The following is a 106,579-nucleotide window of genomic DNA, read 5'->3' as shown; positions in this document are numbered from 1 at the left end:
CGTGACGCGGCCCGCGGCCGACGCCGTTTCGGTCTCGCTGCCCGCCGATGCCGGGCTCACGCGCCTGCGGCTCACAACGCCGGACGGGACGACGCGGCTGTGGCTCCCCGGGCCGGCAGCCGCAGCCCGCATCGACGCCGCCCTCGACGGCGACCCGACTGCCGCCCGGCAGCTCACGGCGCACGCCGGTGGCGTCGCTGCGCTCGCGTTCGCCGCCGGCGAGTGTCTCACGCAGCCCGGTCTCTGCGACCTGCTGGACGCGGTCACGGCGGCCTCGGACAGCGCCGCCGACGACCTGCACGCGCGCCGGTACGGCGTCCTCGTGGGCATGCTATCGACCACCGCCGGGCCACCGATGGACACCGCGGCGGACGTGCGCGCGCTCTGTGAGGGGGTTGACGCCATCGACGCCGTCGGGGACGTGTCGGTGAGCGCCGTCGTCGCCGAAGCCATGCACCGGGTGACAGACACGCCACGGGGAGCGCGGGCGTTCCTCGCCGACCACGGCGTCGAGCCGCGGGCGCTGGCCGACGACAGCGACGGCGTGTTCTTCGCCGCGCTGCTCGCGCACGCCGCGACCACACGTGGCCTCCCGGCGGCGAAACGGTGTGCGACCCGGTGGCCGGCGTCGAAGACCTTCGACGCGGCGAAAGCGGACGCCGAAGCCGCCGACTACTGGGCGCGCGGCGACGCGTGGCGCAGCGCCGTCCCCACGGCCGCCGACCAGTCCGACGCAGTGTTCGCGTACGCGCTGGCGAACGCGCTGTACTGGACCGCCGAGGTCGACCGCGGCGACAGCCGCATCGACGAGCTGCTGTTCGACGGCGCCGTGGTGGCCGGCCGGGAGATCGACCACGACTGGATCATCGGCCACAGCCGCTTCGAGCGCGCTCGCGCCCGCGCCCACCGCCACCGAACGAGTCGCACCCACGCCCTCGCCATCGCGGCGTTCACCGACGCCGAAGCGATCGCCGACCAGTGGTCGTTTCTGGACGCCTGGGAGCCAGTGTACACGCGCGCGATCGTGGCGTCGAACATGGCGTCGGCCCGCGGCGACCACCACGCCGCGATCGGGGCGCTCGACGACGGCCGAGCGGCGCTCTCGGAGCTGGCCGTGCCGGACGCCCGTCGTGAGGAGATGTACACGCACTTCGACGCCCAGCGCCACGAGCGCCGCGCGATACTCACCGACGAACCCGACCAGCGCCGGTCACACCTGGAGGCGGCGCGCGCACAGTACGACCAACTCGGGTTCGATCGGTCCGTCGAGCGCATCCAGGAGAAGCTCGCAGCCGCGCCCGACCACGGAGACGACGCCACGAACGGCGGCGTGCGGGACCGCCAGCGCGCGGCGCTCGCAACCCGGCAGTCACTGGCGGGCAGCGACCGCGGGCCGGCGCTGGCGGACATCCCGGCGCTCCACGACTTCCTGACGGAAACGGCCCCCGAGGCCGTCGGCAGCCCGGATCCGGGCGTGCTGCCCAGCGAGCGCGGCGGCCCACCGGACGACCTGCCCCCGTAGCACCACGCCGGCGCTCAGGCGTACTCGGGGGCGCGGTCGTCGTGGTCGGCAGCCACCCGGGTGGCGTCCACGTCGGCCACGGAGTCGATGCCGAAGCCGTCGGCGAGCGCGTCCGCGGTGGCGCGCTCGATGTCCGGCGCGTCGGCGACCGTGACGACCGCCGTGACTGTCGCCGTGACCTGGAGGTCGTTCAACCGCGGGCGGAGGTCCTGGACGTCGATCCCATCGACGCTGGCGACTGCGGACACGCCGCGCACGACGTTCGTCACTCCGTCCCCGAGGTCGCCGGTGGCGTTCCGAGGCACGTGCATCGTGAGGTCCGCGGTGATCTGTACCGTCTGGTTGGCCGTAGCCATAGCCTCCCGCCGAGAGTCGAACTCGGCTGGAGCGGGACCGCCCGCCGGGAGTGCCCGGCAGTCCACGGCCACCGCTGGGGGAACACGAGGGCGCCAACAGCAGTACTGGTGCTAGAATGGCGTCCACGTCATCCCCCGGGTGGTGTGTCGCGCGCAGTTACGCAGCGAGGGTGGACGTGGACGCCGATTTCGGCGCAAATCCTGTTGTTGCCACGCATCCCGTTCGAGAGCATCCGGACCCGCCACTGCTCGTGGCGGCGGTGCCGGATGCGGGGGATGCTGCGGCGATCATGAGTGGATTCGAGCCGGTGTGACTCGCGGTCAGCGAGTCGCTCGTCGCCTGTACGGAGCACCCCGAGCAGTATAAGTGTTGTCTCCCTGTGGGAGGTGCTGACACCGCGCGCCCGCGGCGCTGGTCACGACGTGAGCGCCGCGATCAGGCGGCGCGCGGCGTCGACCGTGGCGGTGACGCCTCTGCCAGCGGCGACAGCCGCTCCCCCGACACGGAGCGCGGCGGGCGCGACACCCGCCCGCTTGGAGAGCAGCCCCGGAGCGGCGTCCGCGCCGACGACCGCGACGGGGGATTCACGCACCCGCAACTCGACGGTGAGGTCCGCGTCCCGAAGCGTTGCCGCGAACGCGGGGAGTTCGGACTGTGGCACCCCGGCCAGCGCGTCGACGCCGGCGGCAAGCGACGGCACGTCCACGAACACTCGCTTGCCCGTCGAGGTGACCGCAACCGGGGTGCCGTCGATCACCACGTCCAGGTCGGCGGCCACCGACAACGGCGTCCGCTCGTCGTGGTGGGACGCGCCGTCAGTCGCGCTCACGAGTGGTGACGCGGATCGTTCCGTCCACGTGCCAGCGCGCGTGCTCGGCGTCGTCACCGGTCCCGCTGGGGACGTCCACATCGAGTTCGTCGAACTCGTAGATGATCTCCGCGCCGCGCCCGGTCAGGCGGTCGTAAAGCCCAACCGCGAGGTCCGGCCACGTCGTCGGTTCCTCGACGGTCTCGCTCGCTGAGTCTGTCTCGCTCATCAACGATGATGAGGAACCGGCAGGTGTTAAATCTAGTTACATGTATCCGAGCATTCAGTCGACGGGACGGCGACGGCCACGGCTCACAGCCGGACTACCCAGTCAGCGGTATCGCACACGACCGCGAGAAATGCTCGGTCAGGGATTTGAACCCTGGTCGTCGGCTCGAAAGGCCAACATGATTGGCCGGACTACACCAACCGAGCGTCCGCATCCGGACTGAACGACCGCTCACGTATAAATCCCTCTAATCTGATTCGCCACGACAACCACCGACGCGCCACCCGACGGCGCGGCGGCTACTCCCCGTTGAACTCCGGCTCCCGGTCCGCGGAGAACGCGCTGACGCCCTCCATCAGGTCCTGGGTGTTCATCAGCTGGCCGAACGACTGCGCCTCGATCTCCAGGCCGGCGTCGGTGTCGTCGCGGCCGGCACGCATCGCGCGCTTCGTGTACTTCATGGCGACCGGCGGGCCGGCGGCGAGGTCGCGGGCGAGCTCCCAGGCGCGCTCCTCGAACGCCTCGGTGGTGACGACCTCGTTGATGAAGCCGTAGTCGGCCAGTGTCTCGGGGGCGAAGCGGTCGGCGGTGAAGATGATCTCCTTGGCGCGGCCCTCGCCGACGATGTGCTTGAGGCGCTGCGTGCCGCCCCAGCCCGGGAGGAGGCCGAGATCGTGTTCGGGCTGGCCGAGCTCGCTGCGCTCGCTGGCGAGGCGCATGTCCGCGCAGGTCGCCAGCTCCATCCCGCCGCCGAGACAGTAGCCGTCGATGGCCGCAACCACCGGCTCGTCGGCGGCTTCGAGCTTGCCGAACGTCTGCTGGCCCATCCGGGAGAGCTCCACCGCCTCCACGGGGTCGGCGTTGCCCGCCATCGACGTGACGTCCGCGCCGGCCGAGAACGCTTTCTCACCCGCGCCGGTCAGGAGGACGGCGCGCACGTCGTCGTCGTCGCCGAGCACGTCGATCGCGTCCGACAGATCGGCCAGCAACTCGCCGCTGATGGTGTTCATGCGGTGCGGGCGGTCGAGTTCGATGTGGCCGACGTTGCCGTCGACGGAGACGCTGACGCTGTCGAACTCCCGGCGGCCGTCCGCGTCCTCGTCGCCGCGCCCGTGGAACGACTCGCCGGCCGCCGCCATCTCGGCGAGGGTGTCGGCGGGCTCGTAGCGCGCCTGCCCGGTCGCCTCGTGGGCCGCAACCAGCGTCTCGTGGAGGTGCGTGATGCCCGCTGCGTCGGCCATCTTCGCGGGGCCTTCGGGGTAGCCCGCGCCCAGCATCACGGCCTCGTCGATCTCCGCGGGGTCGGCGACGCCGCCGCCGACGAGCTTCGCGACCTCGTTGGCCATCACGGCGGTGAGCCGGTCGGCGATGTCGGCCCGGATCGCGTCGGTCGGCACGTCCGCGCCGGCCGCGTCATCGCCGTAGTCGTAGAAGCCAGCGCCGCTCTTCCGCCCGACGTCGCCGGCCTCGACGTGGTCGACGAGCACCGGACACGGCTCGTAGGCCGTGCCCAACACGTCCTGCATGTAATCGAGGACGTCGTGGGAGACGTCGATGCCCACCTGGTCGGCGAGCTCGAACGCCCCCATCGGCAGCCCCATGTCGTATTTGGTCGTGGAGTCGACCTCGGCGATGGTCGCCTCGTCGTCGTGGACGAGCCACGCGGCCTCGTTCAACAACGGCACGAGGATGCGGTTGACCACGAACCCGGGGGAGTCCTTGCGCACGCGCACCGGCGTCTTCCCGAAGTCCGCGGCCAGCGACTCGATGCATTCGAGCACCGCGTCGTCGGTGTGCGCCCCGGAGATGACTTCCACCAGCTCCATCCTGACGGGCGGATTGAAGAAGTGCATGCCGCAGAACCGCGCGGGGCGCTCGGTGACCTCCGAGAGGTCCGTGATGGAGAGACTGGAGGTGTTGGTGGCGAACACCGCGTCGGCGGGGGCGTGCGCCTCGACCTCGGTGTACACGTCGGTTTTGATCCCCATCTTCTCGGGGACCGCCTCGATGACGACGTCCACGTCGTCGACGGCGTCGCTCACCTCGACGTGCGTGCTGATGCGGTCGAGTGCGGCGTCGGCCGCGGCCTCGGTGAGCTGGTCGGATTCCGCGAGCTTCCCCAGCGACCACTCGATCTGGTCGTAGCCGTCCTGGACGAGCTCCGCGGAGATGTCCCGGAGCCGCACTGTGTATCCGGCCATCGCGGCCACTTCCGCGATCCCGTGGCCCATGTTTCCGGCGCCAAGCACCGCGATGCTGTGGATGTCATCGACGTCCATGCGGGAGTGGTCGCCGGCTGCCCCGTTGAACCTTTCCCTCTCGGTGGCTGACAACAGTGCACACGTTTACGCGCGTGGACACACCGCCAGCGAACCACCCGACAGCGCAGCCCCCAAACGTCGCCGCACCGAACCAGGCGTATGGCCGACGCACACGACGCGCTCAGGACCGACCCGACGCTCGCGCCGCTGCTCGACGCCCACGGCGAACTCGCAGTCACCCCCCACGACGACCTCTTCGAACGCCTCGTCGTGGCGATCATCCGCCAGCAGCTGTCGACGGACGCCGCGGCGACGATCCGCGAGCGCGTGTTCGACGCCGTCGACGTGACCCCGGCCGGGATCGCCGCCGCCGATCCGGCCGTCCTGCGCGACGCCGGGCTGTCCCGCCAGAAGACCGACTACGTCACCAACGTCGCGGCGGCGTTCCGCGAGCACGACTACACGCGGGCGCGGTTCGCCGAGCTGAGCGACGCGGCGGTGCGCGAGGAACTCACCGCGATCACCGGCGTCGGGGACTGGACGGCGTCGATGTTCCTGCTGTTCGCGCTCGGCCGAGCGGACGTCTTCCCGGTGGGGGACCTGGGCATCCGGACCGGCATGCAAGCGCTGTACGGCGCGGACACCACGCGCGCCGAGATGCGCGAAATCGCCGACAGCTGGCGGCCGTATCGGTCGTACGCGTCGCTGTACGTGTGGCGTGCACAGGACGCATAGTCGCTGCCGCCACACCGTGACCGCGCAAGCGCACGAGAGCGGCTGCTTACCGGTTCTGCGTGCTATTTTCGGGGTTTTTTCAGGGTTGCGTACTCGCTGAGCGTGTAGTAACTTCTATGTGCGGTCAGTCCCGACCGTTAGTTGGTATGAGCGAGTCGTATGACCGAGGCCTTGTGGCGGACTTCGGCCGATGGACGGAGTTCTCGGCCGGCATGTGGGCCTGGGTGTTTCACAAGTTCACAGGGTGGGTTCTCGTTGGCTATCTGTTCACCCACATCTCGGTCCTGAGCACGTCGCTACAGGGCGCACAGGTTTACAACAGTACGCTGAGTGGATTGGAGAGTCTGGCCATCGTGCGCCTGCTCGAAGTGGGGCTGCTGGCGGTGGCCGTGTTCCACATCCTGAACGGCATCCGGCTGCTGTTCGTGGACCTCGGCGTTGGGCTGGAGGCACAGGACAAGAGCTTCTACGCGTCGCTGGTGTTGACGGGCGTGATCGTCGTCGCCAGCGTGCCGACGTTCCTCACGGGTGCATTCTGAGATGGCGAAACGATACTCCTCGTTCCGATCGGGATCGACGACGTGGCTGCTCCAGCGGCTGACCGCTGGGTTCCTCGTCGTGGTGTTGGCGTTCCACTTCTTCAACCTGCACTTCGTCAATCACGCCTACAACATCGACTTCGCCGGCAGCCAGGTCCGGATGCAGAGCCTCGGCTACTACGTCACGATGGTGTTGTTCCTCGTGACGGCGACGTTCCACGGGGTCAACGGCGTCTACAACGCCCTCGTGAACCAGGGCATCGAGGGGAACGCCAAGCGCGCCGCGCAACTCGTACTTGGGGTTGCCGGCGTGCTGTTGATCGTGCAGGGGATTCGCGTGGCGAACGCGCTTGCGGGGTTCTAGATACGAATGAGCACGAAACCATCACAATCAGAGACCGAGACCGAGACCGACACGGAGCCGGCGACCACCGGCCACCAGCAGCGCCGCCTCGACGACAAGCGTGCGCGGGCCGACGACCGCGACGAGGCCGCCGCGCAGGCCGAGACCGAGTTCGACGGCGAGACGGTCGAGCTGAAGGTGTTCCGGTACGATCCGGAGATCGCGGGCAAAGAGGAGCCGCGCTTCGACACGTTCACCGTCCCCTTCGAGACGGGGATGACCGTCCTGGACGCGCTCATCTTCGCGCGGGACAGCTACGACTCCAGTCTGACGTTCCGGCATTCCTGCCGGCAGGCCGTCTGTGGGTCCGACGCGTTCTTCGTCAACGGCAGCCAGCGGTTGGGCTGCCAGACCCAGATCGAGGACCTGGAGTGGCCGGTTCGTGTCGAGCCGCTGCCCCACTCGGACGTCGTCAAGGACCTGGTCGTGGAGATGGATCACTTCTACGACCAGATGGAGTCCGTCGACCCGTTCTTCGATCCGGACGACCTGCCCGACGGCGAACTCGAAGAGCAGCGCCAGAGCCGACAGAACCGCGAGAACATCAAGCTCTCGACGCGCTGCATCTGGTGTGGCGCGTGCATGTCCTCGTGCAACATCGCCGCCGGGGACAACAAGTATCTCGGCCCGGCAGCAATCAATAAGGCCTACCGGTTCTATATGGACGACCGTGAGGGATCGGAGAAGCGACAGGAGCGCCTGGAGATCATCGAACAGGAGCACGGCGTGTGGCGCTGCCAGACGCAGTTCTCCTGTACGGATGTGTGCCCCAAGGACATCCCGCTGACCGAGCACATTCAGGAGCTCAAGCGCGAAGCAGTCAAAGAGAACTTGAAGTTCTGGTAACAACTCATGTACGAGCACGACGTCATCGTGGTCGGCGGCGGCGGCGCGGGACTCCGCGCAGCCATCGCCGCCCAAGAGGAAGGCGCAGACGTAGCGATCGTCACGAAGCTCCACCCGGTGCGCAGCCACACCGGGGCCGCGGAGGGCGGCATCAACGCCGCGCTCCGTGACGGAGACTCGTGGGAGGACCACGCGTACGACACGATGAAGGGGTCGGACTATCTCGGGGACGCCCCGGCCATCGACACCTTCGCGAAGACCGCGCCCGACGAGGTCATTCAACTGGAGCATTGGGGGATGCCGTTCTCCCGGGAGGACGACGGGCGCGTGAGCCAGCGGCCGTTCGGCGGGCTGTCGTTCCCGCGGACCACGTACGCCGGGGCCGAGACCGGCCACCACATGCTGCACACGCTCTACGAGCAGGTGGTGAAACGCGGCATCGAGGTGTACGACGAGTGGTACGTCTCGGAGCTGGCGGTCACCGACGAGGACAACCCCAACGACCGCGAATGCCACGGCGTCGTGGCGTGGGACGTGCAGTCCGGCGAGATCGCGGGGTTCAAAGCCAGTGACAGCGTCATCCTGGCGACCGGCGGGATCGGGCAGGCGTTCGATCACACGACCAACGCCGTCGCGAACACCGGCGACGGCGTGGCGATGGCGTACCGCGCCGGCGTCCCCGTCGAGGACATGGAGATGATCCAGTTCCATCCGACGACGCTGCCGTCGACGGGCGTCCTCATCAGCGAGGGCGTGCGTGGCGAGGGCGGCATCCTCTACAACGGCGAGGGCGAGCGGTTCATGTTCGAGCACGGCTACGCCACCAACGACGGCGAGCTGGCGTCCCGAGACGTGGTGTCGCGGGCGGAGCTCACGGAGATCAACGAGGGCCGTGGCGTCGACGACGAACACATCTACCTCGACATGCGCCACCTCGGCGAGGAGCGCATCACCGACCGCCTGGAGAACATCCTCCACTTGGCCGAGGACTTCGAGGGCGTCAACGGGCTCGAGGAGCCGATGCCCGTCAAGCCCGGCCAGCATTACGCCATGGGCGGCATCGAAACCAACGAGTTCGGGGAGACGTGTGTCAGCGGGCTGTACGCCGCCGGCGAGTGTGCGTGCGTGAGCCTCCACGGCGCGAACCGCCTCGGCGGGAACGCGCTGCCGGAGCTCATCGTGTTCGGCGCGCTCGCGGGCCGCCACGCCGCCGGCAAGGAGATGGCCGACCCGCTCATCGAGACCGGGCCCAGTGACGCCCTCGAACACGACGAGCTCAGCGTGCCGACGGGCGCGCCCGACGGCGACGCGGGCGTCGCGGAGCCGGCCACCGACGGCGGCGCACAGGGCGCGGTGGACACCCGCGCACCGACCGACGTGGTCGCGGACACGGCGACCACCGAAGAGGAGCGCATCGAGGCGCTGCTGGGCCGCGAGGACGGCGTCAACCACGCCGACGTGCGCGCCGACCTCCAGCAGTCGATGACCGAGAACGTCAACGTGTTCCGCACCGAGGACGGCCTCAAGCAGGCGCTCGCGGACATCCAGGACGCGCGCAAGCGTTACCAGGACGTCTACGTCGCCGACAAGTCGCGGACGTTCAACACGGACCTGCAACACACGATCGAGACGCGCAACCTCCTGGACGTCGCGGAGATGATCACCATCGGGGCGTTGGCCCGCGACGAGTTCCGGGGCGCACACTGGCGCAAGGAACACCAGGAGCGCAAGGACGACGAGTGGCTCAAACACACGATGGTGTCGTGGAACGACGGCGACCCCGACCTGTGGTACCGCCCGGTGCTGCTTGAGGGGCACGACGACACCTACGAGCCGAAGACGCGCTCCTACTGACCGTCTCGCAGGCGGCGCATGCGGGCGTTGCGGTCCGCTAAGAGCGTTTTACTGCCGATGTCCCGGCGCACGCGCACGCCGTCGGGCAGGTCTGCGAGCGCGGCGTCGACAGAGGTGGCGGCGGCGGGGATGCTGTCGCCGGTGCCGACGACGGCGAACGACCGCGACGTGGTGGTCGTGAGGGAGCCGTCGTCGTGGGCGTCGACGCTGGCGTAGAACAGCTCCGCGTCCCCCGTCGACGCGTCGTCGATGGTGATGGTGGTGCCGCCCGTGGGATCGGTCGGGTAGCCGTCCGGAACGGCGTACGTGCAGACCGTCGCCGGCTCCGAGAAGGCGAGCTCGGGCAGCGCTTCGCCATCGCGGGCCGCAGCCAGCACGTCCAGGAGCGGCGTCTCCATCGTGGTCAGCGTGTTCATGGCTTCGGGGTCGCCGAACCGGGCGTTGAACTCCACGACTTTGGGGCCGTCGGCGGTGAGCATGAACTGGCCGTAGAGCACGCCGCGGTAGTCTTCGAGCCCGTCGACGACGGCGCGGATGGTGTCGACGGCGGCCTGGTAGTCGGCGTCGGTGGCGAACGGCACCAGCCGCCCGGGGCCGGCGATGCTGCCCATGCCGCCCGTGTTCGGGCCGTCGTCGCCCTCGTAGGCGCGGCCGTGGTCGTGGACGACCGGCGTGGTCCGGATGTCGCCGTTGGCGACCAGCGCCTGGACCGTGATCTCGACGCCGTCGAGGCGCTCCTCGATGACCCAGTCGTCGTGGTCGCTGGTGCGGATGTAGTCGGCGGCCGCCGGCTTCGAGAGCTGGTCGCCGGTGACGCGGACGCCCTTGCCGCCGGTGAGCCCCGCGGGCTTGACCGCGACGTGGCCGTCGACGCCGGTGACGTAGTCGGCGGCCGCGTCCGAGTCGTCGAACGTCTCGAAGTCGGCCTGCCCGGGGACGTCGTTGGCGGCCATGAACTCCCGCTGGAACTGTTTGTCCGTCTCGATGCGGGCGTCGGCCTGTGTGGGGCCGAACGCGTAGATGCCGGCGTCGGACAGCGCGTCCACGACGCCGGCGGCGAGCGGGGCCTCGGGACCGACGACCACGAGGGTGGCGTCGATGGCCGTGGCGTGGTCGACGACCGCCGCGGGGTCGGCTGGGTCGAGGATCGTGAGGTCGTCGGCGAGCGCGTCGATGCCGGGGTTGCGGGTGGACGCAGCCGCGGAGAGGGTGCAGTCGTCGGCGAGCGCGTCTGCCAGCGCGTGCTCTCGGCCGCCACCGCCGAGCAGGAGGACACGTTCGGTCATACCCGCCACCGACTCCCCACGACAGTGTAAACGTTCTCCTTTCTCGTGGCGGATCTATCCACGGACGTGGTATACCACCGGCCGGCGGTGACGCGACACCGGGGTTTACCCGCGCGGGCGCGCTACCGGGGGGCATGACCCATCCGACCGCCCGCAACCGCTTGGACGAGGCGGCCAGCCCGTACCTCCGCCAGCACGCCGACAACCCGGTGAACTGGCAGCCGTGGGGCGAACCGGCGTTTTCCGCCGCCCGCGAACACGACGTGCCGATCTTCCTCTCGATCGGCTACTCGGCGTGCCACTGGTGTCACGTCATGGCCGAGGAGTCGTTCGCCGACCCGGAGATCGCTGCCGTCCTGAACGAGCAGTTCGTCCCGGTGAAAGTCGACCGCGAGCAGCGCCCGGACGTCGACGACCTCTACATGACCGTCTCACAGGTCACGCGCGGCAGCGGGGGGTGGCCGCTGTCGGTGTTCCTCACGCCCGAGCGCAAGCCCTTCTACATCACAACCTACGTCCCCAAGGAACCGACGCGCGACCAGCCAGGGTTCGAGAGCCTGCTTGAGGACGTGACCGCGAACTGGCGGGAGAACCGCGGGGACCTCGACGCGCGCGCCGAGCAGTGGCTGCAGGCAGCCCGCGGGGAACTGGAATCCGTGCCCGACCCCGTCGACGACGCGGGCACCGACTCGCCGCTGCCCGCGGCCGCCGGCAGCATCGCCGACGCGGCCGACGCCACACACGGCGGGTTCGGGCGCGGCCAGAAGTTCCCCCACGCGGGCCGCCTGCGCGTGCTCCTGCGGGCGACACAGCGCGACGCCGGGGACGGCGCGCGCGCCGCCAGCGCCGCCCGCCACACCCTCACCGCGATGGCCGACGGCGGCCTCCACGACCACGTCGGCGGCGGATTCCACCGATACTGCACGGACCGCGAGTGGACGGTGCCCCACTTCGAGAAGATGCTGTACGACCAGGCGGCGCTGGCGCGGCTGTACGTCGACGGCTACCGCGCCCTCGGCGACAACCGGTACGCCGATGTCGCGCGGTCCACGCTGACGTTCGTCGACCGCGAGCTTGGCCACCCCGACGGCGGGTTCTACGCCACACTCGACGCCCGCAGCCCACCCCCGGACGCCCCCGACGGCGACCGCGAGGAGGGCGCATACTACGTGTGGACGCCCGATCGCGTCGCCGCCGCGATGCGCGATCACGCCGCCGCCGCACCCTGCGACACCGCGGACGCGGACGTGCTCGCTGACGCCGCGTGCCGGCGCTACGGTGTCGACGACACGGGGAACTTCGAGGCCGGGACCACCGTCCCCACCGTGTCGGCGTCGGTGGGTGCCATCGCGGACGCCTTCGACACCGCCCCCGCCACGGCCGAGGCGTGGTGTGACGTGATCGACGCGCGCCTGCGGGCGGCCCGAGCCGACCGCCCACGGCCCGCGCGCGACGAGAAAGTGCTCGCCGGGTGGAACGGCCTGATGGCGCGCGCGTACGCCGAGGCCGGGCTGGCACTCGACGACCGGTTCGCCGAGCGCGCCGCCGACGCCATCGCGTTCGCACGCGACACGCTCTGGGACGGCGACCGGCTCGCCCGCCGCAGCATCGGTGGCGATGTCGCGGGCGTCGGGTACGCCGCCGACTACGCGTTCCTCGCCGCCGGCGCGCTGGCCACCTACGAGGCCACCGGAGCCGTGGCCCACCTCGACTTCGCGCTGGATCTCGCCGACGCCATGCTTGAGGCGTGCTACGACGCGTCGGCGGGCGTGCTCTATGAAACGCCCGCGTCGGTCGACGACGTGGCCGTGCGCTCGCAGGCGACCGGGACCGGCTCCACCCCCAGCCCGATCGGCGTGGCCGCGGACACCCTCGACGCGCTGGCTGCGTTCGCGCCCGCGGCCGGCTACGACGACGCCGCCGCGGCGCTGCTGTCGCGGTACGGCAGCCACATCGCGGAGTCTCCAGGCCGCCACCCCGAGCTCGTGCTCGCGGCGGACACGCGCGCCGGCGGCCGCCGCGAGATCACGGTGGCCGCCGACGACCTCCCCGACGCGTGGCGTGACGCCGTCGGCGCGGCGTACCTTCCCGACCGGCTGCTGTCCAGGCGGCCCCCGACCGAGGACGGCCTGGACGCCTGGCAGTCCACGCTGGACCAGGCGTCAGTGCCGCCACTGTGGGCGGGCCGAACTGGTGGCGACGACGGCACGCCGCGCGCGTACGTCTGCCGGCGGGCGTGCTCGCCGCCGCTGGACGACGCTGCGGGCATCACCGAGTGGCTCGCCGAGTTCAGTCGCTGAGCGCGTCCGCCAGATAGCGCTCGGGCGGGAGCGAGTCGCGCTCCTCGAAGCGCGCGTGTTCGGTGCCGTCGGCGCCTTCGACGACGACCGTCGGGATGCGGTCGATGCCGTACTCGTCGACGCGCGGCCCGGTTTTTCCGTCGTCGCCGCGGGACACCGGGTGCACGGCCGGTTCGACGCCGCTGGCGGCGAGCGCGGCGGCGAAATCCGGGAGCTGGGACCGGCAGTCGCCACACCAGTCCCCGCCCCAGACGTGCACGGTCGCGTCCGCGGGCAGCGATTCGAACGCCTCGATCACGGCCGGATACGACTCCGCGTCCCACGCCGGGTTCGGCTCCATCGTGGTGAGTGACACGCCTGGGGGTTGGCTGCTCGCGGACAAAAACCCCGGCCCCCTGGCAAGCGACGACCGGGAAACGCTGGCCGCGCCCGTTACACGTTTACTCCACAGCCACGTACGTCGGGGCAATGAAAGACAGCATCCTGGACGCCATCGGGACGCCACTCGTTCGGCTCACGGCACCCGAGGGTGCGACCATCGCGGCGAAGCTGGAGGGGTTCAACCCCGCCGGCTCGGCGAAAGACCGGCCGGCCAGGGAGATGGTGTTGGCCGCCGAGCGCGCGGGCGAGATCCAGCCCGGCGACCAGTTGGTCGAGGCGACCAGCGGGAACACGGGGATCGGGCTGGCGCTGACCGCCGCCGCCCGCGGCTACGACCTCACGATCGTGATGCCGGCGTCGATGTCCACGGAGCGCAAGCAACTGCTGCGCGCGTACGGCGCGGACCTGGAGCTGGTGGACGCCGGCATGGAGACCGCGAACCAGGTGGCCGACCGGGTCGCCGCCGACACCGGCGCGTTCCGGGTGGGACAGTTCGAGAACCCCGCGAACCCGCGCGCCCACTACCGGACGACCGCCGAGGAGATCCTCGACCAGGTCGAGGGCCGCGAGATCGACGCGCTCGTTGCGGGCGTCGGGACCGGCGGCACGATCACCGGGACCGCAACCAGGCTCCGGGAGGCCCATCCCGAGATGTCCGTGGTCGCGGTCGAGCCGGAGGCGAACGCGGTGCTGTCGACGGGCGAATCGGGCGACGACGACTTCCAGGGGATGGGGCCGGGGTTCGTCAGCGACAACCTCGACCGGGAGCTGATCGACACCGTCGAAACCGTGGCGGTGGACGCGGCGGAAGCCGAGACGCGGCGGCTCGCCCGCGAGGAGGGCGTGCTCGTGGGCCAGTCCAGCGGCGCGGCGGCGCTGGCGGCCACCCGGACCGCCGAGCGCATCGCCGACCCCTCGCTTGACTGCCCGGACGTCAGCTTCGACGCCGACGCCGCCGGCGATCCGGACGCCATCGCGGACGGTGGTGACGGACCCGACGACTGCCCGCTGGTCGTCACGATCCTGCCCGACACCGGCGAGCGATACCTCTCGGCGGGCGTGTTCGACTGACCGATCCGCGGCGCTACTGGAACTCCGCGGCGGTCACCCGCACCGGCAGCGTGTCGTCGACCGCGCGGCGGTCGTACGCCGGCACCTCGTCGCCCTCCCGGGTGGCGTAGATCGGCTCGACGAGCGCGCCGTCGACGATCCCGTAGAGCTTCAGGCGGGCGTCCGTCTCGGCCGCCGGGAGATCGCCCGCTCGCACGCGGGCGGCCACGTCGCGTGACAGCCACTCGTGTTCCGCCACGGACGGGTCGCGAACCATCGCGGCGTCGGCGAGCCGGGCGAGATACCAGTTCAGGTCGTTCAACAGCGACACCGCCGCCCCGAGGCTGACGGTGGTCACGGCCACGGTGTTGGCGTACGGCGACCGCACGTCGTAGGTCGACAGCGCGCGCCGCGCCGTCTCGTACTCGAACAGCGCCGCCCGCAGCGACGGGTCGTCGTCGGTCCCGAGGAGCAGCACGTCGGTCACGCGACCGCCACCTCCACGGGGCCGGTGTCGGCGGCGACCGTGCGCGCCCACTCGAAGAGCGCGTCGGGTTCGTCGGCGCGCACGCTCTCGATGGGGGCGGCCGTCAGCGGCTGGCGCGGCGCGAGCCGGTTGCAGCCGACGTCGAGGCTGGAGTCCCGGAACGTGTCGATGGAGCGGGCGGCCGCGGTGATGCGTTGTTTGTCCCACGTGAGCAGCGGCCGGTGGACGGGCAGCGTGGTGGCGCGGTCGACGACGCCGAGGTTCGCGGTGGTCTGACTGGATTTCTGGCCGACGGCTTCCCCGGTGACGATGCCGGCCGCGCCCGCATGTTCGGCGACGTGCTCGGCGACGCGGTACATGAACCGCCGGAACGAGAGCATGCGCGTGCGCCCCGTCGCCGCGGCCAGCCGGTCGATGGCGTCGCCGGCCGGCGCGACCCGCAGCGAGAGGTCGTGGTTGGGCGCGTAGTCGTCGAGCGTGCGCACGGCCGCCTCGGCGCGGGCGCGATGGTCGGGGCCGCCGTAGTCGCCCAACGCCAGATACAGCGGGATGACGGGCGCGCCCCGGCGCATCGCCTCCCAGGCGGCGACCGGCGAGTCGATGCCGCCGGAGACGAGCGCGACCAGCGGCTGCTGGGTGCCAAGCGGCATGCCACCGGGGCCGTCGCGGTGTGTCAGGAACACGAACGCCTCGGCGTCCCGGACTTCCACGAAGAACGTGATGTCCGGGTCGTCGAGATCAACGACCGGCTGGAAGTCGTCCTCGACGGCGGCCCAGACGGCGTCGCCGCCCACGCGGTTGACGTCGTGGCTGTCGAAGTCGTGGGTGCCGGCGCGGCGCGCGTCGACCGCGAACGCGCCGCCGTCGTAGTGGGCGCGGGCGGCGGCGGCGAGCGCGTCGCTGATCGCGTCGAGGTCGGGGGCGACTGAGACGGCGGGACTGGCGGAGACGACGCCGAACGTGTCAGCGGCCGCATCCGCCGCGCGGCCGGCCGCGGGGCTGCGAACGAGGACGCGCCCCCATTCGCGCTCGACATCGCCGGGCACGCCGCGGTCGGCGAGCATCGCGGCGACGTTGTCCCGGAGCGTCCGCTCCATGTCGGACTGGACGTGACTGGATTTCACGCCGACATCGCCGTGCCTGACGACGACGCTGTCGGCCCCGGGTGGAAGCATGCGTGGTGGAAGCCAGTCCGCGAGTAAACACCTATCGGTCCCCACTGGAGAACACTCGCAGACCGGGGGTGCGCGCTCAGAACGTGGTGCGTTCGCCGTCGATGACGCGGCGCGTGAGGTCCGTGACCGACGCGAGTTGCGCGTCGACGATGCGCTCGATCTCGGCGTCGACGTCGGCCACCGCGGTGCCGTTCTCGGTGACGACTTCCACGTCCGCGACGTGGGGCTCGTCGATCGGGCGGCCGATCTGTGAGAGCAGTCGCACCCGGAGGTCGCGGATGCCGTCGACCTCGGCGACGACCGCCTCGGCGATCTGCGTCGAAAGCAGGTTGTAGATCTTCCCGATGTGGTTGACCGGGTTCTTGCCGGACGTGGCTTCCATGCTCATGGCGCGGTTGGGGGTGATGAGGCCGTTGGCGCGGTTGCCGCGGCCGACGCTGCCGTCGTCGCCCTGCTCGGCGCTGGTGCCGGTGGTGGTGAGGTAGATCGAGCCCGACTCGTAGTCGTCGGCGGTGTTGACGTGGACGGTGACCTCGCGGTCCGTGTGCTCGGTGGCGAGATCGAAGACGTGCTCGCGGATGGCTTCGACCTGGGCGATGTAGGCGTCCATGTCCGGCACGTGGGCGTCCACGAGCGCGGCGGCGATCGTGAGGTCGATGTGGTCGTCTTCGCGTTTCCCCATCACTTTCACGTCCTCGCCGACCGCGGGCGTGTGCTCGGCGTACGGGCCGTTCAGCGAGCGCTCGGCTTCGAGGACGATGCGCTCGGTTTCGGTGAGCGGGGCGTGGCCGACGCCGAACGACGTGTCGTTGGCCATCGGCACGGCGGGGCCGTCGTCGTCGTCGGTGAACACGTCCTGGAGGTCCCCCGATCCCTCGCCGAGCTTGACGTCGACGATCACGTCGGTTTCGAGGTCCAGGTGGGGCAGCGTCTCACGCAGGTACTCGCGGGCGGCTTCCAGGGCGATGGATTCGACCGGGATGTGGTGTTCGGTGCCGTCGGCTTCGACGTAGTGGCTGGTGGCGCGACCGACGACCAGGATGTAGATCGGGTCGATGACGTTCCCGCCGCCGAACGCGGGGGCGGCGTCACCGGCGACGAGTTGGGTCTCGTCGGTGTTGAAGTGGAGGACGTGGCCCACCCGGTCGCGGTATTCCCGGGCGAGGGTTTCACAGACGTGTTCGGCGATGCCGTCGCAGATTGAGTCGGGGTGACCGAGCCCCTTTCGCTCGACGATTTCGACGGCGTCGTCCTCGACTGCGCTGCGGTCGAGAGACTGTACTTGGATGTTCCGGTCAGTCATTGGCTGAGCGTACCCGGTCTCGGTTCGTATAACTTCCGGAAACGGAGACGCCGACAATTATGCGTGCTACGCATTCGACGTGCGGAGGCCGAGATACGACGTGCGGATCTGATCGGTCGGATCCAACCCCAGACGCCGGAGCACCGCGTAGGCGTCCTCCCGAGCGCCAGAAACGGCGTGCTCGGCCTCGACGGTCGTCTCGATCTCGACGTACTCGCCGACGTCCTCGACGGCATCCAACAGCACAGTGAACCCCTCGAAGTGGTGTTTCGTGCGGAGCTTCCGCACCACCGCGGCCGACTCGAACCCGAGTTGCTCGATGATGGCCGCCATCTGTGCGTCGTCCCCGACCGCAGTCTCGAACTCCTCGCGGGTCTTCGACTCGGCCTCGACCAGCGGCCCCTTGTACGTGACGCGGGACTCGCCGTCGGCGCGCGCCGGCCCCGAAAGCACCGCATCGATGTCCGCCGTGAGGTCGTCGCCGCGCTCGAACCCCCGCGCAGCGGTGGCGACGCGCCGCAACCGGAACGCCTCATCGGTCTGCTCGAAGGCCCGGTGGGGCGCATCGTAATACGTGTCCGCCTGCGCAACCGTCGTGTGCTCGGCGGCATCCACGTCCGCGAGCGCCGCCCGAACCGTCTCGTACTCCCCCGGAACCTTCACTTCGACCTCATACATACGTTCGTACTCGGCACGCTGATTCAAAAAGACCGACGCTTCCCGGTCTCAATAGCCGTATAGTCCACTCCTAGCAGCGTTCAAGAGCACTGGCGGCACACACCGAGACGACATGGCCGCAAACAGCCCCACATGTGAGTCCCGCCCCACCGCAGGTTCACCGCTGCAGCTCACCGTTGTCCGGTACAGCGACGACGCCGACCGCGCGACGGTCACACCGGTGTCGGTCGTCGACGGCGACGTCACGACCACGTGGCTGTCGGTTGACGCGGGCGCTGTCGTGTCGTTGGCCGACGCCCGCTGACCGTCTCGCTCACCGGTTCGAAACGTGATTCTTAAGGATGGAACGAGAGTGCGTATTGGTATGAGCGACGAACCCGAGGCCGAGCAGGCCGACTCATCCAGCGACGAACAGGACGGATTCCAGACGGGCGACTTCGTTGAACTGTCGTATACGGCCTACACGGTCGACAGCGAGGAGCTTGTCGACACCACCGACGAGGAGATCGCCGAGTCGGAGGGCGTCGACACGGACGAACAGGAGTTCTCCCCGCGCACGATCGTCCTCGGTGAGGAGCACATCTTCGCAGCCGTCGAAGACGACATCGTCGGGCAGTCCGTCGGCGACGACGGAACCGTTCTCGTCGAGGAGGCGTTCGGCGAGTACGACGAGGACGAGGTCCGAACGGTCAGCGCCAACAAGATCCCCGAAGACGACCGCTACCCCGGCGCACACGTCGACGTCGACGGCGAGCACGGCCACGTCGAAGCCATCATCGGCGGGCGCGCCCGCGTCGACTTCAACCACCCGCTTGCCGGCGAGGACATCGAATACGAGTACGAGGTCCTCGACGAGATCACCGACCGCGAGCAGCAGGCCGTCGGCTTCCTGGAGATGATGTTCGACGTCGAACTCGACGTCGATCTCGTCACCGAGACCGTCGAGGAGGAGGTCACCGAGGAAACCGAGGACGGCGACGCCGAAACCACCACCGAGAGCGTCGAGAAGGAGACCCTCTACATCGAGCAGTCCCCGCAGCTCCAGTTCAACCAGCAGTGGATGATGGGCAAAAGCCAGGTGCTGTCCCAGGTCATCGACATGCTCGACATCGACCGCGTCATCGTCCAGGAGATCATCGACGGCCAGCCCGCCGGTATGCCGGGCATGGGCGGCATGATGGGCGGTGCGGGCGGCGACCTCGGGGACGTCGAGGACGCCCTCGAAGACGCCGACGTCGACGCCGACGAGATCGTCGACGAGCTCGACGACGAGTAACGCCACCACGCCGACTGTCGGCGAACGCGCGCGCCGACAGCCCGCAAAGCGTTTAATGCCCCCGTGAGTGCTGTGAGGTATGGCACGGAAACTCCTGAAGGCTGGTGTCGCGCTGTTGGTGATCGTCCTCGTCTGGAAGCTCTTTGCGGGCGGCGACGCCGAAGACCTCGAAGAGATCGACCGCATCGACTGAGTCGAACCACTTACGCGGCCCCCATTCCTACCGCGAACGTATGTACGGCGTCGTCACGCGGAACGCCGAGGAGCTGGACTGGCCGGAGTTCGAAACCGGGTTCTACGAAGTCAAGGACGTGACCGGCCGCCACGTCGACCCCGTGGAGAACGCCGTCAGCATGGTGTCGTGTTTCGGTGACAACGCCACCGCCGGCACCGACCCCGAGCTCGTTCCCGTCGACGACGACGGCAGGCCGGCGACCCGTGAGCGCCAGTACTTCGACTGGGCGTACATCTGCCCGCTGGCCGAGGACTACCGCAACGGCGTGCTCACCGTCGTGGAGACGTGCAGCGACGTGAGCGGCGACGTTCGACTCGACGACGTGGGGTTCCCGCGGGCGGAGTACTGTCACTGCGATCGCTGCACGGCGGCGTTCGAGGCGTCGGCGTTCGACGACTGGCAGGCGTGGCGCGCGGACGTCATCACGTCGTTCGTCGCGGACGCCGTCGACCGCATCGACGGCAAGACGTATCTCACGCTGTACCCGGATCCCTACCCGGGCCACCTCTACGAGCGGGCGGGCCTGGATCTCGACGCGCTCGCGGAGCTGGTCGACGAGTTCGTCGTTCCGCTGTACGACACCGCCTACGAGACCACGTACTGGATCGAAACCATCGCCGCGGGGTTCGAGGACGCGGTCGACGCGCCGTTCAGCATCGAGTTGTACGCGGTGAACGTCGACATCGAGAACCTGCTGCACGCCGCCGAGGTCGCCGCCGAATACGGCGAAGACGTGTTCTTCGGGTACGAAGCCAGCAACGCCCGGGCGGCGCTCCGCAGGCTGGACGCCGAGGACCGCGACGGCGTGTCGTTCGGGCCGGAGTGAGTCGCCGCCAGTAATCAATTCACTTTTGACTGCTGGGGTGGAATCGGATGCCATGAGCTTCGAGAAGGGCGACACGGTCGTGCTCCACGAGAAACACAGCGACTACGACGGCGAGGAGGGCGAGATCACGCAGACCGCCGAAACGATGTTCGGCGACGTGAACTACACGATCAGCTTCGAAGACGGCCAGGAAGCCGGCGTTCCCGAGGACAGCCTCGACCTCGTCGCGGAAGCCGACGACGACGACGACGCGGAAGCCGACGCCGAGTAACGAGTCTTTTACGCGTCGGCGGCGTACGCCGCCATCATGAGTGAGGTTCCGTTCCACTACATCGATCTCCGCGTGTTCTGCTACGACACGGAGGCCGACTCCCGGGTAGCGGACGCGCTGGGGCATTTCCTCCCGGAGGACGTCGAGATCGAGCGCACGGACAGCGAGGGGCATCTCGGCGACCGCATCGGCGTGCTGTCGACCCGCGTCGAGCGCGCCGACGACATGCGCCACGTGCTCGACCAGCTCCGGGACGGCGCTGACATCGAGCAGATCCGCGACCAGCTCGACGAGCGCGTCGACGACAACTGCTCGCTGTTCGTGCACCTCGACAAGCAGGCGGCGTACCTGGGGGACGCCCAGCTCGGGGACGGCATCTCACTGCGCGCGAAGGTCGAAGCCTACCCCGCGAAGAAGGACGCCGCCGTCGAGAACGCGCGGGACGCGCTCGCGGACTAGGACCCGGTCGGTGGCCGGCCCCTGATCCAAACTGGTTATCCTCCTCGACGTGGAGGGAACACGTATGAGCGACCGACTGGACGAGGTAGACAAGCGAATCCTCTACAACCTGGTTCGTGACGCGCGCAACACGTCCGCCCCCGACATCGCCGACGAGGTCAACGTGTCCGCAGGAACGATCAGAAACCGGATCACACATCTCGAAGCGGCGGGGATCATCCGCGGCTATCACGCGGTCGTCTCGTACCCACAGGTCGGCGGTCGGCTCACGAACCTCTACATCTGCACCAGCCCCGTGCCCGACCGGGATCGGCTGTCCAAGCAGGTCGCTGAGATCCCCGGCGTGGTGAGCGTCCGCCAGCTGATGAAAGGGCGCAGCAACCTCCACGTCACGGCTGTCGGCGACGACATGCAGGAGCTCACCCGGATCGCGAACGACCTGTCGGCGATCGGGCTGGACATCGAGGAGGAGAACCTGCTCCAAAGCGAGGAGATCCGGCCGTACCACGAGTTCGGCCCCGACGACTCCCAGGACGGACACACGATCGCGGATTTCATGGAGCTGTCCGGCGGTGCTGAGGTCGTGGAGCTGTCCGTGGCGGCGGACGCCGAGATCGCCGGGCATACGCTGCGCGAGGCCAACGAGCGTGGCGTCATCGAGTCCGACGTGCTGGTCGTTTCGATCGAGCGCGACGACGAGATGTTGACACCGCGCGGGGACACGAGGGTGCGTCCGGACGACCTGGTGACGGTGTTCTGCCGGGGCGGCATCAGCCAGGAGACGCTGTCGGTGTTCGGGAAACGCGGCTCGGCGACGGAGACTTAGTAGTACGAAATTCAGGCAGCCACAAACCCAGTGGAAACCAGCTAGCTTAAATTCCCTGTTCGGCAAACGAGAAGCCATGGTCGATCGTCTCGGAACAATCGCGCGCGACCTCGGGCGGATGCTTGAGGCGCTGGCCGGCCTCATCTTCGTTTCCGTGCTCGTCCCTCTCGTGTGGGGGGAGTTCTGGGTGGTGCCGGCGATGGTCGTCTCAGGACTCATCCCGCTAGTCGTGGGGCTCACGCTCAGGCGGACGTTCGAGCACGCCGCCGATCCCGGCCGGTTGCATGGCATGATGATCGCTGCGTCGGGGTGGTTTCTGGTCGCCGCGTTCGGTTCCGTGCCGTTCCTCCTGGCCGCATGGACCGCGCAGCTCGATCCCGGCATGCTCGACGTGCCGGCGCGGTTCACGGTCCCGGGAACCAGAACGTTCAGCACGCTTGCCGCGTTCCAGAACCCGCTCAACGGGTTCTTCGAGAGCATGAGCGGGTTCACCGGCACGGGGCTGACGATGGCCGACAACGAGGCCGCGCTGCCCCACACCCTGCAGTGGTGGCGGTCGTTCATCGAATGGGTCGGCGGCGTCGGCGTCATCGTGCTCACCACGGCGATCCTCGCGCGACCCGGCAGCGGCTCGCTGACCCTCTACGAGAGCGAGGCGCGCTCGGAGAAGATCCACCCCAGCATCGTCTCGACGGTGCGCACCATCTGGTGGATCTTCCTCCTGTTCACGTTCTTCTCGATCCTGCTCCTCTGGATCGCCGGGATGCCGATGTGGGACGCCATCAATCACGCGATGACCGGCCTCGCGACCGGTGGGTTCTCCATCACGGACAACTCGATCGCGACCTACGGGAGCGCCGCCATCGACTTCGCGCTCATCCCGGTGATGGTCCTGGGGAGCATCGCGTTCCCCATCCACTACCTCGTCCTCCAGGGCGACCTCCGCAACCTCTACACGGACCTCCAGACCCGGTGGGTGTTCGGGTTCTTCGCGCTCGGGACGGCGCTCCTGACGGCGGTCCTCCTCCAGCAGGGGTACTACGTGACCGAGTCAGTCGCCGTTGCCGGCGTCGTGCTGCATGGGTCGGCAGCGACGCTCTTCCAGACGGTCCGGTACGCGTTGTTCCAGTTCGTGTCCGCGGCCTCGTGTACGGGCTTCCAGACGGCGGGCGCGCTGGGGTCGGGGTGGACGGCCCCCGCGCAGTTGACCGTGGCGTTCGGCATGGTCGTTGGGGCTGCCGCCGGATCAACGGTCGGCGGCATCAAGCTGATTCGACTGCTCACGCTCGTGAAAGGCATTCTGTTCCGGATTCGGGGGGTGTTCTACCCGTCGGATGCCGTCCGCACGTTCCGCCTCGACGGGCGCGCGCTCTCCGACACCGAGGCCGCCCAGGAGTTCGAGGAGGCCGCGATCATCACGTTCCTCTGGCTCGTCTTCCTCGGGGTGGCGGCGTTCGTGTTCATGCTCGCGATCCCCATGGGGCCCGACGCGTACACCGTCGAGAACGTCCTCTTCGAGGTCGCGTCCGCGCAGGGCAACGTCGGGCTGTCCTCGGGCATCACCGGGCCGGGGATGCCGACGGTCACGAAGGCGATGTTCCTGTTCAACATGTGGATCGGTCGCCTGGAGATCATTCCGGTGTTGGTGCTCCTGCGTGGCCTGTTCAGCACGCTGGAGGTGTACGACTGATGCGCCTCGATGCGATCCCGGTTATCGGGCCGCTGCTGGCCGCTGGCGCCGACGACCGTGTCTTCGACGCGCTGCTCGTGTTGGGGCCGGTGGTCATCGTGGCCATCCGGCTGCTCGGCCGGACGCCCGTGTCGCTGGCGCTCGCGGTCGCGTACACCGTCGGGTTCGCCGCCTACATCCTCTCCGAGGCCATCCGCTAATTGAGGAGAGAAAAACTTAGCAGGGCGGAGATTTACGATGCAGTATGTACATTATAGTGGTCGGTGCTGGTGACATAGGATCGCAGGTCATCCAACTGCTCACGAAAAGCGCAAACGAGATCGTGGTCATCGAGACCGACCCCGACGTGGCCGACCAGGTGAGCCGGGACTACGACTGTCTCGTGTTGAACGCCGACGCCACGGCGAAGGACACGCTCGTCGACGCCGGCTCCGAGAAGGCCGACGCCATCATCACCACCACCGACCGCGACCCCACGAACATCATGGTGATGCTGCTGGCGGACGAACTCGACATCGAGTCGAAGGTGAGCGTCGTCCAGGACCCCGACAACATGGAGCTCTTCCGCCGGATCGGGGTGAACGTCCTCGAAAACCCCCAGCGCCTGATCGGGGAGTACCTCGTTCGAGCGGTCCAGCGCCCGTCGATCAAGGATTTCATGACGCTCGGCGGGGAGGCCGAAGTGTTCGAAATCACGGTGACCGAGGACGCACCGCTGGCCGAACAGACCCTCCAGGATGCGGACACCAACGGACTCCTCGGGGACGATGTCCTGGTTGTCGCCATCGAGCGCGGCGACGACGTCATCACGCCGCGCGGAGAGACAACGATCCACGCCGGCGACCTCATCACCGCGTTCTCCAAGAACGGCGTGACCAGCAGCGTCATGCAGACGTTCACCGGCTCGGAGTGAGCCACACGGGGTGCTCGACCGGCCGGCTGCGTGGTGTCGCCGGGCGGTGTCCGCCCGCGGGCAACAAGGGAGACCGCACGCGTTTTTACCGCGGGGTCGCCAACGTGTGAGCGTGTACGAGGCGGTGTGCGCCCACCCGGACGGAGACAGCACGGTCGCGCGGCTGGCGGCGACCGCGGCCAGCGCCGGCTACGACGGCATCGTGGTTCGGAACTGGGGGGCCACGAGCGCCGACCCGGACGCGGTCGGTGCGGACACGGACGCGGACGTTGTCAGGGGGACGACGGTGTCGGTGACGGACCGCGCCGGGGCCAGCGAGCGGATCCGCCGCCGCCGCGAGAACGCGGTGGTGGTGGCGGCGCGGGCGTCGTCGCCGTCGCTGAATCGGTTCGTCGCGGAGTCCGAGCGCGTGGACGTGCTCGCCGCGCCGATGGCCGACGGCGGGGACGTGAACCACGTCATCGTGAAGGCGGCGCGGACACACGGGGTGCGCTTGGAGTTCGATTTCGCCGGCGTGTTGCGGGCCAGCGGGGGCGACCGCGTGCAGGCGCTGCGGGGGCTGCGGAAGCTCCGGGAGCTCGTCGAGCACTACGACGCGCCGTTCGTGGTGAGCGGGCGGCCGGCCAGCCACCTGCACGTGCGGTCGCCCCGGGAACTGGTCGCCGTCGGCGCGGAGATCGGGTTCACGGACGCCCAGGTGCGGGCCGGCCTGCGGGAGTGGACGCACCTGGCGGCGCGGAACCGCCGGCGGCTGTCCGCGGAGTTCATTGCACCGGGGGTCAAACGTGGCCGGTATGAAGAAGACCCTTGAGGAGCACGCCGCGCGCTTCGACGACGTGGCCGCGGCCTACGACGACGACCAGACCCCGGAGTACAACGAGTGTGTGGCGCTGGTGCTGGAGCACGCTGACGTGGGCGGCGCGGACACGGTGCTGGATCTCGGCTGTGGCACGGGCGCGATCGCGCTCGGCCTCGCCGCGGACGCCGGCAGGGTCGTGGGTCGAGACATCAGCGACGGGATGCTGACGCAGGCCCGCGAGAAGGCGACCACACGCGGCGTGGACAACGTCGCGTTCGACACGGGGCGGTTCAGGGAGCCGAACTACGACGGCGACGCCGACGTGGTGGTGTCGAACTTCGCGATGCACCACCTGAGCGACGCCGAAAAGCGCAGTGCGATCGACACCATCGCCGGGCTGAACCCCCACCGGATCGTGCTCGGGGACGTGATGCTGTTCGGGGGGCCGAACCCCGATGACCCGTTCTACTCGCCGGCAGTCGACGACCCGGCGACCGTCGGCGTGCTCGCCGACGCGTTCACCGACGCCGGGTACGCGGTGACGGCGGTGGAGATGGTCCACGAGCAGGTCGGCGTGCTGGTGGCCGAGACGCGATGAAACACCTCCCCAAGCACGTGCGACCGCGGTGGCGGTATCTCGCCGTCGGGATCGAGGCGTGGCCCGACGCCGGGATCGAGCGCAGCGACTTCCAGCGCGCCCTGTGGTTTGCCGCCGGAAACCTGCTGGGCGACCCCGGCAGCGCCGACGCCGGGGTGCGTGTCGTCGCGTACTCGTTCCGGGACGGCCGCGGGGAGGCGCTGGTGCGGGCGCGCCGCGGGACCGTGTCACGAGCGCGCGCCGCGGTGGCCTGCGTGAGCGCGGTCCGAGAGCACCCCGTTCGGGTGTGCGTCCGCGGCGTCTCCGGGACGATGCGCGCCGCCAGGGAGCGGTATCTCGACGGCCTCGACACCCCCGAACGCCGGAGCGATGTCGCCTTCGACGGGGACGCCCGCGATGGCGTGTGCCGCGGGGAGAACGTCGACGTCGTTGCCGGCGACGATGGCTGGGTGGGGGCGCGCCGCCGGGACTGCGGGACGGACGGGGAGTGAGTGCGGTCGGCACCACGGGATGGGAGAAGGTCTTTTGGTGGCCCCGTCGAAGGAGTCAGTATGATTTCGCTTGACGACGCCGTGACCGCACGGCTGGAAACGCACGGCGAGCGCTTCGAGGTACTGGTGGACCCGGACGCGGCCCTGGAGATGCGACGCGACGAGTTCGACGGTGAGCTGACGGACGTGATCGCGGCCCGCGACGTCTTCGAGAACGCCTCCCGGGGCGACCGCCCGGCGGAGTCCGACCTGGAGACGGTGTTCGGGACGACCGAGCCCCTGGAGATCATCCCCGAGGTCATCGGCCAGGGCGAGATCCAGATCACCGCCGATCAGCGCGAGGCGATGCAACAGCGCAAGAAGCGCAGCCTCATCAACACGATCTCGCGCAACGCCATCAATCCACAGATGGACGGCGCACCGCATCCACCCGACCGCATCGAGAGCGCGCTCGACGAGGCGGGGTTCACTGTCGATCCGATGACGCCCGCCGACGAACAGGTCGACGACGCCCTGGAGGCGCTGCGGCCCGTCATCCCGATCCGGTTCGAGGAGATGACCGTCGCCGTCCAGTTGCCCGCCGACTACGCGGGCAGCGGGCAGGCGAAACTCCGCGAGTTCGGCGAACTGGAGCGCGAGGAGTGGCAGGCCGACGGCTCGTGGGTGGGCGTCATCACGTTCCCCGCGGGCATGCAAGACGAGTTCTACGGCCGCGTCAACGAGGTGTCCGAGGGCAACGGCGAGACCAGTGTCGTGAAGGACAAAGACGAGCTGAAGACGCGGTAGGCCGCCGCGCCGGAGGCTTAAGTGCGCCGGGTGCGTACCGTACAGAGAGTGACCGGAGACACCACGGCGACGGCCGTCGTCGCGAAGCGCGTCGACGATGGCACACCCGAGACAGCCGAGATCAGGGATCTCGTCCAGGCTGCGGGCTACGAGTTGGTCGGCGAAGTCACCCAGTCGCGGACCGCGGACCCGGCGTTGCAGTTGGGCGCGGGGAAGGTGACGGAGCTCGCCGAGCGCGTTGCGCGCACCGACGCCGACCGCGTGGTCTTCGACAACCGGCTGGGTCCCTATCAGACGTTCAACCTCGGCCAGGAGCTGCCCGACGGCACCGAGGTCGTCGATCGGTTCCGGCTGATCCTGGACATCTTCGGGCAGCGCGCCAACACCCGAAAGGCACAGCTACAGGTGGAGCTCGCGGAGTTGCGCTACGAGCTGCCCCGCGCGGAGGCCAAAACCAGCCTCGCCAAGCGCAACGAGCGGCCGGGGTTCATGGGGCTCGGCGAGTACGACGAGAGCCGCGAGCAGGACATCAAAGCCCGCATTTCGCGGATCCGCGACGAGCTGTCGAACATCGAGAAAACCGAGCAGCAGCGCCGCGAAACCCGCCGGGAGTCCGGGTTCGACCTGGTGGCGCTGGCTGGGTACACGAACGCCGGCAAATCCACGCTGTTGCGCCGGCTGGCCGCCGACGTCGCGGTCGACGAGAACGACGACCGGCATCCGGATCTGGACACCACCGCGGAGTCCCAGGACGACCTGTTCACCACGCTGGGGACGACGACGCGCCGGATGGAGCTGGCGCGGCGGGACGTCCTGTTGACGGACACGGTCGGGTTCATCAGCGACCTGCCACACTGGCTCGTGGAGTCGTTCAAATCCACGCTGGAATCGGTCTACCAGGCGGACCTCGTGTTGCTCGTGGTGGACGCCAGCGAACCCCTGGCGGACATCCAGGAGAAGCTCGCGACCAGCCACGACACGCTGTACGAGCGCAACGAAGCCCCGATCGTCACGGTGTTCAACAAGACCGACCGGGTTGAAGACGCGGCGCTCGCCGAGAAGATGGAGGCGCTGGCGGCGCTCGCGCCGGCCCCGGTCGCGGTCAGCGCCCGAGACGCCAGCAACCTCGAGGAGCTGCGCGAGCGCATCGACGCGGCGCTCCCGGCGCGCGAGCGCGAACGCCTCGTGCTCCCGATGACCGAGGACACGATGAGCGTGGTTTCCTGGGTGCACGACCACGCCCACGTGCGGACGGTCGATTACGGCGACCAGGAGGTCGTGATCGACTTCGAGGCGCGCCCGACGATCGTGGAGCGCTCGCACGCGAAGGCCAGCGACCTGGTGGCCGAAGCGTAGCCGCCGCGATCACTCCGGGTGGTGTTTCTCCTTCGTGTCGACGCCGACGTTCTCGATGGCCGTGCCAGGGTACTGGCCGTCGGCGTCCTTCTCGGCGGCTTTCACCATGTCCCAGACGACGTTGAGTCCGGTCGTGACGCCCTCCAACGCCTCCATCTCGCAGCCGGTCTTGCCAGTGGTCTCGACGGCGACCTCCAGTACGACGCGGTCGTCTCGCACGTCGAAGGTCGTGTCGACGTTCGTGATGGGAATCTGGTGGCACATCGGGATCGTCTCCCAGGTGTGTTTGACCGCCTGGATCGCACCCACCCGGGCCGTCGCGAGCACGTTCCCTTTCCCGATGCCGTCGTCACGGACGGCGTCGATGGTCGACTCCGCGAGGTGGAGGTCGCCGCTGGCGACCGCGCGCCGCGCCGTGTCCGGCTTCGAGCCCACGTCCACCATCTGCGCGTCGCCGTCGGCGGTCGTATGCGTGAGGGCGTCGTCGTCGCCGTCAGGCATCCTGGCCACCCCAAATGGCGGCGGGCAGTGCGTCACAGATGTCGGTCGCGAGCAGCCCGTGCCCGCGGGCCTCAGCGGCGCGCTCACCGGCCCCACCAGTGGCGTACGCGGCAGCGCTTGCAGCCTGGATGGGGGGTTGTGTCGCGAGCATCGCGGCGGCCGTGCCCGCCAACACGTCGCCCGTGCCGCCGACGGTCATCCCGGGCGTCCCGGATCTGTTGACGCGCGTCGTGTCACCGTCGGAGAGCACGTCTCGCGCGCCGGTCACCAGCAGCGTCTGCCCCAGTTCGGCGGCGAACCCTTCGACGGCGTCCCGGGACGGCTGCGAGCCGTCAACAGTCGGGCCGCCCATCGCCCGCAGCTCTCCCCGGTGGGGCGTGCACACGAGGGTGGCGTCGGTCTCCACGTCGGGAACAGCCGTGAGGGCGTCAGCGTCGACGACCGCGCGCCCCTCGAAGGCCGCGAGGAACGCCGCGACGGCGGCCTGCGTGGTGTCGGCGTCGCCGAGCCCGGGCCCGATCACGACGGCGTCAGCGTCTTCGGCGCGCGCCAGCAGGTCGGGCACGTGTTCCTCGACGAGTCGCGTCCCGACCACGCTGTCGACGATGAACGTCTCGTCGAACCCCTGGACTTCGGCCGCAACGGCGTCCGGGACGGCAAGCCGCACGAGGTCAGCGCCGGCGCGGAGCGCGGCCTGCGCGCAGAGCGCCGGCGCGCCGGTGTACGGGCCGCCGCCGATCACGAGCACGGACCCGGCGTCGCCTTTGTGTCCGTGGGGGTCGCGGTCGACCCCCAGCAGGTCGCCCGGCCCGACGACGGTTTCAGCCGCCTCGGGAATGCCGATGTCGGCGACGGTGACGTGGTCGTGGTCGGCCAGCCCGGGTGTGGTGTCGTGGAACGTGACCACGCGGTCAGCGTCGACGGCACTTCCGGGCGTCGCACCCGTGTCGGCGTCCAGCCCGGACGGCACGTCTACGGCGACGGTGGGGGCGTCCGTGGCGTTGATGCGTTCGATCGCCGTCGCCTCGGGCTCCCGGGGCGGCCCCGAGATCCCCGTTCCGAGGAGCGCGTCCACGACGACATCGGGGTCGTCGAGTGCGAGGGCGTGGGCGTCGCGCACTGTCGTGGTGTCGTAGCCGCCGGCCTGCAGGGCGTCCCAGTTCGCGCGGCTGATCCGGTCGTTGATCGACTCGGGGCGGCCGAGCAGGCTGACCGACACCGCGTAGTCGTCGAGGAAGCGCGCCGCCGCGAACGCGTCGCCGCCGTTGTTACCGCGGCCGGCGACGATGGCGACGCTCGCGCCGGGGTCCGCGACGCGTTTGACCGCGCGCCCGACGGCGTGTCCGCTTGACTCCATGAGCTGCGCCCGGGGAACGCCGAGCGCAGCGGCGTTGCGGTCGACTGCTGCCATCCGGTCGCTTGAGATCACGCCCGACTGTTCGGCGGCCGCGCTAAAAGAGTGTGGTGTCGTCAGACGGGAGCGGCGATTCAAACCACATCCAGATGCTTCCTGAGAATCTAACCCCCTGTCCGTTGTGACCTGTTTTTGACTTGGGGGGTGTTCCCGATTATGAGTGAAATATGCCGGACGGTCTGATCGGATACCTACAACTAATACGTCATTTCGTCGGAATATGGATGAGGCCAAAATAATCGCCTATATACCACAATATAGCAAGAAAACCACAAAACGCTGTGAAGAATCGCATTTCGCGTGTTGAAAATAGGCCATAAAGTGGCTTAATGTCGTACGGCATGAAGGGATACATCAAGGGGTGGTGAAATGCATCAATTGTTACATGGATCATCGATCCGAGAAAAGCAGCAATAGCAATTCTCGTCACTGAGACCCGCTGGTGAAGGTTTATTGACTCCATCAGTTTGTCTAACTCAGGCCGGATCAGTACCATGCCTATGGTTAGGACCATAGAGAAGAGTATTGCACCGAGATATGTGTGCATCCAGCTGTGCCTCGGACCTGGCCAGAGTCCAAACACAACAAGAGCAGCTCGCCAGTCAATGATCACGTTCGCTATTACAAACGTGGGAAAATCAATATACTTCACCAATAGCAGTCCAAATAGAAGCCCGGGGCCGAAATGAAATAGTGTAAATGGCATGATAGTCATCACAATGTCGTTTTGATATTTAGATCTGCTGTATATGTGTCACCTACGTGTATGATAATTCATGGGTTGTGTCCCTGCTGGCGCCACGCCGCCGTCAGAGACAAGACATTCCCGCAAACGAACATGCCCCGGTCGTTCTGGGGTGTTCCGATGATTTCCGTAACAAGACCGGCTCACGACGTGCATTCTCTGCGGCATCATCCGCCGGGGAGCCAGTAATCGAGCACACCTTCCACCTTCCCAGAAGGTGTTGCCACTAGTCCGTCGGGATGGTCTCCGCTGCTCGGAGACATCCCTGAGAAGACATATCCAATCCCGACTGACAGGTTATGTGTACCTCACGTGCCACCATCTACGAGACAGTGGCGAACTCAGCCAGATCCGAACACGTACGAATCGTTTATATGTTCTGACATTCAGTTTGAAGAGTATGAATCGAGACAAGTTATTGAAATTGGGATTAGTGATTATCCTCTTCCTAGCTGTTTCAATATTTATTGAGATTGGAATGATAGGTTTTTTGAACACAGACACTGCTGGTAAGGGAGGTCCTACGATATTCGGTGGCGGGACAGGCCATTATACTGAAAACATTCCTGAATTTGGTACATATACGGTAACTATTATTGGAAACGGAACTAGTGTAAATAGCTCGTACGTTGTCAGTGCTAAGGTAAATTCAACTGACACGCGCTCACGATATAATATTCAAACTTCTGGAAAACGGTATGAAATATACTATGATGGGAATGATTCGTATTTGAACGGACCCGATTCCGATCGTAATGTGTCTATGTTTGATGGTGATATTGTCACTGCCAACCCGGCAGGAATATCATCATATCTACCTAGTGAGGTACAATATGACTATATTGGTCCAGAATCCATAAGCGGGACCTCTGTCTCTCTGTTCGAAGCTACAGAGCCTCCAAATCCAGGACGATCTATCGAGATATACGATTATAGCAGTAGAGATAAGCTAGTTTACAATAGTAGTGAGATTGAACAATCTTCGTTTAAAGTTTACGTTGCTAAAGGGGATATAGTCCGTCGGATTGAACTCAACATCACCCTTACAAATGGTGAATATATTGAGAACACAGTAATATTTTCAGATCTAGGAACTTCTAACGCTAGTAAACCAGACTGGCTATCCCAAGATAATTTAACGTCGTTCAGAGATCTCACAGGACCGACTGAAGGATCGTGTTTAGTTGAGGGTGAAAAGTGAGGCGGGAGAATTTCCTGGTGTCCATGCCAGAAATCACCCGCCTCAGTGGTCATAGAGGGTGGATTTTGTGGAGCGCGAACGGACACCCGAGTGGATAGCGGCGCAGGGTATTCAATCGCACATCACGGGACTGTCGCTGACGAATGCCGTCGAATTGCTCGAAGATCCGGGTGTCCAACGCAGCCGGACGGCGGTCCACGATCGGGTGCAGAGTTTCGCTTGCTGGCACACTGCGCCAAACCACCCGTCAGACCGCCAGCGTCGTCAGCGGCGGGGTGTCGGCTGTGGTCTCGAGCACCACAGTGTGGCCGTCCTGGCTGATGACCGGGTCGGCGAGTGTGGCGTCGGCGGCCGCAACCAGTCGCCGTGTCTCGCCCACTGACAGGTCCGCTGCGTCCAAGACCGCGCCGTACTGAAGGCGCGTGTCGGCGTCGTCACGAGTGGTCACCGAGACACCGACCGCCGAGGCGTGCGCCAGGAGTGCGTCGAGTGTGTCGGGGATGTCGTGGAGCGCAGCCCGAACCGCGGGACGGGCGTCGGCGCTCAGCGACGCGTATCCGACGGCGTCCCCGGAGAGCGCGTCCCGCAGGCCGCCGAACGTGTCCGCGTCGCCGTCGAACCCGGTCGACGAGCGCGCCGCGTCGATGTGTGCGTGCGCCCGGGTCAGCGACGGGGCGTGACCCACCCGGATCGCGGCGTCGCTGATCGAAACCGCGTGTGTCGTGTCGGTTCCCTCGAACCTGGCGGCGTCGGCGTCGCGCGCTGAAACGTCGGTGAGCGCGGCGTCGGCACGCGCCTCCGACCGGACGGCGGCGGCATCAAACGATCCGTGGACGGTCAGACAGCCTGCAACGTGTTCGGGCGACCGCGCAACGCCGGCCGTGACGTGCGTGCTGTCGCTCGCTGTGATCGAGTCGTAGCGCTGAGTGATGCTGCGCAGCCTGTTGGTGACCGTCTGCGGGAGGGCGACGTGGCTGCGAACGCCGGGCACGGCGGCGCCAGCCGCAACCACGGGCGCGTCGGTGACCGCGCGTGGGTCGTACAACTCGCGAGTTGGGGCTGCCGCAGCGGGCGCGCTCGTGACGAGGGGGACAGCGGCGAGCGCGCCGACGGTCCGCAGGAGGCGTCGTCTGGAGGGCATTGCGTTGACTTATGTTTCAACTAAAATACGTGCTGTGGTTCGGCGTCGGGGCTGTCTGGGCCGCTCATTCGGTCGGTTCGGGGGCGGATCCCCCGCTGCGAAGGTAATGGAACAGATACGTCTGCGTGTAGCCGGCGTGTGGTCCGAGGTGTTCCCGGAACGCCCGCGAGGTGTCCTCGTAGCGCCCGCGCTCGCAGTCGGGGTAGTGATCCTCGATGGCGGTCTGCATCCACGTGTCGAGGGGCACGGCGGCGAGATAGCCAAGCGAGAACAACAACACGCAGTCAGCGACCTTGTTCCCGACGCCCACGAAGTCGGTCATTGTCTCGCGCGCCAGCTCGTACGCGCGGCCATCGATATCCCGCTTCGTGAGTTCGCCCGACGCCACCATCGCAGCAGTCCGCTGGACGTAGGGGGCGCGGTAGCCGAGCTTGAGGTCGCGGAGGTCGGACTCCGTGGCGGCTGCCAGTGCCGACGGCTCGGGGACGCTATAGACCGTCTGGCCGTCGAACGTGATCGGCGTGCCGTACTCCCGGCGGAGCCGTTCTTGCATCTCGAAGATCCGTTCGACCCGCATCTGGGCCGAGCAGATGAACGAAACCAGGCAGCCGAAAAACGGGTCGCGGACGATCCGGAGACCGTCGTAGGCGTCCCACGCGGCTGTGATGAGGGGGTCGCTGCGAGCGGCACCGCGAACGGCGTCTAAGTCGTCGTGGAGGCCGAGCGCGTCGCGAACGATGGGGGCAGCGTCGGTCGTGCCACGCCACTCGATTGCGGTTGCGGTCTGGCGGACGTCGATGACGTCGTCGTCGATGACGGTCCGGTACCAGGCGTCGCCGCCCGAGAGGCCGTCGGTGCGGTAGGTGTCGCCGTCGGGACGCCACCACAGGTAGGTTTGCCCGCTTTCGAGGGTGGCTTGCACGTCGACGGCACCTGGCACGTCGTCGAGAGGAATCGCCCCGCGTTCCATGGCCGTGTTCGGTGATCCCGACGAAAGGCCCCATCGATCCGGGCCAAAGTTCTTCTATAATGGTTGCGAACGTCACACGTGAGCATGGATTGTAGGGTGGTCGTCGAGGCTGCAGTCCCAGTGTACGACGTGCAGTCCACCGACGAAGCGGTACGCATCGCCATCTCGAAGACGGGCGAAATGCTGAACCCGGATCTGAACTACGTCGAGATAGAGATGGGGTCGCGGTCCTGTCCGCACTGCGGGACGGACACGGAACCAGCGTTCGTCGCTGCCGACGAGAGCCTCGTCGCGCTTGAGCTCTCGATGACGGTGTTCAACGTCGAACGCGACGAGCACGCCGCGCGCATCGCGCGCAAGGAGATCGGCCAACGCCTAGCGAACATTCCCCTGGCGGTGCTTGAGGTCGACACCGTCACGGACGACGACACCCAGGAGTCGACCGGTGGGGACACCGAGACGGCGTAGCACCGGCCACCGGCGGCGCAGTGGCTGTCGGCTGGCGTCGATAGAGCGCCGACGTGGATCCGTCGTGCGTGGAGATCAGTCCGCAGAAGCGGGAACAGCTTCGGTCTCGTCGTCTTCGGTTGCCATCGTGGATGTGATACCGCCGGCGAGCGCAAAGACAGCGGCCTTGTGGTCGGTCTTGGATTTGTGGATCGAGGTCGGCCGTACGCCGAGGTCGTTGTAGTCGGTCAGGTCAACGTCCTCTGCTGCGTTCTCCTCGTAGTAGTTGCTGACCTCGGCGAGAAGGCCGTGAAGGTGGATGAGCTCCTGCTTCTTCATGACAACACGTCCTTACGGTCACGGGGTTATAGTATTATCCTGAGAGGCATTCACACGCCCGTGTGTGAACGCGAGTGAGGTTGTAGCGCGTTTCTGGGTCGTCCTGAAACCCTTTTGTGGTGGCCACCACTTCCGAATGGTATGGACTACGAAGAGCAACTCGACCGCGCAATGGACGAAAAGCCCGACGTCACGGGCAGTGAAACCCGATTCGAGGTCCCCGATCCGAACGTCAGAAAGGAGGGCAACGTGACGGTGTACGAGAACTTCCAGGCGACGCTGGACGCGCTGAGCCGGACACAGGATCACGTCCTGAAGTTCCTCCAGAACGAAGTCGGGACGAGCGCCAGCATCGACGAGAGCGGGCGCGCGCGACTCACCGGTGAGTTCGGCCAACGGCGGGTCTCGGACACCCTGGACGCGTACGTCGAAACGTACGTCACGTGTCCCGAGTGTGGGCTTCCGGACACCAACCTAGAGACCGACGGCGACACGATACAACTGCACTGCGAGGCCTGTGGCGCGCGCTCGACAGTGTAGGGCGCTACTGGAGGTTTTTGAGGGTTTCGAGGTCGCGGTCGGTGCGTGCGAACAATGCCGTGCGGCGCGTCGCGTGACAGCCCGGACAGCTGAAATTGTCGGTGTGAGCGGGCAGCTCGCTCGGCGTGCTCTCCCAGCTCTTCGAACACTCCGGACAGGACAGCTGCACGAACGCCTCGTGTGGCATACGTAGTCGTGGGCGCGACAGCGCCAAAAGCTTTGTCGCCACTCTCGGCGCGCGACAACACGCGTGGTGTTGGGACACGGTGGGGAACGCCAGGCCGGCGACCGCTCGCAGCGGGGGTAGTGTTCGGGGCCGCCGTCGCGGTGGCTACACGGTGAACAACTCCCCGGCAGCGGGCACGTCGAACAGCCCGATCCGCGCGCCGGCGTCGAGCCACGCGTGCCCGTAGGAGAACGCTGCCAGCGCGTTCACGGGGTCGTCGTGCGCGCGGAAGTGCCGGCCGTCTTCGAGGTAGGATTCGGCCATCTCGAAGTACTCGGCGGCGGCTTCACCCAGCGGCGACCCGGCGGGGGGAACGGGATCAGCGGCGGCTAGTGCGTCCGCAAGCAGGCCCTCGTAGCGGTCGGTTTTCTCCGCGAGATCGGCAGCCATACTGGCGTCTGCGTGGCGGACAGCACTAAGTGCTTTGCTGGGCGACGGCTTCGCTACCGGCACGCGCGCACGCCAACACAACGTACAAACAGCGCGGCCGCCGACGTACGTGTATGACTGAGGCCACGGCCGACAGGACGGCACTGACGGATGGCGGGCGTGATGTCGTGGAGCACCGGCAACTGGTGATCGTGGGATCGGGGATCGCGGCGTTGAGCGCGGCGACGTACGCCGCACGGTCGAACAACGACCCGTTGCTGTTCGAGGGCGACGAGCCCGGCGGCCAGCTCACGCTCACCAGCGAGGTGGAGAACTACCCGGGGTTCCCGGAGGGCATCGCGGGCGCGGAGCTCATCCAGGAGATGAAAACCCAGGCCACGCGCTTCGGCGCTGAGGTCGAGCACGGGATCGTCGAATCCGTCGACGACTCCGGGCGGCCGTTCCGGCTCACGCTCACCAACGGTGACGTCTACACCGCCGACGCGGTGATCGTCGCCTCCGGCGCGAGCGCGCGCACGCTGGGCATCCCCGGCGAGGACGAACTCATGGGGCAGGGCGTCTCGACGTGTGCAACGTGTGACGGCGCGTTCTTCCGCGGGGAGGACATGATCGTGGTGGGTGGCGGTGACGCCGCCGCCGAGGAAGCGAGCTTCCTCACGAAGTTCGCGGACACCGTCTATCTCGTGCACCGCCGCGACGAACTGCGCGCCGAGGACTACTGGGCCGACCGCATCCGCGAGCACGTCGCCGACGGCGACATCGAGGTGCTGTGGAACACGGAAGCCGTCGAAGTACACGGGTCGCCCGAGGAGGGCGTGACGGGCGCGTCGCTGGTCCGCCACCCGGAGGGGCATCCGACGGCGAAGCTCGATGCCGACGAAACCGAACAGCTGGAGCTGGACGTCGGCGCGTTCTTCATCGCCATCGGCCACACGCCGAACACGTCGTTCCTCGCCGACACCGGCGTCGTCTGTGACGATGCGGGCTACGTGCAGACGGTCGGGGGTGCCGGCGGCGGCCAGACCAAAACCGACGTGACGGGCGTGTTCGGCGCCGGCGACGTCGTGGACTACCACTACCAGCAGGCGGTCACGGCCGCCGGCATGGGGTCGAAGGCCGCCATCGACGCCGACGAATACTTGGAGAGCGTCGCCGATGGGGTCACCGGTGAGGCGGCCGACGCCACGCCGGCCGACGACTGACGGCGCTGTACCCACACCGCTTTTAGGCGGCGTCCCGTCAGCACGGGCATGGACGAAACGACGTTCACGATCGAGGACGCAGCCGGCAACGCGAACGATGTCACGCTTCCCACGGGGCTCGTGGAGCTGTTCGCGGAAGCCGAGGACGAATCGGACGCCCAGGTCGTCGGCGACATCGCGCTGATGGCGTTCGCACAGCGCGCACACGCCGTGGTCCACCACAGCGAGGGGCAGGTCGACGACGACCTGGAGGCCATCGAGGAAGCCACCCTCGATCAGTTCGAGCAGCGGTTCGGGCAGACGTACGCGGAAGCGACCGGCCACCAGCACTGAGCCTGCGCTATCGGCAGTCGTAGGCCAGCAGCACGCCGTCGTCGAGGCGGTCGACGCCGGTCAACTCGAAGGTGGGGAACTCCGCGACGAATCCATCGCCGTCGGCGAGTGTCGGGGCGTCCCGCCCGCCGATGAGCTGGGGGGCGACGAACACGGACAGCTCGTCGACGAGCTCCTCGGCGAACAGCGAGAAGATGAGTTCGCCGCCACCCTCCACCATGAGGCGGTCGACGCCCCGGGATTCGAGGGCGTCGAGGGCTGACGGCAGGTCGACTCGGTTCTCGCCGGCGACGACCACAGTCGCGCCCGCGGCCTCCAGGCTCTCCCGGTGTTCGACCGGCTCCGCCTCGGCGACGAGGACGTACGTCTCGGCAGCGCCGTCCAACAGCCGTGCGTCCGGCGGCGTGCGGGCGTGGGAGTCCGCGACGACGCGCGCCGGGTGTGGGGACTCGCCGCGCTCCTCGCGGGCGGCGACGTGGTCGCTGTCGTCCAGCGTCAGCGACGGGTCGTCGGCCAGGACAGTGCCGACGCCGACCATGACGGCGTCGACGCTCGCGCGCAGTTCGTCGACGCGTTCGAAGTCCGCGTCGCCGCTGAGGGTGACTTGCTCGCGGCGGCGGGTCGAGAGTTTGCCGTCCGCGCTCATTGCGGCGTTCACGACAACATGCATACAGTCGCGGTGTCGGGGCCGCCTGAAACCGGTTTTCGTTCGGTGGTATGCGCCCGGCGCTGGCTCGCCAACCCTTATGCCCCAGGACGACCGACAGTACGCTGTATGAACGTCGACGATCACGCCGAGGAGCTCGCCTCCGACCTCGGTGTAGACAAAGCGGAGGTCAAAGAGAACCTGCAGAACCTCGTGGAGTACAGCGTGCCGCTGGAGGAGGCCAAGCGCAGCCTCCGGCGGAAGTACGGCGACGATGACGGGGCGCCATCCGGGGGGCCGACCGCCGTCGACATCGCGGACGTCGACACGGACAGCGGGAACGTCACTGTCACGGCGACGGTGCTGACCGCGGGGAAGCGCTCGATCCGCTATCAGGGCGACGACCACGTCATCGGCGAGGGCGAGCTGGCCGACGAGACCGGGCGCATCTCGTACACGGCGTGGGAGGAGTTCGGCCTGGAACCCGGCGACACCGTTACTATCGGGAACGCCAGCGTCCGCGAGTGGGAGGGCAGCCCCGAGTTGAACTTCGGGGAGTCCGCGACGGTCACGAGCGCCGACGGCGACATCGAGGTGGCCGCCGAGGTGGGCGGGGACCGCGACCTCGCGGCGCTCTCGGCGGGCGATCGCGGGCGGAACGTCGAAGCCGTGGTCACGGAGGTCGAGGAGCGCACCATCGATGGGCGGGACGGCGAGACGGAGATCCTCTCCGGCGTGCTCGGCGACGAGACCGCGCGCCTCCCGTTCACCGACTGGGATCCCCACGGCGAGATCGAAGCGGGGGCGTCGGTCCGCATCGAGGACGTCTACGTCCGGGAGTTCCGGGGCGTGCCGTCGGTGAACGTGTCGGAGTTCTCCACGGTTGAGCGCCTCGACCACGAGGTCGAGGTCGGCGGGCCGACCCGGATGGCGATCCGGGAGGCCGTCGCCCGCGGGGGTGCCTACGACGTCGAACTCGTGGGCAGCGTCATCGACATCCGGGACGGCTCGGGGCTGATCAAGCGGTGTCCCGACTGTGGGCGGGTGGTCCAGACGGGGCAGTGTCGCCAGCACGGCGCGGTCGAGGCCGAAGACGACCTGCGCGTCAAGGCGGTGCTGGACGACGGCACCGACAGCGTCACCGCGATCCTGGACCGCGAGCTGACCGCGGACGTCTACGGCGGTACGCTGGCGGACGCCCGCGAGCAGGCCCGGGAAGCCATGGACCACTCGGTGGTCGCCGACACCATCGCCGAGGACGTGGTGGGCCGCGAGTTCCGGGTTCGGGGCCACCTCTCGGTTGACGAGTACGGCGCGAACCTCGAAACGATCGCGTTCGCGGAGCGCGACGACGACCCAGCGGCGCGCGCAGCGGCCTTCCTTGCGGAGGTGGACGCATGAGCGACGCCGACACCGACGACGACGGCGAGCGCAACCGGCGCGAAGTCGCCTACCGACTGTTCGCGGCGGAGTTCGACGACGCCGACTTCTCGTACGCCGAAAGCGACGAGGAGCGTGCGCCGAACTACGTGGTGACGCCGACGGGTGCGCGCGTCAACCGGCTGTTCGTCGTGGGCGTCTTGACGGCCGTTGAGGCGGTCAACGACGACGTGGTGCGCGCGCGCGTCGTCGACCCCACGGGGGCGTTCGTCGTCTACGCCGGGCAGTACCAGCCGGAAGCGCTGGCGGCGCTCGAAGCCGCGGAAACGCCGTCGTTCGTCGCCGTCACGGGCAAAGCCCGGACGTTCGAGCCCGATGACGCCGACGTGGTGTACACGTCGGTCCGCCCGGAGACGGTCAGCGAAGTTGACGCCGACACCCGCGACCGGTGGGTCGTCGCGACCGCCGAGCGCACGCTGTCGCGCGTGCGGACCGCGGCGGCGGCCCACGACCGCGTCGAGCGCGGCGACAGCCTGGAGTCGGCGCTGGCGGCGGCGGGCGTCGCGCCAGGGCTCGCGTCCGGCATCCCGCGGGCGTTCGACCATTACGGGACGACACCGGCGTATCTCGGGGCGGTCCGCGACCTCGCAGCGGACGCGGCCCGCGTCGTCGCCGGCGACACCGACACGGTTGGCGGCCTTGCGGTGGCTCCCAGCGAGGCGGGCGACGCCACACTGGATTTCGCCGCCGACCTCGGCGCGGATGCGTCGTTCGGCGGGGCGTCGGAGACGGACGCCGAGACACACCCCGACTCGTCGGCCGGTGACGCTGGCACGCCGGCGGGGACACCCGACAGCACCGCGTCCTCGGTCGACACGGACGACGGTGAGCCGGCATCCGAGACGGCGTCGCCGGACGAGGACGCGGACCCGAGCACGGGGCCGGTCACGGACAGCGAGAGCGGTGCCGCCGACGAGGACGGCGAGATGTACGAACTCTCGGCCGAGGAGCGCGAGGCAGTCAAAGACGAGTACGGCGTGGACTTCTCGACGGGCGACGAGATCCCGGAGGCGGGCGAGCACGACATCGACGCGCCCGGCCCCGACGAGGGCGTCGAGTCCGAGGCGGCGGCCGCATCGACGGACGACGGCGGTGACGCCGTCGCCGATCCCGGTGACTTCGACGCCGACGGGACCGGGGATGACTCACCGCCCGCCGATGTCGACGTCGAGGAGTACGTCGTGGAGCTGATGGACGATCTCGACGACGGCGACGGCGTGCCCCGCAGTGAGGTGGTGTCGACCGCGGCCGACAGCCTCGACGCCGACGCCGACGAGGTCGAGGCGGCGGTCACGTCGGCGCTGATGAGCGGGCGGTGTTACGAGTCCGGCGACGACCGCCTGAAAGCCATCTGATGGCGCTGGTCGAGCCCGTGCTCGGGGAGCCCGCGGCTGTCGCGGAGACCGGCGGGGGCCGGGCGCTCGTGGTGGCGGATTACCACGCCGGCATCGAGGTGTCGCTGCGCCGGAAGGGGCTGGAAGTGGAGGGCCGCGGCCCACAGCGGCGGCGCCGGCTGCGGCGGCTCGTACGCGAGGAGGGCGCGGACCGCTTGGTGGTTCTGGGCGACGTGGGGCACGCGATCGGCACGCCGGAGGGGGCCGAGCGCGAGGAGTTGGCGGCGCTGTTCGACGCGGTGGACGTGCCCGCGACGGTCGTTGTGGGCAACCACGACAGCGGCATCGAGGACGTGGTGCCCGCTGACGTGACGGTGACCCCAAGCGACGGCACGGTGCTGGGTGACGTGGGGTTCGCACACGGACACACGTGGCCGAGTCAGGCTGTTCTCGAAGCCGAGACGGTCTGCATCGGGCACGAACACCCGGCGGTGCGGCTGACCGACGACGTGGGTGGGACGCGCGTCCAGCGCGCGTGGCTGCGCGGCCCCCTGGACCCAGCACCGTTCACCGACCACTACGGCGAGGCCGTCGACGCGCACGGCGACCTCGCCGTCTTCCCGGCGTTCAACGACCTCTCCGGCGGTACCTGGGTGAACGTCGACGGCCAGGGGTTCCTCGCGCCGTTCCTGCCGGCGGGGTGCCCCGACGCGGAGCTCTACTTGCAGGACGGCACGCGCCTGGGACGATTCGACCGGGTGTAGCCGACGCGACCGCCGGGAGCAGTGTGCTTATTCGCGCGCCAACCGTACGACTACGCCAGTATGTCGGAGACCGGTGGTGGCCGGATGGACGCGTTCACTCACCTCGGCAGCGAGGTCCGGAACGCGCTCTCCGAGCGCGGGTTCACCACGCCAACGGAGCCCCAACGTCGCGCGGTGCCCGCGCTCGCGGACGGGCGAAACGGGTTGGTCGTCGCCCCGACGGGGACCGGGAAGACGGAGACGGCGATGCTGCCCGTCTTCGACGCGCTCGTCTCAGACGGCGGGCCGCCCGACGGGTTCGGTGCGCTGTACGTGACGCCGCTGCGGGCGCTGAACCGAGACATGCGCGAGCGCCTGGACTGGTGGGGGGAGACGCTGGGCCTGGAAGTCGACGTGCGACACGGGGACACGACGGACTACCAGCGCCGACAGCAGGCCACCGATCCGCCGGACGTGCTGGTGACCACGCCGGAGACCCTGCAGGCGATGCTGACCGGGTCGACGCTCCGGGATGGACTTGCAGACGTCGAGCACGTCGTCGTCGACGAGGTCCACGAGCTGGCGGGCGCGAAGCGCGGCGCGCAGCTGGCGATCGGGCTCGAACGCCTCGTGGAGGTGGCCGGGCGCGTCCAGCGGATCGGGCTGTCGGCGACGGTCGGGGATCCCCACGAGATCGGGGCGTTTCTCACCGGCGGCCGGGGGTGTGAGATCATCGAAGTCGACGTGACGTCGAACGTGTCGTTCGAGGTGCGGGAGCCGGCAGTCACGGACGCCGACGAGCGGTTGGCGAGCGAACTGCTGACCACGCCGGCGATGGCCAGCCACGTCCGCGCGATCCGGGAGATCGTCGATCGCCACGACTCGGTGTTGATCTTCGTGAACACCCGACAGACCGCGGAGGCGCTGGGGTCGCGGTTCAAGGAGCTGGACGCGAACATCGGCGTGCACCACGGCTCGCTGTCGAAAGACGCCCGCATCGACGTCGAGGACCGCTTCAAGTCCGGCGACCTCGACGGCCTGCTGTGCACGTCCTCGATGGAGCTCGGGATCGACGTGGGCGGGATCGACCACGTGGTGCAGTACAACTCGCCCCGAGAAGTCAAGCGCCTGCTCCAACGCGTGGGGCGGGCAGGCCACAGCCGGGACGCGGTCAGCGAGGGCACCGTCATCACGGGCAGCACCGACGACACCCTGGAGGCGCTGGCGGTCGCAGACCGGGCCAACGAGGGCGCCGTCGAGGACACCCAGGTTCATCACGGCAGCCTCGACACTGTTGCGAACCAGATCGTCGGCGTCGTGATGGATGTCGGGGAGACCGAGGCGTGGCACGCGTACAACATCATCACGCGCGCGTATCCGTTCAAGCAGCTCACCGAAGAGACGTTCCGGGCGGTGGCGATGGAGCTCCACCGGAACCGCGTGGTGTACGTCGATGAGGACGACGACACCATCTCGACGTCCGGGGGGACGTGGCAGTACTACTACGCGAACCTCTCGATGATCCCCGACGAGGAGACCTACGGGGTGTACGACATGGCCGGCGGCCGGCAGGTCGGCACGCTCGACGAGCGGTTCGTGGTGAACTTCGCGGAGCCGGGCGCGACGTTCGTGCAGCGCGGCGAGATGTGGCGCATCACGAACATCGACGAGGACGACCAGCAGGTGGAGGTCTCGCCCATCGAGGACCCAGCGGGCGAGGTGCCGTCCTGGACGGGCCAAGAGATCCCGGTGCCGTACGCGGTCGCGCAGGCAGTCGGTGGGATGCGGGCGACGGGCGGCCGGCAGCTCGGCACCGGGACGCCCAAAGACGCGGTGGCGAGAGACGTGGCGGCGAGGTATCCGACCACCCACCGGACCGCCGGCAGCGCGCTCGACCGGATGGCCCGCCACGTGACCGAGCAGGACGCGCCCGTGCCGAGCGCCGAGCGGATCGTCGTCGAGCAGGCCGGCTCGACGGTGGTGGTGAACGCGTGCTTCGGGCACGAAGTCAACGAGACGTTGGGGCGGCTGGTGTCGGCGCTGCTCGGTCAGCAGACGGGGTCGTCGGTGGGGCTGGACGCGGGCCCGTACCGCATCGAGTTGGAGGTCCCGAGCCGGGTGAGCGCCACGGACGTCGTGGCGGTGTTGCGCGACACCGACCCCGATCACGTGGCCGGGTTGCTCGAACTCAGCCTGAAACAGTCCGAGACGCTGAAGTTCACGCTCGCACAGGTCGCCGCGAAGTTCGGCGCGCTCAAGCGCTGGAAGGGGCGGGACGGCGTGGGGCTGTCCCGGCTGCTGGGGGCGCTTGAAGATACGCCCGTCTACGAGGAGGCGATCCGGGAGGTGTTCCACACCACCCTGGACGTGGCGCGCGCCAGTGACGTGCTCGCGCGCGTGCAGTCGGGCGAGCTCGGCGTCGAGATCGTAGGCGAGCGCACGGCCGTGGGGGCCGGCGGCCGGTCGGCGGGAACGGAGTTGCTCACGCCGGAGCACGCCGACGCCAGCGTCGTCCAGACGATCAAAGACCGCATCCAGGACGACCGTGTGAAGCTGTTCTGCGTGCACTGCGCCGACTGGAGCCACGAGACGATGGTTCGTCGGGTCACCGACCAGCCGGAGTGCCCCCGGTGTGGGTCAACGCGGATCGCGGCGCTGTCGCCGTGGGCGGATGAGGTGATAACGGCGGTGCGTGCTGACGACAAGGACGACGAGCAGGACGACCGGACACAACGCGCGTACCGGAACGCCAGCATCGTGCAGAGCCACGGGAAGCGGGCCGTGATCGCGTTGTCGGCGCGCGGCGTCGGCCCCCGGAACGCCGCCCGCGTCATCAACCGCCACCGGGAGACGGAGGCGGAGTTCTACCGGGACATCCTCGAGCGCGAGCGCGAGTACGCGCGCACCAAGGCGTTCTGGTAGCGGGAGCCATCACACCGCGGGAACGGTAGTCACACCAAACACAGGTCACAAACTATTCAAGTGGCCTGGGAGTACGCGCGACTATGGTACGCGACCTCCACGTCCCACGAACTGCACTGTTAGCCGTCGGGCTCGCAGTGCTGCTGGTTGCCGCTGGGTGTACCGGTATGCCCGGTGGATCGAGCGCCGATGCCACCACAACGAACGCGAAACTCGACAGCGTCCCGGCGTCCGCTGAGTACGTCGCGTACGTCGATGTCGCTGGCATGCGAACTGACACGGATCTCCGATCGGTGACGAACACGACGCTGGCCGAGGTCGACCTCGGCCCGAGTGCCCCGAGTGACGTGTCGTCGATGCTCGACGACTTCGAGGACGCCACCGATATCAACCCGCGAAAGATCCAGAACATGACGATGTTCACGGCGTCGACTGCGACCACGCAGCCCGGCACCAGCAGCGGGGCGGCGGTGCTGTCGACGACGTACGACGAATCCGGGATGGTCAACGCCATCGAGTCGTCGACGGACACGACGCTCAACGAGGGAACGTACGGGAACGTCACGGTGTACAGCGACGACTCGCTGGGCGGGTTCGACAACGTGTTGGCCGCGCTCGGTGACGGCGAGTTCGTGGTCGGTGACCGCGACAGCGTCGAGAGCATGCTCGACGTGCGCAGCGGCGACGCCGACCACCTGGAGGGCGACCTCAGAAGCGCCTTCGAGGGCGTCAACGGCGGCAGCTACGTACAGTACGCGCTGTCCGCACCCAACGGCTCCGACAGCTTGCTTGGATACGAGCGCGTCGCCGAGAACGCGCCGGTCAACCTCTCGGCGGTGAGCGGCATCGAGTACACCGCGGTGTCGTTCGGCACCGACGACGGTGACATCACGTCCACGGAGCACGTCATCGCCGACTCCGAGGGCAGCGCGGAGCGGGCCTACGATCTCATCGACGGGACGCGGTCGCTGTACGCCAGCGTGAGCCCCGAAGAGCTGCGGCCGTCGTTCGAGGCGGGCTCGATCGAACAGGACGGAAACACGGTCATCGTCACGTACGCCGAATCCGCGGACACCATCGAGTCGCGGATCGAGGCGGCGTTCGGGACGAACGAAACGGCGGACAACACGACAACGCTCGACAACTCGTCCGCCGCGTCAGTGGCGCGCCCATAGATGGACGTCCCGTCCCTGCTCGGGAAGGAACTCCGGTGGGGACGACACAAGCTGCTCGCGCTCGCGGCTGTTTTCGTCGTGCTGCCGGCGGTGTTCGCGTACGTCACGGTGGGCTTTCAGCACGTATTACCGACCGACGCGCCGATCGCAGTCGCGCCACGGACGGCGGCCGTCACCGGGGACGATCTGCGCGTCGCGCGGGCGGCTGTCACGGTGTTCAGTGATCCCGTGATCTACCAGTCTCGGGCAGACGCACTGACCGCGCTCGGCCGCGAGCAGGTGTACGCCGTCGTCTCCGTGCCGCCCGCGCTCGCCGACTCGGCGCGCGGCGCGGCCGCGTTCACGGTCTACATCGACGGCAGCGTCGTGCCGTACCACGAGCCGTCGCGGGCCATCGTGCGCCTGCTGCAGTCCGGACTGGGCACCGCAATTCCCCGCGACGTGACCGTGTCCCGGGAGTTCGTCGGCACCCAGTACTCGTTGTCGACGTACCTCGTGCCGTCGTTCGTGGTGTCGTTGACCGCCATCGTGGCGTTGGGCTACCTCCCACAGACGTTCGAGGCGGAGGCGGCCGTGCTGGATCGGCTGCGTGTGGAGACCAGCCTGTACGCGGTCGTCGCGAGCAAGCTCCTGTTTTTCGCGGCGCTGCTGGTCGTGCCCCTGGTCGTGTTCGACGCCGTCACCGCCGTGACCGGCGGTTCGGTGTCCGTGTTGGGAGTGGCGACGCTGGCCGTCGTCGTGGTGACGTTCCTGTTGTTGGGACTGGTGGCGGTTGCCATCCAGTTGCTCGCCGGGTTCGGCGTTTGGGGGCGCATCCTCAACCTGCTGGTGTTGCTGTTCGTGCTCGGGTTCTCCGGGGTGGTGTACCCCGTGGGGTTCTTCTCGCCCGCCCGCCGGTGGGTGGTTCGACAGGTGCCGACGCATTACGCGGTGGTCACGATCCGCGGCCTCGTGCTCCGCGGGCAACCCATCAGCGCGTACGCCGACTGGCTGGGTGGCCTGGTCGCCGCGGTCGGCGTGGCGGCGTTGGTGGCCGGGGGCGCAATCGAACTGTACGAACGGAGGGCCTGACCGTGATCACAGCCACGGACCTCACGAAGAGGTACGGCGAAACGACTGCACTGGCGGCGGTCTCAGTCGCCTGGGACGAGGGGTTGCACTGCTTGGCCGGCCCGAACGGCTCGGGGAAGACGACCCTCCTGCGCGTGCTTGCGGGGCTCACACGACACGACAGCGGCAGCGTCACCGTGCCCGAGTCGCTGGGCGTCGCGTTCCAGACGCCGAACGTCTACGCGGACCTCACGGTCGCGGAGAACCTCGACGTGTTCGGCGCGCTCGCGGGGGCGACCGACGAGTGGCGGGCGTCGCTGGTCGATCAGCTGCGCCTCGATCCGGTGGCCGAGCGGACGGCGGGCGCGCTCTCCGGGGGGTTCCAGAAGAAACTGGATCTCGCGCTTGCGCTGTTGAAGCGGCCCGACGCCCTGTTGTTGGACGAGCCGCTGGCCGACCTGGACCCGGCGACGCGGCGGCGGCTGGTGGACACGGTCACGCGATACAGCGCCGAGCACACGGTCGTTGCGTCCACCCATCACCTCGACGCGTTCGCGGACGACTACGCGACGCTGACGGTTGTCCGGGACGGCCGCCTCCTGGATTCGTGGGACCGGCCCGCCGCGCCGAACGACCCGGGCAGCGTCTACGACCGGCTGCTCGACCGGGAAAACGGTTTTTAGCGCTCGCGACGAGACGCGACGTATGGTCGAAGAGACAACCCGCGACGAGGCGACGTGGTACCGCTGTGAGGAGTGTGGGTTGGTGTTCGACATCGATGCCGACGCTCAGCAACACGAAGCCAACTGCACCGCCGAGGACCCACCGTACCTGCGGTAGTCACGCCGGGCCGACGATCTCGTAGGCGTACTCGGAGAGTTCGTCCTCGGCGAACACGAACACGCGGCCCCGAGCGGTCTCGGGGTCGGCGTCGATGTCGATCGCGTAGCCGTCGGCCTGCACTGTGACCCCCGGGAACAGCTCCTCGCGTTCGCCGGGGTCGAGCAGCAGGCGGCCGACGCCGGTTGACTCCAGGATCTCGTCGTGGGTCTTCAGGTCGTTGACGTACACCAGCACGCCCTCGGTTTCGGTGGGGTCGGTGACCAGCACGTGGACGTCCTTCCCCGGATTGGTGTGCAGCGTGCCCTCGATGGGTTCCGGGACGCCGTTGTAGAAGGCTTCCCGCCCGTCAGTGTATTCGACGTAGACGCCCTCTTCGGCCAGTTCAACGCCGAGCGTGCTCGGCGCAATGTCGTTGCGGGCGCTCATTCGTGTTCGTGTAGCCGCCGACCCACCGAAAAGCCCGCGGTTTGCGCGGAGCGCCAACACCAAGTACGGCGGCCCCCAGGCGTGGGCATGGACGGGCGCGCGGTGGCACCGGCGGCCGGCACGGTTCTGAACGCCCTGGCGACCGGCGTCGGGGCGGCGTTCGCGCTGGATATCGACACCGAAGCGTCCGTTTCGGTGACGCCGTCGGAAAGCGGCGTCAGCGGGGAGATCGCAGGCCACCCCGAGGCCGACACCGCGCTCATCGAGCGCTGCGTCTCGCGCGTGATCGACCGCTACGGTGACGGGCAGGGTGGCCACGTCCGCACCGAAAGCGAGGTGCCACTGGCCGCCGGATTGAAAAGCTCCAGTGCAGCGGCCAACGCCACCGTGCTGGCGACGCTGGACGCGCTGGGCGTTGCGGAGCGCGTCCCGCGGATCGAGGCCGCGCGGATCGGCGTGCAGGCCGCCCGAGACGCGGGCGTGACGGTGACCGGCGCGTTCGACGACGCGGCGGCAAGCATGCTCGGCGGGGTGGCGATGACCGACAACCGCGAGGACGACCTCCTGTTCCGCGACGCGGTCGAGTGGCACGCCGCCGTCTGGACGCCCCCCGAGCGCGCGTACTCCGCGGACGCCGACGTGGCGCGGTGCGAGCGCGTTTCGGGACTTGCCGAGCACGTCGCGGCGCTCGCGGCGGCCGGCGACTACGGCACCGCGATGACGGTCAACGGTCTGGCGTTCTGTGCCGCCCTCGACTTCCCGACCGCGCCCGCGGTCACGGCGCTCCCACACGCCGCCGGTGTGTCGCTGTCCGGCACCGGCCCCAGCTACGTCGCGGTCGGCGACGAGGACGGCATCGAGGAGGTGAGCACACGATGGCACGAGAACCCCGGGACGGTCAGGGAGACGACGACGCAACTGGCCGGGGCCCGGACGACATGACATTGGACGAACTCCGCGCGGAGATCGAGAGCATCGACCGCGAGATCGTGGATCTGATCGCGCGACGCACGTACGTCGCCGAGACCATCGCCGACGTGAAAGCCGAGCAGGGGCTGTCGACGACCGACGAGTCCCAGGAGGACGCAGTGATGGAGCGCGCCGGCGAGAACGCCGCGGCGTTCGGCGTCGACGACAACCTCGTGAAGGCGGTGTTCCGGCTGCTCATCGAGTTGAACAAAATCGAGCAGCGGGAGACGCGGTAGCCCGACCACCCCGCTGGGGGTGCGCTGGCCCGACGGTGGCGGCAGGTTTTTGCCACCAACCAGTCGTACGCCAGCCATGGACAACGCTGTCGCCGCGCTCCGCGACCGAGTTCGGCGACGACCTCGGAGCGCACAGCGGCGAAATCCAGCGGGCCGGCTGGTTCGACGGGGCACCCACGAACACCGCCGACCGCGTCGACGCGGCGGCGATGCTGCGGGACTGCCGGATCGACTGACGCGCCTCAGAACTCCGTGGCGATCCCGTCGAGTGCGTCGTGGTGTTCCGTCGAGTACGGGGCGGTCAGCGGCGAGACGGAGACGTGGCCGTCGAGGACGGCGCGGCGGTCGGTTCCCTCGGGGTCGTGGATGTCGCCGGCGGCCATCGCCTCCCAGAGGCGGTCGTACAGCGTGACCGTGTCGCCGGTCTGGGCGGCGGTCATGTCGTAGGCGTGGGAGGGACGGGTGACCACCATCTCGCCGGTGGCGTCGGCGTCCGGGTGGGGGGCGTTGACGTTCAGGTAGTCAGCGGTGTCGAAGATGCCGTCGGTGACGGCGTCGTGTGCGAGGTGTGTGGTGGCGTCGACGGCGTGCTCGTAGTCGGCGACTGCGGTCGGCTCGCCGAACTGCTCCTCGCGCATGTACATCGAGACTGCGATCGCGGGCACGCCGAAGAACGCCGCTTCGACGGCCGCACTGACGGTGCCCGAGCGCCCGAGGACGTACATCCCGAGGTTTCCCCCCTCGTTCACGCCCGACACCACGAGGTCGGGGTACGGGCCGAGCGCCTCCAGCCCGGCGACCACGCAGTCCGCGGGCGTCCCCTCGATGGCGTATCCGAGGTCGTGGTCGTGGACGGCGACCTCCTGGGACATCGCGCGCCCCGTCGCGCTCTGGTTGTCCGCGGGCGCGACGACGGTGACGTTGCCAACCGCGTCGAGGCCGTCGGCGAGGGCGCGGATGCCCGGTGCGTCGATACCATCGTCGTTCGTCACGAGAATCTCGGGCTCGTCGGCGTCCATCGTGTAGCCGTCGGCGCGACGGCGAAAGAGCGTTTCGGGAAGCGGCGGGCAGTGGCTGCGGGGCAGCCCGGTGGGTCAGAACACGAGTCGTTCGGCGAGCCGCCGCAGCAGACCTGGCTGGCGGGACTCGTGGGGGTAGACCGTGAGTTCGGTGCAGTCGGCGGCGGTCTGGGTGTGGCTGCCGCGGCCGCCTCGGACGCGGCGGTGAGCGCCCGTCCGGACGACCAGGTCGGGGGCGGTCTGGTCGCCGCCGTCAGCCCGGAGGTCGGCGGTTCTGACCGGTGCCGACAGCAGGCCGGCGAGCTCGTCCTGGTAGGCGTGGACGGTCTCCTGGCGTTTGTCCGGGTGGTCCGCGGACAGCGGGAACTGGAGGGTCACGGTGCCGCCGGCTGCGCCGGCGACTGCGTCGGCGACGGCGACGGTCGCGGGATCGTAGGGGCCGCCGTCGCCCTCAAGCACGACGTTCTGTGGGGCGTCGTAGCCCCGGTTCTCGACGAGCAACACGTCACAGGGGGCGTGTCGCACCACCCAGTCGATGGGGTCGCCGAGCAGCCGCGAGCGCAGCCGCAGTCGCTCGTGCTCGGCGACAACCGTGTCGACGCTGCGCTGCTCGGCGACGTTCAGGATGGCGCGTTTGGTGTCGTGGCTGACGACTTCGCCGTACGTGATGTCGACGTCGAACTCCGTGGAGAGCCCTTCGGTGCGCTCCTCGAAGCGCACGTCGGCCGGCGACTGCACGTCGGCGGCGTGGTCGAGGGGTGCTTGATCGGGCACCTCGTCGAACCGGACGACGACGACCTGCCCGTCCTCGTTTCGGGCGCGGTCAGCAGCCAGCGAGAGCAGCGCGCGCTCGCGGTCGGCGCTGGCCTCACGGGTGAGCGCGACCAGTACCTCTGGGCCACCCGCCTCGGCCCCGGTGGCGTCGACGAGGGCTTCGGTCTCGGTCAGCACATCGCGGCCCAGCCGCCGTCGCACCACGTCCGTCGCAGCGCCCTCGCGGCGGACGCGGGGCCGGGCGTAGACGCGGTACCAGACGACGCTGCCGAGCGTGATGACGGCCGCGCCGGCGATCGGGACCCACCCCATCTGCGTGAGCAACGCCAGCCCACTGAGTACGCCGAAGCCCTGCATCCAGGGGTACAGCGGCGACTCGAAGTCGGGGTCGTAGTCGGTGGTGCCGGTGCGGAACGCGACCAGCGCGAGGTTCACGAGCACGAACACGAGGATCTGGAAGGCGCTGGCGAGCTTCGCGATGTCGAGGATGGGGACGAACGCGATGAGCGCGAGGACGACCGCGCCGGTGAGCGTGATGGCCGTCGTCGGTGTGCCAAAGCGGTCGTGGATCTCGGCGAACGTCGGTGGCGCGAGCTGGTCGCGGCTCATCGCGAACGGGTACCGCGACGAGGAGAGGATGCCGGCGTTGGCGGTGGAGACGAGCGCGAGCACCGCGGCGGCGATGACGGCGTAGACGCCGGCGGTGCCGAGGGTGGCGTCGGCGGCCACGGCGACCGGGGTGGCCGAGCCGGCGACGGCACCGGAGTCCGTGACGCCGACCATCACGGCGACGATGCCGACGTACAGCAGCGTGGTGAACGCAAGCGAGCCGAGGATGCCGAGCGGGAGGTTCCGGTCGGGGTTTTCGACTTCCTCGGCGACGCTGGCGACCTTCGTGACGCCCGCGTAGGAGACGAACACGAGTCCGGTGGCGGCCAGCAGCCCCTCCCAGCCGCCGGTCAAAAAGCCCTGGAAGTTCGCCTGCTGGACCTGGCCGGCGCTGCCGGCGACGAACCACCCCAGCGCGGCGAGCATGAGCGAGACGATGACGGTTTGGAGCCGACCGGTCTGTTTCGCGCCGAGCAGGTTCACGACGATGAGGAGGGCCGCGAGCCCGAGCGCCACGGGTTGGACGGGGAGGTCGAACAGCAACACGAGGTAGGGGACGCCGCCGACGAGCGCGAGCGCGCTTTTGAACGACAGCGAGAACCACGTGCCGACGCCGGCGACGGTGCCCAAAAGCGGCCCCATGCCGCGCTCGATGTAGATGTAGGTGCCGCCGGCTTCCGGCATCGCGGTCGCCATCTCGGATTTCGAGAGGGCGGCCGGAACGACGAGCAGGCCGGCCAGCAGGTACGCTACGATGACCGCCGGGCCGGCCATTTTGAGCGCGAGCGCCGGCAGGATGAAGATGCCGCTGCCGATCATTGCGCCGACGCTGATCGCGAACACCGCGCCGAGGCCGAGGTCTCGCTCAAGCGTTTTCATTGCTGTGGTGGGTGCTGGCTCGCGGGGCCGGGTGTGAGTCGACGGTGGCGGCCGCGAGCGCGTGCGGGGTGGTGATGATGTCGGCGTCGAGACGTTCGAACGCGGGGGCTCGTGACGGCGTGGTGATGTGGACGATGAGGTGGGTGGGATCGAGCCGGCTGCGGGCGAGTTGCGCGACCAGCAGGGAGTTGGCGTCGTCAACGCACATGACGACGACCGTGTGTGGCCGGTCACCAGGAACGGCGCGGAGGGCGGTGCCGTCCAGGGCGGGAACGACGTGGACGGTGAGTGAGTCCGGTGTGTCGGCCGGTGGTGGGCTGGTCGTGATGTGTGTGACGGGGGAGTCGTACGCGAGCAGTCGTGTGGCGACCTCGTGGCCGGTGTGGCCGCCACCGATGACGGCCGTCGGTGCGTGTGTCGGCGTGTCGGCCGTGGTTGTGGTGTCGGGCATGGGTGGTGTGCGGCGTCGGTCCGGGTTCGCCGCCTATCCCATCGGTGGGGACAAAACTATATAAAATAACCGCATTATCTGCTATTCCGTCCCAAAGAGGAGGTATATTATTCAGTATCGTTTGCAGACGGTGTCGAGAACCCATCGAACGGTCCCGCGTGTACGCTCCGGATGAGGTCCTCATCGGCGACCTCCAGGCCCAACTCGTCGAGATCGCGGCCGATCCGGCTGAGGTCGTCACTGTCGGCCCCGACGGCGAACACGTGGATGTTCTCCGTCCCGGTCATCACCTCTTCGACGCGCACCACGCCGGGCACGTCGACGGCCGCCGCCGCCAGCTCCTCACGCTGTGGCACCGGTGCCGTACACACGATGAGCGTGTACAACTGATAGCCCGCCTGTTCGTAGTCCACGTCGGCGTGGTAGCCGGTCAGAATCCCGCGTTCTTCGAGGCGTCCGATGCGGTTGCGGACGGTGCTCGCCGATACGTCGGCTTCGTCGGCGATGTCCTGGGAGGACGTGCTTCTGGCGTCCCGCTGGAGTGCGTGTAGGATCGTTCGGTCGAGGTCGTCGAGCCCGTCGAGTGTCATGACTGGTAATCCCGACGGCCCGTAAAAAGGTCTGTCGCAGTCACCACCGCTGCCCGGCGTCAGACGGCGTCGACAACCGTCTCCTCGTCGACGACCAGGTTGTACGCGTCCTCGTCGTCGTTCCAGAGCACGAGGGCGTCCTCGATGGACACCAGGTCGCCGTAGTCGGCGGCCTCGATGCCGCCGTTCAGGCTCGTCGGTCGAACCAGCACGGCATAGCAGTCCGTCGTCTGGCTGCCGTCGCTCACCCTGAAGACGGGGTTGGCGTCCGCGCCGGCGAGGTTCCGAGAGAGCTTGGCCACGAGCAGGTCGGCGCGGTCGGTCACCCGGTCGTCGGCGTCACCCAGCGCGAGCAGGCGGTCGCCGGACAGCTCGACGGCGTGCCGGCGGCGGTCGTCGCGGCGCAACAGCGAGTACGAGAACCGCACGTCGGTGTGGCGGAACTCCCCGGGGTCCTGGCTGGCGTCCGCGAGCCGCGACTGCACGGCGGGCACCTCGACCGCGGGCCGCTCGTCGAACGACCACCCGCTGTCGGTCGGCCGGCGATCCGGCCAGAGCCGCGGCGTCGGCCCGTACACGGTAAACGGGTCGTCCTCGACGGCGCGCTCCACCGCTCGGAGGTGCGTGCTCGTGTGTTTGTCCGCGGGCGCGAGCGCGAGAGCCGTCCCGTCGGCGGCCATCGCGTCGGCGTATTTCCGGAGGACCGACGCCGCGTCGTCGAGCTCCGAGAGCACCGAGCACGCCAACACGAGGTCGTACTCGCCGGCCGGCTGGAAGGACTCCGCGGTCTCCCGGTGGATCGTCGTGTGGACGTTGTGCGGGGTTTCGGCCAGCAGTGCGTCGAGCACGTCGGCGGCGGCGCTCGGCTCGACGGCGTGGTACTCCACCAGCGCCTCGTCGGGCAGGAAGTCGAACAGCCCCACCGCCGGCCCGCCGACCCCCGCGCCGAGGTCCAGCACACGAAGGTCGTGGCCGAGCAGCCCATCACGGGCAAGCCCCGCGAGCACGTACTGGACGGCCGCGTAGTAGCCCGCCAGATGGTAGACCGCGTACCCCAACGCGACCTCGCGGTCGTACTCGACGGGGTTCCGGCGGTAGTAGTCGTCTTTGAACCGGCGGATCGTCTCTCGGAGGCTGTCCCCGGTGTCCCCGCGGTGCCAGTCCGGGCCGTACGCCGCGGTGAGCTCCGCCTCGACCACGCGCTCGTAGCGTTCCGGGAGCGCAGTCACGCCGTTGAACGGCGGCCCCACTGGCTCCTCGGGTGGCACCACGAACGTTCCGTCGGCGCGCTCGATGATCCCCAGGTCGGCGGCCTGCTCCCGGAGCACCTGGCGCACGACGGCTTCGTGGGGCTGCCCGGGGACGTACTCGCGCAGCGCCGCCGGGTCGAGGGGGCGAACGCCACGGAGGTATTTCGCGGCGTCCCGCACCGCCCCGCGATCAACTGGCATCCTCGTACACCTCCGCGAACGCGTCACCGTCGCCGGCCGCCGCAGCCGCGATGCGGTCGGCGGCAGCGGCGACCTCCTGGCTCCCCCCGAACGTCGATTGAATGTCGGCGTACACGCCCGGCGTGCCACCGGTGACCCGGTCGGCGAGCCGCGATAGCTCCTCGTAGACCGGGGTTGCGAGCGCGTCCGGCACGTCGTCGGCCGCCAGCGCGAACGCCAGGATCGCGGCGTGAGTCCGCCCCTGGATGGTTTCCATGGCGTCGTCGTGGACGGCGGCCGGAACCTCAACCAACTCGTTGCCGGCGTCGGCGAGCCAGCCTCGAAGCCGGTCGACCGCCGGCCCGCCGTCGCCGTCGGTCACCGCGATGCGGCCCGGCGCGTGCGCCGGCGCGAACAGCGGGTGGAAGCTCGCGCGCTCGACGCCGGGCGGCCCCGCCGCGGCCATCGCCGCCAGCGGCTCGCCCATCACACCCGTGAAATCCACGATGGCGCGCTCGGCGGCGGCGGCGTGAGCGTCGATCGCGGCGCCCGCAGCGCGCATCGGGACCGCCACCGCGACGACCGCGAACGACGCCGCCGTGTCCACGGCGACGGCGCGCGCGTTCTCGGTGGCGTCGGCGGCGGCCACGGCGCGCTGTGGGTCGGTATCGGCGAACGCCACTGGCGCGGCGACCACCTCAGCCACCCAGCGTCCGACCGCGCCGGCCCCGACAACGAGTACCTCCATTGACGCGAGTGTAGCGTCCCGGCTGCTAAAAGGCGTTCGCACCCGATCCGGCCGGGTGCGGGATTTTTTTCACCGTTGGGGTGTTCGGTTTCGGTGTGTTGGGCGACATGCCGCGGATCGACGCACCGCCACGCCAACGACAGTGGGCGGTCGCCGCGCTCGGCGCGGTGCTCGCCGCAGCCAGCGTGGCGCACTTCCTGTTACACGACGACTACGAGCACCCGGTACGCGTCGCCGCAATGATCATCCCGACACTTGGGGTGTTCGGGTACGGGCTGTGGTTCTGGCTGCTCGCGTCGTCGGTGCCGCGTGGCGACGCGGTGGCCGTGTGGGCGGTCGGCGGCGCTGGCCTCGTGCTCGCGCTAGACCTGTGGGCGGTGTTGGCCGGCGCGTACGGCACGATCACGGTCCAGCACGTGGTGATCCAGCACGCGAGTTTCGGCGCGCTCGGCGGCGCGGTCGCGGGAACGTACGCGGAGCGAGACCGGTGGCGGGGGCGCTCTCGGGCGCGACTGATGGCGGCGCTTGACTCCGCGATGGACGGCATCGCAATGATCGACGACGCCGAGCAAACCGTCCAGTACGCCAACGCGTCGTTCACCGGCGGCACGGACGCGGAGCGCGTCCGCGGACAGTCCTGGCAGTCGCTGTACCCGTCCGAGAGCCACGGGCCGATCGCGGACGCACTCGTGGCCCTCGACGACGGCGACCAACAGCAGTGGCAGGGGATCGTGACGGCCTGCGGTGCGGACGGCACGACGTACCCACAGGAGCTCACGATGACCGCGGTCGCTGACGGCTACGTGTGGGTGTGTCGCGACGTGACCGACCGCCGCGACCACAGCCAGCGACTGCGCGTGCTCCGGCGCGTGCTCCGCCACGACACGCGAAACGCCCTGAACGTGGTGTTGGGGCGCGCCGACCGCATCGAGTCCAGGCTGGGCGACGAGGACGACACCGCGGGGCAGGCGACGCACGAACCGGATCTCGCCGCGATCCAGGACGCAGCGACGGGGTTGCTGGAGACCAGCGAGAAGTCGCGCGCGCTCGCCGATGCGCTCGCACGCGGCGACGCCGGCACGGAGTCGGTGGCCGACATCGTGCGCACGGAGGCGACGGCGGTTCGGGACGCCCACGCCGAGACCGCCGTCGTCGTGACCGTCGAGGCGGACGCGGCGGTCGACGAACGGCTGCGACTCGGGATCCGTGAGCTGCTGTCGAACGCCGCCGAGCACGCACCGACCGACGCCCCGCGCGTCGAGGTGTCGGTGACCGGCAACCCCCTGGCCGTTCGCGTCCACGACAACGGCCCTGGGATCCCGGAGGCGGAGCAGCGCGTGCTGTCCGGGCAAGCCGAAACGCCCCTGAAGCACAGCTCCGGGGTCGGGCTCTGGGTGGTCTACTGGATCGTCAGGCAGACCGGCGGCACCGTCAGCGTCGACGACGGCGATATCGTCATCACGCCGGCAACGCAGTGACCACCGGGGGCCGTGTCAGTCGGTCAGCGCGATCTCGTAGTCGGTGAGGTTCTCGTAGCCGTCCTCGGTGACGACGACGATGTCCTCGATGCGGACGCCGCCCTCGCCGGGCTCGTAGAGGCCGGGCTCGATGGTGATGACGTTGCCCGCGTGGAGTTCGTCGCCGCCCTGAGAGACGGCGGGCATCTCGTGGACGTCGAGACCGACGCCGTGGCCCGTGGAGTGGATGAACCCGGACTCGGTGTCGGGGTCAGCGAAGACGTTCGGGTAGCCGTGGTCGTCGAAGACGTCGATGACCGCCTGATTGACCGCCTCGCCGGTGACGCCCGGTTCGATGGCGTCCAGCGCAGCCTCGAAGGCCGCCCGGGTGACCGCGTAGCGCTCCCGGTGGGCGTCGCTCGGGTCGCCGTTGGCGAACGTCCGCGTCATGTCGCTGTGGTACTTCGAGTCCTTGCTCCGCGGGAAGATGTCGACGACGACAGGGTCGTCGGCGGGCAGCGGGCCGCTGCCGCGCTCGTGGGCGTCGGCGGCCTGCGCGCCGCCAGCCACGATGGTGTCGTCGAGCGCACAGCCGTGGCGCAGCAGCTCGATCTCGATCTCCTGGCGGACGTACTCGCTGGTCAGGGGCTGACCGTCGTCACGCACGAGGACGCCGTCCTCGCGGTCGGCGCCCCGGATGAGTTCCTCGGCGCGCGCCATCGCCGCCTCGTTCGCGCGCTGTGCCTCGCGGACGTGCTCGATTTCCGCCTCGGTTTTCGTCGCGCGGATGTCCTCGACGACGTTGTCCTCGTCCGGTTCCACGGTGATCTCGTGGTTGCGGAGCGCGTCCGCGGTGCCCACCGGGAAGCGCTCGCCGACCGCCAGCGACTCACAACCGAGGTCCGCGACGAACTCGGCGAGTACGCGCTCTTTGGCCGCCCGCGGGCCGTACTCCTCCCGTTTCGTCTGGAGGTCGTAGTCCGAGTGGCGGGCGACGACATCCGCGCGGGCCGCCTTGCTCGCGCGACCGTACTCCAACGGGGAGACGAGCACGCCGGTCTGCGCGGGCGTGTACACGGCGAAGAAGGGGTCCGGTGCGTCGAAGCCCGCGAGGTAGTAGAGGTCGGAGTTGCTGTCGTCGTCGTGGAAGGCGTAGCCGTCGACGCCGCTGTCCTCAAGGAACTCGTCGAGTTGCGAGAAGTCGGGGTCCATGCCCGGAACTGTTCGGGGCGACGCCTAAACGCTACCGCCTCCGGAACCGCCGCCCGCCCTCTGCCGCGACGGCGGTGCCGGCGCCGGAATCCTCATGCCGTGGGCCGCCCTCCTCGCCGGTATGCACGCGACAGTCTCGCCGTCCCGGGTACGGGGGCGGGCGCGCGCGCCGCCATCGAAGAGTTACACACACCGCGCGCTGCTCGCGGCGGGGTACGCGGACGGGGAGACGGTCGTCCGCGACCCGCTGGTGAGCGCGGACACCCGCGCGACGGCGCGGGCCGTTGGGCTGCTGGGCGGGGCGGCGGCACGCGAGAACGGCGACTGGGTCGTGACCGGGTTCGGGAGCCGGCCCGCAGTCCCGGACGCCGTCATCGACTGCGCGAACTCGGGGACGACGATGCGACTCGTGACGGCGGCGGCCGCGCTCGCCGACGGCACAACCGTCCTGACCGGGGACGCCTCGCTGCGCGCTCGCCCACAGGGGCCGCTGCTGGACGCGCTCTCGGGGCTCGGCGGGACGGCCCGCTCGACGCGCGGGAACGGGCAGGCACCGCTCGTCGTTGACGGCCCGGTTTCCGGCGGCAGCGTGGCGCTGCCCGGTGACGTCTCCTCGCAGTTCGTCACCGCGCTGCTGATGGCGGGGGCCGTGACCGAGACCGGCATCGAAACCGACCTGACGACCGAACTGAAGTCCGCGCCGTACGTCGACATCACGCTGGACGTGCTGGACGCGTTCGGCGTCAGCGCGAGCGAGACGGCCGCCGGCTACCGCGTGCCGGGCGGGCAGGCCTACGCCCCGTCGGGCGGCGAGTACGCCGTCCCCGGGGATTTCTCGTCGGCGTCGTACCTCCTGGCCGCGGGCGCGCTCGCCGCTGCGGACGGAGCGGCGGTCGTGGTGGAGGGGATGCACCCGAGCGCGCAAGGCGACGCCGCCATCGTCGACGTGCTCGAACGCATGGGTGCCGACATCGATTGGGACACTGAGTCGGGCGTGATAACGGTACAGCGGTCCGAGCTGTCCGGCGTCGAGGTCGGCGTCGCGGACACGCCGGACCTCCTGCCGACGATTGCGGTGTTGGGTGCCGCCGCGGACGGCACGACGCGCATCACGGACGCCGAGCACGTCCGGTACAAGGAGACCGACCGCGTGGCGGCGATGGCCGAATCCCTGTCGAAGCTGGGCGCGAGCGTCGAGGAGCGACCGGACGAACTCGTCGTTCACGGCGGCGACACCGAACTCTCGGGGGCGAGCGTCGACGGCCGCGGCGACCACCGGCTCGTGATGGCGCTCGCCGTCGCCGGGCTCGTCGCCGACGGCGAGACCACCATCGCGGGCAGCGAGCACGTCGACGTTTCCTTCCCCGACTTCTTCGAGGTGCTGGCGGGGCTCGGCGCGGACGCGGACGGCTGACACACCGGTCCCGCGAACGTCGGTGTGCTGTTCGTCGACGCGCTCGGCGACGCCCTCGTCGGCCGACATCTCGATGTCCGTGTCCGTCCGGGCGTCGTTGGCGTCCCCGTAGGAGAGCCCAGTTCGGAGGTCCATCGTGATCCGTCACAGTACAGGCCAGCGCGTTACTTAGTCGTGGCGGGTGCGGTGGGCGGGCTAGAGGGGCGGTGACTGCAAGTCATAAGCCCCTCGGCGCGTATGTTCAGCCAATGAACGGCAACCGGTTCGGGCGGCTGTTCGAGGTGACGACCTACGGCGAGAGCCACGGTCCGGGGATGGGCGTCGTGGTGTCGGGGTGTCCGGCTGGCGTGGCACTCGACGAACGGATGATCCAGGACGAACTCGACCGCCGGAAGCCCGGGCAGTCGATGATCACGACCTCCCGTGGGGAGCCCGATGAGGTCTCGATCCAGTCCGGGCTCCAGGACGGCTACACCACTGGCACGCCCATCGGGATGACCATCGAGAACAAGGACGCCGAGTCCGGCAAGTACGAACCGTTCGTGACCGCACCCCGCCCGTCCCACGGCGACTACACGTACTCCGCGAAGTTCGGGACGCGAAACTGGGGCGGCGGCGGCCGGTCGTCCGCCCGCGAGACCGTCAACTGGGTGGCGGCGGGCGCAGTGGCGAAAGCCGTGCTGGCGCAGTCTGACCACGACGTGCGGGTGAAAGCCCACGTCAACCAGATCGGGGAGATCGAAGCGCCGGACGTGTCCTTCGAGGACATCCGCGAACACAGCGAGGACAACGAGGTGCGGTGTGCGGACCCCGAGACCGCTGAACGGATGCGGGCGCTGATCGACGACTACCAGGAGCGCGGCGACTCCATCGGCGGGTCGATCTACTTCGAGGCGAGGGGTGTCCCGCGAGGGCTGGGCGCGCCGCGCTTCGACAGCGTGCCCGCGCGCCTCGGGCAGGCGCTGTTCGCGATCCCCGCGACGACCAGCGTGGAGTTCGGCCTCGGGCGGGACGCCCGCTCGGTGGCGGGCAAGCAGCGCAACGAGGACTGGACGGTCGCCGACGGCGACGAGGACCACGTCGTCGCCGACGAGGGCGACCCGATCCCCGCGGGCAACGACCACGGCGGCCTCCAGGGCGGCATCACGACCGGCGAACCGATCTACGGCGAGGCGTCCTGGCACGCGCCGACGTCGATCCCGAAAACCCAGGCAACCGTCGACTGGGAGACCGGCGAGGAGAAGGCGGTCACCGTGACCGGCCGCCACGACCCCTCGCTGCCGCCGCGTGCGGTGCCGGTCGTCGAATCGATGCTGTACTGCACGATCCTGGATTTCATGCTGCTGGGCGGCCGCATCAACCCCGACCGGCTGGACGGCCACCCCGGCCAGTACGACACCGACTACCACCCGAGCAGTCCGCGCAACGAGTGAGCGCGCCCACCAGTCGCTGCTGGCGCGTGTTCGCTCAATCGATCGCGAACTCGCCCCACTGTTGAAGCACAGCGACCCCGATCAGCGTCAACGCGAGCCCGCCGATCAGACCGGCGATGTTGCCAACCCCGACGGGGCTTGTCCACGCGGCCGACGCCCCGAGAAGCTCGCTGGCGGATGACCCCACGGTCAGCACGCCGAGGACCAATGCGGGAAGACCGATCGCACGCGGATTCTCCATAGACGGGTGTTCACCCCAGTCATCCAAAGGAATACCGGCGTGACACACGAGTCGTGTGCTGGCCGACTGTGGCAGAGTTCACACCGGCCGTGTGCTCACCGGCCGAGCGCCACTGTACTCGCGGGGCGTTCGCCAGCGAAGTTGCTTTCCGGGCGGCGCACCGACTGCCGGACGAATGGACGCCGCACAGGAGACCCGCCGGAATCCCTACGGGATGGACGAAGACTGCCGGAACTGCGCCGGCCTCTGTGACCAGCGCGAGCGCGTCGTGCACGGCTACGGCGACGTGGGCGCTGACTTCGTGTTCGTCGCGGAGTCACCGAGCGCCGCAAGCGAGGCCGCGGGCGTGCCGCTTGTCGGCGACGACGCCGGCGAGCGCTTCCAACACATCCTCGGCAGCGTCGGCCTGAACCACTCGCTCCCGTCGAGCACTGAGCCGGAGCTCGCGAACGCGTACGTGACCCTGCTGTCGCGGTGTCGCCACCCCGACCGGGAAGCCACCGCCGACGAACGCACGCGATGCGAGCCGTACCTCAACGCCGACATCCGGATGATCAACCCCGAGGTGCTGGTGCCCGTCGGCCAGCGCGCGCTCACCGAGCTCGGCAAGGAGTACACCACCACCCCGGCGGACAGCCTGGCTGTCACCGAGTTGCACGGCGACACGGTCCGCGGGCGCGGGTTCGAACTGGTCCCGATGATCCATCCCCGCGAGCAGTCGGACGCACAGACCGACGCGTGGATCAACTTCTTCCTGTCGTTCAAGGACACCGACTACCGCCAGACGAAAGGCCGGCGGTCGCGGTAGGCCACCCGTCCGGCTACCAGTACGGGGTTGTCGTGGTGGTCCCCATCACACCCACGCCGACCACGCCGGTGACGGTGGCGGCGGCGACCACCAGCGCCACCAGCGCCGCGATCGATGTCGAGACGGTCGTCGCCGCGGCCACCAGTGCGCCGCCGACCACGGCGCTGATCACAAGCACTGTTCCCCGCGCGAACACACCCACAGCGGTCACCATTACTGCGTGCTGTGTCGCCCCGCGTCTTAGCCGCCCCGGTCGACCCCGGACCGCGTCGTTCAAGCCACGCCAGCACCCACGCCATACTATGCCTGTCGCCGCCGTACTGGTTGACCCGCCACGCGATGGCCTGGTGTTGCCCACGCTGCCCGACGAAACGCCACTCTCGCCCAGTGAGGCCACCCGCCTCTACGAGGCGATGGTGGCCGACATCCTGCACGCGGTCGCGGAGAGCAACAGCGAGTTGCTCGTGAACTACCGCCCCGACGACCAGCTGCCCGACGCGGTGCCCGACGGCGACGCCGAATCGGAGGTGCGCGCGCTCGTCGACGACGCCCTGGACGACGACCAGCATGAAGCCGCGCGCGTGGAAGTGCAAGTCGGATCGTCGCGGTCGGCGCGGGTCGGCAACACGGTGACACACCTCCTGGAGAACGGCGGCGCGCAGTCGGTTGCCGTGATCGAGCCGGACGCGCCGACGCTGCTCCGGAAGGACATCGACAGCGCGGCGATGAAGCTCCGCCGCAGCGAGGTCGTGCTCGGGCCGGCGGACGGCGGTGACGTGTACTTCGCGGGATTCACCGAGCCCGTCGACTTCAAGCGCGCCCTGGAAGCGCCGGCCGTCGAGAACGTGAACGCGCGCGCCGTCGACGCCGGCTACGACGTTGACTTCCTCCCGGGGCGGCGACGCATCGGGTCCGCGAGAGCGCTGCAGACACTGGTGGCCGCGATCCGGGCGCGCCACGCGTCGGGGCGGCTGGTGCCCGCCCACACCACCGCGATCATCGAATCACTCGGGCTTCGGGTGGCGGCTGACGAGTCCGGGCTGCCGGCGCTGCGCCGAACGTAGCCCCCCCACCCCGGATTTCGAATGTTGGGCGTGCTGATTCGGTGGGGTGGGGTGGGGTGTGGGGACCACTGCAGGATGACAGCAAATAACATGGTGCGGGCGAACACCCCCACCCCGGATTTCGAGTGTTTCTCCAGAGCACAGTCCGGGGTCTACACGGTCGCGTCGTCGGCGTCCGCGATGGCCTCTTGGACCATCGTGGCGTCGACGTCCAACTCGTACTCGAAGAACTGGCCGCCACCACGGCCGTAGTTGCGGTCGTGCTGGCGCAGGAACCCCAACATCGACAGGTCGTTGAGGTGATCGTGAACGCTGCGCTGACTGAGCGGGTCGGAGGCGTACTCCGCGGCGATGTCGGCGTACACCTCGTACAGCTCCTTGGCACGCACTGGGGTGTCGTCCGCGATCGCGGTCTGTGTCACCGCCAACAGAACGTACTGCCCGTGGGTCGTCAGGTCCTTGATCGAGTCCTTGATGCGCCCCCGCTCCACGCGCCGAACTGCCGTCTCGACGTCGTCCTCGGTGACCGTCTCGCGTTCGTCCTCGATGGCCACGTTCACCGACTCGCGGAGCAGGTCGATGGCCTGGCGCGCACTCCCCCGGTCCCGGGCCGCAAGCGCCGCACACTGCGGGATCACGCCGCCCGTGAGCACGCCGCTGCTGAGCGCACGCTCGGCGCGGTCGTCGAGGATCGTGACCAACTCGTTGGCGTCGTAGGGTGGGAACTTGATCTCCCGCTCACAGAGCGTGTCCTGGACTTTCGGCGAGAGGTCGTTGCGGAACGTGTAATCGTTGGAGATGCCGACGACGGCGACCTGTGAGTCCTCGATGTTGCCGTTGGTCTTCGCGCGCGGGAGCTGGTACAGCAACATGTCGTCGTCGTCGAGGTTGTCGATCTCGTCGAGCACGATCAACACGGTGCCCTCGCGGGCTTCGATCTCGTCGAACAGCGCGTTCAGCACGTCGGAGGTGGACAGCCCGGTCGTGAGTGGGTCACTGTCGGTATCCCCACGCAACTCGTTCACGAGCGCGATGGCTGCCTGATACGACGACGGATGGTGGTGGCAGTTCACTTCGACGCTGGTGACGCTGTCGACGCCGTCCCGGTCGTCGGCCTCGTACTCCAGGGCGTCCATCATGTACCGCGTGACCGCGGTTTTCCCGACGCCGGTTTTCCCGTAGACGAAGACGTTATCAGGCTCCCAGCCGTCGACGACATCCTGGAGGGCGTTGGCGTACTGGTCGATCTCCTCGTCGCGTTCGCGGATCTCCTCGGGCTCGTAGTGGTCCTTGAGGACATCCTTGTTGGCGAACAGCTCGACGCGGTCCCGGAACGGCGTCTTCATCGCTTGCCGAGAGTTTCTACCCACCGTTTCATAACACTTTGGTTCTCGTGTTTCGGCTGTTTCGGGTGTTTCGTCGGGATCCGGACCACGGCAGTGCAAACCGATGACACGGTGTCACCGATCCCTGCCACCGTTGGGGGGTGGCCCCCGGAGCACACAGTCGAACATTTGCAGATCGGGGTGGGGGAGGGGGTGGGTGGGGTGTCCGCACCGCAAAACACTCGAAATACGGGGTGGGTGGGAGAGCCGACCCCGGGCTCGCCGGACAACGACAGTTTCAACCCTCCCCCCGTTCAATCGCGTCGTGTGCGGTGAGGTGGCAGAGCGGCCTATTGCGCCGGTCTTGAAAACCGGTGGCGTCACGCCTCCTGGGTTCGAATCCCAGCCTCACCGCTTCTCGACGTCTTTCGTGGGCAGTTACGGCACCACCGCCAACACGACGTGCTCCTCGCCCGTCGCAGCCCGAGCCACTCGCTTGACCCCGGCCGAGTCAGGTCGCGTGCCGCCCACAGCTGGCGAGCCGGCCGCACAGTCGCGCCCCGACCGCTACTGGGAACCGACTGTCGACCGAGCGGCCCTGTTCAATCCGGCCTGGGGTTCCGCCGACTAACACTTGAGACTTGGGGTGGGGGACCGCGACCAGCGGCCGGATTGAGAAACCGTTTTGAGGCCAGCGGCGGACCAAGGGAGTATGGCAGAGATGGAAGACCCCTCGGGGCGGGACTGGGTCCACGACCCGGACGGCGAGCACGGCAGCGAGGGCGGCCGCAAGTACGGGCTGGCGGTGCTCTCGAAGATGACCGTGGAGGGCGAAGACTTCCCACTGGACGCCGCCGAGTTCGTCGCGGAGTACGGTGAATACCCGGTTCGGCTCAACCACCAGACGGTCGTGTCGGTGGCGGACATCTTCGAGCATATCGACGCCGACGAGTTCGAGACGAAAGTCGGATTCCACAAGACCGTGGGTGCTGCGCTCCAGGACGCCGACTTCCTCGATTACCACCCCGACGCCTAACGGTCGCCGCGCGCTGGGCCACACGGGCCGGCCGGCCCCGCCACAGCCGCTGGGGTGCTACTGTGGATTGTAGGTGGCGTCTTCGAAGGCGGTGTCGTCGCGGGCGGCCCACGCCGTCATCTCGGAGGTTTCGGCCTGCACTTTCTCTTCGAGCAGGTTCACCGCGACCGAGTTTGCGCCCTCCGGGATGATGATGTCGGCGTGTCGTTTCGTCGGTTCGATGAACTGCTCGTGCATCGGCTTCACCGTCGAGAGATACTGGTCCATCACGCCTTCCAGTTCGCGGCCGCGCTCGACGACGTCGCGCTCGATGCGGCGCAGGATGCGAACGTCGGCGTCCGTTTCCACGTAGATGTGGAGATCAAGCATGTCGTTGACCGTCTCGTCGGAGAGCGCCAGAATCCCCTCCAGCACGATCACGTCCGTGGGTTCGACAACAACCCGGTCGGCCTTCCGGACGTGTCTCTCGAAGTCGTACTGGGGCATCTCGATCGACTGCCCGGACAGCAAGGCGTCGATGTGTGTGCGAAGCAGCTCCCACTCGAACGCCGACGGGTGGTCGTAGTTGGCGTTCGCGCGCTCCTCGAAGGGGCGGTCCGAGAGGTCCTCGTAGTAGTTGTCCAGCGGAATCAGCGTCGCCGACTCGCCCACGTTGTCGGTGATCTCGCGGGCGACCGTGGTTTTACCGGCACCCGTGCCTCCGGCGATGCCGATCGCGAACGACGGGATGGTCATTGACACAGCGAACGGCGGCGAGGCGTGTTGAATGCAGCGTTTTGCGGGCTGTACGCCCACCGCTGTCATGCCGGCGGCCCTGGGTCCACCACCGCCGCCCGTGCGTGGCTTTTACTACCGTGGTCTGCTATACCGACACATGAACGATGTGCGCCTCGAAGAGGCACTGTCAGCATCGCGCGCGACTGTCAGCGCGTCCGCGGCGGTGCCCGACGCCGCCACCACGCTTCGCGAGCACGACGCCACGGCTGCGGTGGTGCAACGCGCGGGCGACCTGGCGGGCGTGTTCACCGCCGACGCAGTCGTTGACGCCGTCGCCGACGGCCACGGGCTGGATTCGGTGACCGTCGCCGACGTGATGGCGGACACGCCGGTGTCGCTGTCGGTGGACGCGACGGTTGCGGACGCCATCGACGCCATGGCGCGCACCGGGGACGGGTGCGTGCTCGTCGTGGACGCCGACGCGGAGGCGATCGGTGTCGCGTCGGCCCAAGCGATCGCGGCGCTGGCGGCGACCAACGACCAGCGCCGCGGTTCCAGGCCGCCACTCGGCGGCCCCGGTCGGACACCGGTCGGTGCGTCCGGCGGCGCACCGGGCGATCCTCCCGAATCACGTGACGGCGACCCCACAACGGCGGGGGCGAACACGTACTCCGAGCAGGGCGTCTGTGAGCGCTGTGGCGGGCTCGCGGCGGCGCTCGGACGCGTCAACGGCCGGCTGCTGTGTACGGAATGTCGGTCGTTGTGAACGAGCCGCCTGCACGCACCTTTACTCGGTCCCGAGTACTGCCGTTCGGGGCGGCTGTCCGTACGGAAACGCATTTACAGGCACACGCAGTGGCTCCGATACATGGCGATACGGACCCTCGACGACCTGGCGGCGGCCAACCGCGCGATCGGGGTGCGCGTCGACATCAACAGCCCGCTGACGGCCGCCGGCGGGCTGGCCGACGACGCCCGCCTGCGCGCGCACGTCGACACGCTCGCCGAACTGCTGGCTGCGGACGCGCGCGTCGCCGTGCTCGCCCACCAGGGCCGACCGGGCGGCGACGAGTTCGCGCGCCTCGAACGCCATGCCGACCGCCTCGACGCGCTTCTCGATGCGCCCGTCTCCTACTGCGACGCGACGTTCTCCACGGGGGCACGCGACGCCGTCGCCGACCTCGCACCCGGCGAGGCGGTCGTGCTTGAGAACACCCGCTTCTACAGCGAGGAGTACATGGCGTTCGCCCCCGAGCGCGCGGCCGACACCGCGCTCGTCGATGGCCTCGCGCCGGCGCTGGACGCGTACGTGAACGACGCGTTCGCCGCCGCCCACCGCTCACAACCCTCCCTGGTCGGGTTCCCGGAAGTCCTCCCGTCCTACGCGGGGCGCGTGATGGAGGCCGAACTGGACGCACTCAGCGGCGTCGCCGACACGCCAACGCCACGCACGTACGTCGTCGGCGGCGCAAAAGTGCCGGACTCCGTGGAAGTCGCGGCACACGCCCTCTCCCACGGGCTCGCCGACAACGTACTCGTGACCGGCGTGGTGGCGAACGTCTTCCTGGCGGCCACCGGTGTCGATCTCGGCCGGGCGTCGACCGACTTCATCCACGAGCGCGACTACGGGACGGAGATCGCGCGCGCGGCCGACCTGCTCGCGGCGCACAACGACGCCCTCCACCTGCCCGTCGACGTGGCCGTCGAGCGCGACGGCGCGCGGTGTGAACTCTCCACCGACGCCCTGCCGCCGGCCGGCGACGAAGCCGTCTGTGACATCGGCAGCGACACCGTCGACGCGTACGCCGACGTGCTGGCGGACTCCGAAACCGTCGTGGTAAACGGGCCGGCCGGCGTCTTCGAGGACGACCTGTTCGCCGACGGGACGCGTGGCGTCTTCGACGCGGCGTCGGAAGTCGAGCACAGCATCGTGGGTGGCGGCGACACCGCGGCCGCGATCCGGCGCTTCGACATCACCGGCTTCGACCACGTGAGCACGGGCGGCGGTGCCGCGATCAACCTCCTGACCGACGCCGACCTGCCCGCGGTGGCGGCGCTGCGATGACGGTGCGGCCCGCCAGCGGCACGGACATCGACACCGTCGCGGAGCTATGGGTCCAACTGGCCGCCGAGCAACGCGCCCACGGCTCGCACCTGCTGGCCGCCGAAAACCACGCCCAAGCCCGCGACCTGATCGGGCAGTACGTCCACGCCGACGGTGTCGCTGTCACGACCCAGGCCGGACGCACGGTCGGGTTCGTGATGTTTCACACCGAAACCGGGTTCTACGAGACCGACCGCACCCGTGGCGTCATCGACAACCTCTACGTTGCGCCCGGGTTCCGGGGCGACGGCCGCGGGTCGGCGCTGCTCACGCACGCCGAGCGCGAACTCCGGTCGCGGGGCGCGGACGCGCTGGCGATCGAAGCGCTCGCGGACAACGCGGCCGCCCGCCGGCTGTACGAACGCCGCGGCTACGCCCCCCACCGGGTGACCTTCGAGCAGTCAGTCGAAAACGATACCCACTCAAAGGATGACCCGTAACATCCGGGTGCGCCAAGGGAGCTTGGGTGGTCCAAGCACTCGATTTGTAATCGAGAGTTCGTGGGTTCAAATCCCACCCTTGGCTTGATACGCTGTTGCTTGCGTGCGCCGTCGTGTCGGGTCAGACGTGCGGTTCGAACACGTCCCGGTGGAGGCGTTCGGCCACCGCATCGAGGATCGTCTGGAGGTTCTGCGTGTCGTACTGGTTGTACGTCACCAGGCGGTCGAGCGCGGCTTCATCGTTGTCTTCGGCGTAGCGACGCCACAGCCGGACCGCCTCCCGACCGTCAACGTCGTCGACCTCCGCACGGTCGACCCCGAGGTCGCGTTCGACCTGCTTCAGCCCGCCGGTGAGATCCAGGCGTCGGCACGGATACATCAGGTCCAGGTGGGGGCTGTCCAGTGAGAGATCGAAGTGGTGCTCGAGGAACGGGGCGTCGAAGCGTTTGCCGTTGAACGACGCCACCATGGGCGCGTCGAGCAAGGCCTGTAGGCGCTCGGCCGTGAGGTCGTCGCCGCGGACGAGCGTGGTGGTGTCGCCGCCGCGGTGGACGCTGACCGTGGTGACGACGCTGCTGTGCTGGTCGAGCCCGGTGGTTTCGATGTCGAAGAAGGCGACGTCGTCGGCGACGTTCTCGTAGAGCCGCCAGAGCTCGCCCGACGGCAGCGCGTCGGCGAAAAACGACGTGTTGCCGGCGTCGAGGGCGCGCTCGGCGGCGTCGATGAACGAGTAGATGTTCTCGGCGGTGGCGTCCCCGATGCCGGGGCCGTCGCCGTCGAAGTCAGTCCAGTGTGTGACGCCGTGTTGCCAGAGGCGGCGTTCGGTCCGCTCGCCGACGCCGGCGGCCGGCAGAAACGAGTTCTCCACGCGCATATCCACGGCCTGGGGTGGCTGGCACATAGGCAGCGCGGTCTCCGGGCGGGTACGTGGTGCCGAGCGTTCGGTATCGGGGGCGCACTCGCTGGTGGGTCGTCGAGTCGCCGCCGCGTGGCAGTGAAGTCGGTCAAAAGTGGCCGTGGGCAGCGGCCACCCGATGTCAGAGGCACGTCCACCGGACCTGCAAGCTGACCGGTGAACGTATGTCTGTTGTGCGGCGGACATAGTCAATCTTCCCCCTTCACAGTAAGGTGTGGTTTGTGGTGCCGTGTTAGCGATGTGTACTGCGTGCCCATCGCCGACGGCGCGGGCTTACGCGAGGGGCGCGTCGAGCGCACGCGCAACTGCGTCCTCGACCAGCCCTGCACGGACGAGATCGCCGACAGCAGCCATGTCATCAGCCAGCGCCCGGTCGCCGGCGACCGGCTCGGACACCTCGCGCACGAGGTCGTACGCCGCGGCTGTGCCCGCGCCGAGCGCGAGATCCGGATCGAGGAACTCCCGGCCTTGCGCGCCACACAGCAGCTCCACGCCAACCACGGTGGCGGCCTTCTCGACGGCCTCCCGGAGGTTGTACGCCGCCCCCGCGCTCATGCTCACGTGGTCCTCCTGTGCGCCCGACACCGACGCGTTGTCGAGTGTTGGCTGGCCGAGCGACCGCAGGTCGTTGACAAGCGACGCGGCCGTGTACTGCGGGATCATCAGCCCCGAGTGCAGCCCGCTGTCCGGGGCGAGGAACGGCTCCAGGTGTGGCTCCTGGGTTTCGGGGTTGAGCAGGCGGTCGGTGCGGCGCTCGCTGATCGCGGCGAGCTCGGCGAGCGCGCTGGCGGCGTATCCGAGGCGCAGCGCCAACACCTCGCCGTGGAAGTTCCCCCCGGAGACGACCGCCGCCCGGTCGGTGCCACTGGCCCGCGGCCCCACGCGGTCGCCGGCGAACACCAGCGGGTTGTCGGTCGCGCTGTTGAGCTCCGTCGCCACGGCCGCTCGGAGGTGGTCCAGCGCGTCCCGAACGGCCCCGTGGACCTGTGGCAGGCACCGAATCGAGTAGGCGTCCTGCACGCGGTCGCAGTCCCGGTGGTGGTCGAGAACCTCGCTGCCGGCGGTCAGGTTCCTGATGTGTCGCGCGCTCACCGCCTGCCCGTCGTGGGGGCGGACCTCGTGGATCGCGGGGGCACAGCTCGCCGTCGTGGACATCGTCACCTCCGTCGTGAGCGCGCCCGCGGTGTCCGCACTGCGGAGCACGCGCTCGGCGTCCACGAGCGCCAGCGCAGCCACCCCGGTGGTCAGTTGCGTGCCGTTGATCAGCGCGAGCCCCTCTTTGGCCTGCAGCGTCACCGGCTCCAGGTCGGCCGCCGCGAGCGCCTCGGCGGCGGGCATGCGTTCGCCCGCCACGTCGGCCTGCCCCTCGCCGATGAGCACGCGGCTCATGTGTGCCAGCGGCGCGAGGTCGCCGCTCGCACCGAGACTGCCCCGTGACGGCACCACGGGATGGACGCCCTCGTTCAGCAGCCCCACGAGCACGTCCAGGACGCGCTCGCGGATGCCCGAATACCCCTTCGCGAGCGCGTTCAGCCGCGTCACCAGGAGCGCGCGCACCGCCGCCGTGTCGAGCTCGCTGCCGGCACCGGCGGCGTGGCTGCGCACGAGGTTCGCCTGCAGGGCTTCCCGGTCGGCGGCGTCGATGCGGGTGTCGCTCATGGACCCGAAGCCGGTGTTCACGCCGTAGACCGCTTCGTCGCCGCCGAGCACGTCCACGATGCGCGCTCGCGACTCGCGCACCGCCTCTCGCGCGCCGGCGGCGATGCTGACGGGCGCGTCGTGTCGTGCAACCGCGTCGACGCCTGCCGGGGTCAGCGATTCGCCGTCGATGACGACGCCCTCGGTGGTCACGCCCCACCACCCCCGACGGCGACCGTGCCGTCCGCCAGCACGGCTTCGACGTTGTTCACACCGGGGTTGTACGGCAGGTGTACGTGGCTCGGGGCGTCCACGACGAGCACGTCCCCGTCGGTGCCTTCCCGGAGCGTGCCGGTGCCGTCCTGGCCGCGGTCGAGCGCGCTCGCGGCCCACGCGGTCGCGGCCAGCACCGCGTCCGCGGGCGCCATCCGCATCCCGTTGCACGCCAGGGACACGACGAACCCCATGCTGTGGGTGTAACAGTTCGGGTTCAGGTCGGTGCCGAGCGCGACCGGCGCGCCCGTGCGGTTGTCGGCTGCCGCCAGGAACTGCTGTGGGTCGGCGTACGCTTCGTCCAGCACGAACGCCGTCGCGGGGAGCAACACGGGCGTCACGCCGGCGTCGGCGAGGGCGGCGGCGTCCTCGGGCGTGGCGTGCAGGAGGTGGTCGGCGCTGGTCGCCCCGAGGTCGGCGGCGAGCTGCGCGCCCCCCAGTCGGGTGAACTCCTCGGCGTGAAGCTTCGGCGCGAGTCCGTGCTCGCGGCCGGCATCGAGGATCCGGCGGGACTGCTCGACGGTGAACACGTCCGCCTCGCAGAACACGTCGCAGAACCTCGCAGGGCCGTTGGCGGCCGCCGGGAGCTGGTCGGCGATCACCGCGTCGACGTAGGCGTCGGCGTCGGTGTCGTCGGGCACGGCGTGCGCGCCGAGGAACGTGGTCACCACGTCGACGGGGTGCTCGGCGGCGGCGGCCGCGATGGCGTCGAGCATGCGACACTCCGTCTCCGTGTCCAGCCCGTAGCCGGTCTTCACCTCGGCCGTGGTGGTGCCGTGGGCGAGCATCACGTCGAGTTGCGCGGTGAGGTTCGCCACCAGGGCGGCGTCGCTGGCCGCGCGCACGGCGTCAACCGTCCGAAGGATGCCACCGCCCTCGGCGAGGATCTCCTGGTAGGGCTTGCCGCGGAGCTTCGCGGCGAACTCGTCGCTGCGGTCGCCCGCGAACAGGGCGTGCGTGTGCGGGTCAACGAACCCAGGGAGCACGGTCTTCCCGGTGGCGTCGATCGCCGTGGTGGCGTTCTCGGCGGGGTACGCCGCGAGCACGTCCGCGGTGTCCCCGACCGCGGCGACCGCGCCGTCGACGACCGCAACCGCGCCGTCGGCGTGCGTTTCGAGCGTGTCCCCACCCGCAGCGGGGCCGACGACCAACTCGCGCGCGCCGTGCACGACCGCGTCGAGGCTGCTCATTGCGCCCCCGCGAGGAAATGCGCGATCGTCCGTGCGGCGGCGTCGACGGTCCGCCCGCCGGTGTCGAGGGTGGGTGCCGTTTCGACGAGTTCGAACCCGCGGATGCGGTCGTCGCTGGCGGCCAACGCCTCCACCAGCGCGAACAGCTCCCGGGGCTGGATGCCGCCCGGTGTCGGCGCGCTCGCACCCGGGTAGGCGGCGTCGAGCACGTCGATGTCCACGCTCACGTAGACGTGATCCACGCCGTCGAGGGCCTCGCGCGCGACGTCCAGGCTGCCGTCGCGGTCAGCGGCGACGGCGTCGCTCGTGACGATGCGGCCGCCCTGCTCGCGAAGGAACTCGGCGTACGCGGTGGTGGTCTCGAAGTGGCGCGCGCCGACGACAGCAAGCGCGTCCAGTCCGGCGTCGAACAGCTGTCGGTACGGCGTCCCGCTGGTCGGGCCACGGTCACCGACCGCCCGGCAGTCGAGGTGCGCGTCGACGCTCACGACACCGACCGCGCCGTTGTCCGCCGCGACGAGGGGCGCGACGTTCGCGTACGACAGGGAGTTGTCGCCGCCGACGAACACCGGCAGCGCCGCCGTTTCGTGGACCTCGGCGGCGGCTTCGCGGACCGCCGCCTGTGTGTCGGCCACGTCGCCGTCGGGGAGCACGACGTCACCGAGGTCCGCCACCCCGGAGACGGCCCCCGCGTCGAAATGGTGGGTTTTCACGCCCGCCAGCGACTCCCGGATCGCGGACGGCCCGTCGCGCGCCCCCCGACGGCCGATCACTGCGCCGTCGTACGGCTCGCCGACGAGGACGGCGTCGTAGTCGTCGGCGTCACTGGGTGTCGGTACCGGCTCGACGACGCCCCCGAACTGCTCGTCCCGGGGATCGGTGCTCGTGGGCGTCCAGTCGGTCGCGTTCTGGAACATCACTGCTCACGCTCCGCGTCCCGCATCGGAACCGTAACCCCGGACGCTGCAGCCTCCACGAGCGCGTCCGCGTAGCCGGCGTCGGCGTGCCGGATCACGCCCATCCCGGGGTCGGTGGTGAACACCCGCCGCGCCGTCTCGGCGGCGGCGTCCGAGCCGTCGAGCACCACGTGGTTGTTGGTGTGCAGTGAGTTTCCGATCCCCACACCGCCGCCGTTGTGGACGCTGACGATGTCGGCGCCCGCCGCCGTGTTGAGGAGTGCGTTCAGGATCGGCCAGTCGGCGACGGCGTCCGTGCCGTCCCGCATGGCCTCGGTTTCGCGGTTGGGGCTGGCGACGCTGCCGGCGTCGAGGTGGTCGCGGGTGACGACGATCGGGGCCTCGATCTCGCCGCTATCGACGAGCTCGTTGATCCGAACCGCGAACCGGGCGCGCTCGGTGAGGTCGTCGTCCGCGGCGCAGTAGCCAAGCCAGCACACCCGACTGGGCAGCCCCTGGAACTGGACGTGTTCCTGCGCGAGGTCGATCCACCGGTGCAGGTCGTCTTTCTCCGGGAACAGCTCCGTGACGGCCCGGTCAGTGCGGTGGATGTCAGCGGGGTTCCCGGACAGCGCCACCCACCGGAACGGCCCCTTCCCGCGGCAGAACAACGGCCGGATGTACGCCGGCACGAACCCCGGGAAGTCGAACGGGTCGTGGGACTCCCCCGCGGTTGTCGTCACGTCACCGCGGTGGGCGGCGACCTGCCCACGGATGTTGTTCCCGTACTCGAAGGCGACCGCGCCCGCGTCCTGCATCGCGAGGACGGCGGCGACGTGGCGCGCCATCGTGTCCATCGACGCCTCGCGGTACGCGTCGGGGTCCTCCTCCCGCAGCTCGTCGGCGTCCGCGACGGTGTACCCGCTCGGGTAGTAGCCCGCCAGTTCGTCGTGCGCGCTCGTCTGGTCGGTGACCACGTCCGGCACGAAGTCGCGGTCGAGCATCCCCTCCAGCACGTCCGCTGCGTTGCCGTGAACGCCGACGCTGTAGGGGTCGCCCGCCTCCGCGGCTGCTGTCGCGCGCTCGATGGCCTCGCCGAGGTCGTCGGTTCTCTCCATGCAGTAGCCGGTCTCGATGCGGCGGTCGATGCGGGCCTCGTCGACCTCGGCGGCGATGCAGACGCCGTGGTTCATCGTGACCGCCAGCGGCTGCGCGCCACCCATCCCTCCGAGGCCGGCGGTCGCGACGATCTTCCCGCGGAGGCCGTCGTTGTCGGGGTAGTGGTCGCGGGCCAGCTCCGCAAGCGTCTCGAAGGTGCCCTGGATGATCCCCTGCGTGCCGATGTACGCCCACGAGCCCGCGGTCATCTGGCCGTACATGATCTTGCCCTCGGCCTCCAGTTCGTGGAACTGCTCCCAGTCGGCCCAGTTGCCGACCAGGTTCGAGTTCGCGATGAGCACGCTGGGCGCGCGCTCGTGGGTTTCGAAGACCCCCACCGGTTTCCCGGACTGCACGAGCAGCGTCTCGGCGTCCGCAAGCGTTCGGAGTTCGTCGAGGATGGCGTCGTAGGCGTCCCACGACCGGGCGGCCTGTCCGGTGCCGCCGTAGACAACGAGGTTCTCGGGGTCCTCTGCCACCTCGGGGTCGAGGTTGTTGTTCAGCATGCGCAACGCGGCTTCCTGTCGCCAGCCCTCGCACTCGATGTCGGTGCCGGTCGGTGCGCCCCGATAGGCCTGCCACTCGGCGGACGGCTCGCTCGTCTCCGCCGCCGCGCTTGGTGTGTCCATACAGTACACTCGGCGCGCGTGATCATGACGCTACACCCGCCACTAGACGGGTCGTTTATGCGTGGTCGCTGTGGGCTGGGCGTATGCAGCAAGCGACGCTCCGGCTCGCCGGGTCCGGGAGCGCGTACGCCGCCGCCACCGCAAACACCGACGCGCGCATGCAGTTGTGGTGCAACGACCACTGCGACCTCCTGGAGATCAGCGGCGGCGGTGTGGCGCGCGTGCTCGCCGCCGTCGACGCCCGCGTCGGCATCCGCGATCGCGTCACCGAAGGCGACACCACGGTTGCTGTGACCGAGGCGTGCCTGCGCGCGGCGACCGCCGATGGCGTTGAGGACACGCTCGCCGCCCACGGCTGCCTGCTCGTGCCACCGCTGACCTACGATGACGGCCAGAAACACCTCCAGGTGCTCGCGCTTTCGCCGGCGGCGCTCACCGACGTGTACCACGCCCTGCGCGCGGACTACGAGATCACGGTTGCGGACAAACGCGAGGTGAGCGCGCCCGCTAGCGCGGCCCCAGGCACCCAGGCGGCCGATCTGACAGCCCGCCAGGCCGCCGTGCTCCGTGCTGCCGTCGACGCCGGCTACTACGAGCGACCCCGCGAAACCACCACCGCCGCCCTCGCCGACCGGTTCGACATCGCGCGGTCCACGCTCGAAGAACACCTGCGGCGCGCCGAGGGGAAGCTCGCGCGGGCCGCCGTCCGCGACTAACGGCGGGCCCGATACCACAACACTTCTGCGGCCCGCACACCCAGCCCGGTGTGTGCGTCGATTCGCTGGCGTGGTTCTCGGCGGCGTGCTCGCGCAGGCCGCCATTCTCGGAACGTTCGGCCAGCTCAGCCCCCACCACCCGGGCGCGGTGGTGGTGGCGTTCCGCGTGAGCACCACCGGCCTCATCGGCGGCTACGTCGCGGCCGCGCTCGGTACACACCACCCCCTGCGGACCGCGACTGCGGCGGGCGCCAGCGCCGGTGTCGGTGTCGGCGTGGCGTTCTGGTGGACGGTGCTGTACGGCGACACCGTGGGCGTGTTCCACCAACTCCACTACGTGCTCGCGACCGCGCCGATCCCTGGCCGGCTGGTGCGCACCGCACCCCGGGCGGTCGCCGCGGGCGCGGCGCTGCTCGTCGCCGCGGCGTTCACCGCCGGGGGGTACCTGGGTGGCTGGATGGTGGCGACGACGCGGGCGGCACGCCGGGACTGACGCGGCCGCGACCACCACCCGAATCACAACGCCTTAGCGTGCGCGGCGGCGTACGCTGTGAGGGAATGACGCTACTGACCGCCGACACCGTAGTGCAGGACGCGGACCGCGTGCTCCAGGACGGAGCCGTGGTGGTTGTTGACGACCGGATCACGGCGGTCGGCGACCGCGCCGCGCTGGCGGACGCCCACCCCGACCACGAGCGGATCGACGTGGACGTGCTCGCGCCCGGGCTGGTGGGTGCCCACGTACATTCGGTGCAGAGCCTCGGCCGCGGGATCGCTGACGACCAGGAGCTGCTGGACTGGCTGTTCGACCACGTGCTCCCGATGGAGGCGGGGCTGGACGCCGCCGAAATGCGGGCGGCGGCCGACCTGGCGTACCTGGAGTTCGTCGAATCCGGCACCACCGGCGTCGTCGATCACCTCTCGGTCGATCACGCCGGCGAGGCGTTCGGGGCGGCCGCCGACAGCGGCGTGCGCGCGCGCCTCGGGAAGGTGCTCATGGACAAGGACTCCCCGGACGGCCTCCAGGAGGACACCGACGCGGCGCTCGCCGAGACGGAGGCGCTCATCCGCGAGTGGGACGGCGCTTGTGACGGGCGCATCCAGTACGCGATCACCCCGCGGTTTGCGGTCTCGTGTACGGAAGCATGTCTGCGTGGCTGCCGCGCGCTCGCGGACGAGTACGGCGTTCGCATCCACACGCACGCAAGCGAAAACCAGGGCGAGATCGAGACCGTCGAAACCGAGACCGGCAAGCGCAACATCCACTGGCTGGACGACGTCGGGTTGACCGGCGAGGACGTGGTGCTTGCACACTGCGTGTGGACCGACGACAGCGAGCGCGCGCTGCTCGCGGAGACGGGCACGCACGTCACGCACTGTCCGTCCTCGAACATGAAACTGGCCTCGGGCGTCGCGCCCGTCGCGGACTACCGCGAGCGCGGGATCAACGTCGCGCTCGGTACCGACGGCCCGCCGTGCAACAACACCCTCGACGGGTTCGCGGAGATGCGCCAGGCCAGCCTCCTGGGGAAAGTCGACGCCCTCGATCCGACCGCGCTGCCCGCCCGCAGCGTCTTCGAGATGGCGACGCACAACGGCGCGAAGGCCGCAGGCTTCGAGAACGTGGGGCGGATCGCGGAGGGATGGACGGCGGACCTCGTGGGCCTCAGCACCGACGCCGCGCGCTCGACGCCGATCCACGACCCGTACTCCCATCTGGTGTACGCCGCCCACGGCGACGACGTGACGCTCACGATGGTTGCTGGCGACGTGCTCTACCGGGACGGCGCCCACGTCCGGATGGACGCCCCCGCGATCCGGGAGCGCGCCCGCGAGTTCGCCGCCGAACTCTGACCCGCCGGCCGCCCGGGCCGACACGCAGCGTTGCGGTATGGCTGCCCGTGGCACACCCGTTCCAAGCCGAGACGTACTTCAACCACGACAGATTTTGCGGGGACATGACCGAGAGTGGTCCGCTGGAGAATATGCTCGCGCAGATGGAGCAGGCGCGCGAGTACGTTGACATCGACGACGGCATCTACGAGCGACTGAAGTCCCCCGAGCGAACGCTGTCCGTCAGTCTCCCGGTGCGCATGGACGACGGCAGCGTGGAAGTGTTCGACGCCTACCGCTGCCAGTTCGACAGCGCACGCGGCCCCTACAAGGGCGGCATCCGCTACCACCCGACCGTCTCCGAGGAAGAGGTGTCCGCGCTGGCCGGCTGGATGACCTGGAAGACCGCGCTCGTCGACCTGCCGTTCGGCGGCGCGAAGGGGGGCATCGTCTGCAACCCCAAGGAGCTCTCGGACAACGAGATCGAGCAGCTCACCCGCCGCTACACCGAGGGCATCCGCCGGATGATCGGCCCGGAGACGGACATCCCCGCGCCCGACATGAACACCGACCCCCGCACGATGGCGTGGGTCATGGACACCTACTCCGTCTACCAGGGGTACGCGGTTCCGGAAGTCGTCACCGGCAAACCCCCGGAGATCGGCGGCACCGACGGCCGCGTGGAGGCCACCGGCCGCGGCGTCTCCATCATCACCGAGGAGACCTTCGAATACTTCGACACCGACATCCAGGACGCCGACGTGGCGATCCAGGGCTTCGGAAACGTCGGCAGCGTCACGGCCGATCTGCTCTCCGAGCGCGGCGCGAACATCGTCGCCGTCTCGGACGTGACCGGCGCGATCCACGACCCAACCGGGCTCGACATCGCCGACGTGCAGGCGTACGCTGACGCCAACGGCGGCCGCCTGGAGGGGTACGACGCCGAACCCATCTCCAACGACGACCTCCTCACGCTGGACGTCGACGCCCTGATCCCCGCCGCGATCGAGGACGTCATCACCGTCGACGTGGCCGAACGCCTCGCGGCCGACGTGATCGTGGAAGCCGCCAACGGCCCGACGACCTTCGACGCCGCCCAAGTCCTCAGCGACCGCGGCGTCCCCGTCGTCCCGGACATCCTCGCGAACGCCGGCGGCGTCATCGTCTCGTACCTCGAATGGGTGCAGAACAGCCAGCAGTACTCCTGGGACGTCGAGGAGGTCAACCGCGACCTCCGACAGCGGCTCACGGGTGCCTTCGACGAGATGCTGGTGGCCTACGAGGACCGCAACATCCCGACGCTGCGCACCGCCGCCTACACCATCGCCTTGGAGCGCAGCGCGGACGCCCACGAGTTCCGCGGGCTGTTCCCGTAACCCAACCCGAGGAGTTAACCCCGCTGCCCTCACAGCCCGGGGCATGAGCCACGAGGCGGTGTTCGTCGACCTCGACAACACCCTCTACCCCTACCAGCCGTGCAACGAGGCGGGCCAACAGGCGGCCTGGGAGACAGCCACCGACCGCGGCTACGACGTCTCGCGGGCGGCGTTCGAATCGCTGTACTCCCGGGCGCGCGCCGCGGTCAAACGCGAGGTTTCCGAAACCGCAAGCGCCCACGACCGCGGCCTCTACTTCAAGCGCGCGATCGAACTGCAGGCGGGCACCCCCAACGCGGCCGACGCGCTGGCGCTGGCCGACGCCTACTGGGACGCCTACATCGACGCGCTGTCGCTTTTCGACGGCGTTCGGGAGACACTAGATCGTCTTCGGGACGCCGGCCTGGACGTGGCTGTGGTGACGAACCTGACGACGCGCGTGCAGCTGCGGAAGCTCGCGGCCACGGGGCTGGCCGACCGCGTCGACTGCGTGCTCACCAGCCAGGAAGTCGGTCGCGAGAAACCCGCGAGCGTGATGTTCACCGTGCCGCTGGCACGCCTCGGTGTCGCACCCGCGGACGCAGTGATGGTCGGCGACTCGGTGGCGTCGGACGTCGTGGGCGCGAACGGCGTCGGGCTGACGAGCGTGCTGTGCAACAACGACCGCACGGGGCTGACCGGCCGCGAATCGCCCGACCACAGGATTGAATCGTTCCGGGACGTAACGGACGTGGTACTGTAACCATGCTCGCCCGTGAACGCGTCGACGTGGTGGACTACGCACCGGCACTGAGTGACCTCACGCCCGGCCGCACCGGGAACCTGAGCGTTCGCGACGGCGACCGGTTCGCCGCGACGCCGACCGGCGTCCCCTACGACGGCTTCGACGCCAGCGACGTGCCCGTGGTCACCCTCGACGGTGACGTGGTCGCCGGCGAGATGACGCCCACCAGCGAGGTCCCGATGCACACGGGCATCTACCAGCGCCTTGACGCGGGCGCGATCGTGCACACGCACTCGCCGTGGGCGTCCACACTGGCGGTGCTGGGCGACGAACTCCCCCCGATCCACTACATGATCACGGCGGTCGGGCGGCGCGTCCCGGTCGCGGAGTACGCGCCCTACGGCTCCGACGATCTGGCCGAACTCGTCGTCACGGAGATGGCCGACGCGGACAGCGACGCCTGCATCCTCGCCCACCACGGTCTCGTCGTCGTCGGTGACGATCTGGCCGACGCCGTCGAGAACACCATCCACGTCGAGGAGCTGTGCAAGGTGTATCTGCGGGCGCGCCGCCACGGCGACCCGGACACGCTCACCGACGACCAACTGGCCGCCGTCGAGCGCCGGTTCCAGTCCTACGGGCAGGGCGGCGACTGAGCCACCGTCCGCGGCTCACAGCGCCCGGTTCGCGAAATGCGTGAGCGTCAGCATCGCGACCACGAGCATCCCGAAGCCGGCAACCGCGAACCACGCCGACGCGATCCGCGGGGACGCAGTCACGTCGGGCGCGCCCACCCACACGGCCCCGCCCGTGGTCGCCGTCACCAGCCCGTAGACGTACGCCCGGATGCATTCGTAGCCCACTCCCACCACGTCCATGTCTCGCTGTCGTGTTCGACTGGCTATATTTGTTCGGGTGTTTCTCACGCCCGCTCACACAGTGTGTTGTGGTGAACGCCCGCACACGAGCCCGAAACTCGAAGTACTATAACAGCGGCGCGGTGACCATAGAGACATGACTGACGTGGATGTCGCCGTGGTTGGTGGTGGGCCAGCGGGGTCGACCGCTGCGTACGCGGCCGCCGACGCAGGCGCTGACGCCGTCGTCTACGAGAAGGGCGTGCCCCGAAGTGACCGCGACCGCCTCGGCCCCGACTCGACGGACGCAGCCGGCTTCCTGGATTACTGGCTGGACGTCGCCGGCCTCGATGTCGCGGACATCCCCGACGACGTGATCGAACACGACCTGGCCGACGCCGAGTTCATCGGACCCACCGAGCGCGTGACCGTCGACCGGACCGGCATCGACAACGACTACGACGCCTTCGGGTTCACCTTCCATCGCGCCCGCTTCGACGACTGGCTCCGGGATCGCGCCGAGGCCGCCGGCGCGCGCTACGAGGCCGGCACCACGGTGAAGACGGTGGACTCACACATCGACGGTGACGGCCACGAGCACACCCTCCACCTCGGTGGTGGGGAGACGGTCACCACCGAGTATCTCGTGCTCGCCGACGGCCCCCAGCGTCAGATCACCATGCGCGTCCTCGACCCCCTGTTGCCCGCGGACACGCAGGCCAGCACGGTGCTCAGCCCGCCGGACGCCAACCACATCGCGTACCAGGAGTACCGCCAGTTCCCGGACGACGTCTTCGACGACGCCTCCCTGAAGTTCTGGTGGGGATGGATGCCCGGCGAGACCGCCTACCCCTGGGTGTTCCCGAACCAGGGCAACGTCGCCCGGGTCGGACTGACGATGCCCATCGGCCTGGACATCGCCGACTTCGACCCCGACGACTGGCGGCTGCTGCGCGCGGACGACGACAAGATCCCGTCCGGCAGCGAGTACATCCACCGCTTCCTCACCGAGGTGTACGGCGACGAGTACGACATCGACACGGCGTTCCCGATCGTCGACGACCACGGCAAAGCCGGCGGCACGGAAACCTACCCGATCTCGTCGACGCAACCCATCGAATCACCGGTCGAGGCGGGCATCGCCGTCACCGGCGGCGCGATGGGCGCGACCTCGGCGTTCCACGAGGGCGGCGACCACGTCGCCCACCGGACGGGCCTGCTTGCCGGGCGGCTGGCGGCCACGGAGAGCCTCGAGGAGTACAACGACGCCTGGCACGACGCCATCGGCGACGAGGTGAAACGCAACGTCGCAATGGCGAACATCGTCGGGTCGTTCGGCCCCGACGACTGGGACGACACGATCCGCATCACGCGATCGATGCTGGACGCCACCGACACCGGCAGCGTCATCTCCAAGTCCAGTGCGCGCTCGGCCGCCGGCGGGCTCAAGCTCTACGGCAAATACCGGAAAGCGAAGTTCGGGCTGCGCAACGGCCGCTACGTGAGTCTGCACGCGTCGGATTACTCGCTGTAACGGCGTGATGTCGCAGCGCTGACCACCCGCTCGCTGGTTCCGTAACTGGTTCCCTGTCGGGACCCAAACCCCCAGCGTATGCTATCCGAAGGTACCACCGCACCCGACTTCTCGCTTGCCAACCAGGACGACGAGACGGTGTCGCTCTCGTCGTTCGCGGGCCAACACGTCGTTGTCTACTTCTACCCACGCGCCGACACGCCGGGCTGCACGAGCGAAGCCTGCGAGTTCCGCGACAACTGGGGGCGCTACGACGACGCCGGCGTGCCCGTCGTCGGCATCAGCGACGACCCCGTCTCGGAGCTCGCGGCGTTCAAGGACAAGTACAACCTGCCGTTCGATCTGTTGAGTGACGCCGGCGGCGAGGTGGCGACCGCCTACGAGTCCTACGACGAACAGGAGATCACGGGCGAACTGATGGACGTGACGCTTCGCAACACGTACGTCATCGGTCCCGACGGCACGATCACCGCCGCCTTCGAGGGCGTCGACCCCGAGGGGCACGCCGACGAGGTGCTGGCCGCCATCGAGGACGCCGCGTAGTCGACACCGTTTTCTTCCATGTGCCCGACACCCAGGCTGTGAGCCGAGACCACGACAAACTGGTGCGCGACGAGGTGCCTGACGCCATCCGCGAGGACGGAGAGACGCCAGTCACGCACCGCGCGTCGGGCGAGGAATACCGCGACCGCCTCGCGGACAAACTCCTCGAAGAGGCCACGGAGTTCGCCGAGAGCCGCGCCATCGCCGAGATCGGCGACGTGCTGGACGTCGTCGACGCGATCTGTGCCGCCCGCGACATCGACCGCGACTATCTCGAGGACATGCGCGCCGCGAAAAGCGACGAGCACGGCGGCTTCGTCGAGGGGATCGTCCTGGACGGCGTCGAACCGACCCCCGAGCACAAACACGCCGACTGGGAGGAGCCCGAGTAACGCCGCGCTTACCATCCTCGGGGTGTATCCGTGTCCATGGACTGGACCGAAGTCACCCGCCAGACCGGCCGCGAGTGGGAGCGCGCCGACGGCAACGCCATCGTTCGCGCACGCCGGACCGCCGGCGGCGACTGGGCGGTGACGTACGAGCGCCTGACCCAAGCCCCCGAGGGCTCGACGTACGAACGCACCACAGCCCCAACCGAGGACGACGCCCTCGCGGTGGCCGCCGAGTTCCGCGACTGACCGGAACCCAGCGCCCGCTACGGGCACCCACGTTCCCACGCACCGATAATTAGCTTCCACGTACATGTTCTGGGCGAGGATTGCCAGGGGTACCGGGCGGCACCCGCCCACCCCACAGTAGACATGTCTCACACACAGCCCACCACCACCTCGGACGTACTGCACCGGTTCTGGCGGCGCTACGAGTCGTTCATCTGGTGGACGATGGACGCAGTCGGCGTCGCCAGCTCCGTCCGTGCGAAGATCCTGTTGGCGGTCACGATCCAGTTCGCGGTGTCGCTTGCGCAGGTCGTCGTGCCGGTGTACTTCTCGGGGCCGGCACGCATCACGGCGGTCGGCGTGCTCGTCGTGGGCGCGACCCTGGCGCTCGTCAACACCGTGCTGGTCGTCGAACGGGACATCGTCGACCCCGTGACCGGGCTGCAGGCCGCGGCCACGCACATCGCGGAGGGCGATCTCGCGGCCGGTAACCTGCCCCGCGCCGACGGCCAACAGGACGAGATCGGCGCGCTCGTCGACGACTTCGCGGCGATGCACAGCCACCTCCGGGTGGTCGCCGCGCAGGCCGAAGCGCTCGCCGACCACGACTTCGACGCGGCCGTCCTCGAAACCTCGCTTCCCGGGCGGTTCGGCGCGTCGTTGCGCCGGATGACGGCGAGCCTGGATCGGTACATCGACCGCATCACGGCCGACCGGGAGCGCTCCACGCTCCTGAACTACCTCGTCAGCCACGACGTTCCCAACGTGGTGAACGTGCTCAGCGGCCGCCTGCAGTTGGCGCGCCGCCAGACTGACTCCCAGGCCGTCCGCGACCACCTCGACGTCGCGGACCGGCAGGTCTCGAAGATCGAGGAGGTCTGTGACGTCGTCGGGAAGCTCACGCGCGACGACGGCGCGGCGGCGATCGACGTCGTCACGCTGCTCGACAGTGAGGTGGCGCGGGTCACGGAGTCGTACCCGGACGCGCAGGTCAGCGCCGACCTCCCGTCACCGCCGTGCCGGGTTCGGGGCAACGAGCTGTTGAACTCCGTGTTCCGGAACCTCATCACCAACGCCGTCGAGCACAACGACGCCCCGACGCCTCGGGTCGCAGTCTCGGTCGCGGTCGGGGCCGAATCGGTGACGGTGCGGGTCGCGGACAACGGCCCCGGCCTGGACGTCTCGGACAGCGAGTCGTTCTTCCAGCACCGGCCGGTCGGAACGGGGTTGAACATCGTGCACACGGCCGTGCGGACGTTCGGCGGGACGGTGACCGTCGCCGACAGCGACCTCGGTGGCACCGCCTTCGAGGTGGCGCTGCCGCGGGACGCCGAGTCGCCGTCACGCACCGTCCGGCGGCCGGTCGATCCGCCCACCGTGAGCGACTGACCACACGCCGGGTCAGTCCATCATCTCGCGGGCGATCACGTTCTTCTGGATCTCCGTGGTGCCCTCGTAGAGCTGCGTGATCTTGGCGTCCCGGTAGAACCGCTCCACGTCGAAGTCGTTGACGTAGCCCGCACCGCCGTGGATCTGGACCGCCTCGTCGGCGACCTCCACGGCGATCCGGGACGCGAACGATTTCGCCATCGACGCCAGCGCTGTGAGTTGGTCGTCGCGGTGGTCGACGCTCCACGCGGACTTCCGCGTGAGCGTGCGCGCGGCCTCCGTTTTCGTCTGCATCTCCGCGAGCTTGTGCTGGATGGCTTGGAAGTCGGCGACGGGCTGGCCGAACTGCTCGCGCTCTTGGGCGTACGCGAGCGCGCGTTCGGTGGCACCGCGCGCGATGCCCACGCCCTGTGCGGCGACGGTGGTGCGGGTTTCGTCGAAGAACTGCATCAGTTGGAGGAACCCGCCCCCGCGCGTGCCGATGAGGTTCTCCTCGGGAACGCGCACGGCGTCGAGCACGAGTTCGGCGGTGTCGGACGCCCGGATGCCGAGTTTGCCCGTGATCTTCTCGGCGGTGAACCCGTCGCGGTCGCTTTCGACGACGATCTGACTGAACCCCTCGTAGCGCCCGCTGGCGTCGGGATCGGTCCGGCACAGGACGACGAAATAGTCGCCCACGGAGCCGTTCGTGATCCACATCTTGTTGCCGTCGATGATCCACTCGTCGCCGTCTTTCTCGGCGGTTGCGGAGACGCTTGCCACGTCCGAGCCGGTGTCGGGCTCGGAGATCGCCGACCCCATGATGGCGTCGCCGGCGGTGACGGGTTCGAGGAACCGCCGCTTCTGGTCGTCGGTCCCGAACGCCGTGATCGCTTCGGCACCGAACCCGGCGCTGGCGACGCACAGCCCGATGCCGGGGTCGGCGGCGAACAGCTCCTCGACGATGATGGCGACCTCCACCGGTGAGTAGCCGGCACCGCCGTACGCCATGGGGATGCCCGGCCCCAGGAGGCCGGCGTCGGCGGCCTTGTCCATGACCTCGTGGGGGAACGATTCGGCCGTGTCGTGTTCGGTGGCGACGGGCCTGATCTCGTTGTCTGCGAACCGCTGCACTTCGGCTTTGATCGCGCGTTGTTCGTCGCTGAGTTCGAAGTCCATGTGGTATCATCCAACATACATCATGAAAAATACTTGTAAACGCTCGGCATCACTTCCGCGGTTGCCGTCCCGTCACGAACCCAACTGAAACTGCATTCCGGAAACCACCATAAGCAGCGCCGACGTACGACACACTGTATGTCCGAATACGAACTCCCACCGCTGCCGTACGACTACGACGCGCTCGAACCACACATCAGCGAGCAGGTGCTCACGTGGCATCACGACACCCACCATCAGGGCTACGTGAACGGCTGGAACGACGCCGAGGAGACGCTGGCGGAGAACCGTGAGACCGGCGACCACGCCTCGACAGCCGGCGCGCTCGGGGACGTCACGCACAACGGCTCGGGGCACATCCTCCACACGCTGTTCTGGCAGTCCATGAGCCCGGCGGGCGGCGACGAGCCGTCCGGGGCGCTCGCCGACCGCATCGCGGCGGACTTCGGCTCCTACGAGAACTGGCGGGCCGAGTTCGAGGCCGCCGCCAGCGCGGCCAGCGGCTGGGCGCTGCTCGTCTACGACTCCCACAGCAACACGCTCCGGAACGTGGCCGTGGACAACCACGACGAGGGCGCGCTCTGGGGCAGCCACCCCATCCTCGCCCTCGACGTCTGGGAGCACTCCTACTACTACGACTACGGTCCCGACCGCGGCAGCTTCGTCGACGCCTTCTTCGAGGTCGTCGACTGGGACGAGCCCACCGAGCGCTTCGAGCAGGCGGCCGAGCGCTTCGAGTAACGCCCCGCCCGCGGGGACACCCTGAAACGCCACGCTTTTTCGCCGTGTAGCGTTCCGATAGCTTCTATACACAGCCCAGCCAACACCGGTGTGTGGTCACGTCTCCCGTGGTCGACGACCTCCGATACCAGCTCGTCGCGGAGGGCTGGATGACCGCCCACGCCCGCGTGAACCCCACGACGGTGATGGTGCGGGCGCTGCGCGGCGACGGCCAACACCCGCTGCGGCTGCTCGTGTTGGTCGGCGACGACAGCACCGCCACCGTCACGGAGCGACACGTGGCGTATCTGGTTGCCGGCGCTGGAGACACGGACGCCGACGCCACGCTGCTGACGGCGCTCGGTCGGATCACCGACGGCGCACACCGCGCCGCCGAGGCCAACGGCGTGGCTGTCGTTGCTCCGGCGACGATCCGAAACGACGACGTCGACACCACGATCCACGACATCCTGGTGGCGACCGCCGACGACGCCGGCAAGCGGTCCGTGCCCGCAGCCGCGGCCACTGACGACTCTGCGGTGGCCGTCCGTGACGCCACAGACACGTAACGTCGTGCCGCGGCGGGCGGTTACTCGTGGGTGTTCGGGTTGTGCGGACTGGGGTCCAGTGCGCGCCGCACGAACGGCATCAGCAACCCGATCCCGAGCGCGAACCCGGCGCCGAGCACGCCGAGGTTGCCCCAGTCGATGCCGCCGCTTGCTGCCCCGCCGACGTCGGCGTCCCCGACGACGACCGCCCCTTTCATCCCCATCGCACGATGGGGGCTGCAGAAGTACGTGTACACGCCCGCCGTCTCGAACGTGTGGCTGTCGGTGTACCCCTCGTTGTTGATCTCCTCGACGCCGCCCCAGTCGGCGCTGTCGGGCTGGCTCTCGACGGCGACGTTGTGCGTGTTCGACACCCACTCGAAGGTCACCGTCGTGCCCGGGTCGACCCGCACGGCCGCCGGCCCGAACCCGTACGCGCCGCCGTTCGCGTCGACGCCGACGTCCACGGTGACCTCGCTGCTGCCGGTTTCGTCGCGGACGCCGTCGTAGTTGCTCACGTCGCCCAGCCAGTCGTCGATGCTGGCGCTCTGTGCTGCCCCACCGGCGGCGAACCCGCCGATCCCGGCCGCGGCCGCGCCGGCCCCAGCCGACCCCTGCAACACGCGCCGTCTCGTAACCGCTGAATCGCTGTCAGTCATCCTCACCTAGGCATCGTACCCTGCGAAGTCCATCAACTTCCCGAAGATGTCCGAGTCCATGGCGTCCTTGTAGACGATCCCCGAGAGCATGCCACCGGGGTAGAACGTGCCGTTCATCACGTGGTTGACCTTGTGGCAGTGCATCAGGTAGATGCCGGGGTCGGCGTCGGCCTGGAACTCGATGGTGTGGCGCTCGGCGGGAGCCATGTCGGTGATGTCCATGGTGTGTTGGGCGGCCGCCGGGATCTGCCCGCCGTCCTTCTCGACCATGCGGAAGCGGTGGTTGTGGATGTGCAGCGGGTGGTTCATGTACCCGCCGTTGACCAGGTGGAGCCGGACCGTATCGCCCTGCTCGACGATGACCGGTGAGCCGTCCTCGGGGTGGAGGGTTCGCGGCGCGGACTTGCCGTTGACGGTGAACACGTCGGGGTTGCGGGTGCGCGGGCTGTAGTCGACGTCCTCGCCGGCCATGCTGCGGTTCAGCCGCGAGTCCCAGTCTTTGACCGTCATGAAGTACTCCTTGTCGGCGGGCTCGTACCCCTTGGGGTCGATGCGGAAGATGCCGTACATCCCCATGTCGATGTGGCGCTGGGTCTGGTAGTGGCAGTGGTAGAGGTGCGTTCCCGGGACGTTGGCGGGAATGGTGTAGGTGTGTTTCTCCCCGGGGCCGACCCGGATGCCGGTGGTCGTCGGGACGCCGTCGTCCTCCCAGGCGGTCTGTGACCCGTGGAAATGCAGCGTGTGTGGGCGCTTGCCGTCCGTGTTGTCGAGCGTCACCTCGATGTCCTGGCCTTCCTCGGTGCGCACGATGGGGCCGGGCACGCTCGGGTCGCCGTCTTCGGTGGCGAACGCCCACACCCGGGGGAGCTTCACCGGGCCGCCCATCGAGTCCAAGGGGTGGACGTCGTGGACCGCCGGCACGCTTTTCAGCGTCACCTGGTTGCCCTGCTCGGTGGCGTCGACGACCTCCGGCGGGCTCGTGGTCGGGAGTCCGGATTGTTTGGCCGCAGTGGTCGTGTCCGTCACCGACTCCCCACCGTCGGGAGCGGTGCAGCCGGCGATGGCAGCGGTCCCGACGCCAGCGGTCGCCGCCACGAAGTCACGCCGCGAGATGCCGAGGCCGGGAGCGCCGATCTGATCGGTCATACACGCCGTGCTATGGCCCCGCCACTTAATCGCAGCCCGCTGGTTCCACAGGTCAGGGAATCGTTCCTACGGTCTGGGAAGGATTCAGGCGCTGACACGACTGGTTTGGTGTCACCGAAACGATCGGACGGTCAGTCGTCGGCGGTCGCCTGGCGGTCGGGCAGTGGCCCGTCGTACCCGTCGGGCACGTGTGGACACAGCGGATCGCTGGCCATCGGCTCCCCGGTTGTCGCGTACGCCCGCGACCGACTCCCTCCACAGACGGTGCGGAACGAACACGCTCCACACTTCCCCGTGAGCGCCTCGGTGTCGCGCAGCCGCTGGAACAGCTCGCTGTTCCGGTAGCTGTCCACCACCGAGCGCTCACGGACGTTTCCGGCCGACGACGGCAGGAACCCGGACGGATACACGGCCCCAGTGTGGGAGACGAACGCGAACCCGTCGCCCGCCGTGACGCCGGCCCGGCGCTGTGGCGCACTGTCACCCCCGCGCTGTGCGCGCACCCGCCGGTACATCGGTGCTTCCGTGGTCTTCACGCCGAACGCCTCGCTGCGCGCGACCCCGTCAAGCCACGCCATCACCTCCTCGGCGCGCGCCGGCGACACCGGATCGAGCGCACGCCCCCGACCGACGGGCACCAGGAAGAACACGCTCCACAACGCCACCCCCAACTCCGCGACGAGGTCGCGGATCGCCGGCAACGCTTCGACTGTGTCCGCACACACCGTCGTGTTCACTTGCAGGGGCACCCCAAGCTCCCGGATCGCGCGGGCCGCCCGCAGCGTCCGCTCGAAGCTCCCGGCCTCCCCGCGGAACTCGTCGTGGGTCGTCGGCGTCGCGCCGTCGATGCTCACGGCGAACTGCGCCACGCCCGCGTCGGCCAGTGCCTCGATCGCCGTGGGCGTCAGCGACGCCGTCCCGCTGGGCGTCACGGTCATGCGAAGCCCGCAGTCCGTGCCGTGCTCGACGAGTTCGACCGTGTCAGGCCTGGCAAGCGGGTCCCCGCCGGACAACACGACCAACTGCCCGTCGCCGAACGCCGCGGCGTCGGTCAGTAGCTGTTTGCCCTCGGCGGTCGACAGCTCCGAGGGGTGTCGCTGTGGGCGTGCGCTCGCGCGACAGTGATCGCAGGCGAGCGCGCAGGCTTGTGTGACTTCCCAAACGAGTACGACTGGCCGTTCGCTGGTGTCAACTGGCGTCATGGATCCAACCGGGGCCACACGCAGCACGCGGGAGCGACCCCACTTCGACCTCGGCCGTTCCAGGGTTTGTATCGGGGCGGGTGTTCCCAGCCGCCGGGAACCGACGCGACGCCCATTTGGGGCGCGCAGCTAGATGGGCGTAATGACAGCCGACCGAACGCGGGTGACCGACGAACCGCGGAGCGCCACCGGCCGCGAATGGGAGGTGTTCGTTCGGGCGGACGCCGACGCCCCGCTCAAACACGTGGGAAGCGTGACCGCGGGCACTGCGGACACCGCACACGAGCACGCATCGTCGCTGTTCGACTGGGTCGCGCGATCCATCTGGGTGTGTCCGGCCGACGAAACCCAGCGCTACACGACCGGCGGCGTCGATGGGGGGCGATCAGCGTGATCTCCGTCAGCAAGCTGCTCTGTGATCTGGACGCCGAAAGCGACGGGCTGCGGTACGACGCTGCCGCGGAGTCCTCCGAGGAACAGATCACCGAGGACAAACAGCAGCGGCCGGTCGTCGTCTGGAACCTCACCAAGCAGTGCAACCTCTACTGCTCGCACTGCTACGCCGCCGCGGACACCGAGACAGCGCCGGGGGAACTCTCCACGGCCGAGGGCAAAGCGCTGTTGGACGACCTCGCTGACTTCGGCATCCCCGTCGTCCTGTTCTCCGGGGGCGAGCCGATGGTCCGCGACGACCTCGAAGAACTCATCGCGTACGCCGACGACAACGGCATTCGGCCCGTGCTCTCGACGAACGGCACGCTCATCACCGCGGAGCGGGCGGCGGCGATGAAAGACGCCGGCCTGAAATACGCCGGCATCTCCGTGGACGGCCTCCCCGAGCGCAACGACGAGTTCCGCGGCGAGGAGGGCGCGTTCGACGCCGCGGTTCGGGGCATCGAGAACAGCCTCGACGCCGGCCTGAAAACCGGGCTGCGCTACACGATCACCGAGGCCAACGCGCCCGACCTCCCGGAGGTCGTCGACCTCCTGCACGACGTGGGCCTGGACCGGTTCTGTTTCTACCATCTCGACTACGGCGGCCGCGGCGCGGACATCTCGAACCTGGATCTGTCCCCGGCGGACACCCGGACGGCGGTCCGGACGGTGTGTGACCTCACGCGCGAATACCACGCCCAGGGCAAGGAGATCGAGACGCTGCTGGTCGGGAACTACGCCGACGCGGGGTTCCTCGTGGAGTACGCCCGCGAGGAGCTCGGCGACCAGCAGGCCGACCACATCTACCGCTACCTCGAAGCCAACGGCGGCGACCCGACCGGCGAACGCATCGCCGACGTGGACTACCAGGGCAACGTCCACATGACGCAGTTCTGGCAGGGGTACAGCCTCGGGAACGTCCGCGATCGGTCGTTCGGCGACATCTGGAGCGACGACACCAACCCCCTGCTGGCCGGGTTGCGCGACCGCGACGACCGACTCACGGGGCGGTGTGCGTCCTGCCAGTACCGGTCGATCTGTCGGGGCGGCTCGCGGCTGCGCGCGCTCTCCGCCGGCGGCCCCTTCGACCCCGACCCGAAATGCTATCTCACCGAAGCCGAGCGCGAGCCGGAGCGCACCGGCGACGCCTCGGCGGACTGACCGCGGCGGCCGCCCACCGGTGTCGCTGCGGTGCTACCCGTTGCCGTCGGTGGTCGGGGGCGTCCAGTGGCCGCCGGCGCGTCCGCTCATTGAATCCGGCGTGAGTTCGTACCACTGCACGGACAGCTCGGCGGCGGCCTCCTCGAAGACGTTCATGCTGACCGTGTCGGCGTGCTCGGCGAACGCCGCCTGCCGTTCGGCGTCGTGCTCGACGGCTGCCATCTCCCCGGTCACCACGACGCTGGCCCAGTCGTCGGGGCTCGCCCGGTCGTAACACACCAGTGACGCACTGTCGGTCTCACTGAGCCGCGTGGCCTTCTCGCTGTCCGGACCGAACAGACACTGGAAGACGAGGCGCGGGCCGTCAGTGACGCCAAACGACATCGGCACCGACAGCGGTGGGGCACCCGCCAGCGAGAGCACGCCGTCCCCAGCCCGCCGGAGGTACGCCACCACCTGCGTGGTCGTCATTCTGACACCCGCGTCCGCGGGCGGCTGGTCGTCGGGCGCATCTGAGCTCATTGCGTGTGGTACTCACGGACCCCGGCACTCTTGAAGCGTGGGCGTCGTTCCAGCGTGCTGGGACGGCCACCCGGGGTTACACGCTGACCGCCGACGCCCCGGTCACCGACTCGGGAACCGAAACCCAGTACGTCGTTGAGGCGCCGTACTGGGTGGTGATGACGAGCTCCGCCCGTTCGCCCGCGTACAGCCCGTGGTTGTCGTTGCTGGTGCCCGAGAAGCTATCCTGGTTCTCCTCGACCGCGGTGGCGTTGATGACGATCTCGATGCGGTCCTCGGCGTCGGCAAGCACTGTGGCCGAGTTGCCGGTCGTCTTGCGGGTCGTGAACCGGCTGCTGTTGGCGGTCCCATCGGTCCACGACAGCGTGGTGGCCTGCCGCGGCCCGACCCAATCGACGGTCACGTCAGAGACGTTCACGTTGCCCGAGCCAGCCGACTGGCCCACGACGATCTCGATGTCCGACACTGTCCCGTCGGTGAATGGGTCGTCGGTAGCGTTGGTTATCGTCCCGAACGCCCCCGTGACCGACACGCCGTTGGTGACCTGTCCGACCGCCTCCTCGCCGGTGGCGTCACCGCGAGACTGCAACATGCCGCCGATGTCGACCAGCGTGCTTGCAGCCATCGCAGCCACCAGGATCATCGCCATGAACACCACCAGGGTTCCGATCCCGACTTGTCCGCGACGCATCGACTCCATGTACTAGCGTTTGAGGTGTAACGGAATAAACCTGGGTCGATTCTTACTCGGTGCGAGCGCCGAACTGCTCGCGGACCTTCGAGACCTTCGGCGCGACGTTCACCGTGCAGTACGCCGCGTCCGGGTTCTTCTCGAAGTAGTTCTGGTGTTTCTCCGCGGCGGGATAGAAGGTTTCCAGGGGCTCGATCTCGGTGACGATCGAGCCGTCGAAGGCGTCCGCGGCGGCGAGCTCATCGACGAACGCCGTGGCGCGCTCGTGTTGCTGGTCGTCGTGGGGGAGCACGATCGACCGATACTGGCTGCCAACGTCGGGCCCCTCGCGGTCCACCGTGGTCGGATCGTGGACCGTGAAAAAGACCTCCAGGACGTCCTCGTACGCGAGCTCCGCGGTGTCGTACTCCACCTGCACGACTTCCGCGTGGCCGGTCGTCCCCGAACACACGTCTCGATAGGACGGGTCGGCGGTGTCCCCGCCAGCGTACCCCGAGGTCACGTCCGTCACCCCGGCGAGTTCCTCCATCGCCGCTTCCGTGCACCAAAAGCATCCGCCGCCGAGTGTCGCCGTCTCAGTGCCCATGGCTGTGCTGTTGGCCTGTACGCGGTTAACACCAGCGGGGGCGGCGGATGTCGCCGCCCCACGCCGCCGGGCAGTCGGCTGCGGCACGGCTTTGGGGCTCCGGCCGCGACCCACACGCATGTCGGATCTCGACGACACCGACCGCCGCATCCTCGCGTTGCTCGCGGCGGACGCGCGACGACCGTACAGCGACATCGCGGACGCGGTCGGGCTGTCCGCGCCAGCCGTCTCCGACCGGATCACGAAGCTCCAGGACGCCGGTGTGTTGCGGCGGTTCACGATCGACCTCGACCGCAGCCGGCTTCGGGACGGCACCCACGTGCTCGTGTCGTTCGCCGTTCACCCCGGCCGCCAGGACGACGTGCGGGCGGCGGTCGCCGCCGCGGACGCCGTCGAACACGTCTTCGTCACCGCAGCCGGCGATGTCACGTGTTCGGCGCGGCTGCCGGTCGCGGACGTCTCGGACTGGGTGGCAGACACCGTCGATTTCGAGGCCATCACTGACTACGAGGTGACCGCGCTCGCGGCGGCGAGCTGGGAGCCCACCGCCGGCAGCGCGGACCTCGCGTTGGCCTGCGACGAGTGTGGAAACACCGTCACCAGCGAGGGCACGACCGCCACCATCGACGGGGACCGCCACCACTTCTGTTGTCAGTCCTGCGAGCGCCAGTTCCGCCAGCGATACGAGCGCCTGGACGCCGACGCCTGATGCAGCGCCACCGCTTCGTCACGCTGTCGCTGCTCGCGTTCGGGCTGGTGCTCGTGGGGTTCGTCACGCTGGGGTTCAGCCGCATCGTGTTGCCGTACCACGTCGCGCGGCTGCTGGCCGCGCCCGCGATCCTCGGGGCGGCCGCGCTCATCTGCTGGCTCGCCGTGCAGGCCGCGCTCATCGTGGCCGGCGTGCGCACCCTGGAGCCAGACAGCGAGCCCCGCGACTGATCCGGGCGGCGCGCTACCGTGGCGTCGCCACGACCGCCAAGTGGTCCTCGTGGAACGGCTCCATGCGCGCGGTCGCACGCACCTCGTACCCGTCACGGAGTCTCCCGAGGAGGTCCTCGAAGACAGCCGCCGGGTCGGCGGTCACGTCCTCGCTGCGGGCCTTCAGGGCCGCCACGAGTCGCCCATCGTCGGCGAGGAACTGCCGGTTCGACAGCGCCACATCCGCCTGCCCGCGGGTCGCCACGTCCTGCACGATGGCGTCCACGCCCGATTCGACCACGTGGGCGTACGTCTCGGGCGCTCGTGCGTCCTTCAACAGCGGGAACAGCCGCTCCCGGGAGTCGGCCACCGCCAGCAGATCCGTGACTGGCCGGGGCGCGAACTCCACGGCGTACGTCGGCCCCGCGAAATCCGCCACGTGGCTCACTGTGGTGCCGTTCGCCGCCCCCAAATACAGCACTGCGTCCCCACCCGACAGCCCGGTGTCGAGGCCGAGCTCGAACGTCGCGCCGAGCTTCGACCGGTGGGCGTCCCAGCGCCGCCACCCGTCGACGACCGGCTCGCCGTACGCGGGCTCGCCCCGAGTCGCCAGCACGCCGTCCTCGTCGCCGAACGACCGCCGCTGGACGCCTGCGGGGAGGCTCATTCGGTCTCACGAGCGCGAATGCGCTCCATGCGGGCGTCCAGTTCGGCTTCGAGATCCGGCCGGCGGTCCCCCGAGTAGTGGTCGACGCGCGCGGCGATGGTGAGCTTCCCGGCGAGCGCTCGGGCCGCCGACCCCCGCTGGTCGGGGTGGGTGCCGCGGACGTACTCGTGGGTGTAGATGACGCCGTGTTTCGGGGAGGGCGCGTGCCCCCGGAGGTGCGCGAACAGGGCGTCCTCGGCACCCAGCACCTGTACCGTGCCGGACGGCAGCTTCGCCAGGTCGTCGAGGCCGCCCGCGAGCGCGATGAGCCGCGCCGCCAGCACCGGCCCGGCCAGCATCGAGAGGTTCGGCGCGACTGTCGGGGCGTGGGTCTCGACGAACCCCTGCGCGCGGTCGCGCTCGTCGGCGAGATCAGTCGCGCGCTCGCACAGCGCGATCGCGCGCTCCTCGGTGGGACTGTTCGCGCTCCGGCCGGCGACGTCGCGCGCGCCAGCGATCCCGTCGTCGACGCCGTCGAACAGCGTGCGCGCCCACTCGACGGCGCGCTCGGCGACCTCGTTGGCGGCGTCCGAGAGGTCGGCGATCGTCCGCACCGCGTGGACGAGTTGCTGGTCGTCGGCGCGCTCGCGCTCCCTGACGGCCGCCCGCGTGGCGGCTCGGGTCGCGTCCCGCAAGCGGTCGTAATACTCGTCGGCGTCGTCCACAACGCCGTCTTCGACGGCGGCCGCCGGCCAGTTCTCGGGGGCGTCCGCGTGGCCGTTCCGAACGGCGTCGGCGGCCGCGTCGGCGTCCCGAACAGCCGTGTCCGCGAACCATCCGTGCGTGGTCATGGCGCGAGGTTCCGGCTGCGTGCGGTTAAACGTACGCTCACCAGCCACAACTGATCAACTCGACTACGTGTTTCGGCGGTGTTAAGCCCGCCACCATCATACGTGGTATCACGGATCATGAACAGCGATCGCGCGCACACCACCACCAGCGATCCGCAGCCGGTGTCTCTCGTCTGCGACCGCGACGGCACGATCCGCAACTGGAACGCCGCCGTGGCCGCCGCCGCACCCGGCGACCACCCCACTGACGGCACGCACCTCGCGGACGTGCTGTCCATCGACGACCCGCAGTCGCTGATCGAAGCCGCCCAAACGCACGGCACAGCGACCGCCGAGGGCGGGTTCGCGCACGCACCCACGACCCAGTACGACTTCCACGCCAGCCGCCTCGTCGACGGCACGATCACCATCCACGGCACCGCCACAACGCCCCCGGACATCCGCCAGGCCTCCTGGGTCGACCGCGTCACCGACGCCTTCGTCGCCGTCGACAACGACGCCCGGATCACGTACGTCAACGCCGAGGCCGAGTCGCTGCTCTCGGCGGCAGAGTCGGCCACGCCCGACACACTGTTGGGCTGCTCCCTCTGGGAGGTGCTCCCCGCCTCCGTCGGCCCGCGCTTCCGGGACGCCTACCGAACGGCGGTCGACAGCCAGGACGCCGTCTCGTTCACCGGTCACTACGACCCTGCCGACGCCGTCATCGAAGCCCGACTGTTCCCCTCCTCGTCGGGCGTGTCGGTCTACCTCCAGGACATCACGGAACGCCACACCCACCTCGAAACGATCGAGAAACGCGAACGCGTCCTTCGGCGCCTCTACGAGGAGACCGCGGAGACCAACCGCCAGCCGGCCGCCCGCGCCGACACCATGCTGGCCATCGGCTGTGACTTCCTCGGGGTGGCCTACGGCACGCTCTCGGAGGTCTCGGACGATACCTACGAGTTCAAGCACGTGCGCGCGCCGCCTCACGCCGACGTGAGCGAGGGCACAGTCGTGCCGCTCTCGGAGACGTGTTGCGAGCGCGTCGTCACCACCGAGCAGACCGTCGTCTTCTCCGACGTCGAGGACGCCACCACCCCGCCGGAGTTCGTTGTGCCCGGCCCCCCGGAGGGCGTGTCTGTCGGCTCGTACATCGGCGCGCCGCTGTTCGCCGACGGCGACCTGTACGGGACGCTTTGCTTCTACGATCCGGAGCCACAGCCCGAACCGTTCAGCGACTGGGCGGTGACGATCGTGGATCTGATGGCGCAGTGGCTGACCGCCGAGCTCACCGACCGCCACATCCGAACCCAGCTTGAGGAGCGCAACGAACGCCTGGAGGACTTCGCGTCGATCGTCTCCCACGACATCCGCAACCCGCTGAACGTGGCCAGTGGCTCCCTCGAACTCGCCGCCGACTCCGGCGCGCCCGAGCACTTCGACCGGTGTCGCCGCGCCATCGAACGCATGAACGCGCTCGTCGACGACCTGCTGGTGTTGGCCCGCACCGGCTGCTCGGCGGCCGAACGGGAGCCGGTCGACCTGGCCGCGGTCGCCGACGACGCCTGGAGCACCGTCGACACCGACGCCGCCACACTGACCGTCACCGCCACCACCCGGGTGTCGGCCGACCGCAGCCGCCTCCAGGAACTCCTCGCGAACCTCTTCCGGAACGCCGTCGAGCACGGCAGCCAGCTCGCCGCCGACGAACCGGTGACGGTGACCGTCGGCGACGCCCCGGGCGGTTTCTACGTCGCCGACGACGGCCGGGGGATCCCCGAGTCGGACCGTGACACGGTCTTCGACCACGGGTTCACGACGAGCGCGGACGGCACCGGGTTCGGCCTGAGCATCGTCCGCGATGTCGCCGACGCCCACGACTGGACCGTCTCGGTCACCACAAGCGACGACGGCGGTGCGCGGCTCACGATCACCGGCACCGACGCGCCCACCCACGAGTGAGTCGTGGTCACATGATCTCGCGCCGGCCCGCGGTGCCGAAAGACAATGGTTAAAACGCGTCCGGGCGATACCAGTTGTATGAGCGAAGCCTCGCAGGCGCGCAAGTGCGTCTCCTGTGGCATCAACATCTCCGGTACCACCGCTGCCTCGTTCAAGTGCCCGGACTGCGGCCAGCAGATTTACCGCTGTGCAAAGTGCCGCAAGCAGAGCAACCTCTACGAATGCCCCGACTGCGGGTTCCGGGGGCCATAACGATGAGCAAGGTCGCTGCCGTGCTCAAGGTCATGCCGGACAGCCCCGACATCGACCTCGACGGCCTCGAAGCCGATCTCTCGGAGTCACTGCCCGACGGCGCCGAGATCAACGGGACGGACACCGAGGAGGTCGCGTTCGGGCTGACCGCGCTGCTCACAACGGTCATCGTTCCGGACGACTCCGGCGGGACCGAAGCCGTCGAGGACGCCTTCGGCGCCGTCGACGACGTCGAATCCGTCAGCGTCGAGGAAGTCGGCCGCCTGTAATCACCACCCGTTTTCAGCCGTTCTCACCGCACACAGCGCCGCCAGAACCCACGCCGTGGGTCTACTACACTACTGCAGGGCGGCCTCGATGGCCTGCTGGAGGTCCGCCTTGAGGTCGTCGATGTGCTCGACGCCGATGCTCGCCCGGATCAGCCCGTCGGTGAGCCCCGCGGCCTCCCGTTCGGCCTTCGGGATGGCGGCGTGAGTCATCGCCGCGGGCTGCTCGATCAGTGACTCCACGCCGCCCAGTGACTCCGCGAGCGTGAACACGTCGGTCTCCTCGACGAACGCGCTGGCCGCTTCGAGGGTGGCGTCCAACTCGAAGGAGACCATGCCGCCGAAGCCGTCCATCTGCGCGGCGGCCAGCTCGTGGTCGGGGTGGCTCTCCAGGCCCGGGTAGTGGACCTGGCTGACGTGCTCGTGATCCGCAAGCCACGTCGCAAGCTCCATGGCCGTCTCACAGTGACGGTCCATGCGCACGCCCAGGGTTTTCGTGCCGCGCAACACCAGGAAGCAGTCGAACGGACTGGGCGTCGCGCCGACGGAGTTCTGGTAGAACCCGAACTGCTCGTCGAGGTCGTCGTCGTCGGTGATCAGCGCGCCCGCAACGAGATCGCTGTGCCCGCCGAGGTACTTGGTGAGGCTGTGCGAGACGATGTCGGCACCGAACTCCAGGGGGCGCTGGAGGTACGGCGTCGCGAACGTGTTGTCCACCGCACACAGCGCGTCGTGCTCGTGGGCGATGTCCGCGAGCGCGCCGATGTCGTTGACGTTCAACAACGGGTTCGTCGGGGTCTCCACCCAGAGGAGTTCCGTCGCCTCCCCCATGGCCTCCCGGACGGCGTCGTGGTCGGTGGTGTCGACGAAGTCGAAGTCGATGTCGTAGTCCTCGTAGACCTGCGTGAAGATGCGGTGGGTGCCGCCGTACACGTCGTCGCCCGCCACCACGTGGTCGCCGGCCTCCAGGAGGTTCAACACGGTGTTGATCGCGGCCATTCCGGAGGCGAACGCGCGCCCGTGCTCGCCGCCTTCCAGGCTCGCGAGGTTGGCTTCCAGATCCGTGCGCGTCGGGTTGCCCGTCCGGGAGTACTCGTAGCCGCGGTGGTCACCGGGGCCGTCCTGGACGTACGTCGAGTTCGCGAAGATCGGCGTCATCAGCGCGCCCGTCTCCGAGTCCGGCGCTTGGCCCGCGTGGATCGCGCGTGTCTGGAACCGGTCGGCTGCGTCATCGGCGTCGTCGTTGCCGCTCATACGAGCATGTTGCCGGCCCGCGAGTTAGGCTTGTTCGTTCCGGACGCCACCACCCACACGATTCGAAATCGAACCCATCATTAAGTAGCTGGTCGTGTAATCGACATCCGTGGTACTGAACCGTCTCCGAGCGCTCGTCGACACCCAGCCCGGACTCGTGCGCGAATGCCGGGACTGCGGGACAACCCTGGGTGAGGACAGCGACGACGCGACAGTGTGTCCGACCTGTGGCTCCAGCGAGATCGCGACCTACGACCTCTGACCCCGCAGTGTGGTGTCGCCGCTGTGGGGCGTGGCGCGTGCTCGCGTGGAAACGCCGCCGTAGCGTCGTGGCCGCTGCCTCGGAACGGTTCTTTTTTACCTGCGACGGAAATAGAGTGGAGCATACGACCATGCCGAACTCCAATGGACCTCTCAGCAACAGTGGTGGGAAGCTGCAAAACGACCCGCGAGATCGCGGCACGTCGCCGCCCCAGCGCGCCATCGCTGACTACGACGACGGCGAATCCGTCCACCTCACGCTCGACCCGAGCGTTCAGGACGGACGGTTCCACCCGCGATTCAGCGGCCTGACCGGCACTGTTGTCGGCACACAGGGCGACGCGTTCAAAGTCGAAGTCAACGACGGCGGCATGGACAAGACGCTCATCGTGGGGGCGGCCCACCTGCGAACGCAGCGCCAGGAGGAGTAATGACGATCTTCAAGGAGACAGTCGAGACGGAGCCGCTCACGGTCTCGGAAGCGAAAGCGCTGCTCTCCGAGGTCGAGACCGAGCGCGCCCTCGACGAGGACCGTGAGCTTCGCTTCGAGCTGTCCCGCGCCATCGAGCACGCCAATCGGTTCGCGTTGCTGGAGCCGGCGGAGTCCCGGGAGTTCGTCGACGAACTGCTCGCGCTCGACGTGCTTGACGACGAGGCCGTGGCGTACAAGATCGTGGATCTGCTTCCACGCACGCGAACGGAGCTGCGGTCGGTGTTCGCCAACGAACGCTACGCGATGTCCGGCGACGAGCTGGACGAGATTCTCGACGTCGTCGCGAAGTACGTCTGAGCGGCCAACCGTTTAAGTGTTGGCTGGGCGTACGTCTCCGTATGAGTGATACGTCTACGACGGACGCCAACAGTGACAGCGGTGCCGACGGCGACTCCGAGTCGGCTGTTGTCCTTGATTTCCTCGCACACGGGCGGTCCGACGGGCGGAGCTACGGCGACGGCGCAGTCGGGTATGCGGTCTCAACCATCGACTTCACGCTCTACGAGCTCAGTCTCTCTTCGGACGCCGACATCGGGATCCTCGACCGCGTGCAGGTGCGCCCGGAGTTCGAGACCGGCATCGACCGCGGCCGCGAGGTCGAATACGACGACCTCTCGGACGGCGCGCGCTCGGAGCTCGATTACGTCGTCGAGGACGTCGTCGACGCCAACGAACGGCGCTTTGTCGACTTCTACAACGACGCCCAGCCGATCTCGCTGCGCCTGCACCAGCTGAACCTCCTGCCGGGCATCGGGGAGAAGCTCCGCGACAACATCCTCGAGGAACGCAAGCGCCGCGGTCCCTTCGAGAGCTTCGCGGACGTCAGCGAGCGCGTCGACGGCCTCCACACGCCACAGGAAGTCATCGTCGAGCGCATCCTCGATGAGATCCGCGACCCCGACCTGAAGTACTACAACTTCGCCGCCTCGTAGCGGGGGGTTTAGGGAAGCGCACGCAGTAGCTCCGACAATGACTGCGCCACGCGACCCCGACGCGCTGATCCGGCGCGCGGGCCGCCCCGACCCCGACTTCGACCAGCATTTCCTCATCGACGACCGCGTGCTCGATCGCATCCCGACGTACGCCGACGGCTTCGACCGGGGGCACGTCCTCGAGATCGGCGCGGGCACGGGCGCGCTCACGGACCGACTGCTGTCGGTCGCGGACCGCGTGACCGCCGTCGAGCGCGACGAATCGTACGCCTCGTTCCTCCGCGAGGAGTTCGCCGACGCGATCGCGGCGGGCGACCTCGATGTGGTGGCCGGGGACGCCCTGGCTGTCGACCTCCCGGCGTTCACGTGCGCGGTCTCGAACCTCCCCTATGGGGTCGCAAGCGAGGTGACCTTCCGGCTGCTGCCGGCGGGCAAGCCGATGGTGTTGATGTACCAACTGGAGTTCGCCGAGCGGATGGCCGCCGATCCGGGCACGAGCGAGTACGGCCGGCTCTCGGTGGCGACACAGCATTACGCCGACGTTTCGATCGTTGAAACGGTCCCGGCGGCCGCGTTCGACCCGCAGCCCCGCGTCGAGAGCGCGGTCGTCCGCGTCACCCCACGCGACCCCGACTACGTGGTGGCCGACGAGGCGTTCTTCCTGTCGTTCGTGAAAGCGCTGTTCACCCAGCGCCGGAAGACAACGCGGAACGCCATCCGGAACACGGCCCACATCTCGGGGCTGGACGACCCCGACGCGGTGGTTGCAGCCGTCGACGACGACGTGCTGGGAACGCGGCCGGGGTCGCTTTCGCCGGCCACGTTCGCGGCGCTCGCGAACGTCGCGTGGGGTGTTGAAACCGCACCCGGACCCGATCCACAGTGAGCGTGCCGTGGGCGCTCGGCGGCGGCGCACGGCTCACCGCCACCGCGGCCATCGTCGCCGTGGTGGCCGCCACGGTGTGGCTCGGGTGTCGGCTGTGGCGGCGACAATCGGCCCGCAGTCGCCACGTCCTGACCGGGGTCGGCGTCGCCGCCGTGGTCGGCCTCGGCGGAATGACTGTGGTTGTTCTCTGGGGCGTCGAGGACGCGGTGCTTCGGGAGCTGAGCCGCGCCCAGGTGCGCGCCAGAGTGCTCGTCCGGGTGGCAATCACGATGGGGTTCGTTGCCGTCGTGTACGTCGGCACGGGCGTCTTGGACGACGCCCTCGACCGCTTCACTGACGGCCACGACGGCATCACCGACCACCAGACGGAGGTCATGTTCCGCATCCTCCAGATCACGCTCTACATCGGCGCACTGATCGTGATCCTGGGGTTCTGGAACCTCGATCTCTCGGGGTTGCTGATCGGCGCGGGGTTCGCCGGGATCGTGCTCGGGATGGCCGCCCGCCAGACCCTGGGGTCGGTCATTGCCGGGCTGGTGTTGATGTTCTCGCGGCCGTTCGAGATCGGCGACTGGGTGCAGGTCGGCGACAAGCAAGGCATCGTCACCGACATCACGATCGTCAACACTCGCCTCCAGACGTTCGACGGCGAGTACGTGATGTTGCCCAACGACGTCGTCGGGTCGAGTGAGATCGTAAACCGCTCACGGAAGGGCCGCCTCCGGGTGCACGTGTCCGTTGGAGTCGACTACGAGACCGACGTTGAGCACGCGATGGACGTCGCCAAGGACGCGGTCAGCGACCTCGACGACGTGTTGTCGGTGCCCCGGCCCCAGGTCGTGTTGTCGTCGTTCGGCGACTCCGCGATCGTCATGGACGTTCGGGTGTGGATCGACAAGCCGAGTTCGCGGCGACACTGGCGCGCCCAGACCGCCGTGATCCAGTCGGTGAAAACCGCCTTCGATGACGCCGGCATCAAGATCCCGTTCCCCCAGCGCGAGATCGCGGGGCGCGCCGAAACCGGGGGGTTCCGGGTTCACGAACCCGGGGCCGACGGTGAGACCGATGACTGATCTCGCCGACCGCCGCGGTGCCGGCGCGGACGTCTACCAGCCCGCCGAAGACACCCACTTGCTGGCGACAGCGGCCGTCGGGGAACTCGACGACCCGTACGCGCGCGTGCTGGATGTCGGCACCGGCTCGGGGTACGTCGCGGCGACGGTTCGGGACGAAACCGGCGCTGACGTGGTGGGGACTGATCTCAACCCGTTTGCGGTCCGGCAGGCCGCCGACCGTGGCGTGCCGGTGGTTCGCGGCGACCTGGTCGCGCCGTTTCGCGACGACGCCTTCGACGCGGTGGTGTTCAATCCGCCGTACCTGCCCCGCGAGGACGACACCCGCGACGACTGGATGGACGTCGCGCTGTCCGGCGGGGACACCGGGCGCCGCGTCATCGAATCGTTTTTCGACGCAGTGGGGCGCGTGCTGGCTCCTGACGGCGTGGTGATCATGCTCGTGAGCACGCTCACGGGCGTCGACGAGGTCGCCGCGTACGCCGGCGACCGCGGGTTCTCCGCGGCCGCGATCAGCGAGGAGTCGTTCCCCTTCGAGACGCTGACGGTGCTCAAGTTCCGGCGGTAGCCCGGCGGCGTCCCGATCCAGGAACGTATAACGGCGGCGGGCCACAACCGGAGCCCATGTCTCGGATCGCCACCACGCCAGGACTGCTCCCGAGTCCGGTCGCTCCCGACGACGGGGGTGGTGGGCCCACGCCCGTTGTTGCCGCCGACAGCGCCGTCCGCGACGCGCACCTCGCGGCCCAACGCGACGCCGACCTGGACCGCGTCGTCGAGGGGCAGGCGGGCTGGTGGGACGGCATCGTGCACCCGCTCGTCGCCCACGACAACGTCGCTCGCGGGCCGCTGGCGCACTCGACGGCGGTTGCTCGCGGTGTCTATCGCCGCCCCGTGGTCGCCGGGCCGCTCACCTTCGACGGCGGCCTCGGGGCTGACCTGGCGGCTGTGGCCGACCGTACTGCCAGCCTCCAGGCCGTCGTGCCCGGCCCGTACACGCTGTCGACGCTCGCCACCGACGACCACTACGGCGACCCCGTCGAGTTCCAGGCGGCCATCGCTGCGTTCCTCGCGGACGAACTCGCTGCCCTCCCCGACGCCGTCGCGACCGTCTTCGTCCTGGAGCCGTCCCTGATTGCGGCCCCGCCCGGCGACGGCGCAGACGAGCGCGCCAGCGACGCCATCGACACCGTCGCGGCCGCCGTCACCGACGCCGACGTGGTGGTGCACACGTACGGGGGGGCGCTCGACGAGAAAGTCCACGCGCACCTGCTTGACGCCGCCATCGACGCGGTGGGCTACGACCTGATCGCCGACCACGAGGACGCCGCCTACCTCGTCGGCGAGTACGGCACCGCCGACAGCATCGCGCTCGGCGTCGCCAACGCCCGAACCCCCGCCGTCGATGCGCCGGCGACACTGCGCGAGCGCGTCGACTGGTTCGACGACCGCACCCCCAACGACTTCGCGACCGTCTACACCACCACTGACTCGGTGTTGGCAACGCTCCCCCAGTCACGACTCGTGGCACAACTGCGCGCGCTCGGCGCGGCCACCACGCCACAGTCGTGACTGCGCGCGCCCGAGCACTAGCAAGAAAACACCGGACCAGCGCCGCGTCAGTCGTGGTCTGCGAGGTCCTCGTAGACCCACGCCGACGCATCGCGGTCCCAGTCCACGAGCTCGTCGTCGTCGAAGAACAACGCGATCTCGCGCTCGTTTGCGCCCTCGTCCTCGTGGTCGCTGCCGTGGATGAGGTTGTGCCCGAGGTCGTTGCCGTAGTCGCCGCGGATCGTGCCCGGCGCGGCGTCCTGGGCGTCCGTGGCTCCCATCAGCTGGCGGACCTGGCGGGTGGCGTCAGCGCCCTCCCACACCATCGCGAACACGGGCCCGGACGTGATGAACGACACCAGGCCGTCGAAGAACGGCTTGTCCTCGTGCTCGGCGTAATGCTCGTGGGCG

At 69.0% G+C, this 106,579-nt stretch carries 124 protein-coding genes, 3 tRNA genes and 2 pseudogenes (2 of these 129 running past the window's edge); 79 read left to right on the top strand and 50 right to left on the bottom strand.

The features are described 5' to 3' along the window. Positions 1 to 1,522, top strand: partial view of a hypothetical protein gene (locus ACOZ32_RS10540; protein WP_424335209.1) — the 3' portion only. The gene continues 164 nt to the left of window position 1, outside the view; the window shows 1,522 of its 1,686 coding nt (coding positions 165-1,686); its start codon lies off the left edge, out of view; its stop codon occupies positions 1,520 to 1,522. A gap of 14 nt (positions 1,523 to 1,536) precedes the next feature. On the opposite strand, the gene ACOZ32_RS10535 is transcribed toward ACOZ32_RS10540, so the two are convergent. After that, a complete protein-coding gene (locus ACOZ32_RS10535; RefSeq protein ID WP_010902956.1) occupies positions 1,537 to 1,878 on the bottom strand; it encodes a hypothetical protein in 342 nt (113 codons plus the stop codon). Between the two features lie 176 nt (positions 1,879 to 2,054). Between ACOZ32_RS10535 and ACOZ32_RS10530 the strand changes: the two genes are divergently transcribed. Further along, complete coding sequence (locus ACOZ32_RS10530; protein ID WP_227970939.1) at positions 2,055 to 2,192, top strand: hypothetical protein; 138 nt, start codon at positions 2,055 to 2,057, stop codon at positions 2,190 to 2,192. A 102-nt stretch (positions 2,193 to 2,294) separates the two neighbouring features. On the opposite strand, the gene ACOZ32_RS10525 is transcribed toward ACOZ32_RS10530, so the two are convergent. From ACOZ32_RS10525 to ACOZ32_RS10510, 4 genes are all read right to left on the bottom strand, one after another. Then, entirely contained in the window at positions 2,295 to 2,708 is a 414-nt protein-coding gene (locus ACOZ32_RS10525; protein WP_229373430.1) for a hypothetical protein, read from the bottom strand. Further along, a complete protein-coding gene (locus ACOZ32_RS10520; protein WP_010902953.1) occupies positions 2,695 to 2,916 on the bottom strand; it encodes a hypothetical protein in 222 nt (73 codons plus the stop codon). The genes ACOZ32_RS10525 and ACOZ32_RS10520 overlap by 14 nt, the downstream gene beginning before the upstream one ends. Before the next feature lie 131 nt (positions 2,917 to 3,047). Further along, positions 3,048 to 3,122, bottom strand: a tRNA-Glu gene (locus ACOZ32_RS10515). Positions 3,123 to 3,215: 93 nt separating this feature from the next. Beyond that, positions 3,216 to 5,195 carry a 3-hydroxyacyl-CoA dehydrogenase NAD-binding domain-containing protein gene (locus ACOZ32_RS10510; protein WP_424335208.1) on the bottom strand — a complete coding sequence of 660 codons (1,980 nt, stop codon included), beginning with the start codon at positions 5,193 to 5,195 and terminating at the stop codon, positions 3,216 to 3,218. A 141-nt stretch (positions 5,196 to 5,336) separates the two neighbouring features. On the opposite strand from ACOZ32_RS10510, the gene ACOZ32_RS10505 reads away from it, so the two are divergent. The 5 genes from ACOZ32_RS10505 (at position 5,337) to ACOZ32_RS10485 (ending at position 9,554) form a co-directional block, all read left to right on the top strand. Continuing rightward, positions 5,337 to 5,912: a DNA-3-methyladenine glycosylase family protein gene (locus ACOZ32_RS10505; protein ID WP_010902951.1), complete on the top strand. Its 576-nt coding sequence runs from the start codon at positions 5,337 to 5,339 to the stop codon at positions 5,910 to 5,912. Between the two features lie 146 nt (positions 5,913 to 6,058). Next, entirely contained in the window at positions 6,059 to 6,451 is a 393-nt protein-coding gene (gene sdhC, locus ACOZ32_RS10500; RefSeq protein WP_012289306.1) for a succinate dehydrogenase, cytochrome b556 subunit, read from the top strand. A gap of 1 nt (position 6,452) precedes the next feature. Beyond that, positions 6,453 to 6,815, top strand: coding sequence for a succinate dehydrogenase hydrophobic membrane anchor subunit (locus tag ACOZ32_RS10495; protein WP_010902949.1), 363 nt, complete (start codon positions 6,453 to 6,455; stop codon positions 6,813 to 6,815). 6 nt (positions 6,816 to 6,821) lie between these two features. Next, positions 6,822 to 7,700, top strand: a complete 879-nt coding sequence (locus ACOZ32_RS10490) for a succinate dehydrogenase/fumarate reductase iron-sulfur subunit (RefSeq protein WP_010902948.1) — start codon at positions 6,822 to 6,824, stop codon at positions 7,698 to 7,700. Positions 7,701 to 7,706: 6 nt separating this feature from the next. Then, on the top strand, positions 7,707 to 9,554 hold the full coding sequence (locus tag ACOZ32_RS10485) for an FAD-binding protein (RefSeq protein ID WP_010902947.1): 1,848 nt from the start codon (positions 7,707 to 7,709) through the stop codon (positions 9,552 to 9,554). Here ACOZ32_RS10485 and purD read toward each other — a convergent pair. Beyond that, positions 9,548 to 10,840 carry a phosphoribosylamine--glycine ligase gene (gene purD, locus ACOZ32_RS10480; RefSeq protein WP_285255027.1) on the bottom strand — a complete coding sequence of 431 codons (1,293 nt, stop codon included), beginning with the start codon at positions 10,838 to 10,840 and terminating at the stop codon, positions 9,548 to 9,550. The two genes, ACOZ32_RS10485 and purD, sit on opposite strands and share 7 nt — an antisense overlap. A gap of 134 nt (positions 10,841 to 10,974) precedes the next feature. On the opposite strand from purD, the gene ACOZ32_RS10475 reads away from it, so the two are divergent. Further along, positions 10,975 to 13,140 carry a thioredoxin domain-containing protein gene (locus tag ACOZ32_RS10475; protein WP_424335207.1) on the top strand — a complete coding sequence of 722 codons (2,166 nt, stop codon included), beginning with the start codon at positions 10,975 to 10,977 and terminating at the stop codon, positions 13,138 to 13,140. Here the strand turns inward: ACOZ32_RS10475 and ACOZ32_RS10470 are convergent. After that, positions 13,130 to 13,480, bottom strand: a complete 351-nt coding sequence (locus tag ACOZ32_RS10470) for a TlpA family protein disulfide reductase (RefSeq protein WP_010902944.1) — start codon at positions 13,478 to 13,480, stop codon at positions 13,130 to 13,132. The genes ACOZ32_RS10475 and ACOZ32_RS10470 overlap by 11 nt on opposite strands. 128 nt (positions 13,481 to 13,608) lie before the next feature. On the opposite strand from ACOZ32_RS10470, the gene ACOZ32_RS10465 reads away from it, so the two are divergent. Then, positions 13,609 to 14,592 carry a PLP-dependent cysteine synthase family protein gene (locus ACOZ32_RS10465; RefSeq protein ID WP_424335206.1) on the top strand — a complete coding sequence of 328 codons (984 nt, stop codon included), beginning with the start codon at positions 13,609 to 13,611 and terminating at the stop codon, positions 14,590 to 14,592. Between the two features lie 13 nt (positions 14,593 to 14,605). Here ACOZ32_RS10465 and ACOZ32_RS10460 read toward each other — a convergent pair whose 3' ends face one another. From ACOZ32_RS10460 to cyaB, 4 genes are all read right to left on the bottom strand, one after another. After that, positions 14,606 to 15,058 (bottom strand): DUF5804 family protein, encoded by a 453-nt coding sequence (locus tag ACOZ32_RS10460; protein ID WP_235157784.1) that lies wholly within the window; start codon positions 15,056 to 15,058, stop codon positions 14,606 to 14,608. After that, the gene (locus ACOZ32_RS10455) at positions 15,055 to 16,233 is read right to left on the bottom strand and encodes a tRNA sulfurtransferase (RefSeq protein WP_205251824.1); all 1,179 of its coding nucleotides are present in this window, start codon (positions 16,231 to 16,233) and stop codon (positions 15,055 to 15,057) included. The genes ACOZ32_RS10460 and ACOZ32_RS10455 overlap by 4 nt, the downstream gene beginning before the upstream one ends. 76 nt (positions 16,234 to 16,309) lie before the next feature. Beyond that, positions 16,310 to 17,536 carry a methionine adenosyltransferase gene (locus tag ACOZ32_RS10450; RefSeq protein WP_424335205.1) on the bottom strand — a complete coding sequence of 409 codons (1,227 nt, stop codon included), beginning with the start codon at positions 17,534 to 17,536 and terminating at the stop codon, positions 16,310 to 16,312. A 66-nt stretch (positions 17,537 to 17,602) separates the two neighbouring features. Beyond that, positions 17,603 to 18,214: a class IV adenylate cyclase gene (cyaB, locus tag ACOZ32_RS10445; protein ID WP_010902939.1), complete on the bottom strand. Its 612-nt coding sequence runs from the start codon at positions 18,212 to 18,214 to the stop codon at positions 17,603 to 17,605. Positions 18,215 to 18,326: 112 nt separating this feature from the next. Between cyaB and ACOZ32_RS10440 the strand changes: the two genes are divergently transcribed. The 14 genes from ACOZ32_RS10440 (at position 18,327) to hflX (ending at position 28,740) form a co-directional block, all read left to right on the top strand. Then, on the top strand, positions 18,327 to 18,518 hold the full coding sequence (locus ACOZ32_RS10440) for a DUF7511 domain-containing protein (protein WP_010902938.1): 192 nt from the start codon (positions 18,327 to 18,329) through the stop codon (positions 18,516 to 18,518). Between the two features lie 60 nt (positions 18,519 to 18,578). Continuing rightward, entirely contained in the window at positions 18,579 to 19,490 is a 912-nt protein-coding gene (locus ACOZ32_RS10435) for an FKBP-type peptidyl-prolyl cis-trans isomerase (RefSeq protein WP_010902937.1), read from the top strand. A 233-nt stretch (positions 19,491 to 19,723) separates the two neighbouring features. Continuing rightward, positions 19,724 to 20,551, top strand: coding sequence for a hypothetical protein (locus ACOZ32_RS10430; protein ID WP_010902935.1), 828 nt, complete (start codon positions 19,724 to 19,726; stop codon positions 20,549 to 20,551). Positions 20,552 to 20,603: 52 nt separating this feature from the next. Then, entirely contained in the window at positions 20,604 to 20,822 is a 219-nt protein-coding gene (locus ACOZ32_RS10425; RefSeq protein ID WP_205251823.1) for a DUF1918 domain-containing protein, read from the top strand. Positions 20,823 to 20,858: 36 nt separating this feature from the next. Further along, positions 20,859 to 21,281 (top strand): RNA-binding protein, encoded by a 423-nt coding sequence (locus tag ACOZ32_RS10420; protein WP_010902933.1) that lies wholly within the window; start codon positions 20,859 to 20,861, stop codon positions 21,279 to 21,281. A 64-nt stretch (positions 21,282 to 21,345) separates the two neighbouring features. Continuing rightward, entirely contained in the window at positions 21,346 to 22,107 is a 762-nt protein-coding gene (locus ACOZ32_RS10415; RefSeq protein ID WP_010902932.1) for an Lrp/AsnC family transcriptional regulator, read from the top strand. A 76-nt stretch (positions 22,108 to 22,183) separates the two neighbouring features. Next, the gene (locus ACOZ32_RS10410; RefSeq protein ID WP_010902931.1) at positions 22,184 to 23,797 is read left to right on the top strand and encodes a TrkH family potassium uptake protein; all 1,614 of its coding nucleotides are present in this window, start codon (positions 22,184 to 22,186) and stop codon (positions 23,795 to 23,797) included. Continuing rightward, on the top strand, positions 23,797 to 23,997 hold the full coding sequence (locus tag ACOZ32_RS10405; protein WP_010902930.1) for a hypothetical protein: 201 nt from the start codon (positions 23,797 to 23,799) through the stop codon (positions 23,995 to 23,997). Before ACOZ32_RS10410 ends, ACOZ32_RS10405 begins: the two co-directional genes overlap by 1 nt. Before the next feature lie 44 nt (positions 23,998 to 24,041). Next, positions 24,042 to 24,710, top strand: a complete 669-nt coding sequence (locus ACOZ32_RS10400) for a potassium channel family protein (protein WP_205252728.1) — start codon at positions 24,042 to 24,044, stop codon at positions 24,708 to 24,710. 112 nt (positions 24,711 to 24,822) lie between these two features. Beyond that, positions 24,823 to 25,521 (top strand): RNase P subunit p30 family protein, encoded by a 699-nt coding sequence (locus tag ACOZ32_RS10395; RefSeq protein WP_012289302.1) that lies wholly within the window; start codon positions 24,823 to 24,825, stop codon positions 25,519 to 25,521. After that, a complete protein-coding gene (locus ACOZ32_RS10390; RefSeq protein WP_235157786.1) occupies positions 25,505 to 26,107 on the top strand; it encodes a class I SAM-dependent methyltransferase in 603 nt (200 codons plus the stop codon). The genes ACOZ32_RS10395 and ACOZ32_RS10390 overlap by 17 nt, the downstream gene beginning before the upstream one ends. Further along, positions 26,104 to 26,598, top strand: a complete 495-nt coding sequence (locus ACOZ32_RS10385) for an Rpp14/Pop5 family protein (protein ID WP_010902926.1) — start codon at positions 26,104 to 26,106, stop codon at positions 26,596 to 26,598. The genes ACOZ32_RS10390 and ACOZ32_RS10385 overlap by 4 nt, the downstream gene beginning before the upstream one ends. A 60-nt stretch (positions 26,599 to 26,658) precedes the next feature. Next, a complete protein-coding gene (locus ACOZ32_RS10380; RefSeq protein ID WP_010902925.1) occupies positions 26,659 to 27,384 on the top strand; it encodes a ribosome assembly factor SBDS in 726 nt (241 codons plus the stop codon). A gap of 48 nt (positions 27,385 to 27,432) precedes the next feature. Then, a complete protein-coding gene (gene hflX, locus ACOZ32_RS10375; RefSeq protein WP_010902924.1) occupies positions 27,433 to 28,740 on the top strand; it encodes a GTPase HflX in 1,308 nt (435 codons plus the stop codon). Positions 28,741 to 28,749: 9 nt separating this feature from the next. Here the strand turns inward: hflX and moaC are convergent, their stop codons facing one another. From moaC to ACOZ32_RS10355, 4 genes and pseudogenes are all read right to left on the bottom strand, one after another. Continuing rightward, positions 28,750 to 29,241, bottom strand: coding sequence for a cyclic pyranopterin monophosphate synthase MoaC (gene moaC / locus ACOZ32_RS10370; protein ID WP_010902923.1), 492 nt, complete (start codon positions 29,239 to 29,241; stop codon positions 28,750 to 28,752). Further along, positions 29,234 to 30,670, bottom strand: a complete 1,437-nt coding sequence (locus tag ACOZ32_RS10365; protein WP_235157788.1) for an NAD(P)H-hydrate dehydratase — start codon at positions 30,668 to 30,670, stop codon at positions 29,234 to 29,236. The genes moaC and ACOZ32_RS10365 overlap by 8 nt, the downstream gene beginning before the upstream one ends. Positions 30,671 to 30,860: 190 nt before the next feature. Beyond that, complete coding sequence (locus tag ACOZ32_RS10360; protein ID WP_424335204.1) at positions 30,861 to 31,361, bottom strand: hypothetical protein; 501 nt, start codon at positions 31,359 to 31,361, stop codon at positions 30,861 to 30,863. Between the two features lie 71 nt (positions 31,362 to 31,432). Then, positions 31,433 to 31,639: pseudogene (locus tag ACOZ32_RS10355) on the bottom strand (IS66 family transposase); the annotation flags it as partial. Positions 31,640 to 31,800: 161 nt separating this feature from the next. On the opposite strand from ACOZ32_RS10355, the gene ACOZ32_RS10350 reads away from it, so the two are divergent. Both ACOZ32_RS10350 and ACOZ32_RS10345 read left to right on the top strand, forming a co-directional pair. Further along, the gene (locus tag ACOZ32_RS10350; RefSeq protein WP_235157790.1) at positions 31,801 to 32,601 is read left to right on the top strand and encodes a hypothetical protein; all 801 of its coding nucleotides are present in this window, start codon (positions 31,801 to 31,803) and stop codon (positions 32,599 to 32,601) included. Between the two features lie 23 nt (positions 32,602 to 32,624). Beyond that, positions 32,625 to 32,812: pseudogene (locus tag ACOZ32_RS10345) on the top strand (IS6 family transposase); the annotation flags it as partial. A gap of 36 nt (positions 32,813 to 32,848) precedes the next feature. Here ACOZ32_RS10345 and ACOZ32_RS10340 read toward each other — a convergent pair. After that, positions 32,849 to 33,742, bottom strand: coding sequence for a hypothetical protein (locus tag ACOZ32_RS10340; protein ID WP_010902919.1), 894 nt, complete (start codon positions 33,740 to 33,742; stop codon positions 32,849 to 32,851). Positions 33,743 to 33,806: 64 nt separating this feature from the next. Next, positions 33,807 to 34,712: a DNA-3-methyladenine glycosylase family protein gene (locus ACOZ32_RS10335; RefSeq protein WP_010902918.1), complete on the bottom strand. Its 906-nt coding sequence runs from the start codon at positions 34,710 to 34,712 to the stop codon at positions 33,807 to 33,809. Between the two features lie 84 nt (positions 34,713 to 34,796). Here ACOZ32_RS10335 and ACOZ32_RS10330 point away from each other — a divergent pair, with 84 nt between their 5' ends. Next, entirely contained in the window at positions 34,797 to 35,180 is a 384-nt protein-coding gene (locus ACOZ32_RS10330) for a DUF555 domain-containing protein (protein ID WP_010902917.1), read from the top strand. A gap of 75 nt (positions 35,181 to 35,255) precedes the next feature. Here the strand turns inward: ACOZ32_RS10330 and ACOZ32_RS10325 are convergent, their stop codons facing one another. Beyond that, positions 35,256 to 35,498 carry a UPF0058 family protein gene (locus ACOZ32_RS10325; protein ID WP_010902916.1) on the bottom strand — a complete coding sequence of 81 codons (243 nt, stop codon included), beginning with the start codon at positions 35,496 to 35,498 and terminating at the stop codon, positions 35,256 to 35,258. 141 nt (positions 35,499 to 35,639) lie between these two features. On the opposite strand from ACOZ32_RS10325, the gene ACOZ32_RS10320 reads away from it, so the two are divergent. Next, positions 35,640 to 36,038 carry a translation initiation factor IF-2 subunit beta gene (locus ACOZ32_RS10320; RefSeq protein WP_010902915.1) on the top strand — a complete coding sequence of 133 codons (399 nt, stop codon included), beginning with the start codon at positions 35,640 to 35,642 and terminating at the stop codon, positions 36,036 to 36,038. Between the two features lie 4 nt (positions 36,039 to 36,042). Here the strand turns inward: ACOZ32_RS10320 and ACOZ32_RS10315 are convergent, their stop codons facing one another. After that, positions 36,043 to 36,225 (bottom strand): hypothetical protein, encoded by a 183-nt coding sequence (locus tag ACOZ32_RS10315; protein ID WP_010902914.1) that lies wholly within the window; start codon positions 36,223 to 36,225, stop codon positions 36,043 to 36,045. 144 nt (positions 36,226 to 36,369) lie between these two features. After that, complete coding sequence (locus ACOZ32_RS10310) at positions 36,370 to 36,654, bottom strand: DUF357 domain-containing protein (RefSeq protein ID WP_010902913.1); 285 nt, start codon at positions 36,652 to 36,654, stop codon at positions 36,370 to 36,372. A 113-nt stretch (positions 36,655 to 36,767) separates the two neighbouring features. On the opposite strand from ACOZ32_RS10310, the gene ACOZ32_RS10305 reads away from it, so the two are divergent. Both ACOZ32_RS10305 and ACOZ32_RS10300 read left to right on the top strand, forming a co-directional pair. Beyond that, positions 36,768 to 37,856, top strand: a complete 1,089-nt coding sequence (locus ACOZ32_RS10305; protein WP_205252721.1) for an NAD(P)/FAD-dependent oxidoreductase — start codon at positions 36,768 to 36,770, stop codon at positions 37,854 to 37,856. 48 nt (positions 37,857 to 37,904) lie between these two features. Beyond that, positions 37,905 to 38,189, top strand: a complete 285-nt coding sequence (locus ACOZ32_RS10300; protein WP_010902911.1) for a DUF7545 family protein — start codon at positions 37,905 to 37,907, stop codon at positions 38,187 to 38,189. 7 nt (positions 38,190 to 38,196) lie between these two features. On the opposite strand, the gene ACOZ32_RS10295 is transcribed toward ACOZ32_RS10300, so the two are convergent. Continuing rightward, positions 38,197 to 38,859, bottom strand: coding sequence for a 2,5-diamino-6-(ribosylamino)-4(3H)-pyrimidinone 5'-phosphate reductase (locus tag ACOZ32_RS10295; RefSeq protein ID WP_136361455.1), 663 nt, complete (start codon positions 38,857 to 38,859; stop codon positions 38,197 to 38,199). A 105-nt stretch (positions 38,860 to 38,964) separates the two neighbouring features. On the opposite strand from ACOZ32_RS10295, the gene ACOZ32_RS10290 reads away from it, so the two are divergent. From ACOZ32_RS10290 to ACOZ32_RS10255, 8 genes are all read left to right on the top strand, one after another. Then, positions 38,965 to 40,236, top strand: coding sequence for a Single-stranded DNA binding protein (locus ACOZ32_RS10290; RefSeq protein ID WP_235157791.1), 1,272 nt, complete (start codon positions 38,965 to 38,967; stop codon positions 40,234 to 40,236). Further along, positions 40,233 to 41,630: a hypothetical protein gene (locus ACOZ32_RS10285; protein WP_424335203.1), complete on the top strand. Its 1,398-nt coding sequence runs from the start codon at positions 40,233 to 40,235 to the stop codon at positions 41,628 to 41,630. Before ACOZ32_RS10290 ends, ACOZ32_RS10285 begins: the two co-directional genes overlap by 4 nt. Next, a complete protein-coding gene (locus ACOZ32_RS10280) occupies positions 41,630 to 42,373 on the top strand; it encodes a metallophosphoesterase (protein WP_424335202.1) in 744 nt (247 codons plus the stop codon). Before ACOZ32_RS10285 ends, ACOZ32_RS10280 begins: the two co-directional genes overlap by 1 nt. A 60-nt stretch (positions 42,374 to 42,433) precedes the next feature. Next, complete coding sequence (locus ACOZ32_RS10275; RefSeq protein WP_424335201.1) at positions 42,434 to 45,274, top strand: DEAD/DEAH box helicase; 2,841 nt, start codon at positions 42,434 to 42,436, stop codon at positions 45,272 to 45,274. A gap of 83 nt (positions 45,275 to 45,357) precedes the next feature. Next, complete coding sequence (locus tag ACOZ32_RS10270; protein WP_010902905.1) at positions 45,358 to 46,449, top strand: hypothetical protein; 1,092 nt, start codon at positions 45,358 to 45,360, stop codon at positions 46,447 to 46,449. Continuing rightward, positions 46,450 to 47,520, top strand: coding sequence for an ABC transporter permease (locus ACOZ32_RS10265; RefSeq protein WP_235157797.1), 1,071 nt, complete (start codon positions 46,450 to 46,452; stop codon positions 47,518 to 47,520). It begins immediately after the preceding gene. Positions 47,521 to 47,522: 2 nt separating this feature from the next. Next, positions 47,523 to 48,182 carry an ATP-binding cassette domain-containing protein gene (locus ACOZ32_RS10260; protein WP_424335200.1) on the top strand — a complete coding sequence of 220 codons (660 nt, stop codon included), beginning with the start codon at positions 47,523 to 47,525 and terminating at the stop codon, positions 48,180 to 48,182. A gap of 22 nt (positions 48,183 to 48,204) precedes the next feature. After that, on the top strand, positions 48,205 to 48,339 hold the full coding sequence (locus tag ACOZ32_RS10255) for a DUF7128 family protein (RefSeq protein ID WP_012289298.1): 135 nt from the start codon (positions 48,205 to 48,207) through the stop codon (positions 48,337 to 48,339). On the opposite strand, the gene ACOZ32_RS10250 is transcribed toward ACOZ32_RS10255, so the two are convergent. Then, entirely contained in the window at positions 48,340 to 48,768 is a 429-nt protein-coding gene (locus ACOZ32_RS10250; RefSeq protein WP_010902902.1) for a DUF5796 family protein, read from the bottom strand. An 87-nt stretch (positions 48,769 to 48,855) separates the two neighbouring features. On the opposite strand from ACOZ32_RS10250, the gene ACOZ32_RS10245 reads away from it, so the two are divergent. The 3 genes from ACOZ32_RS10245 to ACOZ32_RS10235 are packed head-to-tail and all read left to right on the top strand — an operon-like array spanning position 48,856 to position 50,209. Next, on the top strand, positions 48,856 to 49,710 hold the full coding sequence (locus tag ACOZ32_RS10245) for a shikimate kinase (RefSeq protein ID WP_424335199.1): 855 nt from the start codon (positions 48,856 to 48,858) through the stop codon (positions 49,708 to 49,710). After that, a complete protein-coding gene (locus ACOZ32_RS10240) occupies positions 49,644 to 49,973 on the top strand; it encodes a chorismate mutase (protein WP_012289297.1) in 330 nt (109 codons plus the stop codon). Before ACOZ32_RS10245 ends, ACOZ32_RS10240 begins: the two co-directional genes overlap by 67 nt. A gap of 35 nt (positions 49,974 to 50,008) precedes the next feature. Beyond that, positions 50,009 to 50,209 (top strand): hypothetical protein, encoded by a 201-nt coding sequence (locus tag ACOZ32_RS10235; RefSeq protein WP_235169081.1) that lies wholly within the window; start codon positions 50,009 to 50,011, stop codon positions 50,207 to 50,209. Between the two features lie 6 nt (positions 50,210 to 50,215). On the opposite strand, the gene surE is transcribed toward ACOZ32_RS10235, so the two are convergent. From surE to ACOZ32_RS10205, 6 genes are all read right to left on the bottom strand, one after another. Then, positions 50,216 to 50,992, bottom strand: a complete 777-nt coding sequence (gene surE / locus ACOZ32_RS10230) for a 5'/3'-nucleotidase SurE (protein WP_424335198.1) — start codon at positions 50,990 to 50,992, stop codon at positions 50,216 to 50,218. A 75-nt stretch (positions 50,993 to 51,067) separates the two neighbouring features. Continuing rightward, complete coding sequence (locus ACOZ32_RS10225; RefSeq protein ID WP_136361445.1) at positions 51,068 to 53,254, bottom strand: amino acid permease; 2,187 nt, start codon at positions 53,252 to 53,254, stop codon at positions 51,068 to 51,070. After that, the gene (locus tag ACOZ32_RS10220) at positions 53,241 to 53,705 is read right to left on the bottom strand and encodes an NAD-binding protein (RefSeq protein WP_081422751.1); all 465 of its coding nucleotides are present in this window, start codon (positions 53,703 to 53,705) and stop codon (positions 53,241 to 53,243) included. Before ACOZ32_RS10220 ends, ACOZ32_RS10225 begins: the two co-directional genes overlap by 14 nt. Before the next feature lie 107 nt (positions 53,706 to 53,812). Beyond that, entirely contained in the window at positions 53,813 to 54,295 is a 483-nt protein-coding gene (locus ACOZ32_RS10215) for an Lrp/AsnC family transcriptional regulator (RefSeq protein ID WP_010902895.1), read from the bottom strand. A gap of 59 nt (positions 54,296 to 54,354) precedes the next feature. Next, a complete protein-coding gene (locus ACOZ32_RS10210) occupies positions 54,355 to 55,746 on the bottom strand; it encodes a methyltransferase (RefSeq protein ID WP_235157808.1) in 1,392 nt (463 codons plus the stop codon). Further along, on the bottom strand, positions 55,736 to 56,473 hold the full coding sequence (locus ACOZ32_RS10205; protein ID WP_235157811.1) for a prephenate dehydrogenase/arogenate dehydrogenase family protein: 738 nt from the start codon (positions 56,471 to 56,473) through the stop codon (positions 55,736 to 55,738). Before ACOZ32_RS10205 ends, ACOZ32_RS10210 begins: the two co-directional genes overlap by 11 nt. A 107-nt stretch (positions 56,474 to 56,580) precedes the next feature. Here ACOZ32_RS10205 and ACOZ32_RS10200 point away from each other — a divergent pair, with 107 nt between their 5' ends. After that, on the top strand, positions 56,581 to 57,951 hold the full coding sequence (locus ACOZ32_RS10200; protein WP_235263008.1) for a PAS domain-containing protein: 1,371 nt from the start codon (positions 56,581 to 56,583) through the stop codon (positions 57,949 to 57,951). A gap of 15 nt (positions 57,952 to 57,966) precedes the next feature. On the opposite strand, the gene ACOZ32_RS10195 is transcribed toward ACOZ32_RS10200, so the two are convergent. Continuing rightward, a complete protein-coding gene (locus tag ACOZ32_RS10195; RefSeq protein ID WP_424335197.1) occupies positions 57,967 to 59,142 on the bottom strand; it encodes a M24 family metallopeptidase in 1,176 nt (391 codons plus the stop codon). A gap of 121 nt (positions 59,143 to 59,263) precedes the next feature. Here ACOZ32_RS10195 and aroA point away from each other — a divergent pair, with 121 nt between their 5' ends. After that, positions 59,264 to 60,556 (top strand): 3-phosphoshikimate 1-carboxyvinyltransferase, encoded by a 1,293-nt coding sequence (aroA, locus tag ACOZ32_RS10190; protein ID WP_424335196.1) that lies wholly within the window; start codon positions 59,264 to 59,266, stop codon positions 60,554 to 60,556. A 248-nt stretch (positions 60,557 to 60,804) separates the two neighbouring features. Beyond that, entirely contained in the window at positions 60,805 to 61,989 is a 1,185-nt protein-coding gene (aroC, locus tag ACOZ32_RS10185; RefSeq protein WP_235157819.1) for a chorismate synthase, read from the top strand. A gap of 34 nt (positions 61,990 to 62,023) precedes the next feature. On the opposite strand, the gene ACOZ32_RS10180 is transcribed toward aroC, so the two are convergent. After that, a complete protein-coding gene (locus ACOZ32_RS10180; protein ID WP_338416911.1) occupies positions 62,024 to 62,230 on the bottom strand; it encodes a hypothetical protein in 207 nt (68 codons plus the stop codon). Positions 62,231 to 62,405: 175 nt separating this feature from the next. Between ACOZ32_RS10180 and ACOZ32_RS10175 the strand changes: the two genes are divergently transcribed. Continuing rightward, on the top strand, positions 62,406 to 63,038 hold the full coding sequence (locus ACOZ32_RS10175) for a uracil-DNA glycosylase (RefSeq protein ID WP_424335195.1): 633 nt from the start codon (positions 62,406 to 62,408) through the stop codon (positions 63,036 to 63,038). 13 nt (positions 63,039 to 63,051) lie between these two features. On the opposite strand, the gene ACOZ32_RS10170 is transcribed toward ACOZ32_RS10175, so the two are convergent. After that, positions 63,052 to 63,252, bottom strand: coding sequence for a hypothetical protein (locus tag ACOZ32_RS10170; RefSeq protein ID WP_424335194.1), 201 nt, complete (start codon positions 63,250 to 63,252; stop codon positions 63,052 to 63,054). Positions 63,253 to 63,340: 88 nt separating this feature from the next. Between ACOZ32_RS10170 and ACOZ32_RS10165 the strand changes: the two genes are divergently transcribed. Beyond that, positions 63,341 to 64,102, top strand: coding sequence for a DUF2064 domain-containing protein (locus tag ACOZ32_RS10165; RefSeq protein WP_010902885.1), 762 nt, complete (start codon positions 63,341 to 63,343; stop codon positions 64,100 to 64,102). A gap of 152 nt (positions 64,103 to 64,254) precedes the next feature. Here the strand turns inward: ACOZ32_RS10165 and orc8 are convergent, their stop codons facing one another. Continuing rightward, positions 64,255 to 65,448, bottom strand: coding sequence for a DNA replication protein Orc8 (orc8, locus tag ACOZ32_RS10160; protein ID WP_010902884.1), 1,194 nt, complete (start codon positions 65,446 to 65,448; stop codon positions 64,255 to 64,257). A gap of 310 nt (positions 65,449 to 65,758) precedes the next feature. On the opposite strand from orc8, the gene ACOZ32_RS10155 reads away from it, so the two are divergent. Both ACOZ32_RS10155 and ACOZ32_RS10150 read left to right on the top strand, forming a co-directional pair. Beyond that, a tRNA-Ser gene (locus ACOZ32_RS10155) sits at positions 65,759 to 65,841 on the top strand. Between the two features lie 298 nt (positions 65,842 to 66,139). Then, positions 66,140 to 66,463 (top strand): DUF5785 family protein, encoded by a 324-nt coding sequence (locus ACOZ32_RS10150; RefSeq protein WP_010902883.1) that lies wholly within the window; start codon positions 66,140 to 66,142, stop codon positions 66,461 to 66,463. Positions 66,464 to 66,520: 57 nt separating this feature from the next. On the opposite strand, the gene udk is transcribed toward ACOZ32_RS10150, so the two are convergent. Further along, a complete protein-coding gene (udk, locus tag ACOZ32_RS10145; RefSeq protein WP_012289294.1) occupies positions 66,521 to 67,198 on the bottom strand; it encodes a uridine kinase in 678 nt (225 codons plus the stop codon). Positions 67,199 to 67,337: 139 nt separating this feature from the next. Here udk and ACOZ32_RS10140 point away from each other — a divergent pair, with 139 nt between their 5' ends. The 4 genes from ACOZ32_RS10140 to ACOZ32_RS10125 all read left to right on the top strand — a co-directional run bounded on the left by ACOZ32_RS10140 (position 67,338) and on the right by ACOZ32_RS10125 (position 69,809). Then, entirely contained in the window at positions 67,338 to 67,946 is a 609-nt protein-coding gene (locus tag ACOZ32_RS10140; RefSeq protein ID WP_424335193.1) for a CBS domain-containing protein, read from the top strand. A gap of 102 nt (positions 67,947 to 68,048) precedes the next feature. Further along, positions 68,049 to 69,245 (top strand): phosphoglycerate kinase, encoded by a 1,197-nt coding sequence (locus ACOZ32_RS10135; RefSeq protein WP_010902880.1) that lies wholly within the window; start codon positions 68,049 to 68,051, stop codon positions 69,243 to 69,245. Further along, the gene (locus ACOZ32_RS10130; protein ID WP_136361430.1) at positions 69,242 to 69,724 is read left to right on the top strand and encodes a GNAT family N-acetyltransferase; all 483 of its coding nucleotides are present in this window, start codon (positions 69,242 to 69,244) and stop codon (positions 69,722 to 69,724) included. The genes ACOZ32_RS10135 and ACOZ32_RS10130 overlap by 4 nt, the downstream gene beginning before the upstream one ends. Positions 69,725 to 69,735: 11 nt before the next feature. Then, positions 69,736 to 69,809, top strand: a tRNA-Thr gene (locus ACOZ32_RS10125). A gap of 36 nt (positions 69,810 to 69,845) precedes the next feature. Here the strand turns inward: ACOZ32_RS10125 and ACOZ32_RS10120 are convergent. The 5 genes from ACOZ32_RS10120 to hutU all read right to left on the bottom strand — a co-directional run bounded on the left by ACOZ32_RS10120 (position 69,846) and on the right by hutU (position 76,424). Then, positions 69,846 to 70,598, bottom strand: a complete 753-nt coding sequence (locus ACOZ32_RS10120; protein ID WP_424335192.1) for a ribonuclease H-like domain-containing protein — start codon at positions 70,596 to 70,598, stop codon at positions 69,846 to 69,848. A 315-nt stretch (positions 70,599 to 70,913) separates the two neighbouring features. After that, positions 70,914 to 72,491, bottom strand: coding sequence for a histidine ammonia-lyase (gene hutH, locus ACOZ32_RS10115; protein ID WP_424335191.1), 1,578 nt, complete (start codon positions 72,489 to 72,491; stop codon positions 70,914 to 70,916). Next, entirely contained in the window at positions 72,488 to 73,741 is a 1,254-nt protein-coding gene (gene hutI / locus ACOZ32_RS10110) for an imidazolonepropionase (protein WP_424335190.1), read from the bottom strand. The genes hutH and hutI overlap by 4 nt, the downstream gene beginning before the upstream one ends. Continuing rightward, positions 73,738 to 74,658, bottom strand: a complete 921-nt coding sequence (gene hutG / locus ACOZ32_RS10105; RefSeq protein WP_424335189.1) for a formimidoylglutamase — start codon at positions 74,656 to 74,658, stop codon at positions 73,738 to 73,740. The genes hutI and hutG overlap by 4 nt, the downstream gene beginning before the upstream one ends. Continuing rightward, complete coding sequence (gene hutU / locus ACOZ32_RS10100) at positions 74,658 to 76,424, bottom strand: urocanate hydratase (RefSeq protein WP_424335188.1); 1,767 nt, start codon at positions 76,422 to 76,424, stop codon at positions 74,658 to 74,660. Before hutU ends, hutG begins: the two co-directional genes overlap by 1 nt. 83 nt (positions 76,425 to 76,507) lie before the next feature. Between hutU and ACOZ32_RS10095 the strand changes: the two genes are divergently transcribed. The 6 genes from ACOZ32_RS10095 (at position 76,508) to ACOZ32_RS10070 (ending at position 81,729) form a co-directional block, all read left to right on the top strand. Further along, positions 76,508 to 77,140 (top strand): helix-turn-helix domain-containing protein, encoded by a 633-nt coding sequence (locus ACOZ32_RS10095; RefSeq protein WP_136361425.1) that lies wholly within the window; start codon positions 76,508 to 76,510, stop codon positions 77,138 to 77,140. 52 nt (positions 77,141 to 77,192) lie between these two features. Then, positions 77,193 to 77,633 (top strand): hypothetical protein, encoded by a 441-nt coding sequence (locus tag ACOZ32_RS10090; RefSeq protein WP_012289291.1) that lies wholly within the window; start codon positions 77,193 to 77,195, stop codon positions 77,631 to 77,633. Positions 77,634 to 77,698: 65 nt separating this feature from the next. After that, on the top strand, positions 77,699 to 78,994 hold the full coding sequence (locus ACOZ32_RS10085; protein WP_010902871.1) for a 5'-deoxyadenosine deaminase: 1,296 nt from the start codon (positions 77,699 to 77,701) through the stop codon (positions 78,992 to 78,994). A gap of 104 nt (positions 78,995 to 79,098) precedes the next feature. Then, complete coding sequence (gdhA2, locus tag ACOZ32_RS10080; protein WP_010902870.1) at positions 79,099 to 80,349, top strand: glutamate dehydrogenase GdhA2; 1,251 nt, start codon at positions 79,099 to 79,101, stop codon at positions 80,347 to 80,349. 43 nt (positions 80,350 to 80,392) lie between these two features. Further along, positions 80,393 to 81,091 carry an HAD family hydrolase gene (locus tag ACOZ32_RS10075; protein ID WP_010902869.1) on the top strand — a complete coding sequence of 233 codons (699 nt, stop codon included), beginning with the start codon at positions 80,393 to 80,395 and terminating at the stop codon, positions 81,089 to 81,091. A gap of 2 nt (positions 81,092 to 81,093) precedes the next feature. Further along, entirely contained in the window at positions 81,094 to 81,729 is a 636-nt protein-coding gene (locus ACOZ32_RS10070) for a class II aldolase/adducin family protein (RefSeq protein WP_010902868.1), read from the top strand. A 15-nt stretch (positions 81,730 to 81,744) separates the two neighbouring features. Here the strand turns inward: ACOZ32_RS10070 and ACOZ32_RS10065 are convergent, their stop codons facing one another. After that, a complete protein-coding gene (locus tag ACOZ32_RS10065; RefSeq protein WP_010902867.1) occupies positions 81,745 to 81,951 on the bottom strand; it encodes a hypothetical protein in 207 nt (68 codons plus the stop codon). 136 nt (positions 81,952 to 82,087) lie between these two features. Here ACOZ32_RS10065 and ACOZ32_RS10060 point away from each other — a divergent pair, with 136 nt between their 5' ends. The 5 genes from ACOZ32_RS10060 (at position 82,088) to ACOZ32_RS10040 (ending at position 86,013) form a co-directional block, all read left to right on the top strand. Further along, positions 82,088 to 83,464, top strand: a complete 1,377-nt coding sequence (locus ACOZ32_RS10060) for an NAD(P)/FAD-dependent oxidoreductase (RefSeq protein ID WP_205251803.1) — start codon at positions 82,088 to 82,090, stop codon at positions 83,462 to 83,464. 78 nt (positions 83,465 to 83,542) lie between these two features. Further along, the gene (locus ACOZ32_RS10055) at positions 83,543 to 84,007 is read left to right on the top strand and encodes a peroxiredoxin (RefSeq protein ID WP_010902865.1); all 465 of its coding nucleotides are present in this window, start codon (positions 83,543 to 83,545) and stop codon (positions 84,005 to 84,007) included. A 38-nt stretch (positions 84,008 to 84,045) separates the two neighbouring features. Next, on the top strand, positions 84,046 to 84,399 hold the full coding sequence (locus ACOZ32_RS10050) for a nucleoside triphosphate pyrophosphohydrolase (RefSeq protein WP_136361422.1): 354 nt from the start codon (positions 84,046 to 84,048) through the stop codon (positions 84,397 to 84,399). Positions 84,400 to 84,435: 36 nt separating this feature from the next. Then, entirely contained in the window at positions 84,436 to 84,645 is a 210-nt protein-coding gene (locus tag ACOZ32_RS10045; RefSeq protein ID WP_010902863.1) for a DUF7543 family protein, read from the top strand. 123 nt (positions 84,646 to 84,768) lie between these two features. Next, positions 84,769 to 86,013: a sensor histidine kinase gene (locus ACOZ32_RS10040; RefSeq protein ID WP_338416906.1), complete on the top strand. Its 1,245-nt coding sequence runs from the start codon at positions 84,769 to 84,771 to the stop codon at positions 86,011 to 86,013. A 12-nt stretch (positions 86,014 to 86,025) separates the two neighbouring features. On the opposite strand, the gene ACOZ32_RS10035 is transcribed toward ACOZ32_RS10040, so the two are convergent. After that, positions 86,026 to 87,171: an acyl-CoA dehydrogenase family protein gene (locus ACOZ32_RS10035; protein WP_010902861.1), complete on the bottom strand. Its 1,146-nt coding sequence runs from the start codon at positions 87,169 to 87,171 to the stop codon at positions 86,026 to 86,028. A 138-nt stretch (positions 87,172 to 87,309) separates the two neighbouring features. Here ACOZ32_RS10035 and sod point away from each other — a divergent pair, with 138 nt between their 5' ends. Together sod and ACOZ32_RS10025 are read left to right on the top strand one after the other, a co-directional pair. Further along, a complete protein-coding gene (gene sod, locus ACOZ32_RS10030) occupies positions 87,310 to 87,912 on the top strand; it encodes a superoxide dismutase (RefSeq protein ID WP_010902860.1) in 603 nt (200 codons plus the stop codon). A 92-nt stretch (positions 87,913 to 88,004) separates the two neighbouring features. Next, positions 88,005 to 88,460: a hypothetical protein gene (locus ACOZ32_RS10025; protein WP_229373424.1), complete on the top strand. Its 456-nt coding sequence runs from the start codon at positions 88,005 to 88,007 to the stop codon at positions 88,458 to 88,460. A gap of 20 nt (positions 88,461 to 88,480) precedes the next feature. On the opposite strand, the gene ACOZ32_RS10020 is transcribed toward ACOZ32_RS10025, so the two are convergent. The 3 genes from ACOZ32_RS10020 to ACOZ32_RS10010 all read right to left on the bottom strand — a co-directional run bounded on the left by ACOZ32_RS10020 (position 88,481) and on the right by ACOZ32_RS10010 (position 91,446). Further along, positions 88,481 to 89,098 (bottom strand): halocyanin domain-containing protein, encoded by a 618-nt coding sequence (locus ACOZ32_RS10020; protein ID WP_010902858.1) that lies wholly within the window; start codon positions 89,096 to 89,098, stop codon positions 88,481 to 88,483. 6 nt (positions 89,099 to 89,104) lie between these two features. Further along, entirely contained in the window at positions 89,105 to 90,244 is a 1,140-nt protein-coding gene (locus ACOZ32_RS10015; protein WP_136361417.1) for a multicopper oxidase domain-containing protein, read from the bottom strand. Positions 90,245 to 90,375: 131 nt separating this feature from the next. Continuing rightward, positions 90,376 to 91,446 (bottom strand): radical SAM protein, encoded by a 1,071-nt coding sequence (locus ACOZ32_RS10010; RefSeq protein WP_424335187.1) that lies wholly within the window; start codon positions 91,444 to 91,446, stop codon positions 90,376 to 90,378. A gap of 142 nt (positions 91,447 to 91,588) precedes the next feature. Here ACOZ32_RS10010 and ACOZ32_RS10005 point away from each other — a divergent pair, with 142 nt between their 5' ends. Next, positions 91,589 to 91,840 carry an Htur_1727 family rSAM-partnered candidate RiPP gene (locus ACOZ32_RS10005; RefSeq protein ID WP_010902855.1) on the top strand — a complete coding sequence of 84 codons (252 nt, stop codon included), beginning with the start codon at positions 91,589 to 91,591 and terminating at the stop codon, positions 91,838 to 91,840. Continuing rightward, complete coding sequence (locus ACOZ32_RS10000) at positions 91,837 to 93,042, top strand: TIGR04347 family pseudo-SAM/SPASM protein (protein ID WP_010902854.1); 1,206 nt, start codon at positions 91,837 to 91,839, stop codon at positions 93,040 to 93,042. Before ACOZ32_RS10005 ends, ACOZ32_RS10000 begins: the two co-directional genes overlap by 4 nt. A gap of 33 nt (positions 93,043 to 93,075) precedes the next feature. Here ACOZ32_RS10000 and ACOZ32_RS09995 read toward each other — a convergent pair whose 3' ends face one another. The 3 genes from ACOZ32_RS09995 to msrA all read right to left on the bottom strand — a co-directional run bounded on the left by ACOZ32_RS09995 (position 93,076) and on the right by msrA (position 94,841). Further along, complete coding sequence (locus tag ACOZ32_RS09995; protein ID WP_136361415.1) at positions 93,076 to 93,564, bottom strand: pyridoxamine 5'-phosphate oxidase family protein; 489 nt, start codon at positions 93,562 to 93,564, stop codon at positions 93,076 to 93,078. A 76-nt stretch (positions 93,565 to 93,640) separates the two neighbouring features. Continuing rightward, positions 93,641 to 94,264: an archaellin/type IV pilin N-terminal domain-containing protein gene (locus tag ACOZ32_RS09990; protein ID WP_205251797.1), complete on the bottom strand. Its 624-nt coding sequence runs from the start codon at positions 94,262 to 94,264 to the stop codon at positions 93,641 to 93,643. Positions 94,265 to 94,307: 43 nt separating this feature from the next. Continuing rightward, on the bottom strand, positions 94,308 to 94,841 hold the full coding sequence (gene msrA, locus ACOZ32_RS09985; RefSeq protein ID WP_010902851.1) for a peptide-methionine (S)-S-oxide reductase MsrA: 534 nt from the start codon (positions 94,839 to 94,841) through the stop codon (positions 94,308 to 94,310). A gap of 118 nt (positions 94,842 to 94,959) precedes the next feature. Here msrA and ACOZ32_RS09980 point away from each other — a divergent pair, with 118 nt between their 5' ends. Further along, on the top strand, positions 94,960 to 95,550 hold the full coding sequence (locus ACOZ32_RS09980) for an AsnC family transcriptional regulator (protein WP_136361412.1): 591 nt from the start codon (positions 94,960 to 94,962) through the stop codon (positions 95,548 to 95,550). Next, positions 95,550 to 95,780 (top strand): hypothetical protein, encoded by a 231-nt coding sequence (locus tag ACOZ32_RS09975; RefSeq protein ID WP_010902849.1) that lies wholly within the window; start codon positions 95,550 to 95,552, stop codon positions 95,778 to 95,780. Before ACOZ32_RS09980 ends, ACOZ32_RS09975 begins: the two co-directional genes overlap by 1 nt. Before the next feature lie 13 nt (positions 95,781 to 95,793). Here ACOZ32_RS09975 and ACOZ32_RS09970 read toward each other — a convergent pair whose 3' ends face one another. Both ACOZ32_RS09970 and ACOZ32_RS09965 read right to left on the bottom strand, forming a co-directional pair. Next, positions 95,794 to 96,426: a fibrillarin-like rRNA/tRNA 2'-O-methyltransferase gene (locus ACOZ32_RS09970; protein ID WP_010902848.1), complete on the bottom strand. Its 633-nt coding sequence runs from the start codon at positions 96,424 to 96,426 to the stop codon at positions 95,794 to 95,796. Further along, complete coding sequence (locus ACOZ32_RS09965; RefSeq protein ID WP_235262845.1) at positions 96,423 to 97,256, bottom strand: NOP5/NOP56 family protein; 834 nt, start codon at positions 97,254 to 97,256, stop codon at positions 96,423 to 96,425. Before ACOZ32_RS09965 ends, ACOZ32_RS09970 begins: the two co-directional genes overlap by 4 nt. Before the next feature lie 117 nt (positions 97,257 to 97,373). On the opposite strand from ACOZ32_RS09965, the gene ACOZ32_RS09960 reads away from it, so the two are divergent. The 3 genes from ACOZ32_RS09960 to ACOZ32_RS09950 all read left to right on the top strand — a co-directional run bounded on the left by ACOZ32_RS09960 (position 97,374) and on the right by ACOZ32_RS09950 (position 99,721). Beyond that, positions 97,374 to 99,200 carry a GAF domain-containing sensor histidine kinase gene (locus ACOZ32_RS09960; RefSeq protein ID WP_338756259.1) on the top strand — a complete coding sequence of 609 codons (1,827 nt, stop codon included), beginning with the start codon at positions 97,374 to 97,376 and terminating at the stop codon, positions 99,198 to 99,200. A gap of 78 nt (positions 99,201 to 99,278) precedes the next feature. Then, positions 99,279 to 99,452, top strand: a complete 174-nt coding sequence (locus ACOZ32_RS09955; RefSeq protein ID WP_010902845.1) for an HVO_2753 family zinc finger protein — start codon at positions 99,279 to 99,281, stop codon at positions 99,450 to 99,452. 2 nt (positions 99,453 to 99,454) lie between these two features. After that, positions 99,455 to 99,721, top strand: a complete 267-nt coding sequence (locus ACOZ32_RS09950) for an elongation factor 1-beta (RefSeq protein WP_012289285.1) — start codon at positions 99,455 to 99,457, stop codon at positions 99,719 to 99,721. A gap of 69 nt (positions 99,722 to 99,790) precedes the next feature. Here the strand turns inward: ACOZ32_RS09950 and ACOZ32_RS09945 are convergent, their stop codons facing one another. Next, positions 99,791 to 100,972 (bottom strand): cystathionine gamma-synthase, encoded by a 1,182-nt coding sequence (locus tag ACOZ32_RS09945; RefSeq protein ID WP_424335186.1) that lies wholly within the window; start codon positions 100,970 to 100,972, stop codon positions 99,791 to 99,793. Positions 100,973 to 101,081: 109 nt separating this feature from the next. Between ACOZ32_RS09945 and ACOZ32_RS09940 the strand changes: the two genes are divergently transcribed. The 8 genes from ACOZ32_RS09940 (at position 101,082) to ACOZ32_RS09905 (ending at position 106,189) form a co-directional block, all read left to right on the top strand. After that, positions 101,082 to 101,234 (top strand): hypothetical protein, encoded by a 153-nt coding sequence (locus ACOZ32_RS09940; protein ID WP_012289284.1) that lies wholly within the window; start codon positions 101,082 to 101,084, stop codon positions 101,232 to 101,234. 130 nt (positions 101,235 to 101,364) lie between these two features. Beyond that, positions 101,365 to 101,664: a 50S ribosomal protein L21e gene (locus tag ACOZ32_RS09935; protein WP_010902842.1), complete on the top strand. Its 300-nt coding sequence runs from the start codon at positions 101,365 to 101,367 to the stop codon at positions 101,662 to 101,664. Then, complete coding sequence (locus ACOZ32_RS09930; RefSeq protein ID WP_010902841.1) at positions 101,664 to 102,023, top strand: RNA polymerase Rpb4 family protein; 360 nt, start codon at positions 101,664 to 101,666, stop codon at positions 102,021 to 102,023. Before ACOZ32_RS09935 ends, ACOZ32_RS09930 begins: the two co-directional genes overlap by 1 nt. A gap of 41 nt (positions 102,024 to 102,064) precedes the next feature. Then, on the top strand, positions 102,065 to 102,658 hold the full coding sequence (locus tag ACOZ32_RS09925; protein ID WP_010902840.1) for a DUF655 domain-containing protein: 594 nt from the start codon (positions 102,065 to 102,067) through the stop codon (positions 102,656 to 102,658). A gap of 37 nt (positions 102,659 to 102,695) precedes the next feature. After that, positions 102,696 to 103,544: a 16S ribosomal RNA methyltransferase A gene (locus ACOZ32_RS09920; protein ID WP_136361406.1), complete on the top strand. Its 849-nt coding sequence runs from the start codon at positions 102,696 to 102,698 to the stop codon at positions 103,542 to 103,544. Then, positions 103,541 to 104,617: a mechanosensitive ion channel family protein gene (locus ACOZ32_RS09915; RefSeq protein WP_235158048.1), complete on the top strand. Its 1,077-nt coding sequence runs from the start codon at positions 103,541 to 103,543 to the stop codon at positions 104,615 to 104,617. The genes ACOZ32_RS09920 and ACOZ32_RS09915 overlap by 4 nt, the downstream gene beginning before the upstream one ends. Further along, complete coding sequence (locus tag ACOZ32_RS09910; protein WP_010902837.1) at positions 104,610 to 105,185, top strand: HemK2/MTQ2 family protein methyltransferase; 576 nt, start codon at positions 104,610 to 104,612, stop codon at positions 105,183 to 105,185. Before ACOZ32_RS09915 ends, ACOZ32_RS09910 begins: the two co-directional genes overlap by 8 nt. Positions 105,186 to 105,241: 56 nt before the next feature. Then, the gene (locus ACOZ32_RS09905) at positions 105,242 to 106,189 is read left to right on the top strand and encodes a 5-methyltetrahydropteroyltriglutamate--homocysteine methyltransferase (protein ID WP_424335185.1); all 948 of its coding nucleotides are present in this window, start codon (positions 105,242 to 105,244) and stop codon (positions 106,187 to 106,189) included. Between the two features lie 47 nt (positions 106,190 to 106,236). Here the strand turns inward: ACOZ32_RS09905 and ndk are convergent, their stop codons facing one another. After that, positions 106,237 to 106,579: the 3' portion of a nucleoside-diphosphate kinase gene (ndk, locus tag ACOZ32_RS09900; protein WP_010902835.1), read on the bottom strand. Its footprint extends 143 nt past the window's final position; only the last 343 of its 486 coding nucleotides appear in the window; the start codon falls outside the window, past its right edge — the gene reads right to left on this strand; the stop codon is at positions 106,237 to 106,239.

The organism is Halobacterium sp. MBLA0001 (assembly GCF_049705385.1).
GTDB lineage: Archaea > Halobacteriota > Halobacteria > Halobacteriales > Halobacteriaceae > Halobacterium > Halobacterium salinarum.
This window is presented reverse-complemented; position numbering and strand designations above follow the sequence as displayed.

Excerpts from the sequence above, each read along its gene's own strand:
- ACOZ32_RS10535 (WP_010902956.1), bottom strand. The coding sequence starts at position 1,878 with ATGGCTACGGCCAACCAGACGGTACAGATCACCGCGGACCTCACGATG.
- ACOZ32_RS10520 (WP_010902953.1), bottom strand. The coding sequence starts at position 2,916 with ATGAGCGAGACAGACTCAGCGAGCGAGACCGTCGAGGAACCGACGACG.
- ACOZ32_RS10510 (WP_424335208.1), bottom strand. The coding sequence starts at position 5,195 with ATGGACGTCGATGACATCCACAGCATCGCGGTGCTTGGCGCCGGAAAC.
- ACOZ32_RS10505 (WP_010902951.1), top strand. The coding sequence starts at position 5,337 with ATGGCCGACGCACACGACGCGCTCAGGACCGACCCGACGCTCGCGCCG.
- sdhC (WP_012289306.1), top strand. The coding sequence starts at position 6,059 with ATGAGCGAGTCGTATGACCGAGGCCTTGTGGCGGACTTCGGCCGATGG.
- ACOZ32_RS10495 (WP_010902949.1), top strand. The coding sequence starts at position 6,453 with ATGGCGAAACGATACTCCTCGTTCCGATCGGGATCGACGACGTGGCTG.
- ACOZ32_RS10490 (WP_010902948.1), top strand. The coding sequence starts at position 6,822 with ATGAGCACGAAACCATCACAATCAGAGACCGAGACCGAGACCGACACG.
- ACOZ32_RS10485 (WP_010902947.1), top strand. The coding sequence starts at position 7,707 with ATGTACGAGCACGACGTCATCGTGGTCGGCGGCGGCGGCGCGGGACTC.
- purD (WP_285255027.1), bottom strand. The coding sequence starts at position 10,840 with ATGACCGAACGTGTCCTCCTGCTCGGCGGTGGCGGCCGAGAGCACGCG.
- ACOZ32_RS10475 (WP_424335207.1), top strand. The coding sequence starts at position 10,975 with ATGACCCATCCGACCGCCCGCAACCGCTTGGACGAGGCGGCCAGCCCG.
- ACOZ32_RS10470 (WP_010902944.1), bottom strand. The coding sequence starts at position 13,480 with ATGGAGCCGAACCCGGCGTGGGACGCGGAGTCGTATCCGGCCGTGATC.
- ACOZ32_RS10465 (WP_424335206.1), top strand. The coding sequence starts at position 13,609 with ATGAAAGACAGCATCCTGGACGCCATCGGGACGCCACTCGTTCGGCTC.
- ACOZ32_RS10455 (WP_205251824.1), bottom strand. The coding sequence starts at position 16,233 with ATGCTTCCACCCGGGGCCGACAGCGTCGTCGTCAGGCACGGCGATGTC.
- ACOZ32_RS10450 (WP_424335205.1), bottom strand. The coding sequence starts at position 17,536 with ATGACTGACCGGAACATCCAAGTACAGTCTCTCGACCGCAGCGCAGTC.
- cyaB (WP_010902939.1), bottom strand. The coding sequence starts at position 18,214 with ATGTATGAGGTCGAAGTGAAGGTTCCGGGGGAGTACGAGACGGTTCGG.
- ACOZ32_RS10440 (WP_010902938.1), top strand. The coding sequence starts at position 18,327 with ATGGCCGCAAACAGCCCCACATGTGAGTCCCGCCCCACCGCAGGTTCA.
- ACOZ32_RS10435 (WP_010902937.1), top strand. The coding sequence starts at position 18,579 with ATGAGCGACGAACCCGAGGCCGAGCAGGCCGACTCATCCAGCGACGAA.
- ACOZ32_RS10430 (WP_010902935.1), top strand. The coding sequence starts at position 19,724 with ATGTACGGCGTCGTCACGCGGAACGCCGAGGAGCTGGACTGGCCGGAG.
- ACOZ32_RS10425 (WP_205251823.1), top strand. The coding sequence starts at position 20,604 with ATGAGCTTCGAGAAGGGCGACACGGTCGTGCTCCACGAGAAACACAGC.
- ACOZ32_RS10420 (WP_010902933.1), top strand. The coding sequence starts at position 20,859 with ATGAGTGAGGTTCCGTTCCACTACATCGATCTCCGCGTGTTCTGCTAC.
- ACOZ32_RS10415 (WP_010902932.1), top strand. The coding sequence starts at position 21,346 with ATGAGCGACCGACTGGACGAGGTAGACAAGCGAATCCTCTACAACCTG.
- ACOZ32_RS10410 (WP_010902931.1), top strand. The coding sequence starts at position 22,184 with ATGGTCGATCGTCTCGGAACAATCGCGCGCGACCTCGGGCGGATGCTT.
- ACOZ32_RS10405 (WP_010902930.1), top strand. The coding sequence starts at position 23,797 with ATGCGCCTCGATGCGATCCCGGTTATCGGGCCGCTGCTGGCCGCTGGC.
- ACOZ32_RS10400 (WP_205252728.1), top strand. The coding sequence starts at position 24,042 with ATGTACATTATAGTGGTCGGTGCTGGTGACATAGGATCGCAGGTCATC.
- ACOZ32_RS10390 (WP_235157786.1), top strand. The coding sequence starts at position 25,505 with ATGAAGAAGACCCTTGAGGAGCACGCCGCGCGCTTCGACGACGTGGCC.
- ACOZ32_RS10385 (WP_010902926.1), top strand. The coding sequence starts at position 26,104 with ATGAAACACCTCCCCAAGCACGTGCGACCGCGGTGGCGGTATCTCGCC.
- ACOZ32_RS10380 (WP_010902925.1), top strand. The coding sequence starts at position 26,659 with ATGATTTCGCTTGACGACGCCGTGACCGCACGGCTGGAAACGCACGGC.
- moaC (WP_010902923.1), bottom strand. The coding sequence starts at position 29,241 with ATGCCTGACGGCGACGACGACGCCCTCACGCATACGACCGCCGACGGC.
- ACOZ32_RS10360 (WP_424335204.1), bottom strand. The coding sequence starts at position 31,361 with ATGCCATTTACACTATTTCATTTCGGCCCCGGGCTTCTATTTGGACTG.
- ACOZ32_RS10350 (WP_235157790.1), top strand. The coding sequence starts at position 31,801 with ATGAATCGAGACAAGTTATTGAAATTGGGATTAGTGATTATCCTCTTC.
- ACOZ32_RS10340 (WP_010902919.1), bottom strand. The coding sequence starts at position 33,742 with ATGCCCTCCAGACGACGCCTCCTGCGGACCGTCGGCGCGCTCGCCGCT.
- ACOZ32_RS10335 (WP_010902918.1), bottom strand. The coding sequence starts at position 34,712 with ATGGAACGCGGGGCGATTCCTCTCGACGACGTGCCAGGTGCCGTCGAC.
- ACOZ32_RS10330 (WP_010902917.1), top strand. The coding sequence starts at position 34,797 with ATGGATTGTAGGGTGGTCGTCGAGGCTGCAGTCCCAGTGTACGACGTG.
- ACOZ32_RS10325 (WP_010902916.1), bottom strand. The coding sequence starts at position 35,498 with ATGAAGAAGCAGGAGCTCATCCACCTTCACGGCCTTCTCGCCGAGGTC.
- ACOZ32_RS10320 (WP_010902915.1), top strand. The coding sequence starts at position 35,640 with ATGGACTACGAAGAGCAACTCGACCGCGCAATGGACGAAAAGCCCGAC.
- ACOZ32_RS10315 (WP_010902914.1), bottom strand. The coding sequence starts at position 36,225 with ATGCCACACGAGGCGTTCGTGCAGCTGTCCTGTCCGGAGTGTTCGAAG.
- ACOZ32_RS10310 (WP_010902913.1), bottom strand. The coding sequence starts at position 36,654 with ATGGCTGCCGATCTCGCGGAGAAAACCGACCGCTACGAGGGCCTGCTT.
- ACOZ32_RS10305 (WP_205252721.1), top strand. The coding sequence starts at position 36,768 with ATGACTGAGGCCACGGCCGACAGGACGGCACTGACGGATGGCGGGCGT.
- ACOZ32_RS10300 (WP_010902911.1), top strand. The coding sequence starts at position 37,905 with ATGGACGAAACGACGTTCACGATCGAGGACGCAGCCGGCAACGCGAAC.
- ACOZ32_RS10295 (WP_136361455.1), bottom strand. The coding sequence starts at position 38,859 with ATGCATGTTGTCGTGAACGCCGCAATGAGCGCGGACGGCAAACTCTCG.
- ACOZ32_RS10290 (WP_235157791.1), top strand. The coding sequence starts at position 38,965 with ATGAACGTCGACGATCACGCCGAGGAGCTCGCCTCCGACCTCGGTGTA.
- ACOZ32_RS10285 (WP_424335203.1), top strand. The coding sequence starts at position 40,233 with ATGAGCGACGCCGACACCGACGACGACGGCGAGCGCAACCGGCGCGAA.
- ACOZ32_RS10280 (WP_424335202.1), top strand. The coding sequence starts at position 41,630 with ATGGCGCTGGTCGAGCCCGTGCTCGGGGAGCCCGCGGCTGTCGCGGAG.
- ACOZ32_RS10275 (WP_424335201.1), top strand. The coding sequence starts at position 42,434 with ATGTCGGAGACCGGTGGTGGCCGGATGGACGCGTTCACTCACCTCGGC.
- ACOZ32_RS10270 (WP_010902905.1), top strand. The coding sequence starts at position 45,358 with ATGGTACGCGACCTCCACGTCCCACGAACTGCACTGTTAGCCGTCGGG.
- ACOZ32_RS10265 (WP_235157797.1), top strand. The coding sequence starts at position 46,450 with ATGGACGTCCCGTCCCTGCTCGGGAAGGAACTCCGGTGGGGACGACAC.
- ACOZ32_RS10255 (WP_012289298.1), top strand. The coding sequence starts at position 48,205 with ATGGTCGAAGAGACAACCCGCGACGAGGCGACGTGGTACCGCTGTGAG.
- ACOZ32_RS10250 (WP_010902902.1), bottom strand. The coding sequence starts at position 48,768 with ATGAGCGCCCGCAACGACATTGCGCCGAGCACGCTCGGCGTTGAACTG.
- ACOZ32_RS10245 (WP_424335199.1), top strand. The coding sequence starts at position 48,856 with ATGGACGGGCGCGCGGTGGCACCGGCGGCCGGCACGGTTCTGAACGCC.
- ACOZ32_RS10240 (WP_012289297.1), top strand. The coding sequence starts at position 49,644 with ATGGCACGAGAACCCCGGGACGGTCAGGGAGACGACGACGCAACTGGC.
- surE (WP_424335198.1), bottom strand. The coding sequence starts at position 50,992 with ATGGACGCCGACGAGCCCGAGATTCTCGTGACGAACGACGATGGTATC.
- ACOZ32_RS10225 (WP_136361445.1), bottom strand. The coding sequence starts at position 53,254 with ATGAAAACGCTTGAGCGAGACCTCGGCCTCGGCGCGGTGTTCGCGATC.
- ACOZ32_RS10220 (WP_081422751.1), bottom strand. The coding sequence starts at position 53,705 with ATGCCCGACACCACAACCACGGCCGACACGCCGACACACGCACCGACG.
- ACOZ32_RS10215 (WP_010902895.1), bottom strand. The coding sequence starts at position 54,295 with ATGACACTCGACGGGCTCGACGACCTCGACCGAACGATCCTACACGCA.
- ACOZ32_RS10210 (WP_235157808.1), bottom strand. The coding sequence starts at position 55,746 with ATGCCAGTTGATCGCGGGGCGGTGCGGGACGCCGCGAAATACCTCCGT.
- ACOZ32_RS10205 (WP_235157811.1), bottom strand. The coding sequence starts at position 56,473 with ATGGAGGTACTCGTTGTCGGGGCCGGCGCGGTCGGACGCTGGGTGGCT.
- ACOZ32_RS10200 (WP_235263008.1), top strand. The coding sequence starts at position 56,581 with ATGCCGCGGATCGACGCACCGCCACGCCAACGACAGTGGGCGGTCGCC.
- ACOZ32_RS10195 (WP_424335197.1), bottom strand. The coding sequence starts at position 59,142 with ATGGACCCCGACTTCTCGCAACTCGACGAGTTCCTTGAGGACAGCGGC.
- aroA (WP_424335196.1), top strand. The coding sequence starts at position 59,264 with ATGCACGCGACAGTCTCGCCGTCCCGGGTACGGGGGCGGGCGCGCGCG.
- aroC (WP_235157819.1), top strand. The coding sequence starts at position 60,805 with ATGAACGGCAACCGGTTCGGGCGGCTGTTCGAGGTGACGACCTACGGC.
- ACOZ32_RS10180 (WP_338416911.1), bottom strand. The coding sequence starts at position 62,230 with ATGGAGAATCCGCGTGCGATCGGTCTTCCCGCATTGGTCCTCGGCGTG.
- ACOZ32_RS10175 (WP_424335195.1), top strand. The coding sequence starts at position 62,406 with ATGGACGCCGCACAGGAGACCCGCCGGAATCCCTACGGGATGGACGAA.
- ACOZ32_RS10170 (WP_424335194.1), bottom strand. The coding sequence starts at position 63,252 with ATGGTGACCGCTGTGGGTGTGTTCGCGCGGGGAACAGTGCTTGTGATC.
- ACOZ32_RS10165 (WP_010902885.1), top strand. The coding sequence starts at position 63,341 with ATGCCTGTCGCCGCCGTACTGGTTGACCCGCCACGCGATGGCCTGGTG.
- orc8 (WP_010902884.1), bottom strand. The coding sequence starts at position 65,448 with ATGAAGACGCCGTTCCGGGACCGCGTCGAGCTGTTCGCCAACAAGGAT.
- ACOZ32_RS10150 (WP_010902883.1), top strand. The coding sequence starts at position 66,140 with ATGGCAGAGATGGAAGACCCCTCGGGGCGGGACTGGGTCCACGACCCG.
- udk (WP_012289294.1), bottom strand. The coding sequence starts at position 67,198 with ATGACCATCCCGTCGTTCGCGATCGGCATCGCCGGAGGCACGGGTGCC.
- ACOZ32_RS10140 (WP_424335193.1), top strand. The coding sequence starts at position 67,338 with ATGAACGATGTGCGCCTCGAAGAGGCACTGTCAGCATCGCGCGCGACT.
- ACOZ32_RS10135 (WP_010902880.1), top strand. The coding sequence starts at position 68,049 with ATGGCGATACGGACCCTCGACGACCTGGCGGCGGCCAACCGCGCGATC.
- ACOZ32_RS10130 (WP_136361430.1), top strand. The coding sequence starts at position 69,242 with ATGACGGTGCGGCCCGCCAGCGGCACGGACATCGACACCGTCGCGGAG.
- ACOZ32_RS10120 (WP_424335192.1), bottom strand. The coding sequence starts at position 70,598 with ATGCGCGTGGAGAACTCGTTTCTGCCGGCCGCCGGCGTCGGCGAGCGG.
- hutI (WP_424335190.1), bottom strand. The coding sequence starts at position 73,741 with ATGAGCAGCCTCGACGCGGTCGTGCACGGCGCGCGCGAGTTGGTCGTC.
- hutG (WP_424335189.1), bottom strand. The coding sequence starts at position 74,658 with ATGTTCCAGAACGCGACCGACTGGACGCCCACGAGCACCGATCCCCGG.
- hutU (WP_424335188.1), bottom strand. The coding sequence starts at position 76,424 with ATGGACACACCAAGCGCGGCGGCGGAGACGAGCGAGCCGTCCGCCGAG.
- ACOZ32_RS10095 (WP_136361425.1), top strand. The coding sequence starts at position 76,508 with ATGCAGCAAGCGACGCTCCGGCTCGCCGGGTCCGGGAGCGCGTACGCC.
- ACOZ32_RS10085 (WP_010902871.1), top strand. The coding sequence starts at position 77,699 with ATGACGCTACTGACCGCCGACACCGTAGTGCAGGACGCGGACCGCGTG.
- gdhA2 (WP_010902870.1), top strand. The coding sequence starts at position 79,099 with ATGACCGAGAGTGGTCCGCTGGAGAATATGCTCGCGCAGATGGAGCAG.
- ACOZ32_RS10075 (WP_010902869.1), top strand. The coding sequence starts at position 80,393 with ATGAGCCACGAGGCGGTGTTCGTCGACCTCGACAACACCCTCTACCCC.
- ACOZ32_RS10070 (WP_010902868.1), top strand. The coding sequence starts at position 81,094 with ATGCTCGCCCGTGAACGCGTCGACGTGGTGGACTACGCACCGGCACTG.
- ACOZ32_RS10065 (WP_010902867.1), bottom strand. The coding sequence starts at position 81,951 with ATGGACGTGGTGGGAGTGGGCTACGAATGCATCCGGGCGTACGTCTAC.
- ACOZ32_RS10060 (WP_205251803.1), top strand. The coding sequence starts at position 82,088 with ATGACTGACGTGGATGTCGCCGTGGTTGGTGGTGGGCCAGCGGGGTCG.
- ACOZ32_RS10055 (WP_010902865.1), top strand. The coding sequence starts at position 83,543 with ATGCTATCCGAAGGTACCACCGCACCCGACTTCTCGCTTGCCAACCAG.
- ACOZ32_RS10045 (WP_010902863.1), top strand. The coding sequence starts at position 84,436 with ATGGACTGGACCGAAGTCACCCGCCAGACCGGCCGCGAGTGGGAGCGC.
- ACOZ32_RS10040 (WP_338416906.1), top strand. The coding sequence starts at position 84,769 with ATGTCTCACACACAGCCCACCACCACCTCGGACGTACTGCACCGGTTC.
- ACOZ32_RS10035 (WP_010902861.1), bottom strand. The coding sequence starts at position 87,171 with ATGGACTTCGAACTCAGCGACGAACAACGCGCGATCAAAGCCGAAGTG.
- sod (WP_010902860.1), top strand. The coding sequence starts at position 87,310 with ATGTCCGAATACGAACTCCCACCGCTGCCGTACGACTACGACGCGCTC.
- ACOZ32_RS10020 (WP_010902858.1), bottom strand. The coding sequence starts at position 89,098 with ATGACTGACAGCGATTCAGCGGTTACGAGACGGCGCGTGTTGCAGGGG.
- ACOZ32_RS10015 (WP_136361417.1), bottom strand. The coding sequence starts at position 90,244 with ATGACCGATCAGATCGGCGCTCCCGGCCTCGGCATCTCGCGGCGTGAC.
- ACOZ32_RS10010 (WP_424335187.1), bottom strand. The coding sequence starts at position 91,446 with ATGACGCCAGTTGACACCAGCGAACGGCCAGTCGTACTCGTTTGGGAA.
- ACOZ32_RS10005 (WP_010902855.1), top strand. The coding sequence starts at position 91,589 with ATGACAGCCGACCGAACGCGGGTGACCGACGAACCGCGGAGCGCCACC.
- ACOZ32_RS09995 (WP_136361415.1), bottom strand. The coding sequence starts at position 93,564 with ATGAGCTCAGATGCGCCCGACGACCAGCCGCCCGCGGACGCGGGTGTC.
- ACOZ32_RS09990 (WP_205251797.1), bottom strand. The coding sequence starts at position 94,264 with ATGGAGTCGATGCGTCGCGGACAAGTCGGGATCGGAACCCTGGTGGTG.
- msrA (WP_010902851.1), bottom strand. The coding sequence starts at position 94,841 with ATGGGCACTGAGACGGCGACACTCGGCGGCGGATGCTTTTGGTGCACG.
- ACOZ32_RS09980 (WP_136361412.1), top strand. The coding sequence starts at position 94,960 with ATGTCGGATCTCGACGACACCGACCGCCGCATCCTCGCGTTGCTCGCG.
- ACOZ32_RS09975 (WP_010902849.1), top strand. The coding sequence starts at position 95,550 with ATGCAGCGCCACCGCTTCGTCACGCTGTCGCTGCTCGCGTTCGGGCTG.
- ACOZ32_RS09970 (WP_010902848.1), bottom strand. The coding sequence starts at position 96,426 with ATGAGCCTCCCCGCAGGCGTCCAGCGGCGGTCGTTCGGCGACGAGGAC.
- ACOZ32_RS09965 (WP_235262845.1), bottom strand. The coding sequence starts at position 97,256 with ATGACCACGCACGGATGGTTCGCGGACACGGCTGTTCGGGACGCCGAC.
- ACOZ32_RS09960 (WP_338756259.1), top strand. The coding sequence starts at position 97,374 with ATGAACAGCGATCGCGCGCACACCACCACCAGCGATCCGCAGCCGGTG.
- ACOZ32_RS09955 (WP_010902845.1), top strand. The coding sequence starts at position 99,279 with ATGAGCGAAGCCTCGCAGGCGCGCAAGTGCGTCTCCTGTGGCATCAAC.
- ACOZ32_RS09950 (WP_012289285.1), top strand. The coding sequence starts at position 99,455 with ATGAGCAAGGTCGCTGCCGTGCTCAAGGTCATGCCGGACAGCCCCGAC.
- ACOZ32_RS09945 (WP_424335186.1), bottom strand. The coding sequence starts at position 100,972 with ATGAGCGGCAACGACGACGCCGATGACGCAGCCGACCGGTTCCAGACA.
- ACOZ32_RS09935 (WP_010902842.1), top strand. The coding sequence starts at position 101,365 with ATGCCGAACTCCAATGGACCTCTCAGCAACAGTGGTGGGAAGCTGCAA.
- ACOZ32_RS09930 (WP_010902841.1), top strand. The coding sequence starts at position 101,664 with ATGACGATCTTCAAGGAGACAGTCGAGACGGAGCCGCTCACGGTCTCG.
- ACOZ32_RS09925 (WP_010902840.1), top strand. The coding sequence starts at position 102,065 with ATGAGTGATACGTCTACGACGGACGCCAACAGTGACAGCGGTGCCGAC.
- ACOZ32_RS09920 (WP_136361406.1), top strand. The coding sequence starts at position 102,696 with ATGACTGCGCCACGCGACCCCGACGCGCTGATCCGGCGCGCGGGCCGC.
- ACOZ32_RS09910 (WP_010902837.1), top strand. The coding sequence starts at position 104,610 with ATGACTGATCTCGCCGACCGCCGCGGTGCCGGCGCGGACGTCTACCAG.
- ACOZ32_RS09905 (WP_424335185.1), top strand. The coding sequence starts at position 105,242 with ATGTCTCGGATCGCCACCACGCCAGGACTGCTCCCGAGTCCGGTCGCT.